Source organism: Pseudomonas sp. TH15 (genome assembly GCF_016651105.1).
Classification (GTDB): Bacteria; Pseudomonadota; Gammaproteobacteria; order Pseudomonadales; family Pseudomonadaceae; genus Aquipseudomonas.
The window spans coordinates 171,320-284,846 of record NZ_JAEKEL010000001.1 but is presented as its reverse complement, the minus strand read 5'-3'; the positions used below and the strand labels follow the sequence as shown (position 1 = coordinate 284,846).

Genomic DNA, 113,527 nt, shown 5'->3' with positions numbered 1-113,527 from the left:
CCTGGAGCGGGCTAAAGGCATCGCCGGTTTGGGTTGTGTCTGTTTGACCTTCGACCTGCGCGGGCATACCGGTGGCACTGGCATTTCGTTGTCGAAAGTGACCCGCGATGACAACCTACGTGACCTGCTGGCAGCCTATGACCGCTTGCTCGCACACCCGGCCCTCGACACCTCGGCGATTGCGGTGGTGGGCACCAGTTACGGTGGTTATCTGGCGGCGATTCTCACCTCGTTGCGCCCGGTGCGCTGGCTGGCGCTGCGGGTGCCGGCGCTGTATCGCGACGAACAATGGCACACGCCCAAGCGCGATCTGGATAAGGTGGATTTGCTCGATTACCGCAGCACGCTGGTGCACGCCGACAACAATCGGGCGCTGCATGCCTGCGCGGCGTTTACCGGGGATGTGTTGTTGGTGGAATCGGAGACCGACGACCACATCCCTCACGCGACCATCATGAGTTATCGGGCGGCGTGCCAGCAGACTCATTCGCTGACTCACCGCATCATCGACGGCGCCGATCACGCCCTCAGCGACCCCATTTCGCAACAGGCCTACACCTCGATCCTGGTGGACTGGATTACGGAAATGGTGGTGGGTGAGCGGTTGAGCATTATTCAATCCAGTTGAATGTGTGGTGGTCTCACGATCATTCGCGAGCAAGCCCGCTCCCACATTAGACCGCGATCAAATGTGGGAGCGGGCTTGCTCGCGAAGGCGGCATTCGCTTCACCACACGTCTCAAGAAGGCTTCTTCTCAATCCGCAACGCCTTCGCCTTGGCCTCCACCACCAAATACATCACCAGCGTAATCAACAACGGCAAAATGAAATAAATCGCCCGATAAGCCAGCAACCCCGCCACCAGGCTCCCGCGCGATGCCTCATGTTGCAGCAGCGCCACAAACACCGCCTCCAGCACCCCAAGCCCCGCCGGAATGTGCGTAATGACCCCGGCAATCGCACTGATCAACAACACCCCCAGCACCAGCGGATAGTCGAGCTTGCTCGGCAGCAGAGTGAAAATCACCGCCGCCATCAACGACCAGTTCAGCGCCCCAAGCGCCAGTTGCAGCACCGCCATGCGCAGCGACGGCAGATTAATTTCCACCCCGCGAATCGCCCATTCCCGCCGCTTGGAAAACTGGCACGCCGCCAGATACCCCGCGCTCACCACCAACAATAAAACCCCGACGTCTTGCAACGCATCACTGCTCAACTTCCAGCCCGGCGGCATTCGCACCAGACCGCTGCTGAACACTGCGCCGGCAATCACCATGTAGCCAAACCAATTGGTCGCCAGGCTCAAGCCGAGGATTTTCGCGATGTTGCCTTTGCTCACCCCGAGCCGCGAATACAGTCGATAACGCATGGCGATGCCGCCGACCCAGGCACTCAGGTTGAGGTTGAAGGCGTAGCTGATGATCCCCACCGGCAAGATCTGTTTCCAGGTCAGGTCCTGGCGAATGTAGGTGCGGCCGATCAGATCGAAACAGGCGTAAACCAGAAAGCTCAACAGCGTCAGCCCTGAGGCGATGATCAGCGTGCGCACCTTGAAATCGGCCAGGGTGTCGAACACTTCGTTCCATTCGATACGCTGGGCGAGCATCGTGAACAGCACGATCAGCGCGAGGAAAAACAGCACCGTCAGCGGCGTTTTCCAGCGACTCCATTTCGAGTGCGTGGCGGGCGCCGAGTGACGGCTCGTTTGCGCTTCGGAATGGCTCATGAGCGATGACCTCGAAAAGGCTTGAGCCGCGGCTTGTGCGCCGGCAGCCACCCGGCCCATGCCGGGAAATGCCGCAGGAAGTGAAACACCAGAAAACCGACGGTCATGTGCCAGACCCGCCCGCGCGGTGATTGACTGGCGTCCATGGCTTTGCAGTGGTTATTACTCAAATCTTCAAGGCGCTTGAACAGTTCGCGGTTGAACGCGCAATCGCGGATCAACACATTGGCTTCCAGGTTCATCGACAGGCTCAACGGGTCGAGGTTGCTCGAACCAACCGTGCTCCAGTCCTCGTCCACCAGTGCGACTTTGCCGTGCAACGGGCGGTCGCCATATTCGTGAATCTGCACGCCGGCCTTGAGCAAATAGTCGTAGGTCATGTGCGCGGCAATCTTCGCCACCAGCATGTCTGGCTGACCTTGCAGAATCAGCCGCACATCGACGCCACGGCGCGCGGCATTGCGGATCTCGCGCAGCAGACGAAAACCGGGAAAGAAGTAGGCGTTGGCGATCACGACGCGGCGCTGAGCACTGCGCAACACTTGCCGATAAACCTCCTCGATGTCGGTGCGATGGTCACCGTTGTCTCGGTAGACCAGCCGAACCTGACCGTCATGGTCGTTGAATGCCAGTTCCGCACGCCGTTGCTTGCGCCGTTGCCACCAATACTTGGCCCGGGCCGGGCGACCACTTTGCAGAAGCGCGAAGTGATGAATGTCCGCCACCGCCGGGCCTTGTACTTCAACGGCAAAATCCTGCTTGGCCTCGGGGCCGAAATCGGCCAAATGGTCGGCGGAAAAGTTGATCCCGCCAAGGAACGCAATCGTGCCGTCGACCACCACAATCTTGCGGTGCAAGCGCCGGAACCAATTGGTGCGGATGCCCAGATGCTTGGGCGCCGGGTCGAACATCTGGATATGCACGCCGGCCTTGTTCAGGTCGGCGAGGAACCCCGTGCTCAACTCGCCGCAACCAAAGCCGTCGAGGCTGACGGTGGTGCGCACGCCACGCCCGGCCGCTTCAATCAGAATCTGCTGAAGCTCATTGCCGACCTTGTCCTCGAACAGAATGAAGGTCTCCAGCAGGATTTCAGTCTGGGCCTGGCGCAACGCCTCAAACACTCGTGGAAAGTACGCCTCACCATTTTCCAGCAGTTCGACCCGGTTGTTCCCGTGCCAGCCGTAGACAACGTCGACCGCCGCCGGCTCGCCCCGCGGCGGCGCGGAAATCTGTTCCGCAGTGGCTTTTTCCATCGAGGGATTGTTCATAGCTCGATCTCCACCGACAGCGGGGCATGGTCGGAAAGATGTGACCAGGGCCGCGCCGCCAGCACTTGCGGACGGCTGGCCTTGAGGTTGCGCACGTAGATGCGGTCCAGGCGCAATACCGGCCAGCGCGCCGGAAAACTGCGGGCCGGTTTGCCCTGGTGTTCGGCGAAGACTTCGCGCAAGCCACAGGGTTTGAGCAGCGCATCGGCCCGTTGGCGCCAGTCATTGAAGTCGCCCGCGACGATCACCGGCGCATCGCCTGGCAGCTCTGCGATGCGCCGGGCCAGCAGCTTCAGTTGCTCCGTGCGGTGCGCTTCATGCAGCCCGAGGTGCACACAAATGGCGTGTACTTCCTGGCCGTCACCGGGCAGGCGCAGCACGCAATGCAGCAAGCCACGGTTTTCGTGACCGCTGATGGACACGTCGAGGTTGTCGTGGCGGATGATCTGGAATTTCGACAGCAACGCATTGCCGTGATCGCCCGCCGGGTACACCGCGTTGCGGCCATAGGCGAACTGCGGCCACAGCGTGTCGGCGAGGAATTCGTATTGCGGCATCATCGGCCAGTTGCTGTAGCGCTGGGGATGCTGTTCGTGGGTGCCGTGGACTTCCTGCAAAAACACCACGTCGGCGGACACACTGCGCACCGCTTCACGCAGCTCGGGCAGGATGAAGCGCCGGTTGAGCGCGGTGAAGCCCTTGTGAGTGTTGACCGTCAGCACGGTAAACCGGCGTACGGTAGCGATGATGGATTGCTGCTCGTCGGTGACGCCGACCGGTTCGGAAATGCTCATGGCAGCACTCCTTCGGCAGCAGGTTCGCCGGGGCGGGTGGCGAGGTCTTTGTCGAGATGGAAACGCTCCAGCAGGCTGCGGGCGTCGAAGGGCGCGCGGACTTTGATGTCGTTATCGAAGTAGCAGAACACTTCCCGGGATTTGCGCGCCTTGGGCTTTTGTCTTGGCGCGATCAAGTGTGGGTCGCTCGGTTGCTGGCCGTGATTCCAGGCGTCGATCCGGTCGCCCCAATGTTTCAGCGCCTGGGGCGTGTAGCCGCTGGCGTAGAGCTCTTCGGCACCGTGCAGCCGCAGGTAGACGAAATCGCTGGTGAGGTCTTCGCGGTACGGCCATTTGCCGGCGGTGTCGGCGATCACCAGGGCCGCGTTGTAGCGCTTGAGCAGGCGAATGAAGGCCGGGTCGACGAAGCTCTCGTTGCGAATTTCCACGGCGTGGCGCAGCGGCTTTTTCCCGTGGGCCTTCAGGCTGGCGTGGCCGTGCAAGTGCGAATCATGCTGACGGGCGAGGGTGGCGGCCTGCTCGGTGTTGTGGGGCAGTTGTTCGAGGAAATGTTCAAACAACTCGGCGTCGAATTTGAAACTGGGCGGGAATTGCCAGAGGATCGGGCCGAGTTTTTCCTTGAGCTCCAGCACCCCGGAGGCGAAGAAATTCGCCAGGGGTTTATGGATGTCCCGCAGGCGTTTGATGTGAGTGATAAAGCGCGGAGCCTTGACGCTGAAGACGAAGCCCGGCGGGGTTTCGCTGTACCACAGGGCATAACGTTCGGGCCGTTGCAGGGCGTAGAACGATCCATTGATTTCGATGCTGTTGACGGCCCGCGAGGCGAATTGCAATTCGCGCTTTTGGGTCAACCCCTTCGGGTAGAAGCCCCCGCGCCACGGTGTGTAGCGCCAGCCTGAAATTCCGATATGAATCGCCGCCATGTGCCCTCCCGTCGAATGACCCTCTTACTGCCGTTGTCTTTGGATGACTGCCGGGCAAACCAGAAAGTTTCGACGGGACTACGGACGGTCATCACGAGTGCAACCGGGCTCGTGTAGGAGCAGAGCTTGCTCGCGAACGCGGCGGACCAGCCAACATCAATGTTGAATGGAAGGACGCTTTCGCGAGCAAGCTTTGCTCCTACACAGGATCTCAAGACTCGATCGTCGGGGAGGGGCTCTTGAACTTGCCGCACAAATTTCGATCAGTTCCTTACAGGTTCAGTCACCGGAGGTCGCAGTTTTGCTCAAGTTCAGGATCGCCATTGTGCTGGGAGCACTGCTGTTTCTCGGCGCCAACGAAATCGAAGCCGCCACGTTGCCGGGCATTCCCGCTGCTGCTACCGCACAAGCACCTGCCAAGCCTGAGCCGCTGGTCCAGGGCGGGCTGCTCGGGGCCATCAGTTCCAGCATCGACGACGTGCAGGACAAACTCGACCTCAACGAAAACCTGGTGGACGCATGGCGCCTGCGGGCCGATCGGGCGGCCGATGAAGTCGACAAACTGGTCAACCAGCCCTCGACGCGTTCCGGCTGGAGTGTGGCCGGCGATTTCCTGATGCTGTCCGGCGTCTGGCTCGGCACCTTTGCCTTGCTCACGGTCCTCGGCGGCCTCGCGGCCAAGCGCCTGGTCCAGGGCCACTGGCTGCGCACCCGCCAACGCAGCCAGGACTTGCTCGGCTATTTGATGCCGTACACCATACCGGCGCTGATCTGTCTGCCGCTGACCCTTTACGTCAGTCACTTCCTGCAGGCCTCGGCCGGCCGAGCACTGGCGCTGTGTTTTGCCTACGCCACCAGCAGCGGCATTTTCTCGACCTCGATGCTGCTCTGCGTGATCGTCATGTTCAACACCGGCCACAAGCGCCCAGCGGTGCAGATCATTCGTGACTACGGCCCCAAACCACTGTTCCTGATCGGCTTCCTCGCAGCGCTTAGCGATGCCTTGACCAGTCCGCAGATCGCCCGGCAACTGGGTGGCAATATCACCAGCAGCGTCGCAGTGTTTACCGGGTTGTTTGCCTCGATCATCTTCGGTTATCTGGTCATCCGTCTAAGACGTCCGGTGGCGCATCTGATTCGCAACCGCCCGTTGGCCCAACGGCTCAAACAACCGTCTCTGCAAGAATCCCTGCGGATCTTTTCCGGGCTCTGGTACTGGCCGATTCTGTTGATGGTGATGGTCTCGGCGATCAACCTGATCGGCGTCGGCGAGGACAATCAAAAAGTCCTGCGCTGTGCGTTGTTCACCACGATATTGCTGATTGCCACGGTGTTCCTGAGCACGATTTTCCAGCACCTGTTCAAATCCCGGAAAGTCGAAAAAATCCAGCGCAGCAGCGCCTACAAGGAACGCTTTCTCAGCTTGCTGCACGCGCTGCTGCGGATTGTCATGGCGGTAGCGTTCATCGAGATTCTTGGGCGAATCTGGGGCGTGTCGCTGTTCGAATTCGCAGAGGAAAATTCCATAGGCCGGGCAATCAGTAATTCGCTGAGCAGCATCGGTCTGATCTTCCTGGTGACTTGGCTGCTGTGGGTGGTAATGGACACGGCGATTCAGGAAGCGTTGAAACCACCGGTCAGCAAACGCGCGGCGCGCCAACCGAGTACGCGGGTAAAAACCATCCTGCCGCTGCTGCGCAACGCGGTCAAAATCATCCTGGTGGTGATCTGTGCGATCACCACCATGGCCAATCTGGGGATCAACGTCGCACCCCTGCTGGCCGGTGCCGGTGTGGTCGGTTTGGCCATTGGTTTCGGCTCGCAGCAACTGGTCCAGGACGTGATCACCGGGTTGTTCATCATCATCGAAGACACGCTGTCGATCGGCGATTGGGTGGTACTCGACTCCGGCCACGCCGGCACCGTCGAAGGCCTGACCATCCGCACCTTGCGCCTACGGGACGGCAAGGGTTTTGTGCACTCGGTACCGTTCGGCCAGATCAAGGCTGTGACCAACCAATCGCGGCAGTTTGCCTATGCGTTTTTCTCGGTGCAGTTCACCTACGACACTGACGTGGACAAGGCCATTGAGCTGATCCGCGAAGCGGGGGATTCGATCCGTGACGACGCGTTTCTCAAGTACAACCTGCAAGGGCCGCTCGATGTGTTTGGCGTCGATAAGATGGACCTTAACGGCGTGGTGCTGACGGCGCAGTTCCGCACCGTTTCGGGCGGGCAATATGCGGTGAGCCGGGCGTTTAACCAGCGGCTGAAAAAGCTTGTGGATAACAGCCCGTGGGTGCATTTCGCGCAGACTTATCCACAGCAGGTTTTTATTCCGAAGCGTGGGATGGATGAAGTGGAAGAAGAGGGGCCGGCGCCGGACAATTCGCCGGTGTTGTTGCCGGATCAGCCTCGTACTCAATGATGTGGGTTGGTGCTGATGGCCCCTTCGCGAGCAAGCCCGCTCCCACAGTGGATCGATGTCGGACCGAAGCTTTGTAACCGACACACATCCCCTGTGGGAGCGGGCTTGCTCGCGAAGAGGCCTGCCCAGCCAACCTCAATGTCGGATGAGTTTGCTATGTAATTCGGCAGATGCCTGCTGCTCCAGCTCCAACCAAAAAACCTGCTTGCCGGCAATCTCCGCTGCCACCGGCAACCCATCTCGATACACCAACCGATTACTCGCCAGCGCCGGCACTTTCACTCCCGGCAGCAACGTCCCTGCAAGGTTCAACGGATCAACCCCGCACACCGCTATCAAACTCCCGTCATGGGGCCGACGCCGAACTTCGCGCAACAACGGAATCGCCTCGGGCAATGCAAACTGTTCCCCCGCCAAACCACTGACAAACCGCCCGCCACGAATCTCCCCGCGAGCTTCCAGCCGATGGAAGGTGCGCAGCAATTCGCGCCAGCTCGGCAACCAGTCCGCCTCACGCTCAAGCAAGCGCCAGAACACCACGCCGTAGCGCCGGAGCAAGGTCATGGCGATATGTTCCAGCGTATCGGCGGGTGTCGGCGCCGGGCGTTTGTTATCCACAACCGGCGCCGGCGGCCCGCGTCGCAACAAGGCCCAGCGCCCGGCATCGTCCATGCCGCCGACAAACGCTCCGCGCCCACGTCGGCTGCTGCGTTGCTGGCGTTTGCTCGCGGGGGTGATCAGTGCCCGCAGCCCGGCGAAGCTGTCGGCATTCACCAATCCGGCGCCCACCAGTTCCTGCAAGGCGATTTCCAGCTCGGTGCGCAGCAGGTGCGCTTCATGAATCAGCTCATCGAAAAACAATGCGCCGTGCTGGCTCAGCGCCTCGAAGACCTTTTGCGTTTTGGGTGATAACTCGCTGATCGGCGTCTGTTCGGTCAGCCCGCTCCACAACCCGACCTGACTGCGCGGCAACAGCAGAATCGGCGTACTGCGCAGCGCCGTGCTGGCGCTCTTGTTGCGGGCGGTCAGGCGTGTCCACACCAGTTTGCCGCTGCGGCACAGGTCATCCAGCCAACTCGCCGAATAGTCCTTGAGCCGCGCCGGCAGAATGTCGCTGTCCCAGGCTGAAGCGGCAGCGGGGTAGCCTTCGAATTGACCAATGATCGCCGGCAACACTGCACTGCCCTGACCTTGTGTAGCGCTGGACAAATGCTGCCAGTCGAACAGAAACCGCATGAAATCCTGCAACGCCACCGGCTCGATTTCCCGGCGCAGACGCTTGACCGTGTAGCGATGAATCCGCGCCAGCAGATGCCGTTCGCACCATTCCTCAATGTCGGCGCCGGGGCTGAATTGCCCGCGCAGCACATAGCCTTCGCGCTCCAGTTGCGCCAGGGCTTGAGTGACCTGAGTCGCCGGTAAGCCCAGCGGTTCGGCAATCGCGTTCAGCGGTAACGGCCCAAACGCACTGAGCCGCGCACGGATCACTTCCAGCACCGCTTCATCGGTTTCCCAGACTTCATCGAAACCGGGCAACGCTTCCAGCGGCGGCAGCAAAATCGCCTGTGGATAAATCGCCCGCAGGCAGGTCAACCGCTCCAGCGCCAACCACAACGATTGCCCGGCATTGATCTGCAAACGGCTGGCGCGGCCACTGTCGGCCAGGGCATTCAGCCAATCGAGCCAATGAGGGTTGGCTTTAGCTTCGGCATCGCTGATGCACGCCAGGCTCATCAACGCCTCATGCATTTCATCGATGCCAGTGGGCGCTGGCCAGGCTTCATCGCGTACGGCTTGAATCGCTTCGGCATCCAGTGCGCCGAGGTCATCGGTGGATTGCGGGTCGCTCCAGCGCCGGTTGAGCACCGCTTGGGTGCGGCGTTCCTCCAGCGGCGCATCGTCGAGAAAGGTGTAGGGTCGGGCGCTGAGAATTTCTGCCGCTAGCGGCGAGGGCGCCGGCAAATCGCGGCTGATCAGGCGGATTTCGCCCCGTTCCATACGCCGTAACAGTGTCAGCCAGCCTTCGGTGTCCATGGCTTCGTGCAGGCAATCGTCGAGGGTTTGTTCCACCAGCGGATGGTCGGGAATCTCCCGTTCGCCCGCAAGATTTTCGACGCAAGCGATCTGATCGGGAAACACGTTGGCGATCAGGTCTTCGCTTTTCATCCGCTGGATCTGCGGCGGGACTTTGCGTCCGCCGCTATAACGCGGCAGCGCCAACGCCACCCCGGCATTCCAGCGCCAGCGCACGCCGAACAACGGCGCCTCGAGCACCGCTTGAATCAGGAGGTGCTCGGCGCTGTTGCTGTGCAGGTAGCGCCAGACGTCATCAAGTTCAAAGCTGTGGCTGGTGGACAGCGACAGGACGATGGCGTCTTCACTGGCGGCAGCCTGCAATTCAAAGTTGAAGGTGCGGCAGAAGCGCTTGCGCAGGGCCAGGCCCCAGGCGCGGTTGATTCGGCTGCCAAACGGGGTGTGGATGATCAGTTGGGTGCCGCCAGACTCGTCGAAAAACCGCTCCATCAGCAGCGTGTCCTGAGACGGCAGGGCGCCCAACGTCAGGCGTGCGCGAGCGAGGTAATCCACCAGTTGATCGGCGCTGGCCAGGTTCAGGCCGAGGATTTCGGTCAGCCAGTCGAGCGCTGGTTGCAAATTGCCGGGGGTGGCGCCGAGCAGTTCATCGAGTTGCGCTTGCAGGCGCGCCACGGCAAACGACAACTCCGCGCTGCGCCCCGGCGCTTCTCCGAGCCAGAACGGAATCGTCGGCGGCTGGCCTTGGGCGTCTTCGACCCGGACCTTGCCGGTTTCCACCCGCAGGATTCGATAGGACGTGTTGCCGAGTTGGAAGACGTCGCCGGCGATGCTTTCCACCGCGAAGTCTTCGTTGACACTGCCGATGTTCAGCCCTTGGGGCTCCAGCAGCACGCTGTAGTCGGCGTTGTCCGGAATCGTCCCGCCACTGGTGACGGCGGTCAGTTTGGCGCCACGGCGACCGCGCAGGGTGCGGCTCACGGCGTCGCGATGCAGATAAGCGCTACGGATGCCCTGGCGACCGTTGTAGCCCTCGGCAAGCATCTGCAGCAGCGCTTGATAGTGTTTTTCGTCGAGGTTGGCGTAGGGCGAGGCATGGCGGAACATTTCCAGCAGCGGCTGCTCCTGCCATTCCTGGCAACTGACCTCGGCGATGATCTGCTGCGCCAGCACGTCCAGCGGCGCCACGGGGATCAGCAACGTGTCGAGTTCGCCCCGGCGCACGCAGTCGAGCAGCGCGGCGCACTCGATCAAGTCATCGCGGGTAGTGGCGAACAACCGGCCCTTGGGCGTGCCGCCGACCTGGTGCCCGGATCGACCGACCCGTTGCAGAAAGCCTGCAATCGAACGCGGCGAGGCGATCTGACAGACCAGATCGACATCGCCGATATCAATCCCCAACTCCAACGAGGCCGTGGCGATCAGCACTTGCAGCTCGCCGCGTTTGAGCCGTTGTTCGGCGTCGAGGCGAAACTCCTTGGCCAGGCTGCCGTGGTGCGCGGCCACGGCGTCCTTGCCCAAACGTTCGCTCAAGTGCCGGCTCAGGCGTTCGGCCAGGCGCCGGGTGTTGACGAAAATCAGCGTGGTGCGGTGTTCACGAGCGAGGGTGGCGAGACGGTCGTAAACCAATTCCCAAACATCGTTGGCCATCACTGCCGAGAGCGGCACTGGCGGCACTTCGATGCCCAGGTCCCTTGGGCGGGCGTGGCCGATGTCGATGATTTCGCAGGGCCGGTCGCGGCCGACGAGAAAGCGCGAGACCGCTTCGATGGGTTTTTGCGTGGCAGACAGGCCGATACGCATCAGTGGTTGCGGGCAGAGCGCCTGCAAGCGCTCCAGGCTCAGCGCCAAGTGGCTGCCGCGTTTACTCGCGGCGATGGCGTGGATTTCGTCGACGATGACCGTGTGCGTGGTGCCGAGCATTTTTCGGCCGGAATCGGAACCGAGCAGCACGTAAAGGGATTCCGGGGTGGTCACCAGAATGTGCGGCGCGGTCTTGCGCATCGCCGAGCGATCTTTTTGCGGGGTGTCGCCGGTACGCACGGCGGTGTTGATCTGCAATTGGGGCAGGCCCATCACGCGCAATTGCTCGGTGATGCCGGCCAGCGGGTTTTGCAGGTTGATCTGTATGTCGTTGGACAGCGCCTTGAGCGGCGAAACGTAGACCACCAGGGTTTGGTCCGGCAGCTTGCCGTTGTTCTCTAGCCCTTGGTGAACCAGATCGTCGAGCACGGCGAGGAACGCGGTCAGGGTTTTGCCGGAACCGGTGGGCGCAGCGATCAAGGTCGAACGGCGTTGGCGAATCAACGGCCACGCCCGGGCCTGGGCGGCGGTGACCGTCGGGAAGGTCTTGCTGAACCAGGCACTGACGGCGGGGTGGAAGCCGGCCAGGGCCGCGTCCGTGGGAAGGGGCAGATTCATGGCTTAAGTTATGCGGTCGCAGGGGCGAAGATGCAAGTACCGCTCAGGATCTTCAGCGTCTGCCAGGGCCTCATCGCTGGCAAGCCAGCTCCCACAAGGATTGCGGTGGTTCACAGAATTTGTGGTCAGCACTGAACCCTGTGGGAGCTGGCTTGCCAGCGATGGGGCCAGTGGCCATGACACAAATTCCGGCGATCTACACTTTACGGATGACGGTTGCGCACTAAACCCGCAAAATGCAACGATTCCGGCAACTATCGACGACATCGCCTGCCGGCGCTGTCGATACAGCCATCGTTCCAATCAGACTGGGCCTGCTGACTCTATGCGAATGCGCCTTATGTTACTGGGCGGCGGAAATGCCCTTGGGCAGGCGCTGATTCGCCTCGGTGCGGAGGAAGACATCGGTTTCCTCGCCCCCCGCCCACCACAAGACGGCTGGGATGCCGCGAGCCTGACGCAACTGCTCGACGACACCCGCCCGGACGCGCTGATCAATCTCGCCTACTATTTCGACTGGTTCCAGGCGGAGACGGTCAGTGAACAGCGTCTGGCCGGGCAAGAACGCGCGGTCGAGCGCCTGGCCGAACTGTGCCAGCACCACAACATCGTGCTGCTGCAGCCTTCGAGCTATCGAGTGTTTGACGGCTCGCGGGCCACGGCCTACAGCGAAAAAGACGAGCCGGTGCCCCTGGGCCTGCGCGGTCAGGCCTTGTGGCGGATCGAGCAAAGCGTGCGTGCCACTTGCCCGCAACACGTGTTGTTGCGCTTCGGCTGGCTGCTCGACGACAGCCCCGACGGCACCCTCGGGCGTTTCCTCGCCCGGGCCGAGACGCCTGAAGAGCTGCTGATGGCCGACGATCGCCGGGGTAATCCGACGCCGGTGGACGATGCGGCTCGGGTGATCATTTCAGTGCTCAAGCAACTCGATTGTGCAGCGCCGCTGTGGGGCACCTATCATTACGCCGGACATGAGGCGACCACGCCGCTGGCATTAGGGCAGGCGATCATCACCGAAGCACGCAACCTGCACGAACTGGCCATCGAAGCGCCGACCGCCCAGGCACACGCTGCGCGGCCCGACGCTGCCGAAGAACCGCAACACGCGGTGCTGGCCTGCAAGAAAATTCTGCACACCTTCGGGATCAAGCCCCGCGCCTGGCGCGCGGCGCTCCCGGGCTTACTGGATAGGTTTTATCGCCATGGCTGACGGCCCTGTTTTAATCACCGGCGGCGCCGGTTTCATTGGTTCGCACCTCACTGATGCCTTGCTTGCCCAAGGCCATTCGGTGCGGATTCTCGATGACCTGTCCACCGGCAAACGCACTAACCTGCCGCTGGACAACCCCAAGGTCGAACTGATTGTTGGCGACGTCGCCGACGCGGCATTGGTCGCCCGCTCGATGATCGGTTGCAGTGCTGTCGCGCACTTGGCCGCCGTGGCCTCGGTGCAGGCGTCGGTGGACGATCCGGTGAAGACTCACCAGAGCAATTTCATCGGCACCCTGAATGTCTGCGAGGCCATGCGTCAGGCCGGCGTAAAACGGGTGTTGTTTGCCTCCAGCGCGGCGGTTTACGGCAACAACGGCGAAGGTGAGTCGATTGACGAAGACACCGCCAAGGCGCCGCTGACGCCGTACGCCTCGGACAAATTGGCTGGCGAGTACTACTTCGATTTCTACCGCCGCCAGCATGGCCTGGAGCCGGTAGTGTTCCGCTTCTTCAACATCTTCGGCCCACGCCAGGACCCGTCCTCGCCGTATTCCGGGGTGATCAGCATTTTCAGCGAGCGTGCGCAGAAAGGCCTGCCGATCACCGTGTTCGGTGATGGTGAGCAGACGCGGGATTTTGTTTACGTTGAAGATCTGGTCGATTTGCTGGTGCAGGCGATCGAGAAACCACAGATCGAAGTTGGAGCGGTCAACGTCGGCTGGAATCAGGCCACCACGCTCAAGCAGATGCTGGAAGCGCTTGGCCAGGTGGTCGGTGAGTTGCCGCCGGTAAGTTATGGTCCGGCGCGTTCTGGTGACATCCGTCACTCGCGGGCGAACAACCGGCGTTTGTTGGAGCGGTTTACTTATCCAGCGCAGACCCCGATGAGCGTTGGCTTGGCACGGTTGTTGGGTCGGGACTGAAAAGCCCCTTGACCATTCGAGCAGGCATGAAAAAGGCGCCCTTCAACAGGCGCCTTTTTCACGGCCGGAACTTATCGCGATCCCTGTAGCGAGGGGATTTATCCCCGATCAACTGCTCAGCAGTTGCCTCAGTTTCAAGTCTGCCCACCACCAAGCCTCATTCACCACCACGTGAACGTTCGGTAAAAATCAGCTTAGAACTTGTAGCCCAGGCCAACCATGTACACGAACGGGTCCACATCCACATTGACCTTGGCCCGAGTGCCTGGCGCCACGGCGTCGTTTTCCACGGTCGCACGGGTGTTGATGTCAATGTAGCGCATCTGGGCGTTGAGCATGATGTTGTCGGTGAGCATGTAGTCAGCCCCGACCTGGAACGCCATGCCCCAGGAGTTTTTAGCCTTGAAGTTGCTGAACCCGTTGGCTTGCGCTTCGTTGCTGAGCTTTTCGTCGTAGATCCAAGTGTAGTTGATACCCGCGCCCACATACGGCTGGAAGGCCGACTTGTTGTCGAGCGGGTAGTAAACAACGCTCAGGGTCGGTGGCAGGTGTTTGAGGGTGCCGAGCTTGCCGTTGGCCGCGCCCAGGCCGGTGCCTTTGAGGTTCACGTCATGCTCGAACGGCGAGGCGGCGAGCAGCTCGATACCGACATTGTTGGTGACCATGTACGCGAAGTTCAGGCCCAACTGTGTGTCGCTGTCCATGGTGGCCTTACCACCCAGGTTGGTACCGGCCAATGGGCCTTGATCGACCTTGACGCTGGAGCTGCTGGCTTTCGGGTTGACGGTGATTGCACCGGCGCGAACGATGATGTCGCCAGCGTCGAAGGCGTGGGCGAGCGGGGCTGCGAGCGCGAGGGCAAACAGCGAAGCGCTGAGCAAGGACTTGTTCATGGGGGCTCCAAAGGACGTTGAAAATGTTCGATGTCCAATGGTAAAGAGCCATCTGATACGGTCTTTTGATTCAGCTCAATGAAACAGTGATGGGTCCAGTTTTCGTGGAACCTTTGAGGGTCTCATCGCGAGCAAGCTCGCTCCCACAGGGGATTTGTGTCTATGCACAGATCCAATGTGGGAGCGAGCTTGCTCGCGATGGCTATCTATCCAACACAACATGACTACCGGATTCACTCCGGCAATTCATACACATAAATCTTGTCGGCATTCATCTGATACCCGGCATCCGCCAATTCGCTGCTGGACGCCTTTACCTGCAAAGAACCTTCGATCCAGTACGGCTGATACAGCTCATCGAGCTTCACACCGACCTCGCTTTTCACATGCACGATCTGGTTCGACGGCGGTGGCGGCACGTGGATGCAGGCGCCGAAATACGGCACCAGCAAGAACTCCGTGGTGCGACCTTCTTCGCTCACTTCCAGCGGCACGATATAACCCGGCAGTCGGATCTTCTTGCCATCGAGGCTTTTCACCACCGGCGCATTGGGCAAATCCTGCTTGGCGGCCGGGGCCGATTCAAGCGCGCTGCTCATCTGTGACAGATCATGCAGCGGCGTCATGTTCGGCACTTCGGCCGGGGCGTCCGGCGGGATCATTTCCTGCCAGGTCAAATCCTTCGGCTCGGCCGCCCACAGCGGCAGGGCGACCAGCATCAACAGCGCGAGCAGAGCGCGGGGCATCTTTAACGTCCTCATAAACGGATCGACAGGCCATCGGCCAACGATTGGCGATACGCACGCCAAGCCGGCACGCTGCCCATCAGCAGCGCGGCGATCAGGATGCCACCGAGCAACGTCCATTCATATTCGCTCGGCCACGACAGTGGCAAGTACAAGCCGTAATTGGCCTGCACATAACCTTGCGCCGCCGCGATGCACACATACAACAACGCCACGCCGGCAATCACTCCGGACAACGCCAGGGCAAACGCCTCCAGTACCAACAGCGTTGCGATGTGCCATGGCCGTGCACCCACCGAACGCAGAATCGCCATCTCGCGCCGCCGTTCATTGAGGCTGGTGAGAATCGCCGTGAGCATGCCGATCAACCCGGTCAACACCACAAACAACGAGACCACGAACAGGGCTTTCTCCGCCGTGCTCATCAAACTCCACAGCTCCTGCAATGCAACGCCCGGCAGGATCGCCAGCATCGGTTCGCCAAGGAATTCGTTGATTTCACGCTGGACCGCGAAGGTCGAAATCTTGCTGTTGAGACCGAGCATGAACGCGGTGATCGCTTGCGGTGTCAGGTCCATGTTGCGCGCCTGGTCGGCACTGATCCGGCCTTTGCCCTGCGCGGGCACGCCGTTGTGCCAGTCGATATGGATCGCTTCCATCCCGCCGAGGCTAATGTGCAACGTGCGGTCCACCGGGGTGCCGGTGCGTTTGAGAATGCCGACCACGGTGAATGGCTTGTCGTCGTGCTTGACCAGGCTGATCACGGCCACGCCGTGGGCCAGCACCAGTTTGTCGCCGAGTTTGTAGTGCAACGCATCCGCCACTTCGGCGCCGAGCACCACTTCAAACGGGTCGGTGGCGAAAGCCCGGCCATCGGCCAGTTCCAGGTGTTGCTGATGGCCGTACTGATAATGCTCGAAGTACGCCTCGGTGGTGCCCATTACCCGATAACCGCGATGGGAATCGCCGAGGGACATCGGGATCGCCCACTTCACTTTCGGGTTGTTGGCGAAGTGTTCGAAGCTGTCCCAACGGATGTTGTTGGTGGCGTTGCCGATGCGAAACACCGAGTACAGCAACAGGTTCACCGAACCGGAGCGGGCGCCGACGATCAGGTCGGTGCCGCTGATGGTGCTGGCGAAACTGGCCTTGGCTTCAGTGCGCACACGTTCAACGGCTAAAAGCAGGCAGACCGACAGGGCGATGGCGAACGCGGTGAGGATCGCGGTGAAGCGGCGGTTAGCCAGGCTGGCCAGGGCTAGACGAAACAAATACATCTCAGACCTCGAACGGGGTGGCGGCGCGATTAAGCTCGGCCAGCGACAGGTTGCGATCGAACAGCGGCGCGAGGCTCTGGTCGTGGCTGACGAACAACAGGCTCGACCCGGCTTCGCGGCATTCGGCGAACAACAAGCGAATGAAGTTCTCGCGAGCGTCGTAATCCAGGGCCGAGGTCGGTTCGTCGGCGATCACCAGTTCCGGCTGACCGATCAACGCCCGTGCGGCGGCGACCCGTTGTTGCTGGCCGATGGACAACGAATCGGCGCGGCGGCTGAGGATGCTTTCATCCTTCAAGCCCAAATGAGCGAGGAGGGTGGCCGCCGCTTGATCGACGCTGCCGTGGCGCTGTTTCGCCCGTTCGGCGCGCAGCTTGGAGAAGTGGCAGGGCAACTCGACGTTCTCGCGCACCGAGAGGAACGGCAGCAAGTTGAACTGCTGGAAGATGTAGCCGGTGTGATCGACGCGGAAACGGTCACGGGCGCCGGCACCGAGCTCGGTCAGTTCCTGGCCGAGCAAACGGATGCTGCCACGATCGGGCTTCTGCACACCGCCGAGCAGGCCGAGCAGGGTGGTCTTGCCACTGCCGCTGGGGCCCTTGAGGAACAGGGTTTCCCCGGCTTCCAGGCGAAAGGCCGGGATATCCAGCAGCGGCGGGTGACCGGGCCAACTGAAGCCCAGGTCGGACAGTTCGATGAGTGCTTGGGTCATAGCGCCGATTTCATGGGTTTGTCTTGATTACAGCTACAACCCCGATCCCTGTAGGAGCGAGGCTTGCCCGCGAAAGCGATCTTACAGTCGACATCTCTGCTGAATGTGACGGCCTCTTCGCGGGCAAGCCTCGCTCCTACAAGGGGCGGGGGTTGATCAGAAGTTGAGCGATGCAGCCTTCGCCGTCACTTCAACGCCTTGCTGGCCGCTCGGGCCGATCAGTTGTACCTGAATTTTCTGGGTCGCCGGGAAGGTATTGAAGATCGTCGCCAGGTCCAGGGTCTTCAGCGCGCCAGGTGCCGAGCAGCTGAATTGGTAGTGGGCGTGGATTTCGCTGTGGTCATGGTGATGCTCGTGACCGTCCTTGTCCGCTTCGGCGTGGTCATCGTCGTCATGATCGTCGGCGTCCGGCTTGTCGCCGAACAGCGGGCTTTCCAGTTCCTGGGTCGCGACCTTGCAACCGGCCGCTGCAGGCAGGTTGAACAGCACCAGCGGGTTTTCCAGGCGTGCACGGGCGGCGGCGACTTTGGCTTTGTCGGCGTCAGTGGTGGCGGCGTGTTCGAAGCCCACCAGGTTCATCGCCGGGCTTTCCAGCTCCAGCTCCAGGGTCTGGCCGTCCAGCGCCGCGTTCAGGCGACCGACGCCATGTTCATGGGCGCCGAGGCTGCCGTGTTCAGGTTCATTGGCAGCATGAGCAACGGCCAGCGGCAACAGGGCAAACGGCAGAGCGAGCAGCAGACGACGCATGGCGGGTCTCCGGAAAGTAAAGTGAAGAGTTTGTTATGTAATCTTATAACGAAAGTGCGGAGAGTTTGACCGTCCGCTTGGCGTTGCACAAGACCCATGGGAGCATGCATGTCAGAAATGTGCAGGAGCAGACCTATGTTGCGAATACGCGGAAGCATCGGCGACTGGCCGGTGGATTTGACCCTGGAGCTGGACGATAGCGACTGGGCACGGCTCGGCGCGCAGTTGCAGGTGAGCAAAACCGAAGAGGCCAGCGCCCCTGCAGCCAAACCAGTGAACCAGGATGAGGCGCTGTGGCAAATTGCCAAGGACCTGCTGCGCAAGGCCGGGCAATTGAGCGGGCCGGATTTGCTGGAACAACTGGAAGGACTGACCGGCAGCGCGGCCTCGGGCAAACGCTTGCTGGTGCGCTTGCGTCATTGTGCGGATGTGAAAGTAGTGAGCGGCGGGGATACGCCGCTCTATAGCTGGCGCGAGCCAGCGTAGGAGCTGCCGAAGGCTGCGATCTTTTGATCTTTAATACAGCGCGGCAAACAACTTGCGGCGGTACGTGGTCACCAATGGGTGATCGTTGCCCAGCAATTCGAACACCTGCAGCAAGGTCTTGTGCGGCAAGCCTTCGCTGTAGCTGCGGTTGCGGATGAACAGCTTCAGCAGCGAATCCAGCGCCGGTTCGTATTGCTGGCGAGCGAGTTGCTGGATCGCCAGTTGATAGACCGCTTCATCGTCCTGCGGGTTTTTCGCCAGGCGCGCTTTCAGGTCGGCGGCATCCGGCAAATCCTTGGCCTGACCCAGGAATTGGATCTGCGCCTTGGCGCCGGCCAGGGCGGCTTTGTGCTCATCGGTCTTGACCGCGTCGAGCACGGTTTGCGCTTCACCCAATTCACCGCGCTCGGTGAGGCAACGCGCATAAAGGATCAGCGCTTTCGCGTTGGTATTGTCTTCGCCCAGCAGCACCTTGAGGATGGCTTCGGCGTCGGCGAAACGACCTTCGTCGAACAACGCCTGAGCCTGTTCGAACGGATCGGCAGCGGCCGGCGGCGGCATTTGTACGTGCGGTTCAAGCATCGCGCGGACGGCGGATTCCGGTTGCGCACCGGCAAAACCGTCCACCGGTTGACCGTCCTTGAACAGCACCACGGTCGGCAGGCTGCGAATGCCGAAGCGCGAGACGATGTCCGGCTCGACGTCGCAATTGACCTTGGCCAGCAGCAACTCGCCCTGATAACTCTCGGCGATGGTTTGCAGCATCGGCATCAGCGCCTTGCATGGCGCACACCATTCGGCCCAGAAATCCACCAGCACCGGCTTGTGAAAAGAGTTCTCGATCACCGACTGGTCGAAATCAGCAGTCGTGGCGTCGAAGATGTACGGCGTTTCCTGACTCATGGGGGATCTCTTGGAAGCGTGAATGAGGCAACTATACGGCTTGGTGGGGGCTGGCCGGAAGCGGGGTGGCTGTTGGAGAGGTATTGGCTGACAGGACGTTATCGCGAGCAAGCTCGCTCCCACATTGGAATTGTGGCGAACGAGGATTTTGTGATCGACACAAAACAACTGTGGGAGCGAGCTTGCTCGCGATGCTTCTAGCCGCGCCGCGCATGGTAAAGGCTCACATGCCGAAACTCTTCGGGCTCGGCCAGGTCCGGCAAGGTCATGGCCTCGAGCATCTCGATGCGCCGGTACAACGGATGACGAAAATCCCTCACCCGCGAATCCGCGACCAACGCTTCCTGGCCACGACTCAAAAACTCATCGAGTAGCGGCAGATTCGCCCGGTCATACAGCACGTCGGCGACGAGAATCAGATCAAACCGATCCGCCTCGGCAAAGAAATCTGCCGAGTAATTGAGCTCCACATCATTGAGTTCAGCATTCGCCCGACACGCGGCAATCGCCAGTGGGTCCAGGTCACAGGCCACCACTTCCAGCGCCCCGGCTTTCACGGCGGCAATCCCCGCCACGCCGGAACCGGCGCCGAAATCCAGCACCCGTTTGCCTTTGACCCACTCAGGAAACTCAGCGAGATAACGCGCCACCGCCAAGCCGCTGGCCCAGCAGAAACTCCAGTACGGCGGCTCGTGCAGAATCCGCCGGGTTTCTTCGGGGCTGAAGGCGCGATCCATGTTGTCGCCGTCGATCAGCCAAAGCTTCAAGTCAGTGTCCGGCAACTCACAAGCAACAAGCTGTGCGTCACCGAGCAGTTCACCCAATGCCTGTTGCAGGTCGAGCGGTGCAATCATGGTGCTTTGACGAATTGCAGCTGGCCCAAGGCCTGGGTGGTGGCTTGCTCAACGCGCACGGCCGGCAAGTGCAATATCAACTGACCGGACTGGCTGGCGCGGCCACGTAGTTCAACGCGAGCGCCGACCGGGAAGGATTCCGGATTGAAACGCAGGCGAAACGGCAGCACTTGGTTGGTACCGATCAGGCTGGAGCTGGCCAGCAACTGTTGCGGACGGGATTTGTCGTCGATCACCAGCAACGCCAGCTCAACTTCGGCACCGGCCGGCACGCCTTGCAGGGTGCCGCTCAGTTCACGCTGAAAAGCGGGCAGTGGGCCGAGGTCAGCCGACTCCTTGGCTTTTTTCTGCGCCTGTTGCGGCGCGGGGCCCGGCGTCGGTGGCTGGGGCTTGGGTGCATTGCTGCCGCAGGCCACCAGCAGGCTTAAAATACTGAGCAGGACGAGCGGTCTTAGGGACATTTAAGGCTCCAGCAAGGTGACATCCATAATAGCTCGTCTGTATACCGCAAACCCTATGGCTTGTCTTGCCACCGGGATGCGCTACCATGGCCCTCCCTTTTTTTGTTGCCTGCCACCATGCACTGTCCCTTCTGCGGTGCCAACGACACCAAGGTCATCGACTCGCGTCTGGTCGCCGAGGGCGAACAGGTGCGCCGCCGGCGTGAATGCCTGGCCTGCGGCGAACGTTTCACGACGTTCGAGACCGCCGAACTGGTGTTGCCGCGCCTGATCAAAACCGACGGCAGCCGTCAGCCGTTCGACGAAGAAAAACTGCGCGCCGGTATGCAGCGGGCGCTGGAGAAGCGTCCGGTGAGTGTCGAACGCCTCGAATCGTCGCTGGTGCACATCAAACACAAACTGCGCGCCACCGGCGAACGCGAGGTCAAATCCCTCGTGGTCGGTGAACTGGTGATGGCCGAGCTGCAAAAGCTCGACGAAGTCGCCTACATTCGCTTCGCCTCCGTGTATCGGCGCTTTCAGGACCTCAACGAGTTCCGCGAAGAGATCGATCGCCTGGCCCGTGAGCCGGTGAAAGAATGACCACCTCCCCAGAACAAGCCATCCTCGACGCCCATTACATGGCCCGCGCGCTGGAACTGGCGCGCAAAGGTCACTACACGACTCACCCAAACCCTCGGGTGGGCTGCGTGATCGTGCGGGACGGGCAGATTGTCGGCGAAGGCTGGCACGTGCGCACCGGCGAACCTCACGCCGAAGTCCACGCCTTGCGCGCTGCTGGCGATAAGGCTCGCGGCGCCACTGCATACGTAACCCTCGAACCTTGCAGCCACCATGGTCACACGCCGCCCTGCGCCGATGCGCTGGTGAACGCCGGTGTCGCCCGTGTAGTTGCATCGATGCAGGACCCTAACCCGTCGGTCGCCGGTCGCGGCATGGCGCGATTGGCCCAGGCCGGTATTGCTACCGAAAGCGGTGTGCTGGAAGGCGAAGCGCGCAAGCTCAACGAAGGCTTCCTCAAGCGCATGGAACACGGCTTGCCGTTCGTGCGGGTCAAGTTGGCCATGAGCCTGGACGGTCGCACGGCGATGGAAAGCGGCGAAAGCCAATGGATCACCGGCCCGGCCGCCCGTTCGGCGGTACAACGCCTGCGTGCCCAGGCCAGCGTGGTGCTGACCGGCGCCGACACGGTGCTGGCGGACAATGCGCGGTTGACCGTGCGTGCCGCTGAACTGGGTCTGGACGCTGAACAAACCGCGTTGGCCATGAGCCGTCCGCCGCTGCGTGTGCTGATCGACGGCCGTTTGCGCGTGCCGCTGGATGCGCCGTTCTTCAAGGCTGGCCCGGCGCTGGTCGCCACCTGCATGGCCATCGAAGAGCAATATGCCAACGGCCCGGAATGCCTGATCGTGGCCGGCGACGATGGCTTGGTCGACTTGCGCAAATTGCTGGTCGAACTCGCCCATCGTGGGGTCAATGAAGTCTTGGTCGAAGCCGGCCCGCGTCTGGCCGGCGCGTTTGCCCAGCAAGGTCTGGTGGATGAATTCCAGATCTTTATTGCCGGCAAATTTTTAGGCTCGTCCGCGCGCCCATTGCTGGACTGGCCGCTCGCGCAAATGAAGGATGCGCCCGAGCTCAAAATCATCGAAATTCGCGCGGTTGGCGATGACTGGCGAGTCATCGCCATACCTGTGCCAGCAGCGAGCGTATAATTCCCGGCTTGCGCCACGCGACAGCCTTGTTCTCGAGGAGGACTCCATGTTTACCGGCATCATCGAATCCATCGGCAGTATTCGTGCATTGACCCCAAAAGGCGGAGATGTGCGGGTATACGTAGAAACCGGCAAGCTCGACCTGAGCGACGTCAAACTGGGCGACAGCATCGCGGTCAACGGCGTATGCCTGACCGCAGTTGAACTGCCAGGCAATGGCTTTGCGGCAGACGTCAGCCGCGAAACCCTCGACTGCACCGCCATGAACGACCTGAAAAGCGGCAGCCCGGTCAACCTGGAAAAAGCCCTGACCCCGACCACACGTCTGGGTGGGCACCTGGTCAGCGGTCACGTCGATGGCGTGGGCGAAGTGGTTGCCCGTACAGAAAATGCTCGCGCAGTGGAATTCCGCATCCGCGCGCCGAAAGACCTCGCCAAGTACATCGCCCATAAAGGCTCGATCACCGTCGATGGCACCAGCCTGACCGTGAACGCAGTCGATGGCGCCGAGTTCTTGCTGACGATCATTCCCCACACCCTGAGCGAAACCATCATGGCGTCTTACCAGCCAGGTCGCCGGGTGAATCTGGAAGTGGACTTGCTGGCACGTTATCTGGAGCGCCTGTTGTTGGGCGACAAGGCCGCAGAGCCAAGCTCCAGTAACATCACCGAAAGCTTTCTGGCCGCCAACGGCTACCTCAAATCCTGACTCAAGGGGGTGCCTTGTGGCGCTCAATAGCATCGAAGAACTGGTTGAAGATATCCGCCAAGGCAAGATGGTCATCCTCATGGATGACGAAGATCGCGAGAACGAAGGCGACCTGATCATGGCCGCCGAGTGCTGCAAGCCTGAACACATCAACTTCATGGCCAAGCACGCCCGTGGCCTGATCTGCATGCCGATGAGTCGCGAGCGCTGCGAACTGCTGAAGCTGCCGTTGATGGCGCCGCGCAACGGTTCCGGTTTTGGCACCAAGTTCACCGTGTCGATCGAAGCCACGACCGGCGTGACCACCGGCATCTCCGCCGCCGACCGCGCCCGCACCGTGCAGGCCGCTGCCGCCAAGGATGCCAAGGCCGAAGACATCGTCAGCCCGGGCCACATCTTCCCGCTGATGGCCCAACCCGGCGGCACCCTTGCTCGCGCCGGCCACACTGAAGCGGCCTGCGACCTGGCGCGCATGGCCGGTTTCGAGCCGAGCGGTGTGATCTGCGAAGTGATGAACGACGACGGCACCATGTCCCGTCGCGCTGAACTGGAAACCTTTGCTGCCGAACACAACATCAAGATCGGCACCATCGCCGACCTGATTCACTACCGGATGATCCACGAACGTACCGTTCAGCGGATTGCCGAGCAGCCGCTGGACAGCGAACTGGGCCAATTCAACCTGGTGACCTATCGTGATTCCGTGGAAGGCGACGTGCACATGGCCCTGACCCTGGGCACCGTGTGCGCTGAAGAACCGACCCTGGTCCGGGTGCACAACATGGACCCGTTGCGCGACCTGCTGATGGTCAAGCAACCGGGCCGCTGGAGCCTGCGCGCCGCCATGGCTGCGGTCGCCGAGGCCGGTAGCGGCGTGGTGCTATTGCTCGGTCACCCGCTCGATGGCGACGTGTTGCTGGCACACATCCGCGAAACCGCGGAACACGTACCGGCGAAAAAACCGACCACCTACAGCATCGTCGGTGCCGGTTCGCAGATCCTTCGGGACCTGGGCGTGCGCAAAATGCGCCTGATGAGTGCGCCAATGAAATTTAATGCGATATCCGGTTTCGATCTGGAAGTTGTAGAATACGTGCCCTCCGAATAATGACTGGGTGTTTCCAGTCCTTGATTCGCGGTTAACACATCACTGAGGGACGCGTAGAAAACGCGTCCCGGCTCTTTAAGAGATCTAACGAATGACCCTGAAGACCATCGAAGGTACCTTCATCGCCCCTAAAGGCCGCTACGCTTTGGTAGTGGGCCGTTTCAACAGCTTCGTCGTTGAAAGCCTGGTTAGCGGTGCAGTTGATGCCCTGGTTCGCCATGGCGTGAGCGAAAGCGACATCACCATCATCCGTGCGCCTGGCGCCTTCGAAATTCCGCTGGTTGCGCAGAAAGTCGCTCAGAAGGGCGAGTACGCGGCAATCATCGCCCTGGGCGCGGTCATTCGTGGCGGTACTCCGCACTTCGAATACGTGGCTGGCGAATGCACCAAGGGCCTGGCCCAGGTGTCCATGGAGTTCGGCGTACCGGTCGCTTTCGGCGTCCTGACCGTTGATTCCATCGAGCAAGCCATCGAACGTTCCGGCACCAAGGCCGGTAACAAAGGTGCTGAAGCTGCCCTGTCCGCTCTGGAAATGGTCAGCCTGCTGGCGCAGTTGGAGGCCAAGTGATTAGCGACGAAAGTGATCGTTTCAACCCGCGCGATCCAAAGCCTGCGGATGCCGGCAAGCCATCGAAAAGCGTCAAGCGTCGCGAAGCCCGTCAGCTCGCGACTCAAGCGCTGTATCAATGGCACATGGCCAAGCAATCGCTGAACGAGATCGAAGCGCAGTTTCGGGTCGATAACGATTTCAGCGATGTCGATGCCGCCTACTTCCACGACATCCTGCACGGCGTTCCGGCGCACCGCACCGAGATCGATACTGCCCTGGCCCCGTGCCTGGACATTACGATCGAAGAGCTGGACCCGGTTGAACTGGCCGTTCTGCGCCTGTCGACCTGGGAGCTGATCAAGCGTGTCGACGTGCCGTACCGCGTTGTGATCAACGAAGGTATCGAGCTGGCGAAAGTCTTCGGTTCCACCGACGGCCACAAGTTCGTCAACGGTGTACTCGACAAGCTGGCCCCGCGTCTGCGTGAAGCTGAAGTGAAGGCGTTCAAGCGCTGATCCTTTGATCAGTGCTTGGAAATGCCATGGGCGAGTTTGAGCTGATCCGCAATTTCTTCGCCGCCGCGCCTTGTGCGCAGGGCGGCGAGGGCGTTGCCCTTGGGATCGGCGACGACTGCGCCTTGCTGGCTGTTCCCTCCGGGGAACAGTTGGCGATTTCCACCGACACCCTCGTTGCCGGTGTGCATTTCGCAGATCCTTGCGACCCGTTTTTGCTCGGTCAGCGCTCGCTGGCTGTAGCGGTCAGTGACCTGGCCGCCATGGGCGCCACTCCCATTGCCTTTACCCTTGCCCTGACGTTGCCGACGGTGACCGCCGATTGGCTGGACGCCTACGCCCGTGGTTTGAACGTCATGGCGCAGAGCTGTGGCGTGGCGCTGGTGGGTGGCGACACCACTCGTGGGCCGTTGAGCCTGACGATGACCGTGTTTGGCCGTGTGCCGGTCGGCAAGGCGTTGACCCGCAGTGGCGCGCAGCCGGGCGACTTGCTGTGTGTCGGCGGTGAGCTGGGCAATGCCGCCGGGGCCTTGCCGCTGGTGCTTGGTCAGCGGACTACTGAAGCGGCCATCGCCGATCCGTTGCTGGCCCATTACTGGGCGCCGCAACCGCAACTGGCCCTCGGTCAGGCGTTGCGCGGCAAAGCTACCTCGGCGCTGGACATCTCCGACGGCCTGCTCGCCGATTGTGGGCATATTGCGCTCGCGTCGAAGGTCGGCATTCAGGTTGAGCGGAGTAAGCTGCCTGTATCGACGGCGTTAGTGGCGTTCCTCGGTCAATCGGGCGCTGAAGACGCGGCCCTGAGCGGTGGTGACGACTACGTGCTGGCCTTTACTTTGCCGCCCGTCGAATTGCCCCGACTGCTGGCCGACGGTTGGCCGATCCAAGTGGTCGGCCAGGTCGTGACCGGGCAGGGCGTTGTGCTGCTGGAGGCCGATGGACAAGACATCACCCCGCAAACCCGGGGCTATCAACATTTTCGGGAGACACCGTGACAGATCATCCCAAACAGACCCCGGCGGAATTCGTACCGCCTTCGGTCTGGCGTAATCCGTGGCATTTCCTGGCGTTCGGCTTCGGCTCGGGCACCTTGCCAAAAGCACCGGGCACCTGGGGGTCGTTAGTTGCGCTACCCTTTATTCCGTTGTGGCAGATGTTGCCCGACTGGGGTTACTGGCTGATGCTCGGCATCACCATGCTGTTCGGCTTCTGGCTGTGCGGCAAAGTGGCCGACGATTTGCGAGTACATGATCACGAAGGCATCGTCTGGGACGAGATGGTCGGGATGTGGATCACCCTGTGGCTGGTGCCGCAAGGTTGGTACTGGTTGCTGGCAGGGTTCTTGTTGTTCCGCTTCTTCGACATCCTCAAACCGTGGCCGATTCGCTGGATCGACCGCCACGTGCATGGCGGCGTCGGGATCATGCTCGATGACGTATTGGCCGGGGTCTTTGCATGGCTGGGGATGCAGGGTCTGGTTTGGCTTTTTGCCTGAGTGGCAAACCGGGGAACTAGGGATGGCTCGACGCTGGTTGATGGTGGTTTTCGCGATGTTTTGCTCACTCGCCCAGGCGGGGGATGTCGCGCCGACGCCGTCCGTGATTCATCTGGCCAGCGAAGACTGGGAAGACTACACCGCTGCTGACGGCCACGGCCTGGGCTGGGATCTGCTGCGGGCGATCTTCGAGCCGGCGGGTGTCAAGCTGGACATCCGCACCGAACCTTACACGCGCGCCGTGGGCTTGGCCCAGCGGGGCGAAGTGGACGCCTGTGTCGGTTCCTATCGGGATGAAATCAGCGATCTGCTCTATCCGCACTGGAACTTCGACACCGATCACATCTATGCCTTGGGCCTGGCGAGCAATCCGGCGCCGACCCTCGACACCCTGGGCAACTATCGACTGGCCTGGGTTCGTGGCTACAAATATCAGGATTACCTGCCGAACATTCACCGCTACAACGAAGTGGTGCGGCGTACCGGAATCCTGTCGATGCTGACCCACAACCGCGCCGACTATTACATTGATGCGCTGACCGAAGTCGATTACATGGTCGCCCGGGCCAAGGATCCGTCGCAGTTTCGTCGAACCCACATCGCCGAGTTGCCATTGTTCCTGTGTTTTGCCGACAACCCCAAGGCCCGCGCGTTGATGGCGTTGTTCGACCAGCGCATGGAACGGCTGGTGAAAAGCGGCCAGTTGAAACCGGTCTTCGCCAAGTGGAAACAGCCCTACCCATTCGATGCGAACTGAGCGCAGATATTGTGTCCAGCACTGCCCCCTGTGGGAGCGAGCCTGCTCGCGAAAGCGCTGGGTCAGGCAGCACAGAGATTGAATCTGCCGACGCCTTCGCGAGCAGGCTCGCTCCCACAGGGATCCGCAATGGCCGGGAGATATCAAACTTTTTGATCGTTATGCCCCATAATTCAGCCTAAGCGTCGGTTAGAACCTGCTGTTACAATGCCGCGTCTGCGAATCTCCAGTACTTATTGATCAGGAGCACACCGGTGCCTGTCGTTTTTGTCGCCGCTTCCAAGCTGCCAACGCCTTTTGCGCAATTCACCATGCACGGCTTTCTCGATGAAGAAAATGGCCGAGAGCACGTGGTGCTCAGTCTGGGTGAGTTCGATGACGGTGCCCCGGTGCTCGGCCGCTTGCACTCCGAATGCCTGACCGGCGATGCCTTGTTCAGCCAGCGTTGCGACTGCGGCTCTCAGCTTGAAGCAGCGTTGCAGGCCATCGCCCGCGAAGGCCGTGGCGTGTTGCTGTACTTGCGTCAGGAAGGTCGTGGCATTGGCCTGCTGAACAAAATCCGCGCTTACGAGTTGCAGGACGGCGGCGCCGACACCGTTGAAGCCAACGAGCGTCTGGGCTTTGCCGCCGATCAGCGTGACTACGCCATGTGCCTGCCGATGCTTCAGCACCTGGGCGTGAAATCCCTGCGTCTGATGACCAACAACCCACGCAAGGTCAAAGCCTTGACCGACATGGGTATCGTGGTCGCCGAGCGAGTGCCGCTGCACACCGGGCACAACCCGCACAACAAACTCTACCTGGCCACCAAGGCCAAAAAGCTCGACCACATGATGGGCAACGAGCATCAGGGCGAGGCAGATCGGGCGTGACCCGCGGCCAGGTTCGGCGCCGACTGTCGTTCAGCTGGTGGCAATACCTGGCGCTGGCCTTGTTGCCGCTGTTCGTGATCAACGGCGTGTTTGGCCAGAGCGAGGCGATCCTGCCGGTGCTGGCGATGCCGTTGTTCATCGCCGGTGTGGCCTCGATGTTTGTCAGCCTGAAGTTCTTTAGTGGCTATAAACATGCGCTGATCGCCACCCAGAAAGCCCTCGACACCCCTGAAGAACCTGCTGCCTGGATTACCTTGGCCGCCAAGCGTCGCACGGCGTTCCTGGCTGCCGGCCTGCCGGCGTGGATCGGTGCGCTAGCGGTGTTCGTCGGTCTCGAAGCGGTGCCACTGGTGCTGCTGGCGCTGTCGACTACGGTGCTGTTCTACCTCTACCGTATTCCGCGTCAACTCGGCTGATGCTTCGTCATTGGCTGGCGGTGTTGCTGCTGGCCGTCAGTGGCTCGGCGGCTGCGGTCGAGCGGGTGGTCAGCCTGGCGCCGTCTCTATCTGAAATCGTGGTTGAACTGGGTTCGGCAGACCTGTTGGTCGGTGTGCTGGATGCCGGTGAGCGTCCTGCTGAACTCAAGGATCTGCCTTCCGTTGGCCGCTACGGTCAGTTGGACATGGAGCGATTGCTCAGCCTCAAACCCGATCTGCTGTTGCTCTGGCCCGGCAGCGTCGGCCCGGCGCAGCGTGAACAGCTCAAGCGGTTGAACATTCCTACCTACGTCGCCGAACCGCATAACCTCGGACAACTCACCGCACAGATTGAATCCATCGCCACACAGCTCGGCCGACCGGAGCGGGGCGTGAAGTTAGCGGCGGACCTGCGACAAAAGCTGGATAACCTGCGCCAGCGCTATCGACGGGACAAGCCGTTGCAGGTGTTCTATCAAGTCTGGGATCGGCCGTTGTACACCGTCGGCGGTGGGCAGATCATCAGCGATGCGCTTGAAGTGTGCGGTGCGCGCAATGTGTTTGCCGACCTGACATTGCCAGCGCCGCAGGTGAGCGTGGAGGCGGTGCTGCAGCGCAATCCCGAGGTGATTCTGGCCGGTGATCAGGCGCAGCTCGATGCCTGGAAGGCGTGGCCGCAGGTGGCGGCGGTGGCTCGCGGGCAATTGTTGTTGGTGACGGATAAAGGCCTGGAGCGGCCGAGTGGGCAGATGATCGAGGCGACGGCCAAATTGTGCCAAATCATCGCGCCGGACCAATAACCTGTGGCGAGGGGGCTTGCCCCCGTTCGGCTGCGAAGCAGCCCCAAGACCATCACCCCGGATCTTCAGATACACCGCGCTTGCTGGGTTTACGACTGCTGCGCAGCCGGACGGGGGCAAGCCCCCTCGCCACAATTGACCGAGTTGGCCTTTAGATTTCCGGCGTCCAGGTCACCCCAAACATCCACGCCCGACCTTCCTCGCGATACCCATACTGACTGCCGTCATAGCTGTACAGCGCCCGGCTGTAACCCTTGTCGAGCAGGTTATCCACCTTCAAATCAAGCTTCACTTCCCGATTCAACGCCCAGCTACTTCGCAACCCAAGCAACGCATAGCCGCCCAACGGCTGCTGATTGTTCTCATCGTCGTAGCTGGCGCTGACCGCCTGCCAACTGGCGCCGAGGCTCAGTCGATCGAACTGTCGATCCAGATCCAGGCTCAATGTTCGCCGGGCACGACGGGCCAGGGTGTGACCACTGTCGCGATCTCGCGGGTCGATGATCGACACGCCGAGGTTGCTCTGCCAGCCGAACAGTTCCTGCTTTAGCGCTGCTTCGAAACCGTTGATACGTGCCGAAGCAACGTTCTGCGGGCGGTTATTGCTGCCGAAGATAATCGCGTCTTCCAGGTTCGTTCGGTACAGCGATGCTTCCAGTCGGCTGGCCTCGGTCAGCTGACTGCGCCATTGCAGTTCATAGCTTTTCGAGGTTTCAGGCTTCAAGTCTGGATTGCTGAAGTCCGGGTAATACAGATCGTTGAAAGTCGGTGCGCGGAAGCCTTCGCTGTAGGTCAGCAGCACGTCGTTATCCGGATTCAACGGCAGGGTGAACGTGCCGCTCCAACTGTTTTGGCCGCCGAACTGTTGATTCTGGTCCCGGCGCAGGCCCAGTTCCGTGGAGAAACTGTCCGTCTGATAGCGATGCTGGATAAACGCCGCGCGGTTCCAGCGACTGTCCTCGTCAAACGGCGTGCTGCTGTTGATCCGGTCTTCGTACCAGTCGCCGCCGAGGATCAGGCTATTGCGCTCGTTGAGCGTCAGGTCGTTCTGCCAGTTCACCGAGTCGCGGTAAGTGTTGAACACCATGCGTTCGTCGCTGAGCTTGTCGAGGGTCTTCTCGCTGTTTTCGCTGTGGCCGAACTCGACGCGGGTTTTCCACCGATCATTGACCCGCGCGTCGACGTAACTGCTGACGCTACTGACGTCGAAATCGCTGTAAGGCTGCTGCTGGACGGATTTGAAGGTGGTCGTGTCGAAGCGACCGAACGGGTTGTCGAACTCGCTTTTACCGGTGTTATCCAGCAGGTTGGCGCCGATTTCGATGTCATCGGTCAGCGCATGACTCAGGCTCAAACTCACCGATTTGTTGCGGTACTCGTCGTGATCACTGTCGCTGGGATACGACTCGTGGGTGCGATTGATCCCGGCGGTTTCATCGAGGCTGGCGCCGAGGTTGAAACGAGTCTTCTCGTCGCCGCCGGACAGCCCAAGGCTGCGCTCCCACGTCTGGTTGCTGCCGAATCCCATGTGCAGGCGCGGTTGCAGGCCTTGTTCACCACCGCGACGGGTGAAAATCTGAATCACCCCGCCTATCGCATCGCTACCATAAATCACCGAGCGGGAGCCGCGCAGCACTTCAACGCGCTCGACTTGTTCGATGTTGATGTGTTGCAGGTTGCTGTCGCCAGACGTGGAACTGCCGATGCGCTGGCCGTCCACCAGCACCAGCGTTTGGGCCGACTTGGTGCCGCGAATGTAAATCCCCGGCAAGCTGCCGCGCCCGCCGGTTTGCCCGACCTGCACACCCGGCACCCGACGCAGCAGATCGGTAACGCTGTCCGGTTGCAGACGGTCGATGTCTTCGCGGGTGAACACCGTGTTGGCGGCGCTGCTGTCGTTGCGCGCTTCGACCTGGCGGTTGGCGCTGATCAACACGTCGGGGAGCTTCAGGGCTTGATCGCGTTCGAAGGTGTTGGCCAGGAGTTGGCCGGCCGGCAGGAGTGTCAGCGTTAAAGCGAGACGGGAGAGTTTCATTGGCAGTCCATTGGCAATCTGCAGCGAACACACATTTGAAGGTTGCTCAAAACCAATGTGGGAGCGGGCTTGCTCGCGAAGGCGGTGGATCAATCAACATTTAAGTCGACTGACCGTCCGCTTTCGCGAGCAAGCCCGCTCCCACAGGGTTTTGCGTTTAGATGTTGAGCAGTTGCAGGCGCTGACGAATTGAAGATTCAATCCCTGCTTCATCCAGCCCGCACTCGGCCAGCATCTGCGCAGGCTTGGCGTGCTCGACGTAGCTGTCCGGCAAGCCCAGGTGCAGCATCGACTTGAGGATGTTTTCCCGGGCGAGGAACTCACTGACCGCGCCACCGGCGCCGCCCATGATCGCGTTTTCTTCGATGGTCACCAGCAACTCATGGCTACCGGCAATTTCACGAACCAGTGCTTCGTCGAGCGGTTTGACGAAACGCATATCGACCACGGTCGCATCCAGCGTCTCGGCGACTTTCAGCGCTTCGGCCAGTTGCACGCCGAACACCAGCAGGGCGACTTTGCTGCCCTGACGGCGAACCACACCCTTGCCGATTTCGATCGGTTGCAGGTCTTTCTCGATGGTCGCGTTCGGGCCGTTGCCACGTGGGTAACGCACCGCCGCCGGTCCGTTGTACAGGTGACCGGTGGTGAGCATTTTGCGCAGTTCGTTTTCGTCGCTCGGGGTCATCACCAGCATGCCGGGGATGCAGCGCAGGAACGACAGGTCGAAACTGCCGGCGTGGGTCGGGCCGTCTTCGCCCACCAGACCGGCGCGGTCGATGGCGAACAACACGTCGAGGTTTTGCACCGCGACGTCATGGATCAGTTGGTCGTAGCCGCGTTGCAGGAATGTCGAATAGATCGCCACGACCGGTTTCGCGCCTTCGCAGGCCATGCCGGCGGCGAAGGTGACGGCGTGCTGCTCGGCAATCGCCACGTCGAAATAGCGCAGCGGGAAGCGTTCGCTGAACGCCACCAAGTCGGAGCCTTCCTTCATCGCCGGGGTGATCCCGACCAGGCGCGGATCAGCGGCGGCCATGTCGCACAGCCACTCGCCGAACACACCGGAATACTTCGGCCCGCTGGCTTTCTTCGGCGCAGCGGCCGGCGCGTTCAGCGGTTCGAGTTTGGTGATGGCGTGGTAACCGATCGGGTCGACTTCCGCCGGGGCGAAGCCTTTGCCTTTCTTGGTGACGACGTGCAGGAACTGCGGGCCTTTCAGATCGCGCATGTTGCGCAGGGTGGCGATCAGGGTTGGCAGGTCGTGGCCATCGATTGGGCCGATGTAGTTCCAGCCGAGCTCTTCGAACAGGGTGCCCGGAACCAGCATGCCTTTGGCGTATTCTTCAGTACGACGGGCGATTTCCCAGGCGCCGGGCAGGCGCGACAGGACCTTTTTGCTGCCTTCACGCATGCTTGCGTAGGTGCGGCTGGAAAGGATTTTCGCCAGGTAATTTGACAAGCCACCGACGTTGCGCGAAATCGACATGTCGTTGTCGTTCAGGATCACCAGCATGTTGGCGTTGACTTCGGGCGCGTGGTTCAACGCCTCGAACGCCATGCCGGCGGTTAGTGCGCCGTCGCCGATCACGGCAATCGCCTTGCGATCACTGTTTTGCAGGCGGGCGGCAATTGCCATGCCCAGCGCTGCACTGATCGAGGTGCTGGAGTGGCCGACGCCAAAGGTGTCGTACTCGCTCTCGGAACGACGCGGGAAGGCAGCGATGCCGTCCTTTTGGCGCAGGGTGCCCATGCGCTCGCGACGGCCGGTGAGGATTTTGTGCGGATAGGCCTGATGACCCACGTCCCACACCAGCCGGTCGTCCGGGGTGTCGAAGACGTAATGCAACGCGATAGTCAGCTCGATAACGCCCAGGCCGGCACCGAAATGCCCGCCGGTCTGACCGACCGTGTAGAGCAATTCCAGGCGCAACTCATCAGCCAGGGTTTCCAGCTCGGCTTCGCCTAACCGGCGCAGGCCGTCCGGCGTGTTGGCGCGGTCGAGCAAGGGCGTGGTCGGGCGCTTGCGGGGAATCTCATGAAACGTCGTGGGCATCAGGCGAATCGTTATAGGTATAGAAGAGGCGGCAGTTTACCTGATGCATCGCCCCCTGCCCACGCGTTGCTATTTTTTGGCGGATACGCTGTCAGCTGCGGCGTTCGACGATATAGCGGGCCAGGTCGCGCAGCGGCTCGGCGGCCGCGTCAAACGGTCGCAGCGCATGCAGGGCTTGATCACGCAGTTCCAGGGCGTAGGCCTTGGCGGCGTCGAGACCGAGCAGCGCCGGGTAAGTCGGCTTATCCCGGGCAATGTCGGCACCCTGGCGTTTGCCGAGGGTTTCGGTATCGCTTTCAACGTCCAGAATGTCGTCCTGGACCTGGAACGCCAGGCCAATCGCCTGTGCATAAGTCTGCAAGGACTTGAGTTCGTCTTTTTCGGCCCGACCACTGGCCAGGGCGCCGAGTTTGACGCTGACCTCGATCAGCGCGCCGGTCTTGTGCCGGTGCATGTATTCGAGGGCTTTTTGATCAAGCTTGAGGCCGACCGAACCAAGGTCGATGGCTTGACCGCCGACCATGCCCGCCGGGCCTGCCGCCAACGCCAGGGCGCTGACCATCTGCAAGCTGATTTGCGCATCCAGGGTGCTCAGGCGCGGGTCGAGCAGGGCGCTGAAGGCCAGGCTCTGCAAGCCGTCACCGGCGAGGATTGCGCAGGCTTCATCGAACTTCTTGTGAGTGGTCGGCTGGCCGCGACGCAAATCGTCGTCGTCCATGGCCGGCAAATCGTCGTGCACCAGCGAATAGGCGTGGATCAGCTCCACCGCACAGGCTGCGCCGTTGGCTTGCTCCGCCTTGCCACCCAGCGCTTCGCACGCGGCGTAAGCCAGCAATGGACGCACACGCTTGCCGCCATTCATCACGCTGTAGCGCATGGCTTCATAGAGGCGTGCGAGTTCCGGGCCTGGCGCGGTGAACAGGGTGTCCAGCGCCGCATTGACCCGGGCCTGGCTGGTCGCCGAATACGCTTCAATCATTCTGGCTGATCCGCGTCGAAGGGTTCCTCGGCCAACTCGCCATCACGCTCGAGCAGCACTTGAACCTTTTGCTCGGCCTGGGCCAGCGCTGCCTGGCAATCGCGGGTCAGACCGATGCCTTGCTCGAAAGCCGTCAGCGAGTCTTCCAGCGACAACTCGCCGTTCTCCAGTCGCTCGACCAGTGTTTGCAGGTCAGCGAGGGATTGTTCGAAATCCAGTGCAGCTTTTTTGCGGGCCATGGCGGCTATTTCCGGTTGACGTTAAACCGGCGCGACACTAGCAGACATGGGGGTTATGGGCAAATGAGGTGGCTGGTTCAAAGACCATATGTATATCTTTGTGGCGAGGGGATTTATCCCCGTTGGGTTGCGCAGCAACCCCAAAAACAGCCGACCGGTTTTTTCAGGGAAAACCGTGGGTAACGGTTTACGACTGCTGCGCAGCCGAACGGGGATAAATCCCCTCGCCACAGTGATCTTCTTATTGCTCTAGGTTGGGTAGCTGATCTGATACCGCGTACTGCGGCCGCCTCCCGGCAATCGTTGCAGGCAACCCTTCTCCAGCAACTCCGCCAGATGCCGGGTCGCGGTGGCTTTAGATACATTGGCCACAGCCTGATATTGAGCCGCACTGATGCCGTGCTCACCGCCGTCAAGCAGGCGATTGAGCACTTTGATCTGTTCCACCGACAGTTCGGAATCACGATGCGTCTGCCAGAAACGTGTCTTTCCCAGCACGCTTTCAATCCGTGCGATGGCTTGTCGAAAGCTGCGCAATAAAGTCTGCAGGAACAACGTCAGCCAGTCAGTGATGTCCAGCGTGGCTTTCTGACTGGATTCAAGGATTCGGTAATAGCCGTCGCGATCATCGAGAATGCTGGCCGACATGGCATAAAAACGGATTGCCCGGGCTTCACCCTGGGCTAGTGCCAGATCGGTAATGGTACGGGTGAGTCGGCCGTTGCCATCGTCGAAGGGGTGCAGTGTGACAAACCAGAAGTGCGCGATGCCGGCGCGCAGCAGAGGATCGAGTCCAGCTTCATGCTGACTGGTCTCGAACCACTTGAGGAAACGCTCGAGTTGCTGCTCAAGGCCTTGCCTTGGCGGGGCCTCGAAGTGCACGGTCGGCCGCTCGATCCGTCCGGAAACCACTTGCACCGGCTCATCACCGCGCAGCGCAGCGACATTGATTGCGCGTGAGGAAAGACCATTTTCCTGTTCTGGAAACAGCAGCGAATGCCATTCCAGCAAACGCTCCAGCGTCAACGGCTCTGCGAAACGCCGGGTGGCGTCGAGCATCAGTCGCGCAAGGCCTTCACTGCGTGGACTGACGTTATCGTCATCAGCCGTTTCCAGCCCGAGGCGCCGCGCCAATGACGAGCGCACGGTGCCGACATTCAATTGCTCACCCTCAATGGCCGAGGAGGTCACGATGTTTTGCAGCAAGGCATCAAGTTCGGACTGAGCGCTCAGGGAATTGCTCACTGAGCCGGCCATGCCCAGCAATTGGCCTTCTGCCTGCACACACTCGCGCAGCAACAGCGTGAGGCGGTCTGCCTGCCAGTTGAAGTCGGGCCAATCGGGTTGCTGCCAGATCCAGTGAGTCGCCATGAGGTGTGGTTCCTGAGCGCGTGAGCCGAATAGAAAAGCTATTCGGCTCATTTTGTGAGCCGAATATGATGCCTATTCGGCTCACCGTCTACCGGGGGCCGTGAATCTCACCACAAATTAAGATGTATCTGATTGTTAAAAAACCGCCAAATCGCTAACCTTCGCGCCTTCTACGACCCAATAGTCACGGGTCTTTCTGACGAAACGCAGTTTTTTGATCTGTAACGCGCCGAGGATCGGGCGCAAGGTTTCGTTATGCATGGCAGGAGGCGTCACATGCGTTGGTTTCTTTCACTGCTGATAACGCTGGTCTGGGCCTGCGCTGCCTGGGCCGAGCCAACGGCCGAGTTATCGGAACCGGTGGGCGGCTGGCGTTATAACGGCTTGCTCGATCGCAGTGAAAACCCTCAAGTCGCCTATCCCACACCGCCCATCGACCGGGGCGTGCAGCGCAATCGCACGATGATCGAAGGCCAGCTCAAGGCCATCGGCACCCAGCGCGGGCCGCACACTCTGGCGGTCAACGGCAATCCGCTGAATCTGTATACCGACGACGAAGGGCGTTTCGCCCGGCCGTATGCGTTTGGCGCCGGTTCCAACAGCGTCGAAGTGCGCAGTGCCGAGGGTAAGTCCCTCAAGCGCGTTCAATTCTATGAAGCCAACAACCTGCGCACTCCGGCGCGGATTCGCGTGGTGTTGGGCTGGGATGATCCAAAAGCCGAACTCGACCTGCACATCATTACTCCCGACGGCCAGCACGCGTTCTTCGCCCACACGGCGTTGACCAACGGCGGTGGCCTGGACCCGGACGGCGTCGATGGCCCCGGCCCGGAAATGTTCACCATGACCGCGCCGCTGCATGGCACCTATCTGGTTTATGTGAACTATTGGGGCAACTTCGGCAGTGAAGGCTATAACTTCGATGAGCACAGTAACCAGAACGAGGTGATTACCTCGCAGATCAACCTGGTGCTCAACGAAAACACCGTCGACGAAAAACGCGAGACATTCATCGTGCCCCTGCGGGCCATCGGTGACCTGTTGCTGGTCAAGACTTTCAACTATTAAGCATCCCGCTCCACGGATGAATTGCTGAGCTTTGGGAACATGAGCGTGAACATGAGCGATAACACGATTTCCCCTGCCGTTCCCCCGGCCGCTGACGCACCGGCTGCCAAATCTTCCCGGCGTTGGCCGGCCGTGCTGGTCGGGCTGTGCCTGGTGGCGGGTGTCGCGGGCGGGTTGGGCTGGTTCATGCACAAACCCAAAGTGCCGCTGGCGGCGTTGGCCAGTGACAAACTGGGCATGAGCCGCCCGGACGGCCTGCTGGAAACCAGTTCCCTGAGCCAATTGCCCAAGGACTTGCTGGCGGTGCCGTTCCTCAAGGAAACCCTGACCGAAGATTTCGTCTTCTATTACGAAGCCCATGTGGATCGTCTCGGTTTGATCGGCAGCTTGCGGCGGATCATTTACGAACATGACCTGAAGTTGCAGGACAGCCTGATCGAGCAGCTCTTCGATCAGCCGGCCGATGTGGCGCTGTGGCGTGGGGCGGATGGTCGCCTGAAAGACTTCTTGTTGGTGATGGATCGCGGTGGCCTGGCCAAGGTGCTGGAGCCGCTGGCAAAAGTGGCATTGGACGATACGCAACTGACCAAAGTCGGCGATGTGAAAGTCGGCGCCGACGACGTCGCGCTCTATCAACTGACCTACAACGCCACCAAGGCACTGCTGTTCGCCTCCCATGGCGACAAACTGGTGGTGCTGTCGAACCCGGCCAAGCTGTACGAAGGCGGCCATGGTCCGGTCGATGAACCGGGCATGGTCTCGACTCAGGCGCTAGAAGCACTGCTCGGGGGCCAAAAACTGTTCCCCGAAGCCTTCGGCCTGCAACCGCGCTTGCCTGAGGTGAAGCAACGCCTGTCGGTCAATTCCAGCGTTCTGGCCATGGGTTATCAGCGCTTTATCCCGAACTTCGCCGGCCTGCGTTTCGACATGGACGACAAGGGCTGGCACAGCTTCCTCGCCATGGACGAACTGGATAACCAGCCAGACTTCGATTTCAAACCGATCTGGCAAGCCATGCCGATGGGCGCCAGCGCCTGCGTAGCCTTGCCGCTGGCGGCTGAACAACAGAAACCGCTGCTGGTAAAACTCGGTGCCGAAGAAAAAGTCGCCGAGGCCCTGACCGAACACGTGGCCGGCGCGGCGGGCCTGTGCTGGTACGCCGATTCGCGGCTGTACACGCCACTGCTGGTGGTCAGCCTGAACGACAAGGACAGCGCCAAACTCGACGGCGATCTGGGCAACCTGTTCGGCTCGATGGTTGGCGCCTACGAAGGCAAGGTCGACGAGCACGCGTTCCCGGTGGTTGAGAAGCAGGAAGGCCAGAGCCACGTCTGGCAGCGTCAGGTCAGTTCCAACTTCGGCCCGTACGCGGCCAAGGATGCCGAGAACCCGGACGCGATCACCGGCAAGGCGTTCATGAAAGTCAGCCTGGCCCGCCACGGTTCGACGCTGCTGTTCTCGCTCGACGACAAACTGGTCGATAAGGCCCTCGGCACCCTCGACAAACGCTTCCCTCCGCTGGCCGATGTGTTGCCCAAAGACCTGCTGATGCCGGTCTACTTCGGCCCGGATTCCATGGCGCAGCTGATGCAACAGGAAACCCTCGACAGCCTGCCGCAGGACATGGAACCGGTGTTCTACAACGCCGCGCAAACCTACCTGATCCCGAAACTGCGCAAGCTCGGCGGTTACGGCAAATACGCGCTGACCTTGCCCAAGGGCAGTGAGCCGGACGGCCACTGGCAATGGCTGCCGCTGGAATGGAAAGCCCTGTGACAGCACTTATCCGAGGCCTCGGCCTGCTGGCGATGCTGCTCGGCAGTCGGGCATTTGCCAATGAGGCGCCGCCGCTCGACGTGCAGCAATCCCAGGTGTTTCGCGCCTGGTTCGTGCGCATCGCCCAGGAACAACTGACCCAAGGCCCGAGCCCGCGCTGGTTTCAGCAGGACTGCGCCGGCCTGGTGCGTTTCGCCGCCAACGAAGCGCTGAAAGTCCATGACGACAAATGGCTGCGCAGTAATGGCCTGTCCAACCGCTACCTGCCGCCCGAACTGCAACTGAGCGAGGCCCAGCGCGGTCTCGCCCAGCAATGGCAGCAGGGCGGCGGCAAGGTCGGGCCGTACGTCAACGCGATCAAACTGATTCAGTTCAACAGCCATCTGGTCGGTCGAGACGTGGCGCTGGCCCGGCCCGGCGACCTGATGTTTTTCGATCAGGGCGACGACCAGCACCTGATGATCTGGATGGGCCGTTACATTGCCTATCACACCGGTACCACCACCCCTACTGACAACGGCATGCGATCCGCGAGCCTGCAGCAACTCATGACATGGAAGGACACCCGATGGATACCCGACGCAGCCAACCCCAACTTCATCGGCGTCTATCGACTGAACTTTCTCTCCCAATGATCGGTGCCCGCATGCTGCGCTTCTGCTCAAAACTGCCATTGTTATTGGCTCTGGTGCTGCCCTTGTCGGTGGTCAACGCCGAAGACACCGTCGAGCCAAGCGGCTACACGCCGGTGGCCGGTGAAAGCTTTTTCTTGCTGGCCGACAGCAGCTTCGCCAGCGACGAACAGGCGATGGTTCGCCTCGAAGCGCCGGGCCGCGACTATCGCCGGTTCCGCATGGAGCCTTATGGCGGCGCCGACATTCGCGTCTATCGCATCGACAAGCCGCTGGATTTCCTCAAGCGTCAGAAGAACCTGCACCGCGTGGTCAGTGACGGCCAGTTCAAGGGCGAAGGCCTGTCGAACACCCTCGCGTACCTGTGGGACAACTGGTACCGCAAATCTCGTCGCGTGATGCAACGAGCGTTTTCCTACGAGTCCCGTCAACAAGTCACCGAAGAAGTGCCTGAGCTGAAGATGGGCACCGCGATTGCCGCGCCAACGCCTTACGACGCTCAGCCACAATTCGCACTGATTCCGGGCTTGCCAGTTGTCAGTCAATTCCGTTATCCGCTGTGGGAAGCCAAACCGGTCCAGCCGCCCGCCGGCGTGAACCTGGCCGGTTCTTCCAGTGAATTCGTCAGCGTTGCACCGGGTAACGTGTACATCCCGTTGGGTCATCTGAAACCGGGTCTGTATCTGGTGGAAGCGCTGATCGGCAAGTACCGCGCGACGACCATGGTCTTTGTCTCCAACACCGTGGCCGTAAGCAAGATTGCCGGTGATGAATTGGTGGTGTGGGCTGCGCGCAAACACGAAGGCAGTTCGGTGCCGAAGGTCAACGTGCTGTGGACCGATGGCCTGGGTGTGATGAGCAGCGGCGCCACCGACACCGACGGTTTGCTGCGGTTGAAACACGTCAGCCCCGAGCGTTCGTTCGTGATCGGTGAAGACGAAGAGGGCGGTGTTTTCGTCTCCGAGAACTTCTATTACGACAGCGAAATCTACGACACCAAACTCTATGCCTTCACCGACCGACCGCTGTACCGGCCGGGGGATTGGGTGTCGCTGAAAATCGTCGGTCGCGAGTTCAAGAACGCCCGGGATTCCGTGGCACCGACCGCTGCCGACGTCAACGTAACCGTGCTCGATGCCACCGGTACGGCGCTGCAGTCATTGGCGCTGAAGCTCGATTCCAAGTCTGGTACTCAAGGTCGTTTCCAGTTGCCGGACAACGCGGTGGCGGGTGGTTATGAGCTGCGTTTCAGCTACAAGGATCAGGCCTACAGCAGTGCCTTCCGAGTCGCCGAATACATCAAGCCGCACTTCGAAATCTCGCTGAATCTGGCCAAACAGGACTACCGCACCGGCGAACCGGTGAAGGGCAGTCTGGTGCTGCTGTACCCGGATGGCAAACCGGTGGCCGACGCCAAGTTGACCCTGAGCCTGCGCGCCCAGCAACTGTCGATGGTCGACAACGAGCTGCAATACCTCGGGCAATTCCCGATCGAGCTGACCAGCACCGAACTGACCACCGATTCCAAGGGCAACGCGACCCTTGACCTGCCGGCCGCCGACAAACCGAGCCGCTACATGCTCACCGTGTTCGCCAGCGATGGCGCGGCGTATCGGGTCAAGACCACCAAGGAAATTCTCATCGACCGTGGCGCCGCCAGCTTCCGCTTGAGCGCACCGCAACGGTTCAGTGCGGTGGGCGACAAGGTTGCTTTCAGCTACGCCAATGAAGGTGGCGGCGAGCAGAGCAAAGCCGTCACCCCGAGCAGCTACAGCTGGGTTCGTCTGGAAGACCAGACCACTGGCGACGGCAAACTCACTGCGAAAGACAAAGGGTTCAGTATCGCTTTCGACCGTGCGGGTACTTACAACCTGACCTTGAAGGATGACCATGGCCGCGTGGTTGGCGCCACCGGTCATTCGGTCACCGGCGATGGCGTCAAAGCCGTGCCGGGCACTGTGGAAATCGTCCTCGACAAACCCGAGTACAAGGCTGGCGACGAAGCCCTGGCGTTGATCACGTTCCCGGAACCGGTCAGCGATGCGCTGCTGTCGCTGGAGCGGGACAAGGTCGAGGCCACGGCGCTGCTGTCCAAGGGCGGCGACTGGCTGAAGATGGAAAAACTCAGCGAGACTCAATACCGCGCGCGGATTCCGGTGAAGGATAACTTCGCACCGAACCTGACCTTCTCCGTGCTCTACACCAAGGGCGGGCAGTACAGCTTCCAGAACGCCGGCATCAAGGTAATTACGCCGCAAATCGACGTGGCGATTGCTACCGACAAAGAGGCCTATCAACCTGGCGATACCGTGTCGGTTGACCTGACCACTCAGTTCGCCGGCAAGCCAATTCCGGCGCACCTGACGGTCAGTGTCGTGGACGAAATGATCTACGCGCTGCAACCGGAAGTCGCGCCGACCATCGACCAGTTCTTCTATCACCCGCGCCGCAACAACGTGCGCACCAGCGCCAGCCTGTCGTTCATCAGTTACGACGTGGCATTGCCGGGCAGCCCAGGCGCGCCTGGCAAAGCCAACCGCAGCGAGCGTGGGGTGAAAGTGCTGGAGCGGCCGCGTCGTGAAGACGTCGACACCGCCGCGTGGCAGCCAGAACTGGTGACCGACGCCAACGGCAAAACCCGCTTCACCTTCAAAATGCCGGACTCGCTGACTCGCTGGCGCATCACTGCCCGGGCGATCGCCGATGACGGTCAGGTTGGGCAGAAGAAGCAATTCGTTCGTTCGGAAAAGCCGCTGTACCTGAAGTGGAGCGGCCCGACCAAATTCCGTACCGGCGACAAACCGGATCTCGGTGTGTTCGCGTTCAGTCAGGCCGAGAAACCGGTCAAGGCTGAGCTGGTGATCCATTACGGCGGCGCCGATCAGCGTGTGCCGGTAACCCTGAACAACGGCATCAACTACATCGCGTTGCCGGCGTTTGCATTGGCGAGCGGCGACTGGACCGCAGAACTGGTGCAGGACGGTAAAACCGCCGATGCCCTGGCTGTGCGCCTGACCGCGACTGGTGAAGGTTGGCAGGTGACTCAGAGCCAGGTTGTGGACGCGCTCAGCGGTGACACAGCGCTGACCTTGCCGGCGGATGCGACGGATATTCGCCTGCGCCTGGATGACAGTGCGCAAGCGCTGTTCCGTTCGGCACTTGATGATTTGCTGAGCTATCCGTACGGCGGCGTCGAGCAAACCGCCAGCCGTTTGTTGCCACTGAGCATTGCCTATCCATCGCTTTCGTCGAATCCACAGGTTCGCGATCGCTTGCGCCTGATCATGCAAAACAGCCGTCTGCGGCTGGTGCAAATGGCCGGGCCTTCGGCGAGTTTCACTTGGTGGGGACAGGACGGTGAGCCGGATGCATTCCTCACCGCTTACGCCTATTACGCCGACTGGTACGCCAGCAAAGCGCTGGAACTGAGCTTGCCGCCGGAGCACTGGCAGCGGGTGTTGGAGGTTTATTCGAAGCAGGCCAAAAACACACCGCTGTTGCAGCGGGCACTGATCCTGTCGTTCGCCAAGCAGATGCAATTGCCGGTGAACACCTTGCTCAGCGGTTTGATGGATGACCTGGCGAAGGCCGGCGACGGCAATGCCGCAAACCTGATGGACGATGGCGAAGACAGTATCGTCATGAGCGATCCGGATTCGGCGCTGGGGTTGGCGGCGGCGCGGGCATTGACTGCATCGCTGGCGCGCCAGTCCAAGGTCACTCTGCCGGACGCGTTTAATCGTCAACTGGCGGATGCGCAGCAACGGTTGGCGGTCAGTTCGCAGCCGTTTGCCGAAGCGCTGAACCTGTCGCTGCAAGCTTTCGATCAGGCTCACGCGCAAGCGTTGTTGCAACGTCTGCTGCCACAGCAATCGACCCTCGAACGCGCGTTGGCGTTGAGCTGGTTGCAACGCAGTATCGAGCAAGCTTCGCCGACCATCGCCCTGGCACCGGGTGAAGGCTGGAAGAAACGCTACGGTGATACCGGTGAGATGTATTGGACATGGCAGGGCGCTACGCCGGTGCCGGCAGCGTTGTCGCTGACCGGGACCCAGGAACGTCCGCTACGCGCCGCGCTGAGCTACCAGACCAAACAACCGGCAATCGACCCGATGGCTGTGACCATCACCCGTCGTCTGTCGCGTTTGGTGCCGGGTGACGAAGCGTTCGAATTCAAACTTGAAGCGGTCGGCACCAAGCTGTTGTCCAGCGACAGCCTGTATCTGGACGAAGTGATCATCACCAGCAAAGCGCCGAAGCCACTGCGCTACGGCATGATCGAAGTGCCGCTGCCGCCGGGCGCTGACGTTGAACGCACCACCTGGGGCATCAAGTTGATGGGCAAGGCCGGCACCGAACCGACAGCGCTGGAGAAGGCGCGTTTCGAGCCAGGTCAGATGGCTTACGCGATTCCCGTGGACGCCTTGAGCGGCGAATTGCGCGTACGTCACTTGGTGCGCTTCTCGCAGAAAGGCCAGTTCAACTTGCCGCCGGTGCGTTTCACTCAGATCTACGCGCCACAGCATCAGGCTCAGGAACAGAAACCGGCGCTTGGCCAGGTCACGGTCAACTGACATGACTCGGCCTCTGGTCTGGCTGCTGCTGTGTTTGATCCCTGCGCTGGCGACGGCGCAGGACGAACCGCTGCGGCTGGGCTTCAAGGGGGAATTGCTGTCGTTGAGCCGGACTCAATTGATTTCCCGCGAACCGTTGCCTGACTCTTTGCAAACGCCACTGGGTAGTCTGTGGAAGTTGTTTGTTTATGGCTGGCTGGTGGATACCGGCGCCCATGAATCGCCCTATGAATGTCGCGGGCAGTCGAAGGAAGAAGTTTATTGCTGCACGGCTGGCGGCAAGATTGGCCGTGATCAGGCGTTGGTGAAGTCTTGCGGGTTGTACTTTGAACCTGCGCGATTGGGCATTGCTGGTGCTGAGTGGCGGGCATATTGGCAGTTAAGGCAGGCACCGGAGTGGTTGCTGAACTTGCCATCGTTGCAGCCTTCCACCCGAGTTTCAGTCGCTGAATTGCTCAAGGTGCTGGCCGTGCTGCCGGCGCAGGATCAAGCGCGGCGGGTGTTGCTGGACGTGGTGTTGAACGCCGCTGACGGCAACGTCGTGGGTGAACTCGGCGGCCGGTTGCGGGTGAAAACCTGGAGCTGGTTGGGCGATCAGGACCCTTCGTCGCGTCAGGGCGGGTTCGCCGGTTGGACGGTGGATGGCACGCCGATCTGGGCCGGTGGGCGTGGGACCAGTCAGATGGTTTTGCGTAATTACGGTGGGGCGTTGGCTTCGGTGTTACCGGTGGATTGGCCATTGGATGCGGGGCGTTGTGTTGAGGTGGGGCTGTTTTCTCGCTATCCGATCAGCCGCGTTTTGGCGGGGGATCGGGTTGCTGACTCCGGGCCGTTGCAAGGCAACTATCGCGTCGAATTCGCCAGCGGCAATCAACTGGATATCCACAGCGACGGCGAACTCTTTCTGCTGAAAGACAAGCTTGTTGCGCGCCTTGATCGCGAAGAATACGTCGCCCGCGTCCTGCAACGAGAAGCCAAGTCCGAACCTGTTGAGGCCGCCAAAGCACTGGCCATCGCAATCAGAACCTACCTGCTGCAAAACGCCACCCGCAACGGCGACTGCCTGAGCATCGACGACAGCAGTAGCCGCCAACGCGTCGCCCCACGCCCGGCCACCGCAGAATCGCGCAACATCGCGGCGTGGACCAGCGACCTCGTCCTGGCCGGCAGCACCGTCACGTATCACTCCGACCAGCCGGGCCCGGACAAACTCTCCTGGCAGCAAGCCGTCGAACAAGCCAACGCCGGCCAACGCTACGACGCCATCCTGCTGCACGCCTACCCGCGCGCCAGCCTCAGCCGCTGGGACAACCCGGTTGCTTCCTGCGAAGCGTTGCCCGCCGCGCAAGACTGGCTGCTCAACCAGCGCCGCGGCTGGCGCCAACGCCTCGAAAACGAAGTCGGCTACAACGAAATCAGCACCTTCGCCGTCTGCCGCCTCGCCTTTGGCCGGCCTTTTGTCGACCGCGAACGCCAACGCATCTACGTGCGCGGCGTGCAGTCACTGCAAGACCGCCTCGACCTGACCCACGAATACCTGCACCTGGCCTTCGAAGCACACCCGAACGGCCAGGATGAAACCTACATCGAAGGGCTCGCCCGTCACCTCTTGCTGGAATAGGCCATGAAACTCAGTTATCCACAGGTCTTCCTGTTCCTCTGCTCCTTCTGCGTACTGCCGACGACCTTCGCCGCCGACGCCGCCGTCACACTCGACACCCCCGTCGGCGGCTGGCGCACTGGCGCAGTTGAAGGCGAAGGCGAAAACTACCGCCAGACGGTTAACTATCCCGCTTCCTCGGTAAACACACCGGTCGGCCAGGCCAATACCGCGCGCATCAGCGGCCAGATAAAAGCCACACCCAAGACGGGTGAGCCTGGCCGATTGATCGTTAACGGCATCAGCATGCCGTTGAAAATCGACGCCTCTGGACGCTTTGATCGGCCGTACTCGTTTCCGAATGGCAGCAACAGTGTTGAAGTTCGTAGCCCGGATGGACAGCAGCGGCATCGCACGCAGTTTCTCCGCGCCAGCGGCGGGGCGACACCGGCCAAGTTGCGGGTGTTGTTGTCGTGGGACAGCGATAACACGGATTTGGATTTGCACCTTGTGACGCCGGATGGTGCGCACATCTGGTACGGCGATCGCGTGGCACCTAACGGCGCGGCGCTCGACGTCGATGTCACCACGGGGTATGGCCCTGAAATCTTCTCCATGCCGGCGCCGATCAAAGGTCAATATTTGATCTATGTGAACTACTTTGGCGGCGGGTATCGCAGCGATGACGAAGGTCAGGCGGACGCGGTTCAGCCGCTGACGACTGCGCAGGTGACGGTGATTACGGAGGAAGGGACGCCGAACGAGAAGATGGAGACGTTTGTGGTGCCGATGCGGGCGGTGGGGGAGTTGACGTTGGTTAGGGCGTTTAGTTATCCGTGAGTCATCTGTTCATTGTTATTGATGGTGAGGTTGTTCAGCGTTGAGGCGAAAGTCGATCTTGCGCGACATCGTAAGCAGCCTCTCGCTCTCGCTTCCCGATAGCGACAACGAACACCAGAACTTCCTGATCAAGCACTTGATAAATCAAGCGGTAGCCTGCGCTTTTGAGCTTCACTTTGTAACAGTCCGGGAGCTCGCGAAGCCGGTTGGCATCTACTCGAGGATTTTTGAGAACCTCTGCGAGCTTCTTTTTAAACTGCTGGCGAATTGTGTCGCCCAGCTTGTCCCATTCCTTTAAAGCACGACGATCAAACTCGAGACTATAGGTCATCCAGACTGACCTTGACTCGCTGCGGTGCAGCGAGGCGTTCCGTGACTACGGCGATGAGTGCTTCATCTTCATCACTGATCAACGCAGTCTTGAACGGCAATTTGCCTCGCTCGGCGACGTATTGAAGCGTTTGGCGCAATAGCTCGGAGGGCGTTACACCGAGCTTTTCCAACTGTTCGAAGGATCGCTGCTTGAGTTCGTCATCAATTCGAATATTGATGGAGGCCATGATGAAATTCCTGTAATGACAATTGTCTTTACGGTATCAACTGGAGCCTGTGCTGGACAAGAGGTGATTTGAGTTCTGGACGGGAGGGCGGCATTTCCCAGGCATTAAAAAGCCGGCTTGTGGCCGGCATTTTTATGATCCGTAGCTTTTCGCAGTTTTTCTAGAAGCCTAGATTTTACAGGGCTTTAAGCCTAATATCAGTCCGTAAGCACCCGCCGTTTATCGCTGGGAATCGCGATTAGGGTGTGGGTCAAAGTGTGGGTCGGACTGAGGAGGCTTTATGGGCAAGCTGACGATCAAGGCAATCGAATCACTTGCCCGGTCTGGAGGCGCAGGCAAAACCAATGACGGTGACGGTCTGTATTTCCAGATAAGCAAAGCTGGGGTGTCCAGTTGGATTTTCCGCTACAAGATTGAGGGCAAAGGTCGTGAAATGGGCCTGGGTCCTTATCCAACCATCACTCTAGCGAAGGCCCGCGAACTGGCCGCAGATCAACGCAAGGTCTTGGCTGCTGGCAGTGACCCTCTGGCCGCCCGTGATCTCGAGCGAGAGGTGAAGCGCGAAGCCGAGCGACAAGCGCAATCGCGTCGGGTGACTTTTGAGTCGCTTGCGACTGAATACCGCAACGCTCATGGTTCTACCTGGTCGGAAAAGTGGCGTAAAGGCTGGCTGCGAAAACTAGATCTGTATGCCTTCCCCGTCATCGGCAAGCTACCTGCTGCTGAAATTCAGACCGAGCAGGTCCTGAAAGTACTGCGCCCCATCTGGGCAACCAAGACTCGCACCGCCGACGAGGTGCGTGGACAAATCGAGCAGATCCTAGATGCCGCCAAGGCGCACAAGCTCCGCGATGGCGATAATCCGGCACGCTGGCGCGGGCATCTGGACAGCTTGCTGAGCAAGGCCGAAAAGAAAAAGCCCGTCAGCGCCAGCATTTTCCTGCGATGAAGTGGAAGGAGGTTCCGACGCTTATGGTCAGGCTGGCGATGAACGACTCACACGCGTCTGTGGCAGCCCGACTGCTGATCCTCACTGGCGCGCGAGCGCTCATGGTCCGTTTCGCAAAATGGTCGGAGTTTGACTTGAAGGCCGGTATTTGGTCGCTGCCTGCCGAGCGGATGAAAATGCGCCAAGCCTTCAACATTCCCCTTGCTCCCGAGGTAGTCGAGCTGCTGGAAACTCTGCCGCGGGACGATGGCGACTCGAACCTATTCCCTGGTCAAGGTAAGACTGGGGTTATGCATGCCAACGCCATCCGCAACCTGTTGCACGGCCTCGGGCATGATGACGTAACCCGTCATGGCTTCCGGTCGAGCTTCCGTGACTGGGCAAGCGAGTACACCCAATATCCCCGTGAAGTCTGCGAACTGGCCTTGGCCCACGATGAACGCGACCAAACCGAGGCAGCCTACTCCCGATCCGATTTCATCGAGAAGCGCCGCGCCTTGATGGCCGATTGGGCGAAGTTCATTACCACGCCGCCATCGGCAATAGTTATTCACGGCGACTTCAAACGCGCCTGAATGAGCTACCGCTGTTTAGTCCGAAGGGGTGATAGATGGATAATTCAACAACTTTGCGGGTCATCTAATTTGAGTTTATGTCGGATGAATGAAACGAATTACGTATTTGCAGGCTTTGACCCTTACCTAACCTTTGCAAAGGGCGAGAGGGGGAGCGAGAAAAAATATTCCTTCGTGCAGATGGTACGTCCACTGCTGATTGGTTTCATTTTGGCGACGACAGATGCGGTTTTTTGTCACCTCTCTGGAAAGCTGGGCACGATGCTTATGTGGTAGTTGCGGACAGAATTGGAAAGCAGCCGACAATTCAGGATTTCAAGGATATTGTTCAAGACATAAAGGAGAATGAAAAGGGATGGGCGCCGTATATCCAGCAGGCAATTGATGTCGGTCAGGTGACGCTCCGAGGGGTTGACGGTTCAATAACAACAAACGTGGCACGAGCCCTAGAGGAAGGATCTTACGGCTGGCTGTTGAATGTCCTCATGAAATATGTGACCCCGAGCGTGATTTCGGGTCGCCTTTCAGCCGACGATTTTCCTGACTTTGAAGCCCTTTTTTCGGCTATGGGCATTATCTATATCGACGATTACCTCTTTATCAAGGGTGTGAATTCACCAGATATGGACGAGTGCTATGACTTAATACATTCGTCATTTACTTCGGCCGAGATCTATAGGAAAAGCATTGACGCAGCCAAGGAGGCTGTCAGCGCTATGGGTCGCCGCTCGGCCATCGCACGCCACAAACCTACCAACCAGCTTAGAGCTGCGGCATTGGCCGAGTGGGATGCCAGAGGCGCCAATTACAGCGGCATGGCGGCTTTTGCGCGACATCACTATAAACAATACGAAGTTACTGAGCGGACCCTTTACGGTTGGGTTCGAGGGCATCGCAACGCCAAAAGCTGATCTTTACGGTCTGCGCGTAGACTGTACAGTCTGCGAGCAGACCTGACTGCAAACGCCTCGTTCCATTGTATTGAATTGCCATCGTTCGCCCCATAACGGGGAGATTCAAAAGGAATCAACGATGGCCGCAATTGTTCAACAACCCCGCCGTATCCTGCGCTTTCCGGCTGTGAAAGCTGCAACCGGGCTGGGGCGCACCACGATCTATGAGTTGATGAAGGAGGGCCGCTTCCCGAAGTCTCGTCGCATCGCTGGCGCTCACGCCGTTGGCTGGAACTCCCTGGAAGTAGAGGCCTGGATTACCGAGCAACTGGGCGAGGTGATCTAAATGAAAAACGGCCACCCCATCCCAAAAGACGAAAGCAGCCGCGCGCACGGCAATTCTAGCACTGCCTCTACGACCATGACTGACCCCGTGATTCAGTTCCACGGCGAATTGGTTAAAACCTTTGGCCGGTTGGATCGGCTGCCGATCCCGGATGGCAAGGTTAAGCGCTTCCATGTCCCCGGCGACCGTGCCGGCACCCGCAATGGTTGGTACATCCTCCACCTGGATTGTATTGCTTGGGGGTTTTTGGCAGCTGGAAGATGAGCGGCACCGGCTATTGGAGCAGCCGCCGCGCTGCCAGTTACGAAGAGGCGCAATTGATCTCCCGGCGCAAGGAGCAGGTCCGTCAACAATTCGAAGCCAAGCAGTACCTGCGCCAGCTTAAGGTTGCGGGCCAGGCTCATCGCCTGTGGAGTAATGCGCGCTGCGCCGATCCCAATCACCCGTACCTTATTGCCAAAGGCGTACAGCCTCATGGCCTGCGCCAGCACCGTAACGAGTTGCTGGTGCCGCTGTATGCCGGCGGCGTACTGGTTAATCTGCAACGGATCGGCCCAGATGGCAGCAAGCTTTTTCTGCGTGGTGGCCGGATCAAAGGCGCCTATTCACCGCTGGGTCGTATCAAGCCGGGCAAGGCGCTTGGTATTTGTGAAGGCTGGGCCACGGGCGCGACTCTTCATGAGAGCGGCTATACGGTCGCCTGCGCCCTGAATGCCGGGAACCTTAAAGCGGTAGCACTGGCGCTTCGGGCTAAGTACCACCGCGCGGAAATCATCATCGCAGGCGATGACGACCGCCAGACCAAGGGGAACCCTGGGCGCACCGCGGCCAATGCGGCTGCCGTTGCGGTAGGTGGCTTGGTGACGTTTCCCGAGTGGCCGTCTGATGCGCCGGATTCCCTTTCGGACTTTAACGATCTGGTAGCTTGGAGCCGCCGCAATGCGTAAGCCTGAGAACAGTGCAATCAACCTGCGCCCCGAAGCGCCCATGGTCGAGCCTGAGCGCCCGTGCTGGGGCGTGTATGAGCACTGCGTAACGAATGAGAAAAGCCGCTTGCTGCAGCCCGGAGTTTACTGGCATGGCTTCAAGCGCACCGCTGCCGACGATGACAGTGATGTCGACAAAACAGACCGCCCAATCACGGATGAATGGATTGCCTCGCCTGTAACTGTTGCTGCTCGCACCACTAACAGTGACGACGGCAGCGAGGGTCGCCTTTTGCGTCTGGTGACCCAGAGCGGTATCAAGGAATGGATTATTCCAATGGAGGTGTTTGGTGGTAGCGGCGAGGACGCTAGGCGCCAGCTTTTCGGTATGGGCGTAGTCATTGCGCTAAAGAAACGTGGCGCGTTCATGGAGTACCTGTTGGGTCAGCGTTCCGCCGAGGTGATAGCCACCACTTGTCGGCCGGGTTGGCATGAGTCGGGCGCATTTGTCTTGCCGGGCCGCACCATCGGCAGTGACAAGGTGCGCTATCAGGCCAGCGGCAAAGGTCAGAACTTGTTCAGCATGTGCGGCGACCTAGTGGGCTGGCAAACCGAAGTCGCAGCAAAGTGCGAAGGTAACCCCGTATTGACGCTGTCAATTGGCTGCGCCTTGGCGGGTCCACTGCTGAGCCGAGTGGGCGTGCTGGGTGGCGGCGTTCATTTGGTGGGCGACAGCTCCAGCGGTAAGTCATTGGCACAATTGATTGGCTCGTCGGTTTGGGGCGACCCCGGAATTTTCGCCGCATCTTGGGATATGACAAAGGGCGGTTTGGAGATCGAAGCATCAGGTCGCAATGACACCATGTTGCCTCTGGACGAAATCAAACGCGCCGATCCGAAGCGCGTACAGGAAATGGCCTACTCGCTCGCCAACGGTCAGGGCAAGGGCACCATGACCCGCGAGCGTGAAGGCCGGCCCAAACTGTCGTGGTGCCTGCTTGCGCTTTCGAGTGGTGAACGCTCCCTGTCCGAGCACGCCGCTATCGGTGGTAATGCCGCTCATGCTGGCGCCGAATTGCGCATGGTGGACGTGAACGCTGGTACGCGCACCTACCGGGCTTTTGACGATCTGCACGGCCTGTCGGGTGCCGACTTCCACCGTCAGCTGACAGTTGCTGTCGGTGCCCACTACGGGCATATCGGGCCTGCCTTCGTGGAACAAATGGTCGCCAGCGACGACCGTCCCGGCTTGTTGAAAAACTTTGCCGATATTCGCGCCCATTTCACCGAGGACAACGCCCAAGCCGGACGGGTGGCGGATCGCTTCGCCATCATTGCACTTGCGGGGGAAATGGCTATCGCTTATGGCCTTCTCCCCTGGACGCCGGGTAGCGCCTTGGCCGATTGTCGGTTGCTGTATGGTGAGTGGCTGAGCCGGGTGGGCAGTGGCAATGCCGAGGATCGCCAGATCCTGGCGGGTGTTCTCGACTTTATCGAAAAGCATTGTAGCAGCCGCTTTTCAGACGTGGATTCGTCCGAGGTAGACGCCAAGGTGTCCAACCGTGCGGGTTACTGGGAAATGGTGGCTGGTAAGCGCCTCTATTTGTTCAACAAGTCGGCGATGACTGAAGCCGCCCACGGGCAGGGGCTGCCGCGAGTAGTGAAGGCGCTGGAGGGCGCTGGCGCCATCGCCAAGCACGATACCGACCGAGACAGCCGCAAGACGAAGAAGTATCGAATCCCCGGCGGGGGCTCGACTCGTCTGTACGTGATCGACCCCGACGCCATTGATGGTGAAGGTGGCAGCGTCTAATCACCAATACAACCAACACCAATAACCGATCTCATAGGAACCTATGAGTGTGGGGGCAGGGGAACAGGGGGAGCGGCCAGTAAATCCATAGGCTGTAGCCGTTCCCCCTAATTGAAGTGTTGGGGAACAGGGGGGAACACAAACATTGTTTTAAAATAAAGGTGTACGCCGTACCTGATGTTTGTTCATCACCGTTCCCCAAGACTTTCCCTGTGGTACGCGTTCCCCCTTTTTATGCCCCGGAAACATTGAATGTTCCCACTGTTCCCCTGTTCCCCCAGTTTTTTGTCACAGAAACATATGGGGGTTATGGCGATATGGGAGAGGAGGCCGATGAGTCTCCTCTCCGGCCTGCTCAATGAATTACCGCCGCCCTTGCACAGCGCGGGACCAACCTCTACTCCATCCACGAATGCAACGCCCGAGTGGCGCAAGGTCCGTGACCAGTAGATCAGCTATGTGATGGCCTGCCGCGAGTGCCATGTACCGACGAGGTGTTACTGGGCGTTAGGTGCGGATTTGTGTGAGGCGTACATCAAGACTCCCATGCAGCATCGCGTATAACTCCTCGCTCCAGCCGAGAAAAACCTGGAGCTTGAAGCGAGTCGATTCAGGAAGCACTGAGGTGTTTTCAGCAATCGCCAACAAGAACATGATGATTTCTGAATATCTTAAAGGGCGAGAGGACTTGTTAGTTTTCGGAGCAGTACGCGCGCGCGTAGACCATCACCAAGCGGCCTGTCTACTGCATAGCTAATTGAGAATGGGCGATCACCAGAGTTGAATGCTGCACGCGGCAGAGGCGACCCACATAGAGCGGCCAAAAACGTTTACCTATAAATAAATCGTTTCCTTTCAATCTTTGAGTAACTTATAGACGCATAACAAGGCGTTACTGTCCATGTGCCTTGTTATACGGTCTTATTAACTCTCTTTGCGGTTCACACTAAGGGTGGCAGTCCCAGCTCCTTCAGGAACGTATTGTGTTTGTCCCGCTCCGCCTGAATTGTTTTTTCCAGTTCTATCAGCTCGTCATTGACCATCTTTAAGTCAATCTCTGTCTCTGCACTTGTCGTGCTGATGTAGCGAGAAATATTCAGGTTGTAGCCGTTCTTTTCGATCTCCCCCATCTCCACGCGGCGAGCATAGCGAGGCTCCTCTTTGCGGAACTGGTAGGTCTCGATGATCTTGGCAATGTTCTCATCGGTCAGTTGGTTTTGGCGCTTACCTTTGACGAAGTGTTCAGCCGCGTTGATGAACAGCACGTCGTCTGGTTGCTTGCACTTCTTCAGCACGAGAATGCACACCGGGATGCCTGTTGAATAAAACAGGTTGGATGGCAAACCGATCACGGTGTCGATGTGGCCGTCTTTTAGCAGTTTGGTGCGTATGCGCTCTTCAGCACCACCACGAAACAGCACACCGTGGGGCAGGATGATGGCCATCACCCCTTCATCTTTCAAAAAGTGAAAGCCATGCAGCAAAAAGGCAAAATCGGCAGCCGATTTTGGGGCTAAACCGTGGTTTTTGAAGCGCACGTCATCCGCCATAGCTTCTGCCGGGTCCCAGCGATAGCTGAAGGGCGGATTAGCTACTATGGCATCGAATGTGGGTTTTTTGGCGGGATTTAGCTCGCGCAGGATGTCCCAGTCGTTGCTTAAGGTGTCGCCGTGGTAAATCTCGAACTCGGTGTCCTTCACCCCGTGCAGCAGCATGTTCATGCGGGCCAAGTTGTAGGTGGTGATGTTCTTTTCTTGGCCGTAAATCTTGCCAATGCCATGTGGCCCCATGCGCTTGCGCACGTTTAATAGCAGCGAGCCTGAGCCGCAGGCGAAGTCCAACACGCTATCCAGATGTTTCTTGGTGCCGGTTTTGGGGTCTTGGCTGTCGAGGGTAGCGATGGCAGAGAGGATGTTGGACATGTGCTGCGGCGTATAGAACTCGCCCGCTTTCTTACCCGAGCCTGCGGCAAACTGGCCAATAAGGTATTCGTAAGCATCGCCTAGTGCATCTATGTCTTTGGAAAAGTCGGCCAGCCCTTCGGCGATTTTCTGGATGACTGTGCAGAGCTTAGCGTTGCGGTCAGCATAGGTTTTGCCGAGCTTGTCGGAGCCGAGGTTGATCTCGGAGAAAAGCCCTTGGAAGGTGCTCTCAAAGGACTCAGTTTCGATGTATTTAAAGCCCGCTTGCAGCGTCGTGAGCAATTCACCGTGCTGGGTGCGAGCCATGTTGGCAATGCTGTTCCACAGGTGGGGCGGCTGGATGACGTAATGCACCTTACGACGCATTTGTCTTTCAAACTCCGGGATATCATCCAGGTTGTTGGCATACCAAATAGCCAGCGGAACTCGGCCTTCTTCGCCTTCTTCGCCTTCAGCGCTGGGATAATCTTTGCCTAACTCCTTTTTGGCTGCTGCCTCGTAGTTGTCCGACAGATAACGCAGGAATAGGAAGGACAGCATGTAGTCACGGAAATCATCTGCATTCATCGCCCCACGCAATTGGTCGGCGATGGTCCAGAGGGTATTACCCAGTTGTTTTTGGTTGTGTTCGGTCATGATGTTCTGTCGTCCGGTTCAGCGGGTAGGGGCTCACTGTTGAGTCCGCCGATCAAGCGCTTCGCGCGCTCTATCCCCGCAATCAATTCTTCTTGGGTGGGCAAAATGAGCTGGTATTCGGGCCAATTGGCGAATGCGCTCATGCCCGGACCGCCCCGAGTTGTTTCGAGACTCGCTGTCCAAAAACCTCGGGCAAGGTGAACTCGTAGCGGTGCAGGAAGGCATCCAGAATTTGCCTGAACAGCCGCTTGTTGTCGTCTACCATCTCACTGGGCTGGTATATATCGTACTTGCCATGGCTCAGCAGGTTCAGCGCTCGGGCAAACAGGTCGGCATCGTCCAGGCCGTGAATGCAGGCAGAAAAGTCGTCACGCCCGAAGAATGTGGCAGTCTTCTCCAAAATGCTGCGCAGCATGTTGAAATGGTAGGTGTAGAGTGTGCCGCTGCCTGCGGCCTTTTGCAGCTCGGCCAGCATGGATACATGGTGGAAGAACGGCGTGTCGTCCGTGGCTCGCAAGGTGTAGGTGCTACCTTGCTCGGGGCGCTGCAGGAGGTATTTTCTATGCTTGTCAGTCTTCAGTTCATTGCACACCACGTTGTAGAACAGCGCGTGGTGTGAAGACACCACCGCCTTGATTGGGGCTGCCACCTGCCGGGGTGCTACTTCGGGCGCGTCGAGGTCGTTGTTACCTGCAACGGTAGGTTCAGCACGGGTACGGCCGTTGGCCTTGCGCAGCAATCGGGCCAGATCGCTGGCCACCGCAATTGCGTTGTTGTCGTCCAGCGATGTGATGGGGTCGTCAATGTAGAGGTAGTCCACCCATTGATAAGACTCGGCCCCATCGATCACTCGTTCACAGATTGCCATGAACACGCACCAGATGAAGATGTTCTCCTCGCCCCGTGACACCTTAATATGCCGGGGCGCGGCGTCATCTTCGCCCTTGTAGAAGCTGACAGTCCAGCTGTCGTAGTCGACATCGAACCCAAACTCGGCATAGCGCCGCAGGTAGTGAGCGATGCGCTCATCCAGAGCCAGATCTTTCAGGCCTCGGAAAAACTTCGAGTCGTTGTTGATGTGAAGTCGCCGTTCGCGGTCGTTTTCTAGGTCGTTGTCCCAACGGAACAAGTCTTCGGTGAAAGCGTTGAAGTACAGGGTGTCGGGCCGGCCCTTGTTCTTGCGTTTACCCGCGTCTTTGAATTCCATCGTCAGGCGCGTTTTTCCCGTGCCGTTGTAGGCGTAAAGCAGTACAAAGTCCTGGCCACCACCGTTCAGATCATCCCGCAGGCGGGTGACCAGTCCACGCAGGCTGGTATAACGGTGAATCTTTGCCTTCTCGCTCATGCTCCAACTACCTCCGCTTTGGGGGAAAGCTGCTGCATCAATCCTTTTTGTGAGTTTTGAGGACTGCGAGTTTTTGGGTCTGTGCGGTGATTAGGGCGTCGAGGCTGGTGAGGCACGAAGCAATGCGTTGTTGTTCGGGGAGGGACGGCAGTGGCAGGTCTACTTTAACAAGATCCGACTTCTTTACGTGAACAAACGAGGCTTTGAATCCATGTGCCTGTTTCGCGATGTCTTCTTCAACCCTCGCAAGGGCCAGTAACGAGAACGTCAATGTAATCTGCTGCTCATCCATTAGAACCTTGAAGATATGCTGGTTCAAGACACCAGACGGACCGTTCCACACACGAGCGCCGAAAGACGAACCCAGCGTTCCAGACCAGGCAAAGAGCAAATCCCCTGATTCAACACGGTTTCGTTCTAGCACTGGAGCCTGGGAGTAATTGAACTCAGCGGACGGATCGTTCAGATTCTGAATGCGGATTATTGGAGTTCCACTTGGTTTCCAATCCTCCGGCTTGAAGGCGCAACCGTTAATGAGGCGAAACATATCGCCAATTGTTCGAACATCCCACGCCCCGGCGTGTCGGAACTCTGGGAAGCGGAGGCGGGGTTGGGTTTCGCCTTCGCGGGGGAAAAGTTGCTGCATCAGCCCTTTTTTATGGGTTTTGAGCGCTTCTACTTTGCGGCCTTGCGCGGCAATCTGTGCGTCCAGCGAACTCAGGCAGTCGGCGATTTTTTGTTGTTCAGTTAGCGAAGGAAGTAATGTTTGCCACTCGCAAAGTTTGCTGAAGTACAACCTGGTTCTTGTACCGCCTGCTTTATGGGAAAGGGCAAACTGTTTGAAATCAAAACCCTCGTTTAGTTTGGTCAGAAGAAAATATGGGCTAAGGTTTTTCGTTCTGAATACAGGGTATTCTTTACTTACTGCGATCTCGCTACCTGTCTCGTTGATATTAAATTTGAAGAGGCCGTCATCGCTCATGTGTCGATAAACAAAGCACCCAGCCGGCACAACGCCATATGCATTGTTGTTTTGTAGAACTCGTCCGTCGAAGTATTTGTCTTGTCGCTTCAGTCCGTCCCTTGTGGAGCTGTAAACGGGCAATTTAGTATCGGAAGGTACTCTTCCAGAGCAGTCCACCAAATAGGCGGCCAAGGGTTTTTTTACCCACTCCTCCGAACCCTGGAACTCCGGAAACCGCAGTTTTGGAACCCGCGTTTGCTTGTTATCTTCCATCGCGTTGTTTACTTCTTTCTTACTGCTCATACGCGCTCAGTCCTGAAATCTCACGGCCTTGGGCACGTTTGCTAAGGAGGGGGTATAGGTCTTCCATCAGTGCCAGTTCGGCCTGGGCGCGGGCTTTCCAGCCCAAATCGAGCGGGGCCATCAGGTCGCTGAGTTGTTCGCCGTCGAAGATCATGCGTTGCAAAATGCCGTCCACAAAATCCTGCAAGGAGGCTGTGGTTAGGTGGTGCTTGCCGGCGATGGAGGCGAGTTCGGTGGCGTCTTTGTGTTGCTTGAAGCGGCTATAGCCGTCACGAATCGCGGTTTCGCTCAGGCCCTCGCCGGCCTTGAGAGTGGCGATATAGGCGGCAATGTCTTCGCGCTCGTTCATAAACTTGGCGTCGGCCTGGATCAAGCCTATCAGCTGATCGCGACTCATCTTCTGCTTGCTCGGCTCTTGCTGAGAGAAGCGCGACATCAGCCCCACGATGTAGTCGTAGTCAATCACGCTAGAGGCGAAAAGCACGAACTCGAAATCGAGCTGGTCCACGGCTGCGCTCTCGCCGCCTTCGCCCTTGCCATTCTTGTCTTGCTGGGCCTTGAGGCGTTGGGCCGTTTCCAGATAGGCGCCGCGAAAGCCCAGCAGGCTTTCCTTGGGCAGAATCTGTTCGATGGCGGCGGCGTTGTCGGCGGTGAGGTCGGTGTATTGGTCGAGTTGGGTTTTCAGGCGTTGCACTTCCTTGAAGTGGCCGATAAACGCCGCGCGGGCATCGTCGCCTTTCAGGTTGTGCACGGCCTCCGGAGCGCAGGCCACACCTTGGGATTGCATAAAATCATCCAACTTATGCACGGCGGCCTGGAGTTTTTCAATCACCACCGGGGCTTTGTCCACCAGCCAGATTTCACAAGCCTGTTGGCCGGTTTGTTCGCCGGAGAAGCGCGTAATGGCGATATCGACCGCATCTTGCTGCTGGCGGAAATCCAGAATGTTGCCGTAGGGCTTTGTGCTGTTCAGTATGCGGTTGGTACGCGAAAAGGCCTGGATCAAACCGTGGTACTTGAGGTTTTTATCCACATACAGGGTGTTCAGATACTTGGAGTCGAAGCCGGTCAGCAACATGTCGACCACGATGGTGATGTCGATTTTCTGCGTGTGCGGGTGGTCGGCATTGGGCCACTGCTGGTCTTTAATGCGCTTTTGCACGTCCTGGTAGTAGAGGTCGAACTCGCCGATGCCGTAGTTGCTGCCGTAACGGCTGTTGTATTCGGCCAGAATTGCTTTGAGCGCCGCTTTCTTGCCCTCTGGATCTTCTTCGTTGTCCTGCTTTTCTTTCGGCAGGTCCTCCTGAATTTGTTTGACGTCCGCATTTCCTTCGGCAGGCGGCGAGAACACGCAGGCGATATTCAGCGGAGGGTAGTCCGGGTCGGCCAGTTGTTTGGCCTGTTGCAGTTCGGCAAACAGGCGGTGGTATTCGATGGCGTCGTTGATGCTGCTTGTAGCCAGGATGGCATTGAAACGACGCTGGGCTGTGGCAATGTCGTGCTTGGCGAGGATGGCCTCGACCACGGCGCGCTTGGCTAAACCTTCCCCTGGTCTGGGTTTTTTTTGCCTTCTGGTTTGAAGTAGTCGATATGGAAGCGCAGAACGTTGGCGTCTTCAATCGCGTGGGTAATGGTGTAAGCGTGCAACCGCTTCTGAAATAACTCATCCGTGGTTTGGTAAGACGCTTGCTGGTCTTCCACTTTAATCCGTGAGGCGTTCTCTCCGAAAATGGGCGTGCCGGTAAAGCCAAAGAGTTGGGCTTTGGGGAAGAATTCTTTGATGGCTTTGTGGTTCTCACCAAACTGCGAGCGGTGGCATTCGTCAAAGATAAATACAATGCGTTTTTCGCGCAGTGGAGCCAGCAGTTCTTTGTAGGTGAGCTGGTCGTTGCGTTTGCGCTGCTTGTTGCGTTTACTGGTTTCATCCAAAGCGAGGCCGAGCTTTTGGATGGTGGTGACGATTACTTTGTCGGCGTAGTCCTCGGACAGCAGTCGACGCACCAGCGCCGCGGTGTTGGTGTTTTCTTCAACGCACCCCTCCTGGAACCTGTTGAATTCCTCACGGGTCTGGCGATCCAAGTCCTTGCGGTCCACCACAAATAGACATTTCTCGATCTCTGGGTTGTCCTTGAGCAAGGTGGATGCCTTGAAGGATGTGAGAGTTTTGCCGCTGCCGGTGGTGTGCCAGATGTAGCCGTTGCCGCAGTTCTGTTCGATACAGTCGACAATGGCTTTGACTGCATAGACCTGATACGGGCGCATTATCAGGAGCTTTTGCTCGCTGGCAATCAACACCATGTAGCGGCTGATTGTCTGGCCAAGCGTGCATTTGCCGAGGAAGGTCTCGGCGAAGAGGTCAAGGTAGGTGATCTTTTTGTTCGTCTCGTCAGCGAACTGATAGATGGGCAGGTAGCGCTCATCGGCGTTGAACGAGAAGTGACGGGCGTTATTGTTGGCAAAGTAATAGGTGTTGTCGCGGTTGCTGACGATGAACATCTGCAGGAAGCAAAGCAAGGTTTTGGTGTAGCCGTTGCCGGGGTCGTTTTTGTATTCGACGATTTGCTCCATGGCGCGGCGCGGATTAACACCAAGCGTTTTCAGCTCTACTTGAACGCACGGCACACCATTTATGAGGATGAGCACATCGAAACGGTGGTGGCTGTTGTCGGTGTTGATTCGCAGCTGATTGACCACCTCGAACGTATTTTTGCACCAGTCTTTGATATTGACCAGTGTGTAGTTCAGCGGGGTGCCGTCTTCGCGGGTGAAGGCGTTACGCTCGCGCAGGGTACGCGCTGCAGCAAACACATCAGGGGTAACGAGCTCGTCGAGCAGGCGAGCAAATTCGCCATCAGTGAGACGAACGCGGTTAAGGGCCTCGAATTTCTCGCGAAAGTTGTGCTCTAACGAGGTACGGTCATTGATGTCAGGGCGATAGGTGTATTTGAGCTCGACTAGTTTGTCGATAAAGCCCTGTTCGATTTTTTGCTCACTCATTGAGGGTGCTCTGCGCTCTTCGTGTGCCTGATAGTAGAACATGACTATTCTGAGTCTCCACAGATCAACTGAAGAAGAACCTTCGGTTGCGGTGGGGGGACGTGGAAGAGAAATGGATTTAGTCGAAGGCCAACGTCTGCTTTAGGTCGATAGCTGCCTCTCACGCAGGGTTGTATCGATAGGGTTTTATTCGACCCAAATAGGACGGCCCCGATTGGCTTTGACGTAGACAAGCCGCTTGATAATGATCTATCACGCGCGTACGCGCGCGTACCGGTCTCAAAACTATCAAATCTCCGTCTATAAAGGCTTTCAAAATTCACAAATTCTTTCGGAGCGCCTGTTGAAACACTTCATTGGTTCTGGAATCTAACCACTCAAGTTCCAGTTTCTCCTCGCAGGACGCAAGAAGTCATACAGATGCTCCAAAGGATTGTGGTTGCTCCTATCAACGCTGAGCGTCTGCTTCTGGTTGATCGAAGCTGGCTGTTGCCAAAAAAAGAGGCAATAGATAGGCGGCTGACCAGAGCTTGGGTGTGGGTCAAAGTGTGGGTCAAACAGCAATTTTTTCATCCGACCCTTCTACCACGTGCCTTTCAGGCATTAAAAAGCCGGCTTGTGGCCGGCTTCTCGGGGACTGGCTTGGTTCATTTTTGGTAAACCGCGCCAGCCTTCAAAACGTACACCCGGATCTTGCGTCCGGCTGTGGGACTTGGCGAGATAGTGATCTGCCTTGTCGGTGCGATCAGAGCCGCGGGGCGGGTGATGCGCAAATGTGGGGCGCAGCATACTGATTTTTTTGGGGAATTCCCAGTGTGGTGTGCGGATTAGAGCGACTGCTGCAGTAGAAACTCGGGATTTGTACCGCTTTTCGGGGCCTCATCGCGAGCAGGCTCACTCCTACAGGGGGAGGTGCTAGTCGTCAGATCAGAGAAACGGCACCACCGGTCTGCGTTTGCTCAGGGTCGACCACCAGAACACCCAGCCCAATATGTGAATTCTCTGTTCCTCAATCTGTGCCGGCCGGAAGATTTCGTCGGGGTATTCGGCGCTGTTGTGGCTGCGCAGGCGCAGGCCGTTGCCGGGCATGCGGTGCAGGTATTTGATGCGCAGCATGCCGTCGTGTTCGATGGCGTAGATTTCGCCGTCGACGACTTGGGTCAGGCCGCGGTCGATGGCGACGACGGAACCGTCTTCGATACGCTCGGCCATGCTGTTGCCGATCATGTGCGCGCAAATGGCGTCGGAGTGGCGGATGTCCAGTTGATCGAGGTGGGCACGCAGCAGGCGGATCGATTGGTCCGGGTCCTGGATGACGTGGGTTTTGCCGGAGCCGTTGTTGAGCGACGTTTCTTTGAAGAACGCCAGATTGATGTCGTTGGGGTCGATGACGGTGTAGACGCCGCAGATGGCCTGAGCGTCGAAGGTATCGCCGTTGCTGGCCGGCGTGTTCAGGCTCGGCGACTCTTTGATGCCTTCGCCGGTTTTCAGCCATTCGCTGTTGACGGACAGCAGGCGTGAGACTTCTTCCATGCGATACGCCGGGACGCCCCGGGTGTACCAGTTGTGGACATTTTGGGCTTCCGTGCCCCAGAACTTTGCGAAATCCGTGGTCGAGATGTTCGCTGCTCCCAGGAGTGCCCTGAATCTTGGACCGCTAGTGTTCTTTCTCATAAACACGGAGTCTACGGCCGTGCCAGAGCGGTTTGAATAAACCGGGCGTTCAAAAACGAGCTGAATTTTGCGACCGGATGTAAGACGCTCTTGTGGGAAATTACACAGATTAAAACTTTTCTGTAGTCCGTCATAAACACACTGTTTAAGACGGCTTTTACCGAGCATAAAAAACCCCGGATCAACCGGGGTTTTCTTCAGGCGTTACGCGAGTCGCAGATGCTTAGCCTTTATAGGCAGCAACCGACTTCATGATCTCGGTGCGAGCGGCTTCTGAGTCGCCCCAACCTTCGATCTTCACCCATTTGCCTTTTTCGAGGTCTTTGTAGTTCGCGAAGAAGTGCTCGATCTGCTGGATCAGCAGCGGTGGCAGGTCGCTGCACTCTTTCACGTCGACGTACAGCTGGGACAGCTTGTCGTGTGGGACTGCGATGACTTTGGCATCGCCGCCGCCATCGTCGGTCATGTGCAGGATGCCGATTGGGCGGGCGCGGATGACCGAACCTGGAGCAACCGGGTAAGGGGTCACAACCAGCACGTCGAGGGGATCACCGTCGTCAGCCAGGGTGTTAGGGATGAAACCGTAGTTGGCCGGGTAGAACATCGGGGTGGCCATGAAACGGTCAACGAACAGGCAATCGCTGTCTTTGTCGATTTCGTATTTGATCGGCGCGTGGTTGGCCGGAATCTCGATCGCGACGTAGATGTCGTTCGGCAGGTCTTTGCCAGCCGGAATCTTGCTGTAGCTCATTGGGCGGTGCCCCCGTTAGTTGACCAAAAACACTTGGCCGGATTGACCAAAAAGTGGCGGCGATTATAGGCATATTCTGCCGTCGACGCCATGTACCAGAGGTCGTAGAGACCTTAGTCGTGTGCCTGATAGACCGGGTCATGCGCCTGAAGTTGCCGCAACCTGTCCAAAGGATCCTGCCGATAGAAAAGCTTCAACTGCTCGTAGACCTGTGGATAAGCCTCGTGCAGCAAATCCGGGGCGCTGAAGAAGTATTCGCTGGTGACGGCGAAGAACTCCGCCGGGTTCTCGGCGGCGTAGGGGTCGATGACGGTTTCGATGCCTGGATTGCGGTCAAGTTGCCGGTTCAGGTCGTCGTAGGCGTGTTGCATGACCTTGGCCCAGTCGCTGACGCGCATGTCCGGGTGCAGTGGCGGCAGGCCGTTGGCGTCACCGTGGAGCATGTCGAGTTTGTGCGCCAGTTCGTGGATCACCAGGTTATAGCCTTCCCAGCCGCCGCTGGCCATGACGCCAGGCCAGGCGAGAATGATCGGGCCTTGCTGCCAGGCTTCGCCGCTGTGTTCGCCATTCCATTCGTGTTCGACGCCGCTGGCATCGCGATGGCGCTGGGGGCTGAGGAAGTCGTCGGGGTAGAGGACGATTTCATGGAAGCCCTGATACCAGTTCAAGTCGCCGAGGTTTAGCAGGGGCAATTGCGCTTGAGCGGCGAGCAACAGGCGTTGCTCTTGATGAAGTTCGACGCCAGGGAGGGTGGTCAGGTGTTTTTCATCGAGGAACAGCACGCTGGCTTCACGCAACCACTGGTCTTCGGCGGCGCTGAGGCCGTCAAGGAAGCTCAAGTGATGGCGCACCCGTTGCCACATGTCGTCGGCAATCGGGTGTTTGGCCAGGGTGCGCTGGCGCCGCCAGGCGCTCAGGGACCACATGGACGGTCAGCGGGTTTCGGCTTTGGAGCTCGAACCGCCGAAGCGGCTGCGCACGATGCCGATGATCATCGGTACCAGCGACAGCAGGATGATGCCCACGACCAGCAGCGACAGGTTTTTCTTGATGAACGGTACGTTGCCGAAGAAGTAACCGAGGGTCACCAGGCCGCCGACCCAGAAAATCGTGCCCAGTACGCTGAAGCCGAAGAATCGCGGGTAAGGCATCTTCGCCACACCGGCGACGAACGGTGCAAAGGTGCGAATGATCGGCAGGAAGCGCGCCAGGGTCACGGTTTTGCCGCCATGCTTGTCGTAGAAGTCGTGAGTCTGTTGCAGATAGTCGCGACGGAAGATTTTCGAGTTCGGGTTGCTGAAGAGCTTTTCGCCTGCCGTTCGTCCGATCACATAGTTGGTGCTATCGCCGAGGATCGCCGCCAGCATCAGCAGGCCGCCCAGCAACACCGGGTCCATGCCGCCGCCGGCCGCCACGGCGCCAGCGATGAAGAGCAGGGAGTCGCCCGGCAGGAATGGCATTACCACCAGGCCGGTTTCGCAGAAGATCACCAGGAACAGAATCGCGTAAATCCATGGACCGTAATTGGTTACCAGCATGTCGAGGTACACATCGAGATGCAGGATAAGGTCGATCGGGTTGAAATCCATGGATGGCACCTGTGGTGATGGTCCGACTCAGCAGACCTGTGCGGATGACTTCGTGTAAGGCTACAAGCGGGTGTAGTTTTTCTTACAAGCCGGGAAGCTCGGGATTATACGGGGGGGAAAGTGAAAAGCGCGTCGAGATTGTAGCGGGGGATGTCGGGGTGTGAATATTTGTCAGGGACGCAGGAGTGTTGGGTAAGGCGAAAAGATCGCAGCCTTCGGCAGCCCCTACAGGCTGCGATCTTTTGATCTTAGAGCTCGTCGCTAATCGGCAACACGTAGTTCTTGAATTCGGTGTCTTCCTTGAACCCGATCGACTCGTAGGTCTTCTGCGCCACTTCATTATTGCTGCTGGTGGAAACACGCATCCGCACGGCATTGGTTTCCTTGGCCATTTTCTTCGCGGTGCGAATCAGGTTGTCGGCAACCAGTTGGCGGCGCGCGTCTTCGGCGACGTAGATGTCGTTGAGGATCCACACGCGTTTGAGCGATAGCGATGAAAAGCTCGGATACAACTGACAGAAACCCATCAGTTTGGCGTTGTCGTCATCGGACAAGGCCAGGTAGATCACCGATTCCTTGCGACGCAGGCGTTTTTCGAGGAACGCACGGGACGAGTCCGGATACGGAAGGGAGCCATAAAACTCACGATATTTGACGAACAGCGGAGTCAGGAGGTCCAGGTGTTCGAGGGTCGCTTGAATAATCCGCATTGATTGGTCTCGTCTTCAAGTGGCTGTCTTCACGTGCTCTGACGGCAATTTGCTACTCGGGCAGCCGTGTTTCGATCCTGCCTGAAAGTGCAGCAGAAACGCAATGCGGAAACGGTTCAGGCATCCGGCGGACTGAGTAGGAAATTTCCCTTCATGTCCGCACCAGCGTCCGACTCCAGCGTCTGAACCTGGGCTTCGTCCTTCAGATTGACCCCTGACAACTGCCGCCGACAGGCTTCGCGCATCAAATACAGCAAGCGGTGTGCCGCCATGCCGTAACTGAGGCCTTCGAGCCGCACGTTGGAGATGCAGTTGCGGTAGGCATCCGTGAGGCCGACCTTAGGATTGTAGGTGAAATATAAACCCAGGCTATCAGGCGAGCTGAGTCCCGGACGTTCACCGATCAGGATCACCACCATTTTCGCGCCCAGCAGTTCACCGACCTCGTCAGCCACGGCCACTCGGCCCTGTTCCACCAGAATCACCGGTGACACGGACCAACCATCCGCTGCGGCCTGTTCTTCCATGCGCGTCAGAAAGGGCACGGTATGGCGATGAACGGCCAATGCCGACAAGCCATCGGCGACCACAATCACCAAATCCACGCCGCCGGGGTGGGCCGAGGCATAGTCACGTAAGGTCTGCGCCGATTCATCGCTCAACTTGCGCCCCAGGTCAGGGCGCTGCAAATAACTGTTCCGGTCTGTGGCCGCGCTATGCAGCAGCACACTCTCCCGGCCGCGTTCGGCCAGTTGCGCCCCCAGCCCTGCATGGTCAAACGGCAAATGCACCGCGTCCCGCGCCTGGGCGTGGGCGTACTGGAAATCCAGCTGTGCGCTGGTCGGCATGCTGGTGCCGGTGCGGCCCAGGGCAATGCGCGCCGGGGTCAGGCGACGCAGTTCCAGCCAAGGGTTCTGTGGATCGACGGGTGGTTTATCCATATCAACACTCATCCCAATTGCGCCAAGGCCTGGCGGAAGGCCGGCGGCAGGTTGTTACCGAAGTGAACCTTGCCGTCGGCCTGGGTGAAGATGCCCATTTTCGCCAGCCACTGTTCAAACTCTGGCGCCGGTTTCAAACCCAGGGTTTGCCGGGCGTAAAGGGCGTCGTGGAACGAAGTGGTCTGGTAGTTGAGCATGATGTCGTCGGAGCCGGGGATGCCCATGATGAAGTTGATCCCGGCCACGCCCAGCAGGGTCAGCAGGGTGTCCATGTCGTCCTGGTCGGCTTCGGCATGGTTGGTGTAGCAAATGTCGCAACCCATCGGCACGCCCAATAGCTTGCCGCAGAAGTGGTCTTCGAGGCCGGCGCGGATGATCTGTTTGCCGTTGTAGAGGTATTCCGGGCCGATAAATCCTACGACGGTGTTCACCAGAAACGGCTTGAAATGGCGCGCCACGGCGTAGGCTCGAGTCTCGCAGGTCTGTTGATCGATGCCGTGGTGGGCGTTGGCTGACAGGGCGCTGCCCTGGCCGGTTTCGAAATACATCAGGTTTTGCCCGAGGGTGCCGCGATTCAGGCTCAAACCGGCGTCGTAGCCTTCCTGCAATACGTTCAGGTTGATGCCGAAACTGGCGTTGGCCGCTTCGGTGCCGGCGATCGACTGGAACACCAGGTCCAGCGGCACCCCACGGTTCACCGCCTCGATGGAGGTAGTGACGTGGGTCAGCACGCAAGCCTGAGTCGGAATGTCGTAGCGCTGGATGATCGCGTCGAGCATTTCCAGCATGGCGCAGATCGAGGCGATGCTGTCGGTGGCCGGGTTGATGCCGATCATCGCGTCGCCGTTGCCGTACAGCAAACCGTCGAGAATGCTCGCGGCGATCCCGGCCGGTTCGTCAGTCGGGTGATTGGGTTGCAGGCGTGTAGACAAGCGGCCACGCAAGCCCATCGTGCCGCGGAACTGGGTGACTACGCGGATTTTTTGCGCCACCAGCACCAGGTCCTGTACGCGCATGATCTTCGACACGGCGGCGGCCATTTCCGGGGTCAGGCCGGGAGCCAGGGCGCGCAGGCTCAGCTCGTCGGCGGCGTCGCTCAGCAGCCAGTCGCGAAAGCCACCGACGGTCAGGTGGCTGACCACGGCAAAAGCTTGTTTATCGTGGGTGTCGATGATCAGTCGGGTGACTTCATCGGCCTCGTAAGGAATCAGTACTTCCTGTAGGAAGTGGCTCAGCGGAATGTCAGCCAGGGCCATTTGCGCGGCCACACGCTCGCCATCATTGAGCGCGGCAACGCCGGCCAGAAAGTCCCCGGAGCGCGCCGGGCTGGCCTTGGCCATGACTTCCTTGAGGCTCTCGAAGCGATAAGTCTGGGCGCCGACGGAATGGGCAAATGCGGCCATGGGACGGGGTCCTCCTGAATCTGTGGATAACTCAAAAACACCACCGAACTCCTGTGGGAGCGGCGGTGCGACGATTCGACTTGCTCGCGAAAGCGGTGGCTCAGTCGACATCAATGGTGCATGTCAGACCGCCTTCGCGAGCAAGCCCGCTCCCACATTGGATCTCGGTGCACTTCGATGTGGCAGGCGCCGGGCACTAAGCCCGGCGCCGGTGCAACTCAGTTACCTGTGAGCATAGCGTCCGCCGGTGCGTCGGAGCGCTGCTTGGCGGTCAGTTGGAAATACAGGTAACCGGCGGCCATGAAACCAAGGAAAACCAGGCCAATCACCGTGTTGAACCACGCCATCGCCACCAAGCAAACCACCGCCAGGAACAGCGCAATCCCCGGCACGATCGGGTAGCCCGGCGCGCGGAAGGTGCGTTCCAGGTTCGGCTCGGTTTTACGCAGTTTGAACAGGCTCAGCATACTGATGATGTACATCACGATGGCGCCGAATACCGACATGGTGATCATCGCTGCCGTCAGGGTCATGCCTTGTAGATTGACCAGGCCGTCGCTGTAGATAGCGGCGATGCCGATGACGCCGCCGGCCAGGATCGCCCGGTGCGGAGTCTGGAAGCGCGAGAGTTTGGCCAGGCCTTTAGGCAGGTAACCGGCCCGGGCCAGGGCGAAGAACTGCCGCGAGTAGCCGAGGATGATCCCGTGGAAACTCGCCACCAGACCGAACAGACCGATCCAGACCAGCATGTGCATCCAGCTCGAATTGTTACCAACCACGGCTTTCATCGCCTGAGGCAGTGGGTCGTTGATGTTCGCCAGTTGACGCCAATCGCCTACGCCGCCCGCCATTACCATCACGCCGATGGCCAGGAACACCAGGGTCAGAATGCCGCTGACGTAGGCCTTGGGAATCGTCCGTTTCGGGTCTTTGGCTTCCTCGGCCGCCATGGCCGCGCCTTCAATGGCGAGGAAAAACCAGATCGCAAAGGGGATCGCCGCAAAGATGCCGGGGATCGAGGCGATGGTGAATTCGTTGGAGCCCGACCAGCCGTTGAGCACGAAATTGCTGAAGCTGAAGCCTGGCGCGACCACGCCCATGAACACCAGCAGTTCGGCAACCGCGAGCACGGTGACCACCAGTTCAAACGTCGCGGCAATGCTGACGCCGAGAATGTTCAGGCCCATGAACACGAAATAGGCGCCAACCGCCGCAATTTTCGGGTCCAGATCCGGGTATTGCACGTTGAGATAAGCGCCGATGGCCATGGCAATCGCCGGCGGCGCAAAGACGAACTCGATCAGGGTGGCGATGCCGGCGATCAATCCGCCTTTCTCACCAAACGCCCGCCGGCTGTAGGCAAACGGCCCGCCAGCGTGGGGAATTGCGGTGGTCAGTTCGGTGAAGCTGAAGATGAAGCAGGTGTACATCGTCGCCACCATCAACGCGGTGACGAGAAAACCCAAGGTGCCTGCGGTGCCCCAGCCGTAACTCCAGCCGAAGTACTCGCCGGAAATCACCAGGCCGACGGCAATGCCCCATAAGTGCAGGGTGCCGAGTGTGGGTTTGAGCTGTGTCGTCGAAGTCATAAGTCCTCTCTATTTTTTATTGTTTGATCTGTTGGACTTTCGGGTGTGGCAGTTTGGGTTGATCAACGCTGTTCACGCAGCGGCAGTCTTGGTGCAAAACCTGAATGACGGGTACGCAAGGGCCGTGCCAGAGCGGCCAGACCTTGGGTTGGTGGTGTCATTGGGGGCGCCTTCGCTGGCAAGCCATGCTCCTACAAGTCCTGCGTAATCCTGTAGGAGCAAAGCTTGCTCGCGAACGCCGTTACACGATCAAAAGTCGAACTTAGAAGAAGCCCAACGGATTGATGTCGTAGCTCACCAGCAGGTTTTTGGTCTGCTGATAGTGATCGAGCATCATTTTGTGGGTTTCACGGCCGACGCCGGACTTTTTGTAACCACCGAACGCGGCATGCGCCGGGTACAGGTGATAGCAGTTGGTCCACACACGACCGGCCTTGATGGCGCGGCCCATGCGGTAGGCGCGGTTGATGTCGCGGGTCCACAGGCCGGCGCCGAGGCCGAACTCGGTGTCGTTGGCGATGGCCAGGGCTTCAGCTTCGTCCTTGAACGTGGTGATGCTCACCACCGGGCCGAAGATTTCTTCCTGGAACACGCGCATTTTGTTGGTGCCCTTGAGCAGGGTCGGCTGGATGTAATAACCGGTCGACAGGTTGCCCTCGAGTTTTTCCACCTTGCCGCCGGTCAGCAGCTCGGCGCCTTCGCCCTTGGCGATTTCCAGGTATGAAAGAATCTTGTCGAATTGCTGCTCGGACGCCTGGGCGCCGACCATGGTGTCGGTGTCCAGCGGGTCGCCGCGTTTGATTTGCAGAACTTTCTTCATCACGACGGCCATGAACTCGTCGTAGATCGACTCCTGAACCAGTGCTCGGGACGGGCAGGTGCAGACTTCGCCCTGGTTGAAGAACGCCAGTACCAGGCCTTCAGCGGCTTTTTCGATGAAGGTCGGTTCGGCTTGCATGATGTCGGCGAAGAAGATGTTCGGAGACTTGCCACCGAGCTCCACGGTGGACGGAATAATGTTTTCGGCAGCTGCGTGCATGATGTGCGAGCCAACCGGGGTCGAGCCGGTGAAGGCGATCTTGGCGATGCGCTTGCTGGTGGCCAGGGCTTCGCCGGCTTCTTTGCCGAACCCTTGCACCACGTTGAGCACGCCGGGCGGCAGCAGGTCGCCGATCAGTTCCATCAGCACGGTGATGCCCAGCGGGGTTTGCTCGGCAGGCTTGAGCACCACGCAGTTACCGGCGGCCAGGGCCGGAGCGAGTTTCCAGGCAGCCATCAGGATCGGGAAGTTCCACGGGATGATCTGCCCAACCACGCCCAGCGGTTCATGGATGTGATAAGCCACGGTGTTGCCGTCGATCTCGGCAGCGCTGCCTTCCTGGGCGCGGATGCAACCGGCGAAGTAGCGGAAGTGATCCGCCGCCAGCGGGATGTCAGCGTTGAGGGTTTCGCGAACGGCTTTGCCGTTGTCCCAGGATTCGGTGATCGCCAACAGTTCCAGGTTCTGCTCGATGCGGTCGGCAATTTTCAGCAGCACCAGCGAGCGCGCCTGGGCGGACGTGGCGCCCCAGGCATCGGCAGCGGCGTGGGCAGCGTCCAGGGCTTTATCGATGTCTTCGGCCGTGGAGCGTGGGAATTCGGCAATCGGTTGGCCATTCACTGGCGAGGTATTGGTGAAGTACTGACCTTTAACAGGCGCGACGAACTCGCCGCCGATGTAGTTACCGTATTTGCTCTTGAACGAAACGATAGCGCCTTCAGTACCGGGGTGAGCGTAACGCATGGTGATTTCTCCTTGGCTTTTGTGCTTATAAGGGAGAGCGCATGTGCGCTTGTTATAAGCGTAGAGCAAAGGTTGGGCCACTGCCTTGCAGGTCAGGCAAATCAAGGCCTTGCGCGGTTTATGTCGGACAAGCGGGCGGCGTCTGTGACGGTTTCGGTACAGCCTGGATGACAGTTTGTACCGCTTGTGGCACAGGCTGTGACTGGGTGGTCTTGCCAGCATTGCAAAGCAATGGAGGCTGGAGGATGCTGGGCCTCAAATCGCCATGCAGGTCTTCCTTGTGGCGAGGGGGTTTACCCCCGTTGGGCTGCGAAGCGGCCCCAAAACCAGCCACCTCGATTTACCTGTTACACCGCGTGCTCAGGATTTACGACTGCTGCGCAGCCGAACGGGGGCAAGCCCCCTCGCCACAGGTGCAGTGTTTGGCAGTTGCTATGCAGAAGCAGCAAACCTTTCGGGGAATAATAAGAAATGCACGACAACCATTTGAGTCGCCATGCCCAGCAAGTCCTGACCGTTACCCAGGGCAAATCGCACCTGTACGGCCCTGGCAGCGATCCGTCGATTGCCCGTTCCTGGCTGCGCTGTCTTGAGGATTATCACCTCGACCCGGCCCTGACGATTGCGCCGACGGTGCTGGAACATGGCCGGGTGCTGGAAAGCCGTGAACGCTTGCAGCAAGTGCTGCAGATTGCCGGCAACGAAATGACCAGTCTGCATCAGCAACTTTCGGGCGCCGGCCACGCGGTGCTGCTGACCGACGCCCGTGGGGTGATCCTCAATTGCGTCACTGCCCCCGCCGAACGGAAGATTTTCGAGCGCGCCGGGCTCTGGCTTGGCGCCGACTGGAGCGAAGCCTGCGAAGGCACCAACGGCATCGGCACCTGCCTGGTGGAGCGTCAGTCCCTGACCATTCACCAGGATGAACACTTTCGCGGTCGTCACACCGGCCTGACCTGCTCGGCAAGCCCGGTGTTCGACCCGCATGGCGAACTGCTGGCAGTGCTCGACGTATCTTCCGCGCGCCATGAAGTCTCGCGCCAGAGCCAGTTCCACACCATGGCGCTGGTCAATCTCTCGGCGAAGATGATCGAGAGCTGTTATTTCCTGCGTTACTTCGACAATCAATGGTTGCTGCGTTTTCACTTGCAAGCTGAGTCCGTCGGGCTGTTCAGTGAAGGGCTGTTGGCGTTCGATGGCGAAGGGCGGATCAGTGCGGTCAACCAGAGTGCGTTGAACTTGCTCGGGCACATACGCGGCGGATTGCTGGGTAAACCGGTGGAAGCGTTTTTCGATTGCTCGCTGGATGAGTTGCTCGGCCGCGCGAGCGTGAATGCCAGCGCCAGTTGGCCGTTGCGCACCCGTGACGGACGCAGTCTGTTTGCCGTGTTGCGCGGTCAGCCGCGCAGTATTCCGGTGCCGGTGGTACAGCGTCCGGTGATTGCCGAGCGTCCGCGCTTGTCCGGTATCTGCCTGGGCGATGCCGCGTTGCAAGAAGATTTCCGCAAGGCCCTGCGGGTGTTCGAACGAGACGTGCCGCTGCTGATCAACGGCGAAACCGGTTCCGGCAAGGAAGCCTTTGCCAAAGCGGTGCACCAGGCCAGCCAGCGGGCCGAAAAATCCTTTGTCGCCCTCAACTGCGCGGCCATCCCCGAAAGCCTGATCGAAAGCGAGCTGTTCGGCTATCGCGGCGGCAGCTTCACCGGTGCACGCAAGGAAGGCATGCGCGGCAAGTTGCAGCAGGCCGATGGCGGCACGTTGTTCCTTGATGAAATCGGCGACATGCCGCTGGCCTTGCAGACCCGGCTATTAAGGGTGCTGGAAGATCGCCAAGTGGTGCCGATTGGCGGTGAACCGGAGTCGGTCAACGTCAGAATTATCAGCGCTACCCACCGGAATTTGCTGGATCGGGTGCAGGACGGCAGCTTCCGCGAGGATTTGTACTACCGGCTCAATGGCCTGGAAGTGGCGTTGCCGGCGTTGCGTGAGCGCAGCGATAAATCCCAGTTGCTGGATTTCTTGCTGGCCGAAGAGGCTGGCGGGGAAACCGTGTTGATTGACCAGCCGGCGCGTCAGGCCTTGCTCGCTTTTGCTTGGCCAGGCAACGTGCGGCAGTTGCGCAATGTACTGCGCACGCTGGCGGCATTGTGTGATGGCGGGCGAGTCGGGCTGGAGGATTTGCCGGCGATGATTCGCCAGGCCCGGCCGGCGGTTGCGTTGGTGGTTGAAGAGTCGTCGGAGCATCCGCTGGAGGATGCCGAGCGGCTGGCGTTGCTCAATGCGTTGGAGCAGACGCGCTGGCATATGACGCATACGGCTGAACAGCTTGGTGTCAGCCGCAATACCCTTTATCGCAAACTGCGTAAGCACGGCATTGAGCGGCGAGTCAGTTAGAAGGCCCTCACCCTAGCCCTCTCCCACGGGGAGAGGGGACTGACCGAGTCGGTCTGATGATCTACGCCGACCTGAACTATCGAGTCGAACTCAGGATTTGAAGGCAACACAGATCGGCTCCCTCGCCCTCTGGGAGAGGGCTGGGGTGAGGGTGGCAGTCTGCAGTCGATCCGAGATGTTAAGACCCACCCACCCGGCCCAATCAGCTAAAGAGTGCGATTTTTCCTACCCTACGCTAACCTGCGGCCATGTTTTACGAGGTCGACTATGCACATTCATATTCTGGGTATCTGCGGCACTTTCATGGGTTCGATGGCGGTTCTGGCCAAAGAGCTGGGCCATCACGTGACCGGCTCCGATGCCAACGTCTATCCGCCGATGAGTACTCAGCTTGAGGCTCAGGGCATTCAGTTGACCCAAGGCTACGATCCCGCCCAACTCGATCCGGCACCGGATCTGGTGGTGATTGGCAACGCCATGTCTCGTGGCAACCCGGCCGTCGAGTACGTACTGAACAAAGGCCTGCCCTACGTTTCCGGCCCGCAATGGCTGGCGGATCACGTGCTGCAAGGTCGCTGGGTGCTGGCCGTTGCCGGCACTCACGGCAAGACCACCACCAGCAGCATGCTTGCCTGGGTACTGGAGCACGCGGGCATGAGCCCGGGTTTCCTGATCGGGGGCGTGCCGCAGAATTTCTCGGTGTCCGCTCGTTTGGGTGGTACACCGTTCTTTGTGATCGAAGCCGACGAATACGACAGCGCGTTCTTCGATAAGCGCTCCAAGTTCGTTCACTACCGCCCACGCACGGCGATCCTGAACAATCTTGAGTTCGATCACGCGGACATCTTCCCCGATCTGCCAGCCATCGAGCGGCAGTTCCACCATTTGGTGCGGACCATCCCGAGCGAAGGCCTGGTGATCCATCCGACCACCGAGCCGGCGCTGAAGCGCGTGATCGAAATGGGCTGCTGGACCCCGGTGCAAACCACCGGTGCCGGCGGTCAGTGGCAGGTCAAACTGCTGAGCGAAGACGGTTCCAAGTTTGAAGTGATGTTCGAAGGCGTCGCCCAAGGCGTGGTCGAGTGGGACATGACCGGCCAGCACAACGTCGCCAACGCCTTGGCGACCTTGGCGGCGGCCCGCCATGTCGGCGTGGTGCCGTCCATGGGCATTGCGGCGCTGAGTGCGTTCAAAAGCGTGAAGCGCCGGATGGAGAAAGTCGCGGAAGTCCGTGGTATCACCATTTACGATGACTTCGCGCACCACCCGACTGCCATTGCCACCACGCTCGATGGTCTGCGCAAACACATTGGCGATGCGCCGTTGATCGCGATCATCGAGCCGCGCTCCAACTCCATGAAGCTCGGCGCGCACCGTGACGGTTTGCCGGAAAGCGTGGTCGATGCCGATCAGGTGATCTGGTACGCACCGGCGAACCTCGGCTGGGACCTGGCGGGGACGGCGGCACTGTGCACCGTGCCATCGATTGTCAGCGACTCACTCGAAGGCATCATCGAACGTGTGAAAAGCCAGGCCCAGCCCGGCACCCACGTGGTGATCATGAGCAACGGCGGCTTCGGCGGCCTGCATGGCAAACTCGCCGAGGCGCTGCAATGAACAACGGCCCGGAGCGCATTACGCTGGCGATGACCGGTGCTTCCGGCGCCCAGTACGGCTTGCGCCTGCTTGATTGCCTGGTGCGCGAGGACCGGGAGGTGCACTTTCTGATCTCCAAGGCTGCGCAACTGGTGATGGCCACCGAGACTGACGTGACGCTGCCGCCCAAGCCGCAGACCATGCAGGCCTTCCTCACCGAGTACACCGGGGCTGCCGCCGGGCAAATCAAGGTGTACGGCAAGGAAGACTGGATGTCGCCGGTGGCCTCGGGCTCCGGTGCGCCAGCGGCGATGGTGGTGGTGCCGTGCTCGACGGGGACTTTGTCGGCTATCGCGACCGGTGCCTGCAACAACCTGATCGAGCGGGCCGCCGACGTGACCTTGAAGGAGCGCCGCCAATTGATTCTGGTGCCGCGTGAGGCGCCGTACTCGAGCATTCATCTGGAGCACATGCTCAAGTTGTCGAACATGGGCGTGACGATTATGCCGGCGTCGCCGGGTTTCTATCATCAGCCACAGACCATCGACGACCTGATCGACTTCGTCGTCGCGCGGATTCTCAATCTGTTGAACATTCCTCAGGACATGCTGCCGCGTTGGGGCGAGCATCATTTGAGCAGCGATGAATAAGCTGCTGATGGTGTTGCTGGCGTTGCAACTGACCGGTTGCGCCACCGCTCGTACCCTGAATGCCGCGCAGCCGGGTGCGCCGGTGGTGTATTCGGGGACGCGGCTGGATTTGTATGCGATGAACGGCGGTTGTTGCGCCAAGGATCGTTTCGGTGCCGAAGCCCCGAGTTATCCCAATGTCGACCTGCCGGCCAGCGCGTTGCTCGACACCTTGCTGTTGCCGTTGTCGGTGTTGACGGTGATTGGGGTTGGGTTTCAGGCGACTGGCGGATTGTAGGGGAGTGCTTTGCACTCCATTCGCGAGCAGGCTCGCTCCCACAGGGGATACGCGAAACTGTGGGAGCGAGCCTGCTCGCGAAAGCGTCCTCAAAAACGCTGGGGGTTATTTGCCGAGCTTCCTCAGCTCATCCGACTCAACCACCCGCACGCCATCCTGCTCTTCCAGCGCCAGTCGCCACATGGCGCGGGCCAGTTGGCAGGCTTCGATGCCGCGGTATTTGCCGGGAATCAATCGCGACAACGGCCCGGCGAATTGCTCGGCCAGCCGCGGTTCGAGGCGCTCACCCAGCAGTAGGGAAGGGCGGCAAATGGTCAGCTGCGGCCAGTCTTGCGCGCGCAAGGCTTGTTCCATTTCGCCTTTGACCCGATTGTAGAAAACCGAGGATTTTGGATCAGCACCCAAGGCGCTGATCACGATCAGGTGCCGGGCGCCCATTTCCCGTGCGCGCTTGGCGAACGCCACCACCATGTCCAGGTCCACCGCGCGAAACGCCTGCTCGGTGCCGGCCTGTTTGATTGTGGTGCCGAGGCAGCAGTAGGCGATGTCGACGCGACCGTTCAGTTGCGGCAGAAACACCGCCGGGTCGCCGACCGGGTTTTCCAGGTGAGGGTGCTCGGCCAGTGGCCGGCGTGACGGTGCCAGGACCCGCGTAATCGTTGGCTCATTGAGCAGGCGATCGAGCAAACGTTCGCCGGTTAGGCCAGTAGCTCCGGCAAGCAAGACATGCTGAGGCGTCAAGTACATGGTGTTTCCCCCTTGATACTATTCAGCTTAGTTGCTCTTGGCGTCCTTGCTGCTGATAGCAGCACTTTGTAATGCTTTTCGCGCTTGTTGTTTGCGCAGCAATTGCCAGTGTGCGAGCACGGTTTTCGGCGCCCAGATCTGCGGTTCAGAGGCTTCGAAATTGTCCGCCAGCTCGCGCTCGGCAACGGTGGCCTTGGCCAGTTTGAAGGCTTGCTCCAGGTCGTCGGTCTGGTTCAGCGCCTGAGCGAACAGCGCGTCGCCGAAGTAGGTAAAGTTGGCTTCTTCCGAGCAACCGAAGGACACCCGGTCAGCCCGCGAGGCCGTCATGATCAGGGTTCGTTCGTCTTTCAACGCCGGAATGAAGCCGCCGGAATAGCAGGATGAAATCACGATGATCTTGTCGCGATTCTTCAGGGGGGCGAGGACCGCAGCCAGTTCGTCGGCCGGCAGGTCGGCCAGCTCCATTCGTGGCTGGTCGAGTACCAGTTCGTGTTCGCTGGTGCCGTGGCTGGTCAGGTAGATGAACAGCAAGTCTTCCGGGCCACTGCGTTCAGCGAGGGTCTGTGCCGCTCGCCGCAGATTCTCGCGGGTGGCCATCGGCCGGTCGCCGAGGTGGTCACGGTGGTTGACCAGGCGGATCTGGCCGTAGGCGCCGAAGCGGCTGGCGAGCATGTTGGCGACGTAGTCGGATTCGCGCAGGAATACGCTCTGCTTGCCGTCGCCGCCGAGCGTCAGGCTGTACAGCTCAACCGCCGGGGTCGAGGCGGGCACGTTGGCCAGCGCTTCGTCGAGCAAGCGGCCCTGGGCCAGCAAGCCGAGCTCAAGGGTGTCGGGCAACAACTTGCCGTCGGCGTCACGGACGCGTTGGCCGTTGATCCAGGTGCCGCTGATGACGGTACCGTCGGTCAGCACCAGGGTGCCGCGACCTTGATAGCTGTCAGCGTCGAATCCACCGACGTAGAAACTGCCGTCGGCCAGGTTCAAGCGGCCCGGGCCGGTGAAGCGCCAATCGCTGAACTGGCCGATGTAATGGCTGCCGTCGGTGCCGATCAGCTCGCCTTTGCCGTTGAGCACGCCTTCCTTGAACTGACCGATCCAGACATCGCCATCGGCGTTCTCGTAGCGCCCCTTACCGTTGAGCTGGTTGTCTTTGAAGGCACCGACGTAGATATCACCGTCGGCGCTGTTGAAGGTGCCGTTGCCTTCCAGCTGGCCGTCGACAAAATGCCCGCTGAACTGATTGCCGCTGGCATCTCCACGCTGGCCTTCGCCGTTGGGCTTGCCGTGGGCGAACTGACCTTGATACGAGCTGCCGTCCTCGAGTTCGAGACGGCCGAGCCCTGAATACTGATCGGCCTTGAACTCACCGCGGTAAGTCATGCCGTTTTCTTTGAGGGTGCCTTCGCCGTCGCGCCGGCCGAGTTTGAAGCCGCCGCTGTAGCTGCTGCCATTGGTGGTCAGCGTGCCCTGGCCGTCGAAGAGCCCTTGCTGGAACTGCCCGCGATACACCTCGCCGTTGCTGCCGTGCCACTCGCCCTGGCCATGCCATTGGCCCTTGTCGAACTGGCCGGCGTACCAACTGCCGTTCGGGTAGTCGATGCGGCCCTGGCCTTGCAGCAACCCATTGACCAAGTCTCCGCGATAGCGTCCGCCATCCGGCAGTCGGGCGTCAGGGGATAGCAGCGATTCGCCATCGCCACAAGCGGTGAGCAACAGGGTCAAAGCGAGGGGTGCAAGTGAGCGCATAGCGGGATCCGGGCAGTTAGGCGACCGAGTATGCCGCAGCTATGCGACCTTATATAGCGAGGGAATAAATAGAGTCGCGAAACAGCATGAGCTGCTTCGCATCCAGAGGCTTTATACGAAACAGAGGGACAGCGGTTCGGCGATGTACGCCGGTTTGTCCGAGCCTTCTATTTCCAGTGTTGCGGTGGCCTTGAGCAGCCATTGTCCGGGTTTCTTCTCGGTGACTTCGTTCATGTCGACCTTGAGCCGTACCCGTGAATTGACTTTCACCGGCTGGATGAAGCGCACGCTGTCCAGGCCATAGTTGACCACCATTTTCACGCCTTCCGGCAGGATCAGGATGTCTTCCATCAGTTTGGGCATCAGCGACAGCGACAGGAAACCGTGGGCAATGGTGCTGCCGAATGGGGTTTTCGCGGCTTTGACCGGGTCGACGTGAATGAACTGATAATCCCCTGTGGCTTCGGCGAACAGGTTGATGCGCTCCTGATCGATGGTGAGCCATTCGGAACGTCCAAGTTCCTTGCCGACATAATCTTTGAGCTCTGCAACAGGAACATAGGGCATTGAGACTCTCCTTGGTTTCATCGGTTTTATAGTTTTGAGGTGGGGGGATTTGACCTCCCGGCTTACTACTTTAGATCAACATGACAAATTGCTCCGGTCAACTGACCATGCTTTTGGCGAATGCCGGTCTATAGCGTCGGCGTGCTTATAATGCCCGGCCCCTGCTTTGTGGGGCGAGCGTTGCGGGAGATGCTGGATGTTGTTACGTGGCCTGACCTGGCTGGTGCTGTTCCAATTGCTGGGCACAGCCATCAACCACCTGTTTTTGCCGGTGCTGCCGGGACCTATTATCGGCCTGCTGCTGTTGCTGGTGTTCCTGATTATTCGTGGCGAAGTCGGCGAGCCGCTGAACCTGGCCGCGGGCAGTTTGCTGCGTTACCTGCCGTTGCTGCTGGTGCCGCCGGCGGTGGGCGTGATGGTTTATGCCAAGGACATTGCCGCAGACTTCTGGGCCATCGCCGGCGCACTGGTGTTGTCGTTGGTGCTATCCATGGCCTTCGTCGGGGTGCTGATGCAGCGCCTGATCAAACGCCACGCCCATCGCGGAGACGGCCAATGATCCTCGATTGGCAAGGTGCACTGGATTCGGTGATTCACCATCCGCTGTTTGGCATCGGCATTACGCTGGGCGCTTATCAACTGGTGCTCGCGGCGTTCGAGAAAACCCGCTGGATCTTCCTGCAACCGGTATTGGTCTCGATGGTGCTGGTGATCGGCGTGCTGGTGGGCTGCGGCCTGACCTACGCCGAGTACCGTAAGAGCACCGAGATTCTCAGCATCCTGCTCGGCCCTGCCACGGTTGCGTTGGCGGTGCCGCTGTACTTGAACCTGCGACGGATTCGGCAGTTGTTCTGGCCGATTTTTACTACGCTGGTGATAGGTGGCGTGGTCGCCACGGGCATGGGTGTGTTGCTGGGCTGGTGGTTTGGTGCCGAACATATGATCCTGATGACCATGGCACCGAAATCCGTGACCTCGCCGATTGCGATGCTGGTGGCCGAGCAGATTGGTGGTGTCGCGGCACTGGCAGCGGTGTTCGTGTTGATTACCGGCGTGATCGGTGCGATTTTCGGCCCGAGTCTTTTGACCCGGCTCGGTGTCCATAGCCCTGAGGCTCGCGGCATGGCCCTGGGCATGACCGCCCACGCGGTCGGCACTTCGGTGGCCTTGCAGGAAAGTGAAGAATGCGGTGCCTTCGCGGCGCTGGCGATGAGTCTGATGGGCGTGGCCACGGCGGTGTTCCTGCCGTTGGCGGTGTCGATGGTGGTGTAAGGAAATGTCTATGAGTCTGCCGCTTTTCCCGCTGAACACGGTGCTGTTCCCAGGTTGCATCCTCGATTTGCAGATCTTCGAGGCGCGCTACCTGGACATGATCAGCCGCTGCATGAAACAAGGCGGCGGCTTCGGTGTGGTGTGCATCCTGGACGGCGAAGAAGTCGGTATCGCCCCGGCGGGTTATGCGCTGGTGGGCTGTGAAGCATTGATCACCGACTTCAAACAGCAGGACAACGGCCTGTTGGGGATTCGGGTGCAGGGTGGCCGGCGTTTCAATGTCCTGCACACCGAGATCCAGCGCGATCACCTGACTGTCGCCGACGTCGAGTGGCTGGAAGACGAACCTGAGCAACCGTTGCAGGATGAAGACGCTGACCTGGTTGCGCTGCTCAAGGCCTTGGCCGAACACCCGATGGTCGAGGCGCTGAACATGGGCACTGAAGCAACCGGGCAACAGTCACTGGCCAATCAATTGGCGTATCTGCTGCCGTTTGCGGAAGTGGACAAGATTGACCTGCTGCAACTCGATGACCCGCAGCAACGGCTGGATGCGATTCAGGCGTTGCTGGATGAGTTGCAGGGCGAACTGTTTGCTTGAGCCCTAAAAGATCGCAGCCTGCGGCAGCTCCTACACGGGATATGTGTTCCCCAAGGAGCTGCCGAAGGCTGCGATCTTTTGATCTTTAAAGGCTCGCGTTAATAGGCATACCGCAACATCGCATGCGGCAAATGCCGTAAAGCAAAGAACGCAAACAACGCCAGCATCGACGGCAACACCAGCCACCAGACTTTAGGTGGCATTGGGTTGAGTGGTGTCTGGCGTTGACTCAGCCACAGGCTTGCCGCACAGACACACGCCGCCAGCATTGCGCCGGCCAGTACATCGGTCGGCCAATGCGCGCCCAGGTACACCCGCGACATAGCAATTGCCAGCGCCGGCATGCAGCCCAGCAACAGCCAGGTCAGGCGCATTCGTGGTGGTTGTCCGCGTCCAGCCAGAACTCCGAGCGCCAGAAACAACGCGAAGGAGCCGGAGGCGTGGCCGCTGGGCATGCTGTAACTGGTCAGTGGATCGGTCAGCACTTCCGGGCGCAGGCGGGCGAAAAAGTGCTTGGTCACGGTGTTGCCAATCGCCGTACACAACAGTGCGCCGCCAACGAAAATCGCCTGACGCCATTGCCGTGTCAGCAACAGCAGGCCGGTCAGCAGGGCGCTGAACACCAGCATATTTCGGAACTCGCCGAGCAGCGTGAAGATGACGGCCACCTCATCCATCATCGGGCTGCGGTGTTCTTGCACCAGAGTCATCAAGCCTTGATCGAGCGCGCTCAGGTGCGGGTAGCCGAAAAACAGCCCGAGCAGAATCACCAGGCCCAGGCTGGCAATGAAGGCGCTGGCGTGGCGATGGCGACGCAGGCTACTGGTGACACTCAAGCCGATCATGACCGCAATGCTGCCGGCGACGATCCCCGCTTCTGGCCAGAAGCCTTCCGGTAATGGCAGGCGAATCGCCGCGCCTGTGGCCCAGCCGGGCAGCAGGTAGGCAACGCTCCATCCCGCAGCGGCCAGCAGGCTGACGGCGATAAAGCGCGGGAAGGGCATGTCGAACATCCCGGCGACCATCGGCAGCATTGGCCGCAACGGCCCGATGAAGCGCCCGACTAACAAGCTGGCGATGCCATACCGCTGGAAATAAGACTCGGCCCCGGCGATCCATTCCGGGTGATGACGCAAGCCCGGCAGGCGGCGAATGTTCTGGTGGAAATGTCGCCCAAGAAAGTACGAAACCATGTCACCGAACAAACCACCGAGAAAACCCAGCAATAGTGTTTCGCCGAGCGGCAGCGCGCCGCTGCCGGCCAGCACCGCGATGGCAAACAGCAAAACGGTACCGGGCACGATCAGCCCGGCAATCGCCAGGCATTCCACGCAGGCCACTATGAACACCGCGGCGGCCAGCCACTGCGGATTGACCGTCAACCAACCGGTGATGCTATCGAGCCATGGGCCCATACCTACAACTCCACTTTACAAATTGCCCCCTGCGTAGGAGCTGCCGAAGGCTGCGATCTTTTTGATCTTGATTTTCTGCGGTATTGAAAAGATCAAAATCAAAAGATCGCAGCCTTCGGCGGCTCCTACAGGGAGATTGTGTTCACAACAAAAAATAATCGCGACCTTCGACCTGTCCCCGTCGCAGCGGGTTCCGCGTGCAATACGGCGCATAAGCCGCATCAACGAAGCGGTACATCAGATGTTCGTCACGTCCGTGGGGAATGCCCAGGCGAGTGGTTTGAATGATATGGGCGGGGACCGGGCCGACGTCTTGCACCAGCAGCACTTCATGATCAAAGCGCTTGGCGTCCCAGGCCGGCACCTTCAAACCCAGGGACTTGCACAGCAATGTTTGCCCGGCGCAGAGTTTTTGCGAGGGGCGAGGGCGGCCTTGAGCGTCGGGATTGTTCACCAGCATCTGCGCCAGACTCGCTGGCCCGCTCAATTCATCGACCCACGGATAAGCGGATTTGATCAGCACCGCATTGCCCGGCCCTTGGGCGCTGAAGTTCAGCGAATCGCCGCCCCGGGCGTAATACATATAGATGTGGCCGCCATCCAGAAACAAAGCCTTACGCTTTTCTGTGTAGCCAAGGGAGGCGTGACTGCCTTTTTCTTCGCAGTAATACGCTTCAGTCTCGATGATCCGGGCGCTGAGCCACAGGTCGCCGACACGATGACGGATGACTTTACCGAGTAAATCCCGGGCCAGAGTTTGCGCGTCACGGTCGAAAAACCCGTCCGGGAGCGCCGTAGGCAGGGCTGAAAGGGCGGCGCGAACAGTCAGGTTGGACATGATGAACGGCGTTTATCAGGGCTGATTGAGTCGCGATGATAACAATTTGCAGCTTAATCACGGCTGAACGTCGGCAAATTGCCCTCCATTTCGACCATCCGCCCGTCACCGCTGTTAGTCCAGAGACGCGACAGCTATAATCTGCCGCTTTACTCTTTTCCAAAATCCAGCAAAGACCACTCCTGACCATGACTGAGTCCGTCCTCGACTACATGACCCGCCTGGGTCGCGCTGCCCGTGAAGCGTCGCGCATCATCGGCCGTGCCAGCACTGCGCAGAAAAACCGCGCCTTGCAGGCTGCTGCCAATGCGCTGGATGCTGCACGCGGCGAGCTGACGGCGGCCAATGAGCTGGATTTGGCCGCAGGTCGCGCCAACGGTCTTGAGCCTGCCTTGCTGGAACGCCTGGCGCTGACCCCGGCACGGATCGACGGCATGATCATTGGCCTGCGCCAGGTCGCGGCGCTGCCGGACCCGGTCGGCGCGATCCGCGACATGAGCTTTCGCCCGTCCGGTATCCAGGTCGGCAAGATGCGTGTGCCGCTGGGCGTGATCGGGATCATCTACGAGTCCCGCCCGAACGTGACCATCGATGCCGCCAGCCTGTGCCTGAAGTCCGGCAACGCGACCATCCTGCGTGGCGGTTCCGAAGCGATTCATTCCAACCGTGCCATTGCCGCCTGCATCCAGCGCGGCCTGGCCGAGGCCGATCTGCCAGCCGCCGTGGTGCAAGTGGTCGAAACCACTGACCGTGCAGCCGTTGGCGCACTGATCACCATGCCTGAATACGTTGACGTGATCGTGCCGCGCGGCGGCAAAGGCTTGATCGAACGGGTTAGCCGCGATGCTCGTGTGCCGGTGATCAAACATCTGGACGGCATCTGCCACGTCTACGTCAGTGCCCACGCCGACCTGCCGAAAGCCCAGCGCATCGCCTTCAATGCCAAGACTTACCGCTATGGCATCTGCGGCGCGATGGAAACCTTGCTGGTTGATCAAAGCGTTGCCAAAGATTTCCTGCCGTCGATGGCTGCACAGTTCCGCGAAAAAGGCGTTGAACTGCGCGGTTGCGAACGCACCCGGTCGATCATCGAGGCCGTTGCCGCGACTGAAGACGACTGGAACACCGAGTACCTGGCGCCGATTCTGTCGATCCGCGTGGTCGACGGTTTGGATCAGGCCATCGAGCACATCAACAAGTACGGCTCTCACCACACCGATTCGATCGTCAGTGAAAACCTCGCTGACACCCGGCGTTTCGTGGCTGAAGTCGACTCGTCGTCGGTGATGATCAACACGCCGACCTGCTTCGCCGATGGCTTTGAATACGGATTGGGTGCCGAGATTGGCATTTCTACTGATAAGCTGCACGCCCGCGGCCCGGTGGGCCTCGAAGGTCTGACCTGCGAGAAGTACATCGTGGTCGGCGACGGCCAGTTGCGCGGACAGGAGTCGGTCTGACTTGGGCGATCTCGACCCGTCAGCCCCGGTCACTGCCGGCGAGGCTGAGCCTCGACGCATTGGCGTGCTGGGCGGAACCTTCGACCCGGTGCACATCGGCCATTTGCGCGGTGCACTGGAAGTCGCCGAATCGTTGGGCCTCGATGAACTGCGTCTGACACCCAGTGCCAGACCGCCGCATCGGGACACGCCACAGGTGTCGGCGCAGGACCGTCTGGCGATGGTCGAGTGCGCGGTGGCCGGTGTGGCACCGTTGGTGGTGGACGCCCGTGAATTGCAGCGGGACAAACCGTCCTACACTATCGATACCCTGGAATTGATGCGCGCCGAAATGGCCGCTGAGACCCAGGTTTTTCTACTTTTGGGCTGGGACGCATTTTGCGGCCTGCCCACTTGGCACCGCTGGGAAGAGTTGCTCCAGCATTGCCACATCCTGGTGCTGCAACGCCCGGATGCCGACAGCGAACCGCCGGATGCCTTGCGCAATCTGTTGGCGGCACGCTCGGTGAGCGACCCGCTGGCCCTAAAAGGGCCGAGCGGACAGATTGCATTCGTCTGGCAGACACCGCTCGCGGTATCCGCCACCCAGATCCGTCAACTGCTGGCCAGCGGTAAGTCGGTACGTTTCCTGGTGCCCGACGCGGTCCTGGCCTACATCGATGCGCACGGTCTCTACCGTGCGTCGAACTGAAAAAAAGGGCATGTTTCAAGGCACGAAATGACGTGTATTGAAACGCCCGAACATACGAGCAAAACGAGTTTTATATGACGAACAAAGACGTAACTAAAGTAAAGCGCAAAGGCACGTTCAAGAGCGCCCCGCTGCCTGAGCCGGTTCTCACCACCGAGCCCCTGAAGGGTGATGAGCTGGTCAAGGTTGCCGTAGCAGCCCTGGAAGACGTTAAAGGCCAGGACATCCAGGTCATCGACGTTCGTGAAAAGCAGAGCATCACTGACTACATGATCATCGCCACCGGTACCTCCAACCGCCAGATCGGCGCGATGCTGGACAAGGTCCGCGAAGCGGTCAAAGCCCTGGGCGTCAAGCCACTGGGTGAAGAAGGCAAGGGCGACAGCGACTGGGTTCTGCTGGATATGGACGACGTCATCGTGCACATGATGACCGCTTCGGCTCGCCAGTTTTACGACCTGGAGCGTCTGTGGTCCGGCGCCGAACAGAGCCGTGCTCTGAACGCGGCTCACCACAGCCCGGAAAACACCCACGAGCATTTCATCAAGCTCAACAAAGACCAGCAGTAAGGGACCGCTGTGCGACTGCGACTGATCGCCGTCGGTTCACGCATGCCCAAGTGGGTGGAAGAAGGCTGGCATGAATATGCCAAGCGTCTTCCGTCCGAGCTGGCGCTGGAACTGGTGGAAATACCGCTCAACACCCGTGGCAAGAACGCCGACGTGGCGCGCTTCATCCGTCAGGAAGGCGAAGCCATGCTGGCCAAGGTCGGGCCGAACGAGCGGATTGTCACCCTCGAAGTCCACGGCAAGCCCTGGAGTACCGAGCAACTGGCGGTCGAACTCGATCGCTGGCGGCTGGACTCTCGCACGGTGAACTTCATGGTCGGTGGCCCCGAAGGGCTGGCGCCGGAAGTCTGTGCCCGGGCGGATCAGCGCTGGTCGTTGTCGCCGTTGACGTTGCCGCACCCGCTGGTGCGGATTCTGATCGGCGAACAGTTGTATCGTGCCTGGACAGTGCTGTCCGGCCACCCTTACCACAAGTAGCTCTGCCCTCATGCCCCAGCCGATCCGCATCAAGGACCACGAAAAAGACGCCCGTCTGGTGCGTGGCCGCGTCGTGTTCGGGGCAATTGCGGTGGTGGCGCTGATCTGTGTGTTGATCGCGCGGCTGTATTTCCTGCAGGTCATCCAATATGAGTACCACTCGACCCTGTCGGAAAACAACCGCGTCCACGTGCAGCCGATTCCGCCGACTCGCGGGTTGATCTACGACCGTAATGGCGTGGTGGTGGCCGATAACCGGCCCAGCTTCAGCCTGAGCATGACCCGCGAGCGCTCCGGCGACTGGCAGCAAGTGCTCGACGTGATCGTCCAGGTGCTGGAACTGACCCCCGAGGATCGGGTGATCTTCGAGAAGCGCATGAAGCAGGGGCGCCGGCCGTTCGAGCCGGTGCCAATTCTGTTTGAGCTGACCGAAGAGCAGATCGCCCGGATCGCGGTGAACCAGTTCCGGCTGCCGGGTGTGGAAGTGGTCGCGCAGTTGGTGCGGCATTACCCGCAGGGCGCGCACTTTGCGCATTCCGTGGGCTACATGGGGCGGATCAACGAGAAAGAGCTCAAAACTCTGGACCCGGTGGGTTACAGCGGTACTCATCAAATTGGCAAAACCGGCATCGAGCGCTTTTACGAGCCCGAGCTGCATGGCCAGGTGGGTTACGAAGAAGTCGAGACCAACGCTCGGGGCCGCGTATTGCGCGTACTCAAGCGTACCGATCCGATTCCCGGCAAGGACATCGTCCTGAGCCTGGACATCAAATTGCAGGAAGCCGCTGAAACGGCGCTCGGTGGTCGCCGTGGTGCCGTGGTGGCGTTGGACCCCAATACCGGCGAAGTCCTGGCCATGGTCAGTCAGCCGAGTTTCGACCCGAACCTGTTCGTGACCGGCATCAGTTTCAAGGCTTACGCCGAGTTGCGCGATTCCCTCGACCGGCCGCTGTTCAACCGCGTGCTGCGCGGCCTGTACCCACCGGGCTCGACCATCAAGCCCGCAGTGGCGATTGCCGGTCTGGATTCGGGCGTGGTCACGGCCTCGACCCGGGTCTTCGACCCCGGCTACTACATGCTGCCCAACTACGATCACAAATACCGCAACTGGAACCGTACCGGCGACGGCTACGTGGATCTGGACACGGCGATCATGCGTTCCAACGACACCTACTTCTATGACCTGGCCCACAAGCTCGGCATCGACCGGTTGTCCTCCTACCTGGGCAAGTTCGGTATTGGCCAAAAGGTCTCGCTGGACATGTTCGAAGAGTCCCCGGGGCTGATGCCGTCCCGCGAGTGGAAGCGGGCGACCCGACGCCAGGCTTGGTTCCCGGGCGAAACCCTGATTCTGGGGATCGGCCAGGGCTACATGCAATCCACGCCGCTGCAACTGGCCCAGGCCACGGCGCTGGTCGCCAACAAAGGTATATGGAACCGTCCGCACCTGGCCAAGACTGTCGAGGGCGAGCGGCCGAAGGATGAGAACCCGATGCCGGACATCGTCCTGCGCGACCCGTCCGACTGGACCAAGGTCAACCACGGCATGCAGCAAGTGATGCACGGTGCTCGCGGTACCGCCCGTAAAGCGGCCATTGGTTCGCAATACCGGATCGCCGGCAAAAGCGGTACGGCCCAGGTGGTCGCAATCAAGCAGGGCGAGAAGTACGACCGCTCCAAGGTTCAGGAGCGTCACCGCGACCACGCCTTGTTCGTCGGTTTTGCGCCGGCAGATAACCCGAAAATCGTGGTGTCGGTGATGGTCGAGAACGGCGAGTCCGGTTCTGGCGTCGCGGCGCCCGTGGTGCGACAAGTGATGGATGCCTGGCTCCTGGACCAGGATGGCCGACTCAAACCGGAATACGCCGGCCCTATCAGCGCGGAGGCTACGGCCCGTGAAGAGTAATTTCGATCGCATCCTCTCCAGCGAGGACGTGATGCGTCGCCGTGCGACGCTGCTGCAACGCATGCACATTGACGGCCCGTTGCTGATCCTGCTGCTGACCCTCGCCGCCGGCAGCCTGTTCGTGCTGTATTCGGCCAGTGGCAAGAGCTGGGACCTGCTGGCCAAGCAAGCCACTTCGTTCGGCATTGGTTTGGTGTCGATGGTCGTGATTGCCCAGTTCGAACCGCGGTTCATGGCCCGTTGGGTGCCGATCGGTTATGTACTGGGCGTGCTGTTGCTGGTGGTGGTGGACGTCATGGGCCACAACGCCATGGGCGCCACGCGCTGGATCAACATTCCCGGGGTGATTCGCTTCCAGCCGTCGGAATTCATGAAGATCCTGATGCCGGCAACTATCGCCTGGTATCTCTCCAAGCGTACTTTGCCGCCACAACTCAAGCATGTGGGCGTCAGTCTGTTTCTGATCGGGTTGCCGTTCATCCTGATCGTGCGTCAGCCAGACCTCGGCACTTCGCTGCTGATCCTTGCTGGCGGCGCATTCGTCCTGTTCATGGGTGGTCTGCGCTGGCGCTGGATTCTCAGCGTGATCGCCGCGGCGGTGCCGGTGGCGGTGGCGATGTGGTTCTTCATCATGCACGACTACCAGAAGCAGCGAATCCTGACCTTCCTCGACCCGGAAAGCGATCCGCTGGGCACTGGCTGGAACATCATTCAGTCCAAGGCCGCCATTGGTTCCGGCGGCGTATTCGGCAAGGGCTGGCTGCTGGGTACTCAGTCGCACCTGGACTTCCTGCCGGAAAGCCACACGGACTTCATTATTGCGGTACTGGGTGAGGAATTCGGCCTGGTGGGCATTTGTGCGCTGTTGCTGATTTACCTGTTGTTGATCGGTCGCGGCCTGGTGATTACCGCCCAGGCCCAGACTTTATTCGGCAAATTGCTGGCCGGTAGCCTGACCATGACGTTTTTTGTTTACGTTTTCGTCAACATCGGTATGGTCAGTGGCCTGTTGCCGGTTGTGGGGGTGCCGTTGCCGTTCATTAGCTACGGAGGAACTTCGCTGGTGACGTTGCTGTCAGCGTTTGGGGTTTTGATGTCGATCCATACCCATCGTAAGTGGATCGCACAGGTTTGAATAAGGTGAAGATTTCAATGCAAGCAATGCGTGGCTGGGCGACTCGATACGCGCCGTGGGTCGGCCTGGTAGGCATCCTTGGTACCGCGGAACAAACGCGGGCCGGCGATTACGAAGGCTCACCCCAGGTGGCCGAATTCGTCGGTGAAATGACCCGCGACTACGGCTTTGCCGGTGAACAGCTGATGGCTGTGTTCCGTGAAGCCGAACGCAAGCAGGCAATCCTGGACGCCATCTCCAAACCCGCCGAACGGGTTAAACAGTGGAAAGAATATCGCCCGATGTTCATCACCGACGCGCGCATCGCCCGTGGTGTGGACTTCTGGCGTCAGCACGAGGCGGTACTGGCCCGTGCCGAACAGGAATACGGTGTGCCAGCCCAGGTGATTGTCTCGATCATCGGCGTTGAAACCTTTTTCGGCCGCAATACCGGCAATTACCGGGTGATCGACGCGTTGTCGACCCTGGGTTTCGACTATCCTCCCCGTGCCGAGTTTTTCCGCAAGGAATTGCGTGAATTCCTGCTACTGGCCCGGGAAGAGCAGGTCGATCCGTTGACCCTCAAAGGCTCCTACGCCGGTGCCATGGGCTTGCCGCAGTTCATGCCAAGCAGTTTTCGCGCTTATGCGGTGGACTTTGACGGTGACGGCCACATTAATATCTGGACCAACCCGGACGATGCCATTGGCAGCGTCGCCAGTTACTTCAAGCGCCACGGCTGGGTGGCCGGTGAGCCTGTGGTCAGCCGCGCCGACGTGCGTGGCGATCAGGTCGACGACGGTTTGACCACCGGCATCGAGCCGACAAAAACCGTCGGGGAGTTGCGGGCGCTGGGGTGGTCGAGTCATGATGCGCTGCGCGACGATATGCCGGTCACCGCTTTCCGCCTGGAAGGTGACAATGGCCCTGAATACTGGATGGGCCTGAAGAATTTTTACGCGATCACGCGTTATAACCGCAGCGTGATGTACGCCATGGCCGTACATCAACTGTCTGAACAGCTGGTCCAAGCACGGGGCGTCAAGTAATGCGGGCATTGCCTATTAAAAAACCCCTGAAGCTGATGGCATTCGCCGCGTTGGCGGTGCTGCTCGCCAGTTGTTCGACGAGCCGCGCGCCGACTCAGAAGTCCTCTGGAACCGCCGTGCGCGCCATGCCGGGGCTGGATGTCAACCGCGCCCACAAAGATGGCGCGCCATGGTGGGATGTCGATGTTTCGCGCATCCCGGATGCCACGCCAACCCTGCACACAGGCGCCTACAAGGCCAACCCGTACACGGTGCTGGGCAAGACTTACTTCCCGTTGAGCGATTCCAAGCGCTACGTCGCTTCCGGCACAGCTTCCTGGTACGGCACCAAGTTCCACGGTCAGAACACCGCCAACGGCGAAGTGTATGACCTGTACGGCATGAGTGCCGCCCACAAGACCTTACCGCTGCCAAGTTACGTTCGGGTGACCAACCTGGACAACAACAAGAGCGTGATTCTGCGGGTCAATGACCGTGGGCCGTTCTATTCGGACCGCATCATCGACCTGTCCTACGCTGCCGCCAAGAAGCTCGGTTATGCCGAAATCGGTACCGCGCGGGTCAAGGTTGAAGGGATTGATCCGCAAGAGTGGTGGGCTGCCAAGGGCCGTCCGGCGCCTTTGATGCTCAATGAGCCTCAAGTAGCGCAAAATGCCGCGCCGACGATTACCGCCTCTGCGGGGACTGTCGAGCAGTGGACGCCACCGCCGCAGCAACACGCGTCGGACACTGTGCCTGTGCAAATCGCTGCAAAAAAAAACGCTTCTGTACCAGCCTCTGGCCAGTATCTGCAGGTGGGCGCGTTCGCCAACCCGGACGCTGCAGAACTCCTGAGATCGAAGCTCAGCGGGATGGTGAGCGCTCCGGTGTTCATCAGCTCGATCGTGCGCAACCAACAGACACTGCATCGGGTGCGCATGGGGCCGATCGGTTCTCAGGGTGAGATCCAGCAAGTGCAGAACAGCGTGCGAATGGCCAATCTCGGTTCACCGAGCCTGGTCACCGCCGAGTAACACGCAGTACTAGATTGAGGGTTCGCTTGCGGTTTGGGGGGTGAACCTGGTTGTTGGCTCGTTGAAGAACAAAAGCCCGGCAAGGGTTACAGAGTGAGCAACTGAACACGCGACAGCTCGTTAGAAAGCTGTCTGATTAGTTTTGCCCCTTAGGGTAAGTTTCCATTAGCGATTTCGAGAGACGGATGAACATCACCACCTTTGCCAAACGCCTGTGCCTTCTAGTCCCGCTGCTCATCTCGCCAGCCGCCTTCGCGGTCGAGATGATGCCGTCGCCACCACAACTGGCCGCTAAAGCCTATGTGCTCATGGATGCCAGCAGCGGCAACGTGCTGGTTGAGAACAACGGTGACCAGCGTCTGCCGCCAGCCAGCTTGACCAAGCTGATGACCGCGTACATTGCGACCCTGGAAATCCGTCGCGGCCAGATCGGCGAAAACGATCCGGTGACCGTCAGCGAAAACGCCTGGCGTACCGGCGGTTCGCGGATGTTCATCAAGGTCGGCTCGCAGGTCACTGTCAGCGACCTGCTGCACGGCATCATCATTCAGTCGGGTAACGACGCCAGTGTTGCGCTCTCCGAGCACATCGCCGGTAGCGAAGACGCGTTCGCCGACCTGATGAACAAAACGGTCGCTGATCTGGGCATGTCCAACACCCACTTCATGAACCCGACCGGCCTGCCGAACCCTGAGCACTACTCGACAGCTCATGACATGGCAATCCTGGCTCGCGCGATCATCCACGAAGACCCGGCTCACTATGCGATCTACTCGCAGAAAGAGTTCTTCTGGAACGGCATCAAGCAGCCTAACCGCAACCTGCTGCTGTGGCGCGACAAGACCGTTGATGGTCTGAAAACCGGTCACACCGAGGAAGCCGGCTACTGCATGGTGTCTTCGGCTGTACGTGATGGCATGCGCCTGATCGCCGTGGTGTTCGGCACCAACAGCGAAGTGGCTCGTGCTTCCGAAACGCAAAAGCTGCTGACTTACGGTTTCCGCTTCTTCGAAACCCAGACCTTCTATCAGAAAGGCGCCGAGCTGGCTCAGGCCCCGGTCTGGAAAGGCACCACCAATCAAGTCAAGGCCGGCCTGGCTGAAGACCTGACCATGACCCTGCCAAAAGGCCAGCTGAAAAAGCTCGCCGCCAGCATGACCATGAACCCGCAACTGGTTGCGCCAATCGCCAAGGGCGACGTGATCGGTAAAGTCGAAGTGAAATTGGACGACAAGGTAGTGCACAGCGCTGACCTGATCGCTCTGGACGCGGTCGACGAAGGTGGTATCTTCCGCCGCATGTGGGATAGCATCCGTCTATTCTTCTACGGCTTGTTCAACTGAATTAGTGTGGACCAGCATGGCCCCGTTCCCATCCGGAGCGGGGCCATGTTCGTTGCCACGGCTTACGCTTACGAGGCCGTTACGCCATGACAGACACAGAAGTAAAGGCGCCAAAGATCGAATTTCCCGCCAATGACTACCCGATCAAAGTGATCGGCGACACCATTGTCGACATCAAGCAAAAGATCATCGACATCGTCAAGAAACACGCGATGGTCAACGATGAGCGTGTGGACGAACGCCAAAGCAGCAACGGCAAGTACACCACCATCCAGTTGCACATCATCGCCACCGGTCAAGACCAGCTGTACGACATCAACAGCGAGCTTCGGGCTACCGGTTTCGTACACATGGTGTTGTGATGTCTGGCACGCTGGGCTTTCGTGAGCTCGGCCAGATGGCTTACGAGCCGGTCTGGCATGCCATGCAACGCTTTACCAACGAACGCGGCACTGATGCTGCGGACGAGATCTGGCTGGTGGAACACCCGCCGGTGTTCACCCAGGGCCAGGCCGGCAAGGCCGAGCACCTGTTGCTGCCGGGAGATATCCCGGTGGTGCAGGTTGATCGCGGTGGTCAGGTGACTTATCACGGCCCAGGCCAATTGGTGGCTTACCTGTTGCTGGATGTGCGCAAACTGGGTTTCGGCGTGCGTGACCTGGTCACCCGCATGGAGCTTTGCCTGATCGAGTTGCTGGCCAGCTATGGCGTTACTGCTGCAGCCAAGCCAGACGCGCCGGGCGTCTACGTCGACGGGGCGAAAATCGCTTCTCTGGGTCTGCGGATCCGCCACGGTTGTTCCTTTCATGGCCTGGCCCTGAACGTGGACATGAACCTGGAACCGTTTCGACGGATTAATCCCTGCGGCTACGCCGGGCTGGCGATGACCCAGCTGAGCGATCACGCAGGATCGATTGAATTTGCCGAGGTAAGTGCCCGGCTGCGCGCGCAGCTCGTCAAACACCTCGACTATGCTGAGCAGACGACCCTCACGGGCGGAATCGACTGATATGACTACTGATGCAGTGCAAACCATGATCCCGACGCTGGATGTTACCGAGCGCCCGGCCCCGCGTGCCAAGGTTGAAGCCGGCGTCAAGCTGCGCGGCGCCGAGAAGGTTGCACGCATCCCGGTAAAGATCATTCCGACCACCGAACTGCCGAAGAAGCCTGACTGGATTCGCGTGCGCATCCCGGTTTCCCCGGAAGTCGACCGCATCAAGGCCTTGCTGCGCAAACACAAGCTGCACAGCGTCTGCGAAGAAGCGTCCTGCCCGAACCTGGGCGAGTGCTTCTCCGGCGGCACCGCGACCTTCATGATCATGGGCGACATCTGCACCCGTCGCTGCCCGTTCTGCGACGTCGGCCACGGTCGTCCGAAGCCACTGGACGTCAACGAGCCGCAAAGCCTGGCCATCGCCATCGCCGACCTCAAGCTCAAGTACGTGGTGATCACTTCGGTGGACCGCGACGACCTGCGTGACGGCGGTGCCCAGCACTTTGCCGACTGCATCCGCGAGATCCGCAAGCTGTCGCCGAACGTGCAGCTCGAAACCCTGGTCCCGGATTACCGTGGGCGCATGGACGTGGCGCTGGAAATCACCGCCACCGAGCCGCCAGATGTGTTCAACCACAACCTGGAAACCGTGCCGCGCCTGTACAAGGCTGCGCGTCCGGGTTCGGACTACCAGTGGTCGCTGACCCTGCTGCAACGCTTCAAGCAGATGATGCCGCACATTCCGACCAAGTCCGGCTTGATGCTGGGCCTGGGCGAGACCGACGAAGAAGTCATCGAAGTCATGAAGCGCATGCGCGAACACGACATCGACATGCTGACCCTCGGCCAGTACCTGCAACCGTCCCGCAGCCACTTGCCGGTGCAGCGTTTCGTGCACCCGGACGTGTTCGCCTGGTTCGCCGAGGAAGGTTACAAGATGGGCTTCAAGAACGTGGCTTCCGGCCCGTTGGTGCGTTCCTCGTACCATGCCGACGAGCAGGCGAAGCTGGTTAAAGCCGAGCTGATGTCGTCCTTGTGATTTGCCGATGACACAAAAAACGCCCGCATGGCTTTTCAGGCCTTGCGGGCGTTTTTTTGCTTTGCCTACCTCCAGCAGAGGCTTTTCCTGCAATGCGCGGCGCAACTGACCCTCTTCTGTTTGTTCCCGTTCCTGACTACTGTGTGCAGAAGTTTTAACGCAGGGAGATTCATGGATGACCGTTCGACCGACCCATACCCTTTTTCCTCACGCACCTGTACCGGCCTTGCCGTCGGAAGGGGTGATCGGCGTGATTGCGCCCGCTGGTCCCGCGCCGCTGGACACTGAAAGGGCGCTGCAATGGATGCGCGCCCGAGGCTATTCGCTGCGGGTATTCCCCGGCGTTTACGAGAAAGACGGCTACCTGGCTGGCAGTGACGATGTGCGGCTCAATGACCTGCACGGTGCCTTCGCCGACACCGAGGTCGACGCGATTATTTGCCTGCGCGGCGGTTACGGTACGCCGCGCTTGCTGGATCGCATCGACTTCGACTTGTTGCGTGCCAATGCCAAGCCCTTTATCGGCTACAGCGACATCACCGCGCTGCACGTGGCGATCAGTCGTTACGCAGGTTTCGTGACCTTTCATGGTCCGCTGCTCAACGCCGACCTGCTGGGCGACAAGCAGCAGCCGACCGAGTCGTCGTTCTTCAGCATGCTGCGCGGGCAGGTGAAGGCGGGTAGCGTGTTGTCCCACCCGGTGGCCTACCCGTTGACCACTATCGAGCCTGGCATCGCTCATGGGCGCTTGCTGGGCGGCAATCTGTCGATGATTGCCTCGATCATGGGCACGCCATACGAAATGGATGCAGAGGGTGTGATTCTGTTCATCGAGGACGTCAACGAGCCGCTGTACCGCATTGACCGGCTGCTGACGCAATTGCGCCTGGCGGGCACGCTGCACAAATTGCGCGGGGTTCTGGTCGGGGATGTGGCGGGGGTTGACGCCGCTGCGCTGGCATTGCTGCTCAAGCAAACCTTCGAGCCGCTGCGGATTCCGGTACTGGCCGGTTGGCGTAGCGGGCATTGTGAGCCGAACCTGACGTTGCCGATGGGGGCGTTGGTGCGGCTGGATGCGGGGAATAAGGTGTTGGTGTTGGAGCAGGATGTGGTGGTCAGGCGTTAGAACGCGGTTGCCAGTTAGTCAGTCTTCGCGGGCAAGCCTCGCTCCTACAGGAGTTACATAACCCTGTAGGAGCGAGGCTTGCCCGCGAAGCTTTTAGCGGCTGCGCAAACCTTCCAGCAACTTGTGCGTCGGATACCCATCCGCCGGCCAGCCAAACGACTGTTGGGCGCTACGGATCGCCTTGCGGGTGTTGGCGCCAATGATGCCATCGGCGTTGCCGGCCTCGTAGTTCTGGGCGCTCAGCAGGTTTTGCAGTTCGATCCGCTCGCTTCGACTCAGCGGCAAATCATCTTTCGGCCAGGTGCCGCTGATCAGGCCGGCGCCGTGGAAACGCTCCGACAACAGGCTCACCGCCAAGGCGTACGACGACGAGTTGTTGTACTTCAGGATCGCCCGGAAGTTGTCGAGGATCAGGAACGCCGGGCCGCGATAGCCCGCCGGCAACAACAGAGCGGCAGACAGGTGTTCAGCGCCGGCCGGGACCTGTTCGCCATTGGGCAGGGTCACGCCCATTTGCAGCCATTCGGCGACGCTTTTGCGGATGGCGCCGTCGGCCAAGGCATAGTTGAAGCCGCCAGCCAGTTGCACTTCGAAGCCCCACGGCTGGCCTTTCTGCCAGCCGGAGCTTTGCAGGTAGTGCGCGGTCGAGGCCAGGGCATCGGCCGGGCTGCCCCAGATGTCGCGGCGACCGTCGCCATCGAAATCCACGGCGTGGGTGTTGTAAGTAGTCGGAATGAATTGGGTCTGGCCCATGGCGCCGGCCCAGGAACCAAGCATTTTCTCCGGCGTGATATCGCCCTGTTGCAGGATTTGCAGGGCCGCAATCAACTGCGCATGAGCAAAGCCCGGGCGTCGTCCTTCATAGGCCAGGGTCGCCAGGGAGTTGATCACCGACTTGGTGCCCTGGAACTGCCCGAAGTTACTCTCCATGCCCCAGACCGCAACGAGTGCCTGGCGATCAACGCCATAACGCTGTTCGATGCTTTGCAGGATATCGGCGTACTGGCCGACCAAGGCCTGACCTTTGCGAACCCGCAACGGCGACAGCGCACCGTCGAGGTATTCCCACACCGGGCGGGAGAATTCCGGTTGGCTGCGGTCGGCGCGGATGACGCTTTCGTCGAAGCTGACATTGGCGAACACGCGGTCGAACAGATCGGCGCGGATGCCGGCGGCCAGGGCGTCCTTGCGGAAACCGGCCTGCCATTCAGCGAAGGTCTGCGTCGGCTGGATGTCGAGGTCGTCGCCTGTCGGCACGACTGGCGGTATGACCGCAGGAGCCGTTGTGACGGGGAGAGTCTGAAGCGGTTGGGCGTCGGCGGCGGTCGGTTTTTCCGCGCAGGCGACAAGCAGTATGAGGCTGGAGGCAGCAATCAATTGGCGAAGGTGCCAACGACGGGAAAGACGAAGGGGCATGCACAGGTCCAGGGAATACGAATCAGATGCAGACCTTAACATGTAGAAGGGGTGTTCTGCTTTAAGCGGCCAGAAAGTAAGAAGCCTCCCAGCTATTAGACTGGAAGGCTTCGCGGCGGTAGCTGCCTTTGCCCTTGCCGGCGGGTTCCTGACGGCTGCGGAACAGTGGCTGGGCGATGATGGATTTGGCCTTGTTGGGGCCATGCTTGGATGGCTTTTTGCTCATGATGAAATCTCACAGGTAGGTGGGTTTTGCGGGGGAAATAATCTGCCGAAGTTTGGGTTCTGTCTATAGGGCAGATGGATGTGAGTTTTGTAGGAAGAAAGATCAAAAAATCGCAGCCTTCGGCAGCTCCTACGCGCCTGTGGGCGCTGCCGAAGGCTGCGATCTCTTGATCTTGCTTTTGATCTTACTCGGCCGGCAACGACAATCTCTGCCCGGCCATCAACAACGACAACCGACTCAAACTCATCCACGGCGAACCGGCGGCCTGGCCTTTGATTTGCGCATCAATGCGCTGCGCTTCCAGCAACAACTGCGCCCAGCGTTGCGCGGAGTAGCGTTGCAGGGCTTTGCTCATCAGTGGTTTGCGTTTGTCCCAGACCGGTGGTCGGGCCGAACTGAACGCTTTGTCCAGCGGCACGCCCTGGCTGTATTGCAGCGCCAGGCTGGCCAGCAAGCGCAGTTCACGGGCCAGGGCCCAGAGAATGACCGGGGGTTCGACGCCTTCACCACGCAGCCCTTCGAGCATGCGCAAGGCGTGGGCGGCTTCGCCGTTGAGAATCGCGTCGGTCAGGCCGAACACGTCAAAGCGTGCACTGTCGGCGACGGCAGCCTGCACGGTTTCGACGGTGATCTGGCCACCCTCGGCCATCAGCTTGAGCTTTTCGATTTCCTGGGCCGCGGCCAACAGGTTGCCCTCGACCCGTGCGGCGATCAGTTCGACAGCGTCCTGGCTGGCAGACAACCCGGCCTGGGACAACCGCTGGCGAATCCAGCTCGGCAACTGGTTGGCATCCACCGGCCAAATCTGCAAGAACTGGGTCTGTGAACCTTCAACCAGCGCCTTGCCCCACTTGGTTTTCTGGGCGGCGCCATCGAGCTTGGGCAAGCTGATCAGCAGTACGGTGTCTTCGGCCGGGCGCCCACAGTATTCGATAAACGCGGCGGCGCCTTTGTCACCCGGCTTGCCTGACGGCAGGCGAAGTTCCAGAAGACGCTTTTCAGCGAACAACGACATGCTGGCACCGGCCTGCAACAACGTACCCCAGTCGAAACTGGCGTCGGCGGCGAAGACCTGGCGTTCATCAAAACCCTGCTGACGAGCAGCCGCGCGGATGGCGTCGGCTGCCTCCTGGCACAACAGTGGGTCATCGCCACTGATGACGTAGACCGGCGCAAGGGCGCCTTGCAGGTGTTTGGCGAGTTGGGCGGGGGCGAGTTTCATAAGAGAGGGCAAACGGGGCGCCTGAGCGCCCCGTAAGTCTTACTGCTGCGGGATTTCGACGGGCGACTGACGCGGGGTTTCCGCTTCAGCCTTCTGCGCGGCTTGCAGTGCATCGGCGTCAGCCTTGGCACGTGCATTCGCGGTCGCTTGCAACTGATCCAGCTGAGCCGGGGTGATCTGTTGCAGGCGCAGGATCATGCGCTGAACCAGTTCGCGACGGGTTTCTACGCGGGCAGTGTTGGCTTCCTGGTCGGAACCCACCAGGTTGTTGCCGTCGTGAATGAAGATCTTCTCAACTTCGAGCTTGTCGCTCTTCAGTGTCAGATCGTGCTCACCACGGATTTCGTAGTTCAGCACCGTGGTCACCTGGTACTCACCTGTACGGCCGGCACCGGCATAACTGAGGATGCGCTGGTTTTCCTGCTCATCCGTCAGAATCAGCTTATACGGTGCTCCGGTGTAGACCTTGACGCCGCTGCTCTGCAGCACTTGGCGCAGTTGCGTCACGGTTTCGCCGTAAGCGTTGCGGGCGCTCACGTCGAGTTCCTTGATCGCCAGTTCGGTAGTGCCGGTGCCGCGCAGCTGGAAACCGCAGGCGCTCAACAGGACTGCGAGGCCCATCACCAGCAAGTTGCGTTTGATCATCTTGTTGCTCCCCTTGAAACCATGTGGGCCGACCGTGCGGCCCGAAAGGTTTTACGCGGCGCCAGGCTCACCTGGCGCCTGATCCAATTAGCTGGCGACGATATTGACCAGTTTCCCAGGCACTACAATCACTTTACGAATAGTCAGGCCATCGACGAAGCGCAGCACGTTTTCATTGGCCCGTGCGGCGGCTTCGACTTCTTCGCGGGTGGCGCTGGCCGGCATTTCGATCTGGCCGCGCAGTTTGCCGTTGACCTGGATGACCAGTATCAGGCTGTCCTGTACCAAAGCGCTGTCATCTTGCACCGGCCAGCCGGCGTCGATCACAGGATCGGCGTGACCCAGCTGATTCCACAACTCATGGCTGATGTGCGGCGTGATTGGAGCCAGCAGCAAGGTCACGGTTTCCAGGCCTTCTTGAAGCAGCGCGCGATCCTGTTCGGTGCCTTGCGGGGCTTTTTCCAGCACGTTCATCAGCGTCATCACTTGGGCGATGGCGGTGTTGAATTTGTGGTGCTGGCCGACGTCCTGGCTGGCTTGTTTGATGGCCAGGTGGATCGAGCGGCGAACGGCTTTCTGCTCGTCGTTCAGGCTGGCGACGTCAAGTTTGCCCGGCAGACCCTGAGTGACGTGCGCTTGAGCCAGACGCCAGACGCGCTTGAGGAAGCGGTGCGAACCCTCGACGCCGGAGTCGGACCATTCCGCGCTCATGTCTGGTGGCGAAGCGAACATCATGAACAGGCGGCAGGTGTCTGCACCGAACTGGTCAATCATCGACTGTGGGTCGACGCCGTTGTTCTTCGACTTGGCCATCTTCTCGGTGCCACCGATTTCCACCGGCAGGCCGTCGGAGATCAGTTTGGCGCTAATGACCTTGGCCTTGCTGTCACGCTCAAGTTCTACGTCCGCCGGGTTGAACCAGGTGTAGGCACCATTGGCTTCGCGACGATAGTAAGTCTCGGCGATCACCATGCCTTGGGTCAGCAAGTTCTTGAACGGCTCGTTGGAGCTCACCAGGCCTTCGTCGCGCATCAGCTTGTGGAAGAAGCGCGCATAAAGCAGGTGAAGAATCGCGTGTTCGATACCGCCGATGTACTGATCCACCGGCAACCAGTGGTCGGCCGCCGATTTCTCGACCAAACCGCCTTCATAGTGCGGCGAGGCGTAACGGGCGTAGTACCACGAGGACTCGACGAAGGTGTCCATGGTGTCGGTTTCACGCTTGGCAGGCTGGCCGCATTTCGGGCAAGTGCACTCGTAAAACTCAGGCATGCGTGCCAGTGGCGAACCCGCGCCATCCGGAACGACGTCTTCCGGCAGTACGACGGGCAGTTGATCTTCCGGGACCGGCACATCACCGCAGGTGTCGCAGTGGATGATCGGGATCGGGCAGCCCCAGTAGCGCTGACGGCTGATGCCCCAGTCGCGCAGGCGGAACTGAGTGCGCGAGGCGCCAAGGTTTTTCTTGATCAGCGCGACTTCCATGGCGTCGAAGGCGCCTTCGAAGTCGAGGCCGTCGAACTCGCCGGAGTTGATCAGCGTGCCGTGTTCGCCGTAAGCGTCTTGCCATGGCGACGGGTTGGTGTCGCCGGAGCTGGTGCGCACCACGGATTTGATCGGCAAGTTGTACTTGGTGGCGAATTCGAAATCGCGCTCATCGTGCGCCGGAACCGCCATTACCGCGCCATCGCCGTAATGCATGAGTACGTAGTTGGCGACCCACACCGGGAGCTTCTCACCGGTCAGCGGGTGCTCGACGAACAGCGAGGTCGGCAGGCCTTTTTTCTCTTGGGTGGCGACGTCGGCTTCAGCAACGCTGCCGCCCTTGCATTCAGCGATGAACGCTTGCAGCTCAGGGTTGTTCTGCGCGGCCAAGGCGGCCAAGTGGTGTTCGGCGGCCACGGCAACGTAGGTCGCGCCCATCAGGGTGTCCGGACGGGTGGTGAAGACTTTCAGTACGCCGCTTTCGCCGATGGAATCGACGTTGTACGGGAACTGCACTTCCATACCGCGGGATTTGCCGATCCAGTTGCGCTGCATGGTCTTGACCTGTTCAGGCCAGCCCGGCAAGTCGTCGAGGCTCGACAGCAACTCATCCGCATAAGCGGTGATCTTGAAGTAGTACATCGGGATTTCGCGCTTTTCGATCAGCGCGCCGGAGCGCCAGCCGCGACCGTCGATCACCTGTTCGTTAGCCAGGACGGTCTGATCGACCGGGTCCCAGTTCACGGTGCCGTTTTTGCGATAGATCACGCCTTTTTCGAACAGGCGAGTGAACAGCCATTGTTCCCAGCGGTAGTAATCAGGCTTGCAGGTAGTCACCTCGCGGGACCAGTCCACCGCCAGGCCCAGGCTGCGCAGCTGGGTTTTCATGTAGGCGATGTTTTCGTAGGTCCACTTGGCGGGCGCTACGTTGTTCTTCATCGCGGCGTTTTCTGCCGGCATGCCAAAGGCGTCCCAACCCATGGGTTGCAGGACGTTCTTGCCTTGCATGCGCTGGTAGCGGGAGATCACGTCGCCGATGGTGTAGTTGCGCACGTGCCCCATGTGTAGCTTGCCGCTGGGGTAAGGGAACATCGACAGGCAGTAGAAAGTCTCCTTGCCTGGCTGTTCACTGACTTCAAAGGACTTTTGCTCGTCCCAGAACGACTGGGCGGCGGCTTCGATTTCACGGGGCTGATATTGTTCGTGCATGGCTACTTTTGAACTGAATAGGGGTGGCCTAATCCTCTTCAATGCAACGCTGGACGGTGATCTCGCCAAATCGGCGGTTCGGTGTCCAGACGAGCTGGAAGTGGAGTTACAGGAAGCGCCGTAGCATACATGACCGCACTCTATCGAGGGAAACCCTGATTACATGCAAAAGTTGGCTCCAAACCTGCTGCGAGGGCCGTTGGTCGCAGGGTTCAGCCGGTTTGTTCATGGAAGCTAAGCTCCTAATTGGGGAGTGAGTCTTATCTTCAATGAGGTGAGGGATGGTTGAGTCACAACGTAAAGTTACAAAACCGGAGCTGTATGAACGACTGATCGATCGTCTGGGAATGGCCCTGGACGCGGCGAAAACCGCCGGTCGGTTGCGTGATGAACGTCCCCTGGAGCTGGAGTTGCGAGGCCTGAGTCCCGCAGAGTTTGCATTGGTCAAGGCGTATCTGGATCGCAGTGAACGTGAAACACACGGATGCTTGTCAGAAGCAGTGAAGCAACTCGACGCACCACGTTCGGCCAAGATCATCTGGCTCAAGGACAAAACACCCGGCAGGGACGCGGTAAAGGTTCGGTCTCTGCAGTTCAAGTAAACGCATGGCAGGTTAAGAACCGGATCTTTTTCCGCAAGATCCCGCCTACTGGTTGTAACGCTTCATTAACACTCTTAGGCTTCGGGCATCTCTGGAGATGCTCGATGCCTTTTCGTTATTTCGTGAAACAACTTCTGTTGCCTCCCGGCATTCTTTTGCTGCTGCTGGCGCTTGCCTGGTGGTTGCGCCGCTCACGGCCGCGACTGGCCGGATTGTGCTTTGCGCTGGGGCTCGGCGGGTTCTGGCTGATGAGCTTGCCGGTGGTGGTGCAATGGAGCGCCAAGGCTTTGGAGCGGGAGCCGGCGCTGGCGCTCAATGAATGGGCAACCCTGGCTCAGCGCGCCGATGCGATCGTGGTGCTGGGCTCGGGGCGTGAGCGGGGCGATTTGGCCTGGGGCGCCGATCAGCCGACCGGCGTTGGCCTGGAACGTCAGCGGTATGCCGCGCGACTGGCCAAGGCCTCCGGCCTGCCGATCCTGACCAGCGGCGGATTGCACTACGGCACGCCACCGACGGAAGCCAAATTGATGGCCGATTCGTTGCTCGATGATTTCGGCGTGACGGTGCGTTGGCAGGAAGGGCGTAGTCGCACGACTTGGGAAAATGCGCAGTTCAGTGCCGAGGTGCTGTTGCCGCAGGGCGTCAAACGCGTGGTCGTGGTGACTCAGGCCTGGCACATGCCGCGGGCAGTCTGGAGTTTCAAGCAGGCGGGATTTGAAGTGGTGCCGGCGCCGGTGGGGTTTCTAGGCGTGGACAATGCCCGGCCGTTGGGTGGCTGGATGCCGGAGTTCAAGTCGATTTGGCAATCCGGGCAGTTGTTGAATGAGGCGGTGGGGCAGATCGGGTATTCGATTTTCTACCGCTAAACCACTGTGGCGAGGGGGGCTTGCCCCCGTTCGGCTGCGAAGCAGTCGTAAAACCTGCTAGCGCGGTCTGACTGAACGAATGCCGGGGGCCGCTCCGCAGCCCAACGGGGGCAAGCCCCCTCGCCACAGTTCAGACAGTCTTGGCAATCCGGCTAGCCAACAGCGCCCAGCCAAACAACAACACACACAGAATAATCAACGGCCACGAACGCCATTCCAGGTAGGGCGTCAGGTTGTGCATCGGCACCACTTCGCCATACAGAATCCCGCGTTCGAACTGAGGAATCTGTGCGGTGATCTGCCCGTAAGGGTTAATCAAACCGGTCACGCCGTTGTTGGTGGCCCGGATCATCCAGCGGCCAGCCTCAAGCGCGCGCATCTGCGCCATCTGCAAGTGTTGCAGCGGGCCGATGGAGGTGCCGAACCAGGTGTCGTTGCTGATGGTCAGCAGCAAATCGCTGCGAGCGGCGAGGCTGGCGGCGAATTCTGGATAGACCACTTCATAGCAAATGAACGGCGCGATCTGATAACCCTTGGCTTGCAGCAGCGGCTGGTCGGCCGGGCCACGGGCAAAGTCCGACATCGGCAGGTCGAAGAACGCGATCAGCCCGCGCAGCAAGTCCTGCAGCGGAACGTATTCTCCAAACGGAACGAGTTTTTGCTTGAGGTAAGTGCCATCGCCTTCGCCGACCACGGTGATACCGTTGAAGAAGCGCTTCTCATGACGGACTTCCTGGCGGATCGGTACGCCGGTAATCAGTGCGGTTTTACGCTCGGCGGCGAAATTCCCCATCATGTTCAAGTAGCCCTCGGCGGACTCCTTGAGCACCGGTACCGCGGTTTCCGGCCAGATCAGCAGGTCGACGCGTTTGGAGCTGAAGCTCATGTCGCGGTACAGCGCCAATTGCGAATTAACCTGCGCCGGGTCCCACTTCATGCTTTGTTCGATGTTGCCCTGGATTGCCGCGACACTCAGCGCCGGGCCGGCCGGACTGGTCCAGGCATGTTCCTTGAGTGCGATACCCGCCACCCATGGACCCGCCAGCAGTACGACGCCAGCGGCGATGAAGCCCTTGCGACCCGAGCGAACCAGGCGTGGAGCGTTCCAGATCAGTGCGGCAGTCAGCGCCAGAACGAAGGACACCAGCCACATTCCGCCCACTGGCGCGAGCCCGGCCAGTGGGCCGTTGAGCTGGCTGTAACCGGAATAGAGCCACGGGAAACCGGTGAGAAACCAGCCACGAAACGCTTCCTGACCGACCCACAACGCGGCAAACGCCAAGGCGTCGGCCAGCGGTGCTTCGTTACGGCGCAGCCAGCGCGCCCAAAGCCAGGCGGGCAGGGCGAAGAACCAGGCAATCGCCGCGGTGAAGATCAGCATCAGGAAACCGGCCAGCAACACCGAAGCGCCGCCGAAGTGGTGGATGCTGTAGTAGATCCAGCTAGTGCCGGCGCCAAACAAGCCGAAACCGAAACACCAGCCACGACCCAAGGCCTGACGCGGGCTCAGTTCACGCAAACCAGCATAGAAGAGCCCGACCGCAACCAAGGCTAGCGGCCAGATATCGTACGGCGCCAACGCCAGGGTGGTGATTGCACCGGCCAACACGGCCAGCAGATTACCGGGCCAGCCGGGACGGGTCAGACGGTGCATTTCAATCCTTAGAGTTACCGGGCAATGGGTGTCAGGCGCAGCAAATGAATCCGACGGCTGTCAGCGTTCAAGATGCGGAAGCGATACGGGCCGATTTCAGTGATTTCATTGCGTTTTGGCAAATGCCCGAACGCGCTCATCACCAGGCCGCCAACAGTATCGAACTCGTCGTCGGAGAACTCGCTGTCGAAGAACTCGTTGAAGTTCTCGATCGGCGTCAGCGCCTTGATCAGGAAGTCACCGCTTGGCAGTGGCTTGATGTAGCTGTCTTCTTCGACGTCATGCTCGTCTTCGATGTCGCCGACGATTTGTTCCAGCACGTCTTCGATGGTCACCAGACCGGCCACGCCGCCGTATTCGTCAATGACGATGGCCATGTGGTTGTGGTTGGCGCGGAACTCACGCAGCAGCACATTCAGGCGCTTGGACTCCGGCACGAAAGTGGCCGGGCGCAGCAGGTCCTTGATGTTGAAGCTGTCGCCGTTCTCCTTGAGGATCAACGGCAGCAAGTCCTTGGCCAGCAACACGCCCATCACGTCATCGTGGCTTTCGCCGATCACCGGGTAGCGGGAGTGGGCCGAGTCGACCACGGCGGGCAGGAACTCGCGGGGTGTCTGGGTCGCCTTGATGCTGACCATTTGCGAGCGCGGGACCATGATGTCCCGTACTTGCAAGTCAGCTACCTGAATGGCGCCTTCGACGATGGCCAGCGCTTCGCTGTCCAGCAGTTTGTTTTGGTGTGCGTCGCGCAGCAGCTCCAGCAGCTCCTGGCGGTTCTTCGGCTCGTGGGCAAAAGCCTGGGTGAGCTTACCCAGCCATGACTTCTGCCCGTTGCTCGATCGATCTTCGCTCATAGCGATTACTCTGAATCCTTTGTTGTAACGATAGGGGATGTTTCGGTTTCGTCGTCCGCATAAGGGTCGGGATAGCCCAACTCTGCAAGCAACGTTCGTTCCAGTGCTTCCATTTCTTCGGCTTCGTCATCATCTATATGGTCGTAACCAAGCAGATGCAAGCAGCCGTGAATGACCAGATGTGCCCAGTGGGCTTTCAGTTCCTTGCCTTGCTCCGCGGCTTCGCGCTCGACCACCGCCACGCAGATCACCAGATCGCCCAGCAGTGGAATATCGAGAAACTCGTCGGGAACATCGGCCGGGAACGACAAAACATTGGTGGCGTAGTCTTTCTGCCGCCAGGTGAAGTTCAGTTCGCGGGCTTCTTCTTCATCGACCAATCGGATGGTCATTTCGGAGTCGGCAGTACGCTGGCGCAGGGCCAGTTCGCACCATTGGCGGAACTCGGCTTCGCTTGGGGCAGGCGCTTCGGTGGCCAGTTGCAGATCAAGCTCAAGCATCGTGGCGTTTGTCCTTTGGTGTTTCTTCGGCGACGCGATTTTCGAAGCGCTCGTAGGCTTCGACAATGCGTTGCACCAGCGGATGGCGCACGACGTCTTTGGGTTTGAAGTGGGTGAAGCTGATGCCCGGCACGTCTTTGAGCACTTCGATCACATGGTGCAGCCCGGACTTGGTGCCTTTCGGCAGGTCGACCTGGGTGATGTCACCGGTAATGACCGCGGTTGAGCCGAAGCCGATGCGGGTCAGGAACATCTTCATCTGCTCGACGGTGGTGTTCTGGCTTTCGTCGAGGATGATGAAGCTGTTGTTCAGCGTACGGCCGCGCATGTAGGCCAGCGGCGCGACTTCGATCACCTGACGTTCGATCAGCTTGGCCACGTATTCGAAGCCGAGCATTTCGTAGAGTGCGTCGTACAGCGGACGCAGGTACGGGTCGATCTTCTGCGACAGGTCGCCGGGCAGGAAGCCGAGCTTTTCGCCTGCTTCAACTGCCGGGCGCACCAGCAGGATGCGGCGAATCTGTTCGCGTTCCAGCGCGTCTACCGCGCAGGCAACGGCCAGATAGGTCTTGCCGGTACCGGCCGGGCCGATGCCGAAATTGATGTCGTTACCGAGGATTTCCTTCACGTAGCGCAACTGATTCAAGCCACGAGGGCGAATCATGCCTTTTTTGGTGCGCAGCGCCACGGAGGGTTCGGCGGGGGAGATGTTGTCCATTTCCTCGACGGCGGATTCCTGCAGGAACAGGTGAACCGTATCCGGCGACAGCTCTGAACCTTTGGTTTCCCGGTACAGGCGGCGGATCAGATTTTCCGCGGAGGTGGTGTGCTTGGGTTCGCCGATCAGTTCGAACTGGTTTCCGCGATTGCGGATCTCGATGGTCAGGCGTTGTTCGATCAAGCGCAGATGCTCGTCGAATTGCCCGCACAGATTGGCGAAGCGGCGAGCCTCAAAGGGCTCGAGGATAAAGCGATGTGGTTCGATGGGTGCGTTCAAGGTCGTATTTAGCCGCCCTGGGGCAATTAAGATGAAATCAAGGATAACGCCAGTGGGCTGGGTGCGAAAGCTCTTAAATAACCCAGGCCCAAACACCGATCTCGTCGGAGCGAGACTTGCCCGCGAAGGCTGACTGACATTCAACAGATGAGTTGTCTGTCATGCCGCCTTCGCGAGCAAGCTTCGCTCCTACAGGTCATGCGGTGTTACTGGATTAGCGAGCCCCGCAACGAGTGCGGCTGTGCGGCATCAATGTGCACGTCGGCGAACTGGCCAATCAGGGTTGGATTGTCGCAGCGGAAGTTGACGATACGGTTATTCTCGGTCCGGCCTTGCAGCTCGCCAGGGTCTTTTTTCGAATAATCGGTGACCAAAATGCGCTGGATCGAGCCAACCATTTGTCGGCTGATCTCGAAACCCTGCTGGTTCAGGCGATGTTGCAGGGCGTTCAGGCGTTCTTTTTTCAGCTCTTCCGGCGTGTCGTCGGCCAGATCAGCCGCCGGAGTGCCGGGGCGCTGGCTGTAAACGAACGAGTAGGAGAAGTCGAAACCGACGTCTTCGATCAGCTTCATGGTTTGTTCGAAGTCTTTCTCGGTCTCGCCCGGGAAGCCAACGATGAAGTCCGAGCTGATGCAGATGCCCGGCACGGCGGCCCGCAGCTTGCGCAGTTTGGATTTGTATTCCAGCGCGGTGTGGTTGCGCTTCATTGCCGAGAGGATCCGGTCCGAGCCCGACTGCACCGGCAAGTGCAGGTGTTTGACCAGCTCAGGTACGTCGGCGTGGGCCTGGATCAGGCTGTCGGAGAATTCCAGCGGGTGCGAGGTGGTATAGCGAATCCGGTCGATGCCATCGACGGCGGCCACTACGCGGATCAGCTCGGCGAGATCCGCCAGGCGACCGTCGTGAGTGGTGCCGCGATAGCCGTTGACGTTCTGCCCCAGAAGGGTCACTTCACGCACGCCGTTTTCGGCCAGGTGAATGATCTCGGCGATCACGTCGTCGAACGGGCGGCTGACTTCTTCACCGCGGGTGTACGGCACCACGCAGAACGTGCAGTACTTGCTGCAGCCTTCCATGACCGACACATAAGCGCTCGGGCCATCAACGCGCGGCTCGGGCAAGTGGTCGAATTTTTCGATTTCCGGGAACGAGACGTCCACTTGCGGCAGCTTGGTGGCGCGGGCGGCGTCGATCATTTCCGGCAGGCGGTGCAGGGTCTGCGGGCCGAATACCACGTCAACATACGGCGCGCGATCACGGATCGCAGCGCCTTCCTGGCTGGCCACGCAGCCGCCGACGGCGATTACCATGTCCGGGTTGGCCAGTTTCAGTTCGCGCCAGCGACCCAGTTGGGAGTACACCCGGTCCTGGGCGCGTTCGCGGATCGAGCAGGTGTTGAGCAGGATGACGTCGGCGTCTTCAGCGCGCGCGGTGACTTCCAGGGCCTGATGTTCACCCAGCAGATCGACCATGCGCGAGCTGTCGTACTCGTTCATCTGGCAACCGTGGGTTTCGATGTAAAGCTTCTTGGCCATGGAAAGAGTCATCACGTGATTCAAAGAACCGCGCATTATAGGGAACATGTCCCAAGGTTCCTACCGCTGTGCGTCCGGTGGCTATGCTATAGTTCGCGCCCTCATTTTTATCCCCCAATGTGTTGCCCGCCCACCATGACCAAACGTGAAGCCCCAATCTACAAGGTGATTTTCCTCAATCAGGGCCAGGTGTACGAAATGTATGCCAAGCAGATCTATCAAAGTGATCTGTGGGGCTTCCTGGAAGTGGAAGAGTTCGTCTTTGGCGAGCGCACGCAAGTGGTCGTCGATCCGAGCGAAGAGAAGCTCAAGGCTCAGTTCGAGGGCGTGGTGCGCAGTTTTGTGCCGATGCATTCGATCGTGCGCATCGACGAAGTCGAGCGCCTCGGTACGCCGAAAATCAGCGAAGCCCGCGGCGCGGTCGGCAATGTGATGCCGTTTCCGATGCCGATGCCTGAGAAGTAGGAAACAGGTTGAGTGGCTAGAGGAGGTTGTTGTGGTGAGGGGGCTTGCCCCCGTTGGGCTGCGGAGCGGCCCTGAAATCAGCCACTACTACCTTCCTGACAGACCGCATCTGCTGACTTTACGGCTGCTGCGCAGTCGAACGGGGGCAAGCCCCCTCGCCACAGGTGTCCGTCTTTGATTCAGGGCAGCGGCGAGAACGGCGTACGCCCATCGGCGCTTTGCAATTCCATCAGGTATTTACGGAAGATTTGCCCCAGCACTTGGGTAGCCACTTCCAGATCTTCGCGCGGCATCTTCTCGGCGACTTCGTCGGCGGTGTCCAGCGCATCTTCTGCGCCATTAACCGCGGCCATTTTCAGCACGATATACGCCTGAACATTATTGGCCGGCACGCCTTCGCCGTGGAAAAACATGGTGCCGAGTTTGAATTGCGCCTGGGCGTGGCCTTGCAGCGAGGCTTTCTCGAAAAAGGCCAAGGCTTTATTGAGGTCGCGCGGGGCGCTTTTGCCGTTGTAGTAGAACTCACCCAACTCGTATTGCGCTTGAGCATCCCCTTCATCCGACGCTTTCTGGCAGGCGGCGAGCGCTTGTGTCAGGTCTTGCGACTGAGTATTGAGGGTGCAGCGACCCATTGCTGGGATCAACAACGAGTTGCCGCCTGCTTGTGCGAGCGCGAGCAGGGGCTGAAGGAGCAACAGGCAGCCCAATGCAAGGGTGCGGCCGGTGCGGTTCATGAGAATCGACTTACCTCTGAAGGGCGCGCGGACCCGTCGAGGGATCCAATAAGCGCGCATTATGAAATAAGCAGGGCCAACCTTACAAAGTCTTTACTCGTTTTTCTGCTGCGCGGGGAATATATCGCCCACTTTGCGGGAGATTATTGGCACAAGAGTAGGAAAAGACGCAGGGATGTAGGTAAAAGCTGACGCTGGCAATCGCCAACGTCAGCGGCACAGCGTTATTTCAGTGCGGCGAATGCTCGCTCGGCGGCATCCAGCGTCAGTTTCAACTCGGTTTCGCCGTGGGCGATCGAGGTGAAACCGGCTTCGAAAGCGCTCGGCGCCAGGTACACGCCGCCTTCCAGCATCAAGTGGAAGAAGCGTTTGAACAGATTGGCGTCGCTGGACATCACGTCATCGAAGGTCACGATGTCGTCAGCGCCGCTGAAGTACAGGCCGAACATCCCGCCCGCCTGAGTGGTCACGAAAGGAATGCCCGCGGCATCGGCACGCTGCTGTAGGCCGTCGAGGAGGCGGCTGGTGTAGTCGCTCAGTTCGGCGTGGAAACCCGGACGGCTGATCAGGCGCAGGGTGGTCAGGCCGGCGGCCATGGCCAGCGGGTTACCCGACAAGGTGCCTGCCTGATACACCGGGCCCAGTGGCGCGATGTGCGACATGATTTCGCGCTTGCCGCCGAAGCAGCCAACCGGCATGCCGCCACCGATGATCTTGCCGAAGGTGCTCAGGTCCGGCGTCACGCCGAAGTGCGCCTGGGCACCGCCAAGTGCTACACGGAACCCGGTCATCACTTCGTCGAAGATCAGCACCACGCCGTGCTTGTCGCACAACGTGCGCAGGCCTTCGAGGAAACCCGGTGCTGGTGGCACGCAGTTCATGTTGCCGGCCACTGGCTCGACGATGATGCAGGCCACGTTCTGGCCAACTTCGGCGAGCATGGCTTCGACGGCGTCGATGTCGTTGAACGGCAGGGTCAGGGTGTGTTTGGCAAAGTCTGCCGGTACACCGGCGGAGCTCGGTACGCCTTGGGTCAGCAGGCCGGAACCAGCCTTGACCAGCAGGCTGTCGGAGTGACCGTGGTAGCAGCCTTCGAACTTGATGATGTCGTCGCGGCCGGTGAAACCACGGGCCAGGCGAATTGCACTCATGGTCGCTTCGGTGCCCGAGCTGACCATGCGCACCATTTTCATCGACGGCACGATCGAGCAGACCAGGTCTGCCATCTCGGTTTCCATCGCGGTCGGGGCGCCGTAGGACAGACCGTGTTCCAGCTGTTTACGCACCGCGTCCAGCACGTCCGGGTGGCTGTGGCCGAGAATCATCGGCCCCCAGGAACCGACGTAATCCACATAACGCTTGTCGTCTTCGTCGGTGACGTAGGCGCCTTCGGCGTGTTTGAAGAACAACGGCGTGCCGCCAACGCTCTTGAACGCGCGAACCGGCGAGTTCACGCCACCGGGAATGTGTTTCTGGGCATTGGCAAACAGGGTTTCGGAACGAGACATGATCGGGCTCTCAAATCAGATTTTAAGCTACTTAAATAGAAAGCAGTTCGTTAAAGGCGCGGGCGCGGCGGGTCACTTCAGCCGTGCTCTCGGCGCCGAACAGGCCGTGGACCACCGCCAGCAGGTCGACCCCGTGGGCCACCAGCGGCGCGGCGTTTTCCAGGGTGATGCCGCCAATCGCGCAGATTGGCAGGTGCAGTTTGCTGCGGGCCTGGTCGAGCAGGTCGAGGCTGCAGGTCGGTGCGCCGGGTTTGGTGTTGGAGTTGAAGAAGCGGCCGAAGGCAACGTAACTGGCGCCTTCCTTTGCTGCTTGCTCGGCGAGTTCGAGTTGCGCGTGGCAGGTCGAGCCGATGATGGCCTGGCGACCGAGCAGCGCGCGGGCCGGGGTCAGCGGGCCATCGGTCTGGCCCAGGTGCACGCCGACGTTCAGGCGTGCGGCCAACTCGGCGTCGTCGTTGATGATCAGCTGGGTTTTGTAGCGATCACACAAGTCGCGCAGGGCTTCGGCCTCGCGCAGACGGCGGGCCTCGTCGCTGCTCTTGTCGCGATACTGCAGCAGGGTGACGCCGCCTTCCAGCGCCGCCTCCACGTACTCGAGAAATTTACCGGCCAGCAACTGGCTGTCGGTAATGGCGTATAGGCCACGTAGTTTCATCGGACAAGCCTCTGCGCTTTACGCATCGAAAGTTACGAACAGAAATCCAGCGGCAGGCGACGCGGCACGAACTGGCCTTTGCCCAGTTGTTCGGCATCACGCAGGGTGCGCCATGTGTAGTTAAGCGCGGTCTGCACGGCGCTGGCGAGGTTTTCGCCCAGGGCCAGACGACCGGCCAAGGCGCTGGCCAGGGTGCAGCCGGAACCGTGATAACTGCCGGGCAAACGCTGGCAGGTGAAGGTTTCGCGGCGACCGTTGCGGCTGTACAGGCGATTGTGGATTTCGTGTTCGTCGCCGTGACCGCCGGTGATCAGCAGGTGTTTGACGAAGGGCAGGAGTTTTTCAGCGCATTGGTCCGCGGTGCCTTCGGGCAGTTCGGCGAGGATACGGGCTTCGGGAAGGTTAGGGGTGGCGATGATCGAGAGCGGCAGCAGCCGTTCGCGCATGGCGTAGCCGACTTCGTCCTTGCCCAGGCGTCCGCCGCCACCGGCG

General features: G+C 59.8%; 103 protein-coding genes and 2 pseudogenes (2 of these 105 cut by a window edge). 52 read left to right on the top strand and 53 right to left on the bottom strand.

Annotated elements, in window-relative coordinates; translation table 11 throughout:
• Positions 1-628 carry the 3' portion of an alpha/beta hydrolase family protein gene (locus JFT87_RS01315; RefSeq protein ID WP_201198216.1) on the top strand. Its footprint begins 131 nt before the window's first position, so only the last 628 of its 759 coding nucleotides appear in the window; the start codon falls outside the window, past its left edge; its stop codon occupies positions 626-628.
• 111 nt (positions 629-739) lie between these two features.
• On the opposite strand, the gene JFT87_RS01310 is transcribed toward JFT87_RS01315, so the two are convergent.
• From JFT87_RS01310 to JFT87_RS01295, 4 genes are read right to left on the bottom strand one after another with little or no spacing between them, the layout of a single operon-like run.
• Entirely contained in the window at positions 740-1,726 is a 987-nt protein-coding gene (locus JFT87_RS01310; RefSeq protein WP_201198215.1) for a lysylphosphatidylglycerol synthase domain-containing protein, read from the bottom strand.
• The gene (gene clsB / locus JFT87_RS01305) at positions 1,723-2,994 is read right to left on the bottom strand and encodes a cardiolipin synthase ClsB (RefSeq protein WP_201198214.1); all 1,272 of its coding nucleotides are present in this window, start codon (positions 2,992-2,994) and stop codon (positions 1,723-1,725) included. The genes JFT87_RS01310 and clsB overlap by 4 nt, the downstream gene beginning before the upstream one ends.
• Entirely contained in the window at positions 2,991-3,788 is a 798-nt protein-coding gene (locus JFT87_RS01300; protein WP_201198213.1) for an endonuclease/exonuclease/phosphatase family protein, read from the bottom strand. Before JFT87_RS01300 ends, clsB begins: the two co-directional genes overlap by 4 nt.
• Positions 3,785-4,711 carry a DUF72 domain-containing protein gene (locus tag JFT87_RS01295; RefSeq protein ID WP_201198212.1) on the bottom strand — a complete coding sequence of 309 codons (927 nt, stop codon included), beginning with the start codon at positions 4,709-4,711 and terminating at the stop codon, positions 3,785-3,787. The genes JFT87_RS01300 and JFT87_RS01295 overlap by 4 nt, the downstream gene beginning before the upstream one ends.
• Positions 4,712-5,012: 301 nt before the next feature.
• Here JFT87_RS01295 and JFT87_RS01290 point away from each other — a divergent pair, with 301 nt between their 5' ends.
• Positions 5,013-7,139 (top strand): mechanosensitive ion channel family protein, encoded by a 2,127-nt coding sequence (locus tag JFT87_RS01290; protein WP_201198211.1) that lies wholly within the window; start codon positions 5,013-5,015, stop codon positions 7,137-7,139.
• Positions 7,140-7,274: 135 nt separating this feature from the next.
• Here the strand turns inward: JFT87_RS01290 and JFT87_RS01285 are convergent, their stop codons facing one another.
• A complete protein-coding gene (locus tag JFT87_RS01285; protein ID WP_201198210.1) occupies positions 7,275-11,591 on the bottom strand; it encodes a DEAD/DEAH box helicase in 4,317 nt (1,438 codons plus the stop codon).
• 325 nt (positions 11,592-11,916) lie between these two features.
• On the opposite strand from JFT87_RS01285, the gene JFT87_RS01280 reads away from it, so the two are divergent.
• Positions 11,917-12,801, top strand: coding sequence for a sugar nucleotide-binding protein (locus tag JFT87_RS01280; RefSeq protein WP_201198209.1), 885 nt, complete (start codon positions 11,917-11,919; stop codon positions 12,799-12,801).
• Entirely contained in the window at positions 12,794-13,726 is a 933-nt protein-coding gene (locus tag JFT87_RS01275) for an NAD-dependent epimerase/dehydratase family protein (RefSeq protein WP_201198208.1), read from the top strand. The genes JFT87_RS01280 and JFT87_RS01275 overlap by 8 nt, the downstream gene beginning before the upstream one ends.
• A 194-nt stretch (positions 13,727-13,920) precedes the next feature.
• Here JFT87_RS01275 and JFT87_RS01270 read toward each other — a convergent pair whose 3' ends face one another.
• The 5 genes from JFT87_RS01270 to JFT87_RS01250 form a co-directional block, all read right to left on the bottom strand.
• Entirely contained in the window at positions 13,921-14,619 is a 699-nt protein-coding gene (locus JFT87_RS01270) for an OmpW/AlkL family protein (protein WP_201198207.1), read from the bottom strand.
• Between the two features lie 233 nt (positions 14,620-14,852).
• Entirely contained in the window at positions 14,853-15,365 is a 513-nt protein-coding gene (locus JFT87_RS01265) for a DUF3299 domain-containing protein (protein ID WP_201198206.1), read from the bottom strand.
• Positions 15,366-15,376: 11 nt separating this feature from the next.
• Entirely contained in the window at positions 15,377-16,642 is a 1,266-nt protein-coding gene (locus JFT87_RS01260) for an ABC transporter permease (protein ID WP_201191833.1), read from the bottom strand.
• A 1-nt stretch (position 16,643) separates the two neighbouring features.
• On the bottom strand, positions 16,644-17,354 hold the full coding sequence (locus JFT87_RS01255) for an ABC transporter ATP-binding protein (protein ID WP_201198205.1): 711 nt from the start codon (positions 17,352-17,354) through the stop codon (positions 16,644-16,646).
• A gap of 156 nt (positions 17,355-17,510) precedes the next feature.
• Complete coding sequence (locus tag JFT87_RS01250; protein WP_201198204.1) at positions 17,511-18,101, bottom strand: DUF2796 domain-containing protein; 591 nt, start codon at positions 18,099-18,101, stop codon at positions 17,511-17,513.
• A 135-nt stretch (positions 18,102-18,236) separates the two neighbouring features.
• On the opposite strand from JFT87_RS01250, the gene JFT87_RS01245 reads away from it, so the two are divergent.
• The gene (locus tag JFT87_RS01245) at positions 18,237-18,587 is read left to right on the top strand and encodes a hypothetical protein (RefSeq protein WP_201198203.1); all 351 of its coding nucleotides are present in this window, start codon (positions 18,237-18,239) and stop codon (positions 18,585-18,587) included.
• 30 nt (positions 18,588-18,617) lie between these two features.
• Here JFT87_RS01245 and trxA read toward each other — a convergent pair whose 3' ends face one another.
• The 3 genes from trxA to JFT87_RS01230 all read right to left on the bottom strand — a co-directional run bounded on the left by trxA (position 18,618) and on the right by JFT87_RS01230 (position 20,805).
• The gene (trxA, locus tag JFT87_RS01240) at positions 18,618-19,490 is read right to left on the bottom strand and encodes a thioredoxin (RefSeq protein ID WP_149660947.1); all 873 of its coding nucleotides are present in this window, start codon (positions 19,488-19,490) and stop codon (positions 18,618-18,620) included.
• Between the two features lie 197 nt (positions 19,491-19,687).
• A complete protein-coding gene (locus JFT87_RS01235; protein WP_201198202.1) occupies positions 19,688-20,344 on the bottom strand; it encodes a class I SAM-dependent methyltransferase in 657 nt (218 codons plus the stop codon).
• A complete protein-coding gene (locus tag JFT87_RS01230) occupies positions 20,341-20,805 on the bottom strand; it encodes a hypothetical protein (RefSeq protein ID WP_201198201.1) in 465 nt (154 codons plus the stop codon). The genes JFT87_RS01235 and JFT87_RS01230 overlap by 4 nt, the downstream gene beginning before the upstream one ends.
• A gap of 117 nt (positions 20,806-20,922) precedes the next feature.
• Between JFT87_RS01230 and nrdR the strand changes: the two genes are divergently transcribed.
• From nrdR to JFT87_RS01170, 12 genes are all read left to right on the top strand, one after another.
• Positions 20,923-21,387: a transcriptional regulator NrdR gene (gene nrdR / locus JFT87_RS01225; protein WP_003228656.1), complete on the top strand. Its 465-nt coding sequence runs from the start codon at positions 20,923-20,925 to the stop codon at positions 21,385-21,387.
• Positions 21,384-22,517, top strand: coding sequence for a bifunctional diaminohydroxyphosphoribosylaminopyrimidine deaminase/5-amino-6-(5-phosphoribosylamino)uracil reductase RibD (ribD, locus tag JFT87_RS01220; RefSeq protein ID WP_201198200.1), 1,134 nt, complete (start codon positions 21,384-21,386; stop codon positions 22,515-22,517). Before nrdR ends, ribD begins: the two co-directional genes overlap by 4 nt.
• 46 nt (positions 22,518-22,563) lie before the next feature.
• The gene (locus JFT87_RS01215) at positions 22,564-23,226 is read left to right on the top strand and encodes a riboflavin synthase (protein ID WP_201198199.1); all 663 of its coding nucleotides are present in this window, start codon (positions 22,564-22,566) and stop codon (positions 23,224-23,226) included.
• A gap of 16 nt (positions 23,227-23,242) precedes the next feature.
• On the top strand, positions 23,243-24,334 hold the full coding sequence (ribBA, locus tag JFT87_RS01210; RefSeq protein WP_123509922.1) for a bifunctional 3,4-dihydroxy-2-butanone-4-phosphate synthase/GTP cyclohydrolase II: 1,092 nt from the start codon (positions 23,243-23,245) through the stop codon (positions 24,332-24,334).
• Positions 24,335-24,425: 91 nt separating this feature from the next.
• Positions 24,426-24,902 carry a 6,7-dimethyl-8-ribityllumazine synthase gene (gene ribH / locus JFT87_RS01205; protein WP_003185938.1) on the top strand — a complete coding sequence of 159 codons (477 nt, stop codon included), beginning with the start codon at positions 24,426-24,428 and terminating at the stop codon, positions 24,900-24,902.
• A complete protein-coding gene (gene nusB / locus JFT87_RS01200) occupies positions 24,899-25,399 on the top strand; it encodes a transcription antitermination factor NusB (RefSeq protein ID WP_007944234.1) in 501 nt (166 codons plus the stop codon). Before ribH ends, nusB begins: the two co-directional genes overlap by 4 nt.
• A gap of 26 nt (positions 25,400-25,425) precedes the next feature.
• Positions 25,426-26,391 carry a thiamine-phosphate kinase gene (gene thiL, locus JFT87_RS01195; RefSeq protein ID WP_201198198.1) on the top strand — a complete coding sequence of 322 codons (966 nt, stop codon included), beginning with the start codon at positions 25,426-25,428 and terminating at the stop codon, positions 26,389-26,391.
• Positions 26,388-26,891: a phosphatidylglycerophosphatase A family protein gene (locus JFT87_RS01190; RefSeq protein ID WP_201198197.1), complete on the top strand. Its 504-nt coding sequence runs from the start codon at positions 26,388-26,390 to the stop codon at positions 26,889-26,891. Before thiL ends, JFT87_RS01190 begins: the two co-directional genes overlap by 4 nt.
• Before the next feature lie 22 nt (positions 26,892-26,913).
• Positions 26,914-27,648: a substrate-binding periplasmic protein gene (locus JFT87_RS01185; protein ID WP_201198196.1), complete on the top strand. Its 735-nt coding sequence runs from the start codon at positions 26,914-26,916 to the stop codon at positions 27,646-27,648.
• Positions 27,649-27,902: 254 nt separating this feature from the next.
• Entirely contained in the window at positions 27,903-28,520 is a 618-nt protein-coding gene (gene ribA / locus JFT87_RS01180) for a GTP cyclohydrolase II (protein ID WP_201198195.1), read from the top strand.
• Complete coding sequence (locus JFT87_RS01175) at positions 28,517-28,936, top strand: MFS transporter (protein ID WP_201198194.1); 420 nt, start codon at positions 28,517-28,519, stop codon at positions 28,934-28,936. The genes ribA and JFT87_RS01175 overlap by 4 nt, the downstream gene beginning before the upstream one ends.
• Positions 28,936-29,736 (top strand): cobalamin-binding protein, encoded by an 801-nt coding sequence (locus JFT87_RS01170; protein ID WP_201198193.1) that lies wholly within the window; start codon positions 28,936-28,938, stop codon positions 29,734-29,736. The genes JFT87_RS01175 and JFT87_RS01170 overlap by 1 nt, the downstream gene beginning before the upstream one ends.
• 151 nt (positions 29,737-29,887) lie before the next feature.
• Here the strand turns inward: JFT87_RS01170 and JFT87_RS01165 are convergent, their stop codons facing one another.
• The 6 genes from JFT87_RS01165 to JFT87_RS28590 all read right to left on the bottom strand — a co-directional run bounded on the left by JFT87_RS01165 (position 29,888) and on the right by JFT87_RS28590 (position 36,677).
• Positions 29,888-31,771, bottom strand: a complete 1,884-nt coding sequence (locus JFT87_RS01165; protein ID WP_201198192.1) for a TonB-dependent receptor domain-containing protein — start codon at positions 31,769-31,771, stop codon at positions 29,888-29,890.
• A 157-nt stretch (positions 31,772-31,928) separates the two neighbouring features.
• Entirely contained in the window at positions 31,929-33,827 is a 1,899-nt protein-coding gene (dxs, locus tag JFT87_RS01160) for a 1-deoxy-D-xylulose-5-phosphate synthase (protein ID WP_201198191.1), read from the bottom strand.
• A gap of 91 nt (positions 33,828-33,918) precedes the next feature.
• On the bottom strand, positions 33,919-34,806 hold the full coding sequence (locus tag JFT87_RS01155) for a polyprenyl synthetase family protein (protein WP_201198190.1): 888 nt from the start codon (positions 34,804-34,806) through the stop codon (positions 33,919-33,921).
• Entirely contained in the window at positions 34,803-35,045 is a 243-nt protein-coding gene (locus tag JFT87_RS01150) for an exodeoxyribonuclease VII small subunit (protein WP_007894317.1), read from the bottom strand. Before JFT87_RS01150 ends, JFT87_RS01155 begins: the two co-directional genes overlap by 4 nt.
• Before the next feature lie 249 nt (positions 35,046-35,294).
• Positions 35,295-36,416, bottom strand: coding sequence for a Fic family protein (locus JFT87_RS01145; RefSeq protein ID WP_201198189.1), 1,122 nt, complete (start codon positions 36,414-36,416; stop codon positions 35,295-35,297).
• Positions 36,417-36,551: 135 nt separating this feature from the next.
• Positions 36,552-36,677 (bottom strand): hypothetical protein, encoded by a 126-nt coding sequence (locus JFT87_RS28590; protein WP_274610055.1) that lies wholly within the window; start codon positions 36,675-36,677, stop codon positions 36,552-36,554.
• A gap of 15 nt (positions 36,678-36,692) precedes the next feature.
• Between JFT87_RS28590 and JFT87_RS01140 the strand changes: the two genes are divergently transcribed.
• The 6 genes from JFT87_RS01140 to JFT87_RS01115 are packed head-to-tail and all read left to right on the top strand — an operon-like array spanning position 36,693 to position 46,906.
• Positions 36,693-37,484, top strand: a complete 792-nt coding sequence (locus tag JFT87_RS01140) for a YfaP family protein (protein WP_201198188.1) — start codon at positions 36,693-36,695, stop codon at positions 37,482-37,484.
• 51 nt (positions 37,485-37,535) lie between these two features.
• On the top strand, positions 37,536-39,260 hold the full coding sequence (locus JFT87_RS01135) for a DUF2138 domain-containing protein (protein WP_201198187.1): 1,725 nt from the start codon (positions 37,536-37,538) through the stop codon (positions 39,258-39,260).
• Positions 39,245-39,895 carry a DUF1175 domain-containing protein gene (locus JFT87_RS01130; RefSeq protein ID WP_201198186.1) on the top strand — a complete coding sequence of 217 codons (651 nt, stop codon included), beginning with the start codon at positions 39,245-39,247 and terminating at the stop codon, positions 39,893-39,895. The genes JFT87_RS01135 and JFT87_RS01130 overlap by 16 nt, the downstream gene beginning before the upstream one ends.
• Positions 39,892-44,466, top strand: coding sequence for an alpha-2-macroglobulin family protein (locus tag JFT87_RS01125; protein ID WP_201205044.1), 4,575 nt, complete (start codon positions 39,892-39,894; stop codon positions 44,464-44,466). Before JFT87_RS01130 ends, JFT87_RS01125 begins: the two co-directional genes overlap by 4 nt.
• Before the next feature lies 1 nt (position 44,467).
• Positions 44,468-46,087, top strand: a complete 1,620-nt coding sequence (locus tag JFT87_RS01120) for a DUF2300 domain-containing protein (RefSeq protein ID WP_201198185.1) — start codon at positions 44,468-44,470, stop codon at positions 46,085-46,087.
• Positions 46,088-46,090: 3 nt separating this feature from the next.
• On the top strand, positions 46,091-46,906 hold the full coding sequence (locus JFT87_RS01115; protein WP_201198184.1) for a YfaP family protein: 816 nt from the start codon (positions 46,091-46,093) through the stop codon (positions 46,904-46,906).
• A 34-nt stretch (positions 46,907-46,940) separates the two neighbouring features.
• On the opposite strand, the gene JFT87_RS01110 is transcribed toward JFT87_RS01115, so the two are convergent.
• The gene (locus JFT87_RS01110) at positions 46,941-47,237 is read right to left on the bottom strand and encodes a type II toxin-antitoxin system RelE family toxin (protein WP_201198183.1); all 297 of its coding nucleotides are present in this window, start codon (positions 47,235-47,237) and stop codon (positions 46,941-46,943) included.
• Positions 47,227-47,466, bottom strand: coding sequence for a type II toxin-antitoxin system RelB/DinJ family antitoxin (locus JFT87_RS01105; RefSeq protein WP_201198182.1), 240 nt, complete (start codon positions 47,464-47,466; stop codon positions 47,227-47,229). Before JFT87_RS01105 ends, JFT87_RS01110 begins: the two co-directional genes overlap by 11 nt.
• 280 nt (positions 47,467-47,746) lie before the next feature.
• On the opposite strand from JFT87_RS01105, the pseudogene JFT87_RS01100 reads away from it, so the two are divergent.
• The 6 genes and pseudogenes from JFT87_RS01100 to JFT87_RS01080 all read left to right on the top strand — a co-directional run bounded on the left by JFT87_RS01100 (position 47,747) and on the right by JFT87_RS01080 (position 52,968).
• Positions 47,747-48,990 (top strand): annotated as a pseudogene (locus tag JFT87_RS01100) (tyrosine-type recombinase/integrase).
• Between the two features lie 233 nt (positions 48,991-49,223).
• A complete protein-coding gene (locus JFT87_RS01095) occupies positions 49,224-49,901 on the top strand; it encodes a hypothetical protein (RefSeq protein ID WP_201198181.1) in 678 nt (225 codons plus the stop codon).
• A 121-nt stretch (positions 49,902-50,022) separates the two neighbouring features.
• Positions 50,023-50,229, top strand: a complete 207-nt coding sequence (locus tag JFT87_RS01090; RefSeq protein ID WP_201198180.1) for an AlpA family phage regulatory protein — start codon at positions 50,023-50,025, stop codon at positions 50,227-50,229.
• Positions 50,230-50,493 (top strand): hypothetical protein, encoded by a 264-nt coding sequence (locus JFT87_RS28745; protein WP_446739713.1) that lies wholly within the window; start codon positions 50,230-50,232, stop codon positions 50,491-50,493.
• Positions 50,490-51,176 (top strand): toprim domain-containing protein, encoded by a 687-nt coding sequence (locus JFT87_RS01085; protein ID WP_446739712.1) that lies wholly within the window; start codon positions 50,490-50,492, stop codon positions 51,174-51,176. Before JFT87_RS28745 ends, JFT87_RS01085 begins: the two co-directional genes overlap by 4 nt.
• Positions 51,169-52,968, top strand: a complete 1,800-nt coding sequence (locus tag JFT87_RS01080) for a DUF927 domain-containing protein (protein ID WP_201198179.1) — start codon at positions 51,169-51,171, stop codon at positions 52,966-52,968. Before JFT87_RS01085 ends, JFT87_RS01080 begins: the two co-directional genes overlap by 8 nt.
• Positions 52,969-53,909: 941 nt before the next feature.
• Here the strand turns inward: JFT87_RS01080 and JFT87_RS01075 are convergent.
• The 13 genes and pseudogenes from JFT87_RS01075 to exaC form a co-directional block, all read right to left on the bottom strand.
• The gene (locus tag JFT87_RS01075; RefSeq protein WP_201198178.1) at positions 53,910-55,526 is read right to left on the bottom strand and encodes a type I restriction-modification system subunit M; all 1,617 of its coding nucleotides are present in this window, start codon (positions 55,524-55,526) and stop codon (positions 53,910-53,912) included.
• 139 nt (positions 55,527-55,665) lie between these two features.
• Positions 55,666-56,871: an anticodon nuclease gene (locus JFT87_RS01070; protein ID WP_201198177.1), complete on the bottom strand. Its 1,206-nt coding sequence runs from the start codon at positions 56,869-56,871 to the stop codon at positions 55,666-55,668.
• Between the two features lie 37 nt (positions 56,872-56,908).
• A complete protein-coding gene (locus JFT87_RS01065; RefSeq protein WP_201198176.1) occupies positions 56,909-58,138 on the bottom strand; it encodes a restriction endonuclease subunit S in 1,230 nt (409 codons plus the stop codon).
• Positions 58,128-61,135, bottom strand: a pseudogene (locus JFT87_RS01060) (type I restriction endonuclease subunit R). The gene JFT87_RS01065 and the pseudogene JFT87_RS01060 overlap by 11 nt, the downstream one beginning before the upstream one ends.
• Positions 61,136-62,062: 927 nt before the next feature.
• Positions 62,063-62,809: a S24 family peptidase gene (locus JFT87_RS01055; protein ID WP_201198175.1), complete on the bottom strand. Its 747-nt coding sequence runs from the start codon at positions 62,807-62,809 to the stop codon at positions 62,063-62,065.
• A gap of 223 nt (positions 62,810-63,032) precedes the next feature.
• Positions 63,033-63,560 (bottom strand): inorganic diphosphatase, encoded by a 528-nt coding sequence (ppa, locus tag JFT87_RS01050; protein ID WP_008153565.1) that lies wholly within the window; start codon positions 63,558-63,560, stop codon positions 63,033-63,035.
• Positions 63,561-63,673: 113 nt separating this feature from the next.
• A complete protein-coding gene (locus JFT87_RS01045; RefSeq protein WP_201198174.1) occupies positions 63,674-64,486 on the bottom strand; it encodes a M90 family metallopeptidase in 813 nt (270 codons plus the stop codon).
• A gap of 6 nt (positions 64,487-64,492) precedes the next feature.
• Positions 64,493-65,149: a DedA family protein gene (locus JFT87_RS01040; protein WP_201198173.1), complete on the bottom strand. Its 657-nt coding sequence runs from the start codon at positions 65,147-65,149 to the stop codon at positions 64,493-64,495.
• Between the two features lie 248 nt (positions 65,150-65,397).
• Positions 65,398-65,859 (bottom strand): GNAT family N-acetyltransferase, encoded by a 462-nt coding sequence (locus tag JFT87_RS01035; RefSeq protein WP_201198172.1) that lies wholly within the window; start codon positions 65,857-65,859, stop codon positions 65,398-65,400.
• A 116-nt stretch (positions 65,860-65,975) separates the two neighbouring features.
• The gene (gene eutC, locus JFT87_RS01030) at positions 65,976-66,800 is read right to left on the bottom strand and encodes an ethanolamine ammonia-lyase subunit EutC (protein ID WP_201198171.1); all 825 of its coding nucleotides are present in this window, start codon (positions 66,798-66,800) and stop codon (positions 65,976-65,978) included.
• Between the two features lie 8 nt (positions 66,801-66,808).
• Entirely contained in the window at positions 66,809-68,203 is a 1,395-nt protein-coding gene (locus JFT87_RS01025) for an ethanolamine ammonia-lyase subunit EutB (protein WP_201198170.1), read from the bottom strand.
• Positions 68,204-68,421: 218 nt separating this feature from the next.
• Positions 68,422-69,792, bottom strand: coding sequence for an ethanolamine permease (eat, locus tag JFT87_RS01020; RefSeq protein ID WP_201198169.1), 1,371 nt, complete (start codon positions 69,790-69,792; stop codon positions 68,422-68,424).
• Between the two features lie 262 nt (positions 69,793-70,054).
• Positions 70,055-71,575 (bottom strand): acetaldehyde dehydrogenase ExaC, encoded by a 1,521-nt coding sequence (gene exaC, locus JFT87_RS01015; protein ID WP_201198168.1) that lies wholly within the window; start codon positions 71,573-71,575, stop codon positions 70,055-70,057.
• A gap of 471 nt (positions 71,576-72,046) precedes the next feature.
• Here exaC and JFT87_RS01010 point away from each other — a divergent pair, with 471 nt between their 5' ends.
• The 4 genes from JFT87_RS01010 to JFT87_RS00995 all read left to right on the top strand — a co-directional run bounded on the left by JFT87_RS01010 (position 72,047) and on the right by JFT87_RS00995 (position 76,492).
• Positions 72,047-73,969, top strand: a complete 1,923-nt coding sequence (locus tag JFT87_RS01010; RefSeq protein ID WP_201198167.1) for a sigma-54-dependent Fis family transcriptional regulator — start codon at positions 72,047-72,049, stop codon at positions 73,967-73,969.
• A 267-nt stretch (positions 73,970-74,236) separates the two neighbouring features.
• Positions 74,237-75,586, top strand: a complete 1,350-nt coding sequence (mpl, locus tag JFT87_RS01005; protein WP_201198166.1) for a UDP-N-acetylmuramate:L-alanyl-gamma-D-glutamyl-meso-diaminopimelate ligase — start codon at positions 74,237-74,239, stop codon at positions 75,584-75,586.
• On the top strand, positions 75,583-76,215 hold the full coding sequence (gene ubiX, locus JFT87_RS01000) for a flavin prenyltransferase UbiX (protein ID WP_201198165.1): 633 nt from the start codon (positions 75,583-75,585) through the stop codon (positions 76,213-76,215). The genes mpl and ubiX overlap by 4 nt, the downstream gene beginning before the upstream one ends.
• Positions 76,208-76,492, top strand: coding sequence for a YceK/YidQ family lipoprotein (locus tag JFT87_RS00995; protein WP_201198164.1), 285 nt, complete (start codon positions 76,208-76,210; stop codon positions 76,490-76,492). Before ubiX ends, JFT87_RS00995 begins: the two co-directional genes overlap by 8 nt.
• A 105-nt stretch (positions 76,493-76,597) precedes the next feature.
• On the opposite strand, the gene JFT87_RS00990 is transcribed toward JFT87_RS00995, so the two are convergent.
• The 3 genes from JFT87_RS00990 to JFT87_RS00980 all read right to left on the bottom strand — a co-directional run bounded on the left by JFT87_RS00990 (position 76,598) and on the right by JFT87_RS00980 (position 79,552).
• Complete coding sequence (locus JFT87_RS00990) at positions 76,598-77,239, bottom strand: oxidoreductase (protein WP_201198163.1); 642 nt, start codon at positions 77,237-77,239, stop codon at positions 76,598-76,600.
• 27 nt (positions 77,240-77,266) lie between these two features.
• Positions 77,267-78,985: a C13 family peptidase gene (locus tag JFT87_RS00985; RefSeq protein ID WP_201198162.1), complete on the bottom strand. Its 1,719-nt coding sequence runs from the start codon at positions 78,983-78,985 to the stop codon at positions 77,267-77,269.
• Between the two features lie 111 nt (positions 78,986-79,096).
• Positions 79,097-79,552: a MaoC family dehydratase gene (locus JFT87_RS00980; protein ID WP_201198161.1), complete on the bottom strand. Its 456-nt coding sequence runs from the start codon at positions 79,550-79,552 to the stop codon at positions 79,097-79,099.
• A 196-nt stretch (positions 79,553-79,748) separates the two neighbouring features.
• Here JFT87_RS00980 and JFT87_RS00975 point away from each other — a divergent pair, with 196 nt between their 5' ends.
• The 3 genes from JFT87_RS00975 to JFT87_RS00965 are packed head-to-tail and all read left to right on the top strand — an operon-like array spanning position 79,749 to position 81,425.
• Positions 79,749-80,111 (top strand): CidA/LrgA family protein, encoded by a 363-nt coding sequence (locus JFT87_RS00975; RefSeq protein ID WP_201191898.1) that lies wholly within the window; start codon positions 79,749-79,751, stop codon positions 80,109-80,111.
• Positions 80,108-80,824, top strand: coding sequence for an LrgB family protein (locus JFT87_RS00970; RefSeq protein WP_201191900.1), 717 nt, complete (start codon positions 80,108-80,110; stop codon positions 80,822-80,824). Before JFT87_RS00975 ends, JFT87_RS00970 begins: the two co-directional genes overlap by 4 nt.
• 10 nt (positions 80,825-80,834) lie before the next feature.
• A complete protein-coding gene (locus tag JFT87_RS00965; protein WP_201198160.1) occupies positions 80,835-81,425 on the top strand; it encodes an LON peptidase substrate-binding domain-containing protein in 591 nt (196 codons plus the stop codon).
• 98 nt (positions 81,426-81,523) lie between these two features.
• Here JFT87_RS00965 and JFT87_RS00960 read toward each other — a convergent pair whose 3' ends face one another.
• On the bottom strand, positions 81,524-82,840 hold the full coding sequence (locus tag JFT87_RS00960) for a bifunctional DedA family/phosphatase PAP2 family protein (RefSeq protein WP_201198159.1): 1,317 nt from the start codon (positions 82,838-82,840) through the stop codon (positions 81,524-81,526).
• Between the two features lie 142 nt (positions 82,841-82,982).
• Positions 82,983-83,678 (bottom strand): DNA-3-methyladenine glycosylase, encoded by a 696-nt coding sequence (locus JFT87_RS00955; protein WP_201198158.1) that lies wholly within the window; start codon positions 83,676-83,678, stop codon positions 82,983-82,985.
• A gap of 188 nt (positions 83,679-83,866) precedes the next feature.
• Between JFT87_RS00955 and JFT87_RS00950 the strand changes: the two genes are divergently transcribed.
• From JFT87_RS00950 to JFT87_RS00890, 13 genes are all read left to right on the top strand, one after another.
• Entirely contained in the window at positions 83,867-85,138 is a 1,272-nt protein-coding gene (locus JFT87_RS00950) for a glutamate-5-semialdehyde dehydrogenase (protein WP_201198157.1), read from the top strand.
• 1 nt (position 85,139) lies between these two features.
• Positions 85,140-85,829, top strand: a complete 690-nt coding sequence (nadD, locus tag JFT87_RS00945; protein WP_201198156.1) for a nicotinate-nucleotide adenylyltransferase — start codon at positions 85,140-85,142, stop codon at positions 85,827-85,829.
• 74 nt (positions 85,830-85,903) lie between these two features.
• Positions 85,904-86,398, top strand: a complete 495-nt coding sequence (rsfS, locus tag JFT87_RS00940) for a ribosome silencing factor (protein WP_131063098.1) — start codon at positions 85,904-85,906, stop codon at positions 86,396-86,398.
• Between the two features lie 9 nt (positions 86,399-86,407).
• Positions 86,408-86,875 (top strand): 23S rRNA (pseudouridine(1915)-N(3))-methyltransferase RlmH, encoded by a 468-nt coding sequence (gene rlmH / locus JFT87_RS00935; RefSeq protein WP_003185785.1) that lies wholly within the window; start codon positions 86,408-86,410, stop codon positions 86,873-86,875.
• A gap of 10 nt (positions 86,876-86,885) precedes the next feature.
• Complete coding sequence (mrdA, locus tag JFT87_RS00930; protein ID WP_201198155.1) at positions 86,886-88,781, top strand: penicillin-binding protein 2; 1,896 nt, start codon at positions 86,886-86,888, stop codon at positions 88,779-88,781.
• Between the two features lie 31 nt (positions 88,782-88,812).
• A complete protein-coding gene (gene rodA / locus JFT87_RS00925; RefSeq protein WP_201205042.1) occupies positions 88,813-89,916 on the top strand; it encodes a rod shape-determining protein RodA in 1,104 nt (367 codons plus the stop codon).
• 17 nt (positions 89,917-89,933) lie between these two features.
• A complete protein-coding gene (gene mltB / locus JFT87_RS00920; RefSeq protein WP_201191913.1) occupies positions 89,934-90,944 on the top strand; it encodes a lytic murein transglycosylase B in 1,011 nt (336 codons plus the stop codon).
• Positions 90,944-91,957 (top strand): septal ring lytic transglycosylase RlpA family protein, encoded by a 1,014-nt coding sequence (locus JFT87_RS00915; protein WP_201198154.1) that lies wholly within the window; start codon positions 90,944-90,946, stop codon positions 91,955-91,957. The genes mltB and JFT87_RS00915 overlap by 1 nt, the downstream gene beginning before the upstream one ends.
• 185 nt (positions 91,958-92,142) lie before the next feature.
• Positions 92,143-93,300, top strand: coding sequence for a D-alanyl-D-alanine carboxypeptidase family protein (locus JFT87_RS00910; RefSeq protein ID WP_201198153.1), 1,158 nt, complete (start codon positions 92,143-92,145; stop codon positions 93,298-93,300).
• An 86-nt stretch (positions 93,301-93,386) separates the two neighbouring features.
• Positions 93,387-93,662 carry a DUF493 domain-containing protein gene (locus JFT87_RS00905; protein ID WP_201198152.1) on the top strand — a complete coding sequence of 92 codons (276 nt, stop codon included), beginning with the start codon at positions 93,387-93,389 and terminating at the stop codon, positions 93,660-93,662.
• Positions 93,662-94,309 (top strand): lipoyl(octanoyl) transferase LipB, encoded by a 648-nt coding sequence (gene lipB, locus JFT87_RS00900; protein ID WP_201198151.1) that lies wholly within the window; start codon positions 93,662-93,664, stop codon positions 94,307-94,309. Before JFT87_RS00905 ends, lipB begins: the two co-directional genes overlap by 1 nt.
• Before the next feature lies 1 nt (position 94,310).
• A complete protein-coding gene (gene lipA, locus JFT87_RS00895; RefSeq protein ID WP_446739711.1) occupies positions 94,311-95,336 on the top strand; it encodes a lipoyl synthase in 1,026 nt (341 codons plus the stop codon).
• A gap of 175 nt (positions 95,337-95,511) precedes the next feature.
• Positions 95,512-96,462 (top strand): S66 peptidase family protein, encoded by a 951-nt coding sequence (locus tag JFT87_RS00890; protein ID WP_201198150.1) that lies wholly within the window; start codon positions 95,512-95,514, stop codon positions 96,460-96,462.
• A gap of 93 nt (positions 96,463-96,555) precedes the next feature.
• On the opposite strand, the gene JFT87_RS00885 is transcribed toward JFT87_RS00890, so the two are convergent.
• The 5 genes from JFT87_RS00885 to leuS all read right to left on the bottom strand — a co-directional run bounded on the left by JFT87_RS00885 (position 96,556) and on the right by leuS (position 102,665).
• Positions 96,556-97,878: a lytic murein transglycosylase gene (locus JFT87_RS00885; RefSeq protein ID WP_201198149.1), complete on the bottom strand. Its 1,323-nt coding sequence runs from the start codon at positions 97,876-97,878 to the stop codon at positions 96,556-96,558.
• Positions 97,879-97,939: 61 nt separating this feature from the next.
• On the bottom strand, positions 97,940-98,104 hold the full coding sequence (gene arfA, locus JFT87_RS00880) for an alternative ribosome rescue factor ArfA (protein WP_056744572.1): 165 nt from the start codon (positions 98,102-98,104) through the stop codon (positions 97,940-97,942).
• A 184-nt stretch (positions 98,105-98,288) separates the two neighbouring features.
• On the bottom strand, positions 98,289-99,326 hold the full coding sequence (gene holA, locus JFT87_RS00875; protein ID WP_201205038.1) for a DNA polymerase III subunit delta: 1,038 nt from the start codon (positions 99,324-99,326) through the stop codon (positions 98,289-98,291).
• A gap of 39 nt (positions 99,327-99,365) precedes the next feature.
• A complete protein-coding gene (locus tag JFT87_RS00870) occupies positions 99,366-99,971 on the bottom strand; it encodes an LPS-assembly lipoprotein LptE (RefSeq protein WP_201198148.1) in 606 nt (201 codons plus the stop codon).
• A gap of 87 nt (positions 99,972-100,058) precedes the next feature.
• A complete protein-coding gene (gene leuS / locus JFT87_RS00865) occupies positions 100,059-102,665 on the bottom strand; it encodes a leucine--tRNA ligase (RefSeq protein WP_201198147.1) in 2,607 nt (868 codons plus the stop codon).
• 281 nt (positions 102,666-102,946) lie between these two features.
• Between leuS and JFT87_RS00860 the strand changes: the two genes are divergently transcribed.
• Positions 102,947-103,267, top strand: coding sequence for a hypothetical protein (locus JFT87_RS00860; protein ID WP_201198146.1), 321 nt, complete (start codon positions 102,947-102,949; stop codon positions 103,265-103,267).
• A 104-nt stretch (positions 103,268-103,371) separates the two neighbouring features.
• Positions 103,372-104,133 carry a YdcF family protein gene (locus JFT87_RS00855; RefSeq protein WP_201198145.1) on the top strand — a complete coding sequence of 254 codons (762 nt, stop codon included), beginning with the start codon at positions 103,372-103,374 and terminating at the stop codon, positions 104,131-104,133.
• 130 nt (positions 104,134-104,263) lie between these two features.
• Here JFT87_RS00855 and lnt read toward each other — a convergent pair whose 3' ends face one another.
• From lnt to miaB, 5 genes are all read right to left on the bottom strand, one after another.
• A complete protein-coding gene (gene lnt / locus JFT87_RS00850; RefSeq protein WP_201198144.1) occupies positions 104,264-105,787 on the bottom strand; it encodes an apolipoprotein N-acyltransferase in 1,524 nt (507 codons plus the stop codon).
• Positions 105,788-105,801: 14 nt separating this feature from the next.
• Complete coding sequence (locus tag JFT87_RS00845; protein WP_027924283.1) at positions 105,802-106,641, bottom strand: HlyC/CorC family transporter; 840 nt, start codon at positions 106,639-106,641, stop codon at positions 105,802-105,804.
• A gap of 5 nt (positions 106,642-106,646) precedes the next feature.
• The gene (gene ybeY, locus JFT87_RS00840; RefSeq protein ID WP_201198143.1) at positions 106,647-107,141 is read right to left on the bottom strand and encodes an rRNA maturation RNase YbeY; all 495 of its coding nucleotides are present in this window, start codon (positions 107,139-107,141) and stop codon (positions 106,647-106,649) included.
• A complete protein-coding gene (locus tag JFT87_RS00835) occupies positions 107,134-108,138 on the bottom strand; it encodes a PhoH family protein (RefSeq protein ID WP_201198142.1) in 1,005 nt (334 codons plus the stop codon). Before JFT87_RS00835 ends, ybeY begins: the two co-directional genes overlap by 8 nt.
• A gap of 206 nt (positions 108,139-108,344) precedes the next feature.
• The gene (gene miaB / locus JFT87_RS00830) at positions 108,345-109,673 is read right to left on the bottom strand and encodes a tRNA (N6-isopentenyl adenosine(37)-C2)-methylthiotransferase MiaB (protein ID WP_201198141.1); all 1,329 of its coding nucleotides are present in this window, start codon (positions 109,671-109,673) and stop codon (positions 108,345-108,347) included.
• 135 nt (positions 109,674-109,808) lie between these two features.
• On the opposite strand from miaB, the gene JFT87_RS00825 reads away from it, so the two are divergent.
• Positions 109,809-110,138 carry a DUF1820 family protein gene (locus tag JFT87_RS00825; RefSeq protein ID WP_007894425.1) on the top strand — a complete coding sequence of 110 codons (330 nt, stop codon included), beginning with the start codon at positions 109,809-109,811 and terminating at the stop codon, positions 110,136-110,138.
• A gap of 179 nt (positions 110,139-110,317) precedes the next feature.
• Here the strand turns inward: JFT87_RS00825 and JFT87_RS00820 are convergent, their stop codons facing one another.
• From JFT87_RS00820 to JFT87_RS00805, 4 genes are all read right to left on the bottom strand, one after another.
• Positions 110,318-110,872, bottom strand: coding sequence for a tetratricopeptide repeat protein (locus tag JFT87_RS00820; protein ID WP_201198140.1), 555 nt, complete (start codon positions 110,870-110,872; stop codon positions 110,318-110,320).
• 224 nt (positions 110,873-111,096) lie between these two features.
• The gene (hemL, locus tag JFT87_RS00815) at positions 111,097-112,380 is read right to left on the bottom strand and encodes a glutamate-1-semialdehyde 2,1-aminomutase (protein ID WP_201198139.1); all 1,284 of its coding nucleotides are present in this window, start codon (positions 112,378-112,380) and stop codon (positions 111,097-111,099) included.
• Positions 112,381-112,411: 31 nt separating this feature from the next.
• Positions 112,412-113,035 (bottom strand): thiamine phosphate synthase, encoded by a 624-nt coding sequence (gene thiE / locus JFT87_RS00810; RefSeq protein WP_201198138.1) that lies wholly within the window; start codon positions 113,033-113,035, stop codon positions 112,412-112,414.
• A gap of 32 nt (positions 113,036-113,067) precedes the next feature.
• Positions 113,068-113,527 carry the 3' portion of a hydroxymethylpyrimidine/phosphomethylpyrimidine kinase gene (locus JFT87_RS00805; protein ID WP_201198137.1) on the bottom strand. The gene runs 338 nt beyond the window's last position, so only the last 460 of its 798 coding nucleotides appear in the window; the start codon falls outside the window, past its right edge; the stop codon is at positions 113,068-113,070.

Excerpts from the sequence above, each read along its gene's own strand:
- JFT87_RS01310 (WP_201198215.1), bottom strand. The coding sequence starts at position 1,726 with ATGAGCCATTCCGAAGCGCAAACGAGCCGTCACTCGGCGCCCGCCACG.
- clsB (WP_201198214.1), bottom strand. The coding sequence starts at position 2,994 with ATGAACAATCCCTCGATGGAAAAAGCCACTGCGGAACAGATTTCCGCG.
- JFT87_RS01300 (WP_201198213.1), bottom strand. The coding sequence starts at position 3,788 with ATGAGCATTTCCGAACCGGTCGGCGTCACCGACGAGCAGCAATCCATC.
- JFT87_RS01295 (WP_201198212.1), bottom strand. The coding sequence starts at position 4,711 with ATGGCGGCGATTCATATCGGAATTTCAGGCTGGCGCTACACACCGTGG.
- JFT87_RS01285 (WP_201198210.1), bottom strand. The coding sequence starts at position 11,591 with ATGAATCTGCCCCTTCCCACGGACGCGGCCCTGGCCGGCTTCCACCCC.
- JFT87_RS01280 (WP_201198209.1), top strand. The coding sequence starts at position 11,917 with ATGCGAATGCGCCTTATGTTACTGGGCGGCGGAAATGCCCTTGGGCAG.
- JFT87_RS01275 (WP_201198208.1), top strand. The coding sequence starts at position 12,794 with ATGGCTGACGGCCCTGTTTTAATCACCGGCGGCGCCGGTTTCATTGGT.
- JFT87_RS01270 (WP_201198207.1), bottom strand. The coding sequence starts at position 14,619 with ATGAACAAGTCCTTGCTCAGCGCTTCGCTGTTTGCCCTCGCGCTCGCA.
- JFT87_RS01265 (WP_201198206.1), bottom strand. The coding sequence starts at position 15,365 with ATGCCCCGCGCTCTGCTCGCGCTGTTGATGCTGGTCGCCCTGCCGCTG.
- JFT87_RS01260 (WP_201191833.1), bottom strand. The coding sequence starts at position 16,642 with ATGTATTTGTTTCGTCTAGCCCTGGCCAGCCTGGCTAACCGCCGCTTC.
- JFT87_RS01255 (WP_201198205.1), bottom strand. The coding sequence starts at position 17,354 with ATGACCCAAGCACTCATCGAACTGTCCGACCTGGGCTTCAGTTGGCCC.
- JFT87_RS01250 (WP_201198204.1), bottom strand. The coding sequence starts at position 18,101 with ATGCGTCGTCTGCTGCTCGCTCTGCCGTTTGCCCTGTTGCCGCTGGCC.
- JFT87_RS01245 (WP_201198203.1), top strand. The coding sequence starts at position 18,237 with ATGTTGCGAATACGCGGAAGCATCGGCGACTGGCCGGTGGATTTGACC.
- trxA (WP_149660947.1), bottom strand. The coding sequence starts at position 19,490 with ATGAGTCAGGAAACGCCGTACATCTTCGACGCCACGACTGCTGATTTC.
- JFT87_RS01235 (WP_201198202.1), bottom strand. The coding sequence starts at position 20,344 with ATGATTGCACCGCTCGACCTGCAACAGGCATTGGGTGAACTGCTCGGT.
- JFT87_RS01230 (WP_201198201.1), bottom strand. The coding sequence starts at position 20,805 with ATGTCCCTAAGACCGCTCGTCCTGCTCAGTATTTTAAGCCTGCTGGTG.
- nrdR (WP_003228656.1), top strand. The coding sequence starts at position 20,923 with ATGCACTGTCCCTTCTGCGGTGCCAACGACACCAAGGTCATCGACTCG.
- ribD (WP_201198200.1), top strand. The coding sequence starts at position 21,384 with ATGACCACCTCCCCAGAACAAGCCATCCTCGACGCCCATTACATGGCC.
- JFT87_RS01215 (WP_201198199.1), top strand. The coding sequence starts at position 22,564 with ATGTTTACCGGCATCATCGAATCCATCGGCAGTATTCGTGCATTGACC.
- ribH (WP_003185938.1), top strand. The coding sequence starts at position 24,426 with ATGACCCTGAAGACCATCGAAGGTACCTTCATCGCCCCTAAAGGCCGC.
- thiL (WP_201198198.1), top strand. The coding sequence starts at position 25,426 with ATGGGCGAGTTTGAGCTGATCCGCAATTTCTTCGCCGCCGCGCCTTGT.
- JFT87_RS01185 (WP_201198196.1), top strand. The coding sequence starts at position 26,914 with ATGGCTCGACGCTGGTTGATGGTGGTTTTCGCGATGTTTTGCTCACTC.
- JFT87_RS01170 (WP_201198193.1), top strand. The coding sequence starts at position 28,936 with ATGCTTCGTCATTGGCTGGCGGTGTTGCTGCTGGCCGTCAGTGGCTCG.
- JFT87_RS01165 (WP_201198192.1), bottom strand. The coding sequence starts at position 31,771 with ATGAAACTCTCCCGTCTCGCTTTAACGCTGACACTCCTGCCGGCCGGC.
- dxs (WP_201198191.1), bottom strand. The coding sequence starts at position 33,827 with ATGCCCACGACGTTTCATGAGATTCCCCGCAAGCGCCCGACCACGCCC.
- JFT87_RS01155 (WP_201198190.1), bottom strand. The coding sequence starts at position 34,806 with ATGATTGAAGCGTATTCGGCGACCAGCCAGGCCCGGGTCAATGCGGCG.
- JFT87_RS01150 (WP_007894317.1), bottom strand. The coding sequence starts at position 35,045 with ATGGCCCGCAAAAAAGCTGCACTGGATTTCGAACAATCCCTCGCTGAC.
- JFT87_RS01145 (WP_201198189.1), bottom strand. The coding sequence starts at position 36,416 with ATGGCGACTCACTGGATCTGGCAGCAACCCGATTGGCCCGACTTCAAC.
- JFT87_RS28590 (WP_274610055.1), bottom strand. The coding sequence starts at position 36,677 with ATGCATAACGAAACCTTGCGCCCGATCCTCGGCGCGTTACAGATCAAA.
- JFT87_RS01140 (WP_201198188.1), top strand. The coding sequence starts at position 36,693 with ATGCGTTGGTTTCTTTCACTGCTGATAACGCTGGTCTGGGCCTGCGCT.
- JFT87_RS01135 (WP_201198187.1), top strand. The coding sequence starts at position 37,536 with ATGAGCGATAACACGATTTCCCCTGCCGTTCCCCCGGCCGCTGACGCA.
- JFT87_RS01130 (WP_201198186.1), top strand. The coding sequence starts at position 39,245 with ATGGAAAGCCCTGTGACAGCACTTATCCGAGGCCTCGGCCTGCTGGCG.
- JFT87_RS01125 (WP_201205044.1), top strand. The coding sequence starts at position 39,892 with ATGATCGGTGCCCGCATGCTGCGCTTCTGCTCAAAACTGCCATTGTTA.
- JFT87_RS01120 (WP_201198185.1), top strand. The coding sequence starts at position 44,468 with ATGACTCGGCCTCTGGTCTGGCTGCTGCTGTGTTTGATCCCTGCGCTG.
- JFT87_RS01115 (WP_201198184.1), top strand. The coding sequence starts at position 46,091 with ATGAAACTCAGTTATCCACAGGTCTTCCTGTTCCTCTGCTCCTTCTGC.
- JFT87_RS01110 (WP_201198183.1), bottom strand. The coding sequence starts at position 47,237 with ATGACCTATAGTCTCGAGTTTGATCGTCGTGCTTTAAAGGAATGGGAC.
- JFT87_RS01105 (WP_201198182.1), bottom strand. The coding sequence starts at position 47,466 with ATGGCCTCCATCAATATTCGAATTGATGACGAACTCAAGCAGCGATCC.
- JFT87_RS01090 (WP_201198180.1), top strand. The coding sequence starts at position 50,023 with ATGGCCGCAATTGTTCAACAACCCCGCCGTATCCTGCGCTTTCCGGCT.
- JFT87_RS28745 (WP_446739713.1), top strand. The coding sequence starts at position 50,230 with ATGAAAAACGGCCACCCCATCCCAAAAGACGAAAGCAGCCGCGCGCAC.
- JFT87_RS01085 (WP_446739712.1), top strand. The coding sequence starts at position 50,490 with ATGAGCGGCACCGGCTATTGGAGCAGCCGCCGCGCTGCCAGTTACGAA.
- JFT87_RS01080 (WP_201198179.1), top strand. The coding sequence starts at position 51,169 with ATGCGTAAGCCTGAGAACAGTGCAATCAACCTGCGCCCCGAAGCGCCC.
- JFT87_RS01075 (WP_201198178.1), bottom strand. The coding sequence starts at position 55,526 with ATGACCGAACACAACCAAAAACAACTGGGTAATACCCTCTGGACCATC.
- JFT87_RS01070 (WP_201198177.1), bottom strand. The coding sequence starts at position 56,871 with ATGAGCGAGAAGGCAAAGATTCACCGTTATACCAGCCTGCGTGGACTG.
- JFT87_RS01065 (WP_201198176.1), bottom strand. The coding sequence starts at position 58,138 with ATGAGCAGTAAGAAAGAAGTAAACAACGCGATGGAAGATAACAAGCAA.
- JFT87_RS01055 (WP_201198175.1), bottom strand. The coding sequence starts at position 62,809 with ATGAGAAAGAACACTAGCGGTCCAAGATTCAGGGCACTCCTGGGAGCA.
- ppa (WP_008153565.1), bottom strand. The coding sequence starts at position 63,560 with ATGAGCTACAGCAAGATTCCGGCTGGCAAAGACCTGCCGAACGACATC.
- JFT87_RS01045 (WP_201198174.1), bottom strand. The coding sequence starts at position 64,486 with ATGTGGTCCCTGAGCGCCTGGCGGCGCCAGCGCACCCTGGCCAAACAC.
- JFT87_RS01040 (WP_201198173.1), bottom strand. The coding sequence starts at position 65,149 with ATGGATTTCAACCCGATCGACCTTATCCTGCATCTCGATGTGTACCTC.
- JFT87_RS01035 (WP_201198172.1), bottom strand. The coding sequence starts at position 65,859 with ATGCGGATTATTCAAGCGACCCTCGAACACCTGGACCTCCTGACTCCG.
- eutC (WP_201198171.1), bottom strand. The coding sequence starts at position 66,800 with ATGGATAAACCACCCGTCGATCCACAGAACCCTTGGCTGGAACTGCGT.
- JFT87_RS01025 (WP_201198170.1), bottom strand. The coding sequence starts at position 68,203 with ATGGCCGCATTTGCCCATTCCGTCGGCGCCCAGACTTATCGCTTCGAG.
- eat (WP_201198169.1), bottom strand. The coding sequence starts at position 69,792 with ATGACTTCGACGACACAGCTCAAACCCACACTCGGCACCCTGCACTTA.
- exaC (WP_201198168.1), bottom strand. The coding sequence starts at position 71,575 with ATGCGTTACGCTCACCCCGGTACTGAAGGCGCTATCGTTTCGTTCAAG.
- JFT87_RS01010 (WP_201198167.1), top strand. The coding sequence starts at position 72,047 with ATGCACGACAACCATTTGAGTCGCCATGCCCAGCAAGTCCTGACCGTT.
- mpl (WP_201198166.1), top strand. The coding sequence starts at position 74,237 with ATGCACATTCATATTCTGGGTATCTGCGGCACTTTCATGGGTTCGATG.
- ubiX (WP_201198165.1), top strand. The coding sequence starts at position 75,583 with ATGAACAACGGCCCGGAGCGCATTACGCTGGCGATGACCGGTGCTTCC.
- JFT87_RS00995 (WP_201198164.1), top strand. The coding sequence starts at position 76,208 with ATGAATAAGCTGCTGATGGTGTTGCTGGCGTTGCAACTGACCGGTTGC.
- JFT87_RS00990 (WP_201198163.1), bottom strand. The coding sequence starts at position 77,239 with ATGTACTTGACGCCTCAGCATGTCTTGCTTGCCGGAGCTACTGGCCTA.
- JFT87_RS00985 (WP_201198162.1), bottom strand. The coding sequence starts at position 78,985 with ATGCGCTCACTTGCACCCCTCGCTTTGACCCTGTTGCTCACCGCTTGT.
- JFT87_RS00980 (WP_201198161.1), bottom strand. The coding sequence starts at position 79,552 with ATGCCCTATGTTCCTGTTGCAGAGCTCAAAGATTATGTCGGCAAGGAA.
- JFT87_RS00975 (WP_201191898.1), top strand. The coding sequence starts at position 79,749 with ATGTTGTTACGTGGCCTGACCTGGCTGGTGCTGTTCCAATTGCTGGGC.
- JFT87_RS00970 (WP_201191900.1), top strand. The coding sequence starts at position 80,108 with ATGATCCTCGATTGGCAAGGTGCACTGGATTCGGTGATTCACCATCCG.
- JFT87_RS00965 (WP_201198160.1), top strand. The coding sequence starts at position 80,835 with ATGAGTCTGCCGCTTTTCCCGCTGAACACGGTGCTGTTCCCAGGTTGC.
- JFT87_RS00960 (WP_201198159.1), bottom strand. The coding sequence starts at position 82,840 with ATGGGCCCATGGCTCGATAGCATCACCGGTTGGTTGACGGTCAATCCG.
- JFT87_RS00955 (WP_201198158.1), bottom strand. The coding sequence starts at position 83,678 with ATGTCCAACCTGACTGTTCGCGCCGCCCTTTCAGCCCTGCCTACGGCG.
- JFT87_RS00950 (WP_201198157.1), top strand. The coding sequence starts at position 83,867 with ATGACTGAGTCCGTCCTCGACTACATGACCCGCCTGGGTCGCGCTGCC.
- rsfS (WP_131063098.1), top strand. The coding sequence starts at position 85,904 with ATGACGAACAAAGACGTAACTAAAGTAAAGCGCAAAGGCACGTTCAAG.
- mrdA (WP_201198155.1), top strand. The coding sequence starts at position 86,886 with ATGCCCCAGCCGATCCGCATCAAGGACCACGAAAAAGACGCCCGTCTG.
- rodA (WP_201205042.1), top strand. The coding sequence starts at position 88,813 with ATGCGTCGCCGTGCGACGCTGCTGCAACGCATGCACATTGACGGCCCG.
- mltB (WP_201191913.1), top strand. The coding sequence starts at position 89,934 with ATGCAAGCAATGCGTGGCTGGGCGACTCGATACGCGCCGTGGGTCGGC.
- JFT87_RS00915 (WP_201198154.1), top strand. The coding sequence starts at position 90,944 with ATGCGGGCATTGCCTATTAAAAAACCCCTGAAGCTGATGGCATTCGCC.
- JFT87_RS00910 (WP_201198153.1), top strand. The coding sequence starts at position 92,143 with ATGAACATCACCACCTTTGCCAAACGCCTGTGCCTTCTAGTCCCGCTG.
- JFT87_RS00905 (WP_201198152.1), top strand. The coding sequence starts at position 93,387 with ATGACAGACACAGAAGTAAAGGCGCCAAAGATCGAATTTCCCGCCAAT.
- lipB (WP_201198151.1), top strand. The coding sequence starts at position 93,662 with ATGTCTGGCACGCTGGGCTTTCGTGAGCTCGGCCAGATGGCTTACGAG.
- lipA (WP_446739711.1), top strand. The coding sequence starts at position 94,311 with ATGACTACTGATGCAGTGCAAACCATGATCCCGACGCTGGATGTTACC.
- JFT87_RS00890 (WP_201198150.1), top strand. The coding sequence starts at position 95,512 with ATGACCGTTCGACCGACCCATACCCTTTTTCCTCACGCACCTGTACCG.
- JFT87_RS00885 (WP_201198149.1), bottom strand. The coding sequence starts at position 97,878 with ATGCCCCTTCGTCTTTCCCGTCGTTGGCACCTTCGCCAATTGATTGCT.
- arfA (WP_056744572.1), bottom strand. The coding sequence starts at position 98,104 with ATGAGCAAAAAGCCATCCAAGCATGGCCCCAACAAGGCCAAATCCATC.
- holA (WP_201205038.1), bottom strand. The coding sequence starts at position 99,326 with ATGAAACTCGCCCCCGCCCAACTCGCCAAACACCTGCAAGGCGCCCTT.
- JFT87_RS00870 (WP_201198148.1), bottom strand. The coding sequence starts at position 99,971 with ATGATCAAACGCAACTTGCTGGTGATGGGCCTCGCAGTCCTGTTGAGC.
- leuS (WP_201198147.1), bottom strand. The coding sequence starts at position 102,665 with ATGCACGAACAATATCAGCCCCGTGAAATCGAAGCCGCCGCCCAGTCG.
- JFT87_RS00860 (WP_201198146.1), top strand. The coding sequence starts at position 102,947 with ATGGTTGAGTCACAACGTAAAGTTACAAAACCGGAGCTGTATGAACGA.
- JFT87_RS00855 (WP_201198145.1), top strand. The coding sequence starts at position 103,372 with ATGCCTTTTCGTTATTTCGTGAAACAACTTCTGTTGCCTCCCGGCATT.
- lnt (WP_201198144.1), bottom strand. The coding sequence starts at position 105,787 with ATGCACCGTCTGACCCGTCCCGGCTGGCCCGGTAATCTGCTGGCCGTG.
- JFT87_RS00845 (WP_027924283.1), bottom strand. The coding sequence starts at position 106,641 with ATGAGCGAAGATCGATCGAGCAACGGGCAGAAGTCATGGCTGGGTAAG.
- ybeY (WP_201198143.1), bottom strand. The coding sequence starts at position 107,141 with ATGCTTGAGCTTGATCTGCAACTGGCCACCGAAGCGCCTGCCCCAAGC.
- miaB (WP_201198141.1), bottom strand. The coding sequence starts at position 109,673 with ATGGCCAAGAAGCTTTACATCGAAACCCACGGTTGCCAGATGAACGAG.
- JFT87_RS00825 (WP_007894425.1), top strand. The coding sequence starts at position 109,809 with ATGACCAAACGTGAAGCCCCAATCTACAAGGTGATTTTCCTCAATCAG.
- JFT87_RS00820 (WP_201198140.1), bottom strand. The coding sequence starts at position 110,872 with ATGAACCGCACCGGCCGCACCCTTGCATTGGGCTGCCTGTTGCTCCTT.
- hemL (WP_201198139.1), bottom strand. The coding sequence starts at position 112,380 with ATGTCTCGTTCCGAAACCCTGTTTGCCAATGCCCAGAAACACATTCCC.
- thiE (WP_201198138.1), bottom strand. The coding sequence starts at position 113,035 with ATGAAACTACGTGGCCTATACGCCATTACCGACAGCCAGTTGCTGGCC.